This window comes from Actinosynnema sp. NPDC053489 (genome assembly GCF_044544865.1).
Lineage (GTDB): Bacteria > Actinomycetota > Actinomycetes > Mycobacteriales > Pseudonocardiaceae > Actinosynnema.
Window position 1 is genome coordinate 1 of the sequence record NZ_JBITXT010000001.1, and the last position, 115,343, is coordinate 115,343.

Below are 115,343 nucleotides of genomic sequence, written 5' to 3' on the forward strand. Positions count from 1 at the left end.
GCAGAGCGGCGCTTCGACAACGTCCGATCTACCAGGAGTTCCCCCGTCTGCGCACCAAAGGGGCCTTCACCACCTCAAGCTCGGAAACAGGCACTGAGTGATCCTCCGAGCGGTGGCCTTCCGGGCTCCGGGTCTGAGCAAGTCGGGAATGGGCAGCCGAACCTGACAGTCCTTTGTGGAGGGTGAAAGCCTCCAGGAAGTGTGGAGGGCGCGAGAGCGTCAGGGCGGTGCCGTGTCGCGGGCCTGTGCCAAGCCGTCCGGCCGGACCCGTGAGACCGTCGGTCCGTCGCCGTCGATCCGTGTCCGTCGCCGACCGGTCGACGACCGCTCAGCCGCCGCCGATCAGTTGTCGTCGCCCGTCCCGCCGTCGCCGATCGAGCTGCCCTCGGTCGGCTCGGCCGACGGCTCCGGCTGCTGCGAGGGCTGCTGCGTCGGCTCCGGGTTCTCCGACGTCGCGGGCGGGTTGGAGGTCGGTGCGGCGGTGGTGGTGGTGACGACCGGTTCGGTGGTGGGCACGCCCGGGTCGGCGACCGGTTCGTCCGTCTTCTCGGCGGCGGGCGGGCCGGCCTGGACCGCGGACGTCGGCGCGCCGGTCGTGGTCGTCGGAGCGGTGGCGTTGCCGGTCTGCGGGGTGCGGATGAACCTCGGCTCGGCCTGCTCGCGCTGCACCTCCGGAGAGCCCTCCGTCGCCGGCGCGGCCTCTTGCTGCTGCTGCGTGGCGGCGCCACCGGGCGTGGAGGTGGCCGGGTGGTCGCCCGAGGCCAGGGCCAGGGTGATGGTGAACGCCCCGACCAGCGCGCCCGCGGAGGCGACCAGCGCCTTCCACGGCGGGCGCGCCGCCGTGCGCGGCAGCTCCTCGGTGTCCGAGCCCACCGCGACCGCGTCGAGCCCGAACACCGGGGCGGACACCGGCGGGGTGTCACCCAGCAGCACCTGCGCGCAGTCGTGCGCGGTCGGGCGGTCCTCCGGGGCGGACGACGTCATGCGCGCCAGCAGTTGCCGCACGTCGGCGGCCAGGTCGTCGGGGATCGCGGGCGGGCGGTGCAGGCGCGCGACCGCGGCCTCCACGTCACCGCCCTCGTACTCGCGCCGACCGGTCACGCACTCCAGCAGCACCAGGCCCAGCGCGTAGACGTCGGTCGGGTGGCCGACCTCCTGGCCGAGCACCTGCTCGGGCGCGAGGTAGCCGGCCGTGCCGACGAGCTGGTTCGTGCGGGTCAGCCGGGTCGAGCCGGTCAGGTGCGCCAGGCCGAAGTCGGCCAGGTAGGCGTCGCCGTCGTGGTCGAGCAGGATGTTGGCGGGCTTCACGTCCCGGTGCACGAGGCCGTGCGCGTGCACGTGGGCCAGCGCGTCCGCGAGGCGGGCGCCGAGCCGGCGCACCTCGTGCGGCGGCAGCGGCCCGTCGAGCAGGCGGTCGTGCAGCGTCCGGCCCTCGACCAGCCGCAGCACCACGAACGGCGTGGCCGCGGTGGTGTCGGCGTCGTAGACTGAGACCAGCGCCGGGTGGCACAGCCCGGCCAGCACGCGGACCTCGTTGTCGAACCGCTGGGCGGCGGCGGGGTCGAACCCCGGCTGGAACAGCTTGATCGCGACGTGGCGCCGCAGCACGGTGTCCCACGCCCGGTGGACTTCGGCCATACCCCCGATCCCGATCGGCTCGATCAGCTGGTAGCGGTCGGCCAGCACGTTTTCGCTTACCGAGGGTGACACCGTCATACCTCCGGTCGCCGGTCAGGACACCCCTCGAATGCCCTGACCACGTCGACGGCAAACAGGTGAGCCGGCCTCGATTCAGCAGTCGTACAGGTCGTCGGGGTGCGCGTACTCGCAGTAGCGCACGTGCAGGTGGTTGTCGTGGTTCGGGTACTGGCTGGTCAGGCCCTCGGAGATGAGCACGGGGTCGTTGAAGAACACGAGCTTCACGTGACCCGGCGCGGCGGCACGAATGGCCTGGACCAATCGGCGGGTCGCGTCGCGGTCGTAGGTCGTCGACTGCCACGTGATGCGGCCTGCCGTGCACTGGCCGTCATCGGTGCGGATCGGCCAGAGGTCCACGTCGAGGCCGTCCTCGTGGCTCGCGTGGCCGGGGATGTCGCCGCCGTGCTCGAACCCGGCGTCGCCGAGCGGGACGCGACCCCGACCCGCGCCGGCGAACGCCCGCGCCGCCGCCTCCAGCTGGCCGATCGCCGCGCCGGTGCCCCAGTCGGCGGTGCCGTTGCCGTCCGGGTCCTGGTCGCACAGCCCGGCGGCGAAGTCGGGGTAGTCGTAGTGCCAGAGCAGGTTGCGCCACGTCGTCGGCCCGGCGATGCCGTCGGCGGTGATGCCCGCGTGCTGCTGGAACGCGACCACGGCAGCGCGCGTCGCCGCGTCGAACGCGCCGGTGACGGCGGCGGACGTGCGGCGCTTGGCGTTGAGCTGCGCCTGCAGGGAGCGCACGGCCGGGCCGCTGGAGCCCTCCCGGAGGGTCACCACGAGCCGAGCCCACGTGTCGGGGCCCACGACGCCGTCCGCGGTCAGCCCCTCGGACCGCTGGAAGTCGCGCACGGCCGTGTCGGTGGCGGTGCCGAAGACGCCGTCCACGGCGACCTGCCGGCCGTGGTGCTGGAGGAGGTGCTGGGCGGCGAGCACGTCCACGCCCCGGTTGCCCGCGTGCTGGGTGGGGAAGAATGCCTGGCCGAAGGCGTGCGCGGGTGTGGTGGGCAGGGAGGTGAGGACGACGGCGACCAGCACCGCCAGTGCGCGGCTCATCAGGGTGCTCCTCGGGGGTGGTGGGCGCGGGCCGGTGGGCACGTGCCGGGGGTCACAACCGCCAGGTGTGGAAGCCGTGGCCCGACTTGCGGCCCAACCGACCCGACTCGACCAGCTCCACGAGCAGGGGGCTGGGGGTGAACGCCGGGTCGTCCAGCAGGTCGCGCAGGACCAGCAGCGTGTCCCGGATGGTGTCCAGGCCGATCAGGTCGGCGGTGCGCAGCGGGCCCATCGGGTGGGCGAAGCAGGACTGGAAGATCCGGTCGACGGTCGCCGCGGGCGCGGTCCCCTCGGCCACCACCTTCACCGCCTCGTTGATGGTCAGCATGAGGACGCGGTTGGTCACGAAGCCGGGCGCGTCGGCCACGACGATCGTGGTCTTGCCCAGGGCGGACAGCACCTCGGTCGTCCTCGTCAGCGCCGCGTCGGACGTCTTCGGGCCGCGGACGACCTCGACGGTGCCCTTCACCGGGGCGGGGTTCATGAAGTGGGTGGCCAGCACGCGCTCCGGGTGGGCGGTCACGGCGGCCAGCACCGCGACCGGTATCGCCGAGGTGCAGGAGGCCAGCACGGCGTCCGGCGGGCAGAGGTCGCCCAGTGCCGCGAAGATCGCCTCCTTCACCGCGACCCGCTCCGGACCGCACTCGACGACGAACGCGCACCCGGCCACCTCGGCGAGGTCCGCGGTCCACCGGACGCGGTCCGGCACCGCGGCGGGGTCGGCGGGTGCCTCACCCAGCAGCGCCTGCATCCGCAGCCCGTCCCGGAGCCGGTCCGGACCGCCCGCCCGGGCCGCCGCCCCCGGTTCGACCACGACCACCTCGTGGCCGGTCGCGGCGAAGCACTGCGCCACACCGGTGCCCATGACCCCGGCACCCACCACACCGACCTTCACTTCCGCCTCCAGGTGACCGGTCGCCGACGGGGAACGCGGCGCGGGGGTCCGGCGTGGTCGCGGGTCATCGCCGCCTCGCGTCGACCACGCGCACGTGACCGGGCGCCGTGGGCGGTTCGGGGGAGGGGCGGGCCAGGAGCAGCCGGTCGCCGTCCTGCTCCACCACCTCGAACCCGGCGAACCGCAGCGTCACGAGCATCACCTTGTTGACCGGGGTGCGGACGAACCGCGCCACCGGCCGCCTGCCCCGCGCCACGGCGTCGCGCACGACGTCGCCCAGCAGCACCGCCCCGACCCCGCGCGACATCACCCGGCACGACATCAGCAGCAGCTCCAGCACCGCGTCCCGGCCCTCGTGCGCCACCACGGCGAGCCCGATCGTCCCGTAGTCGCCGAACCGGTCCCGCAGCCGCGCCACCAGCACCTCGTGCCCGGGCGACGCGCACAGCGCCCGCAGCTCCGCCACGTCGAACGTCACCCCGGTGGTGTTGAGCTGGTGCGTCCGCACGGTCAGCTCCCGCGCCCGCTCCAGGTCCGCCTCGGTCGCCGTCGCCACGGTCAGCTCCAGGTCCAGCGACGCCAGGAACCGCGCCGCGGACCCGTCGAACCGCTCCTCGGCCTCGACCCGCCGCCGCTCGGTCAGGTACGACTCGCGCCGCCGCCGCGCCTCGGGCGTCACCACGCCCGGCTGGAACTCCGGCAACGACGGCAGCGCCCCGACCTGCTCCGCCGGGTAGCAGCGCACCCGGGGCAGCGCCGCCGCCACCTCGGCCCGCTCCACGGCGTCGTTGTCGGTGAACGCGACGTCGTCCAGCGCGATGTTCAACCCGGCGGCGATCCGCCGCACCGACTCGGACTTCGCGCCCCAGCCCACCTCCAGCGCGCAGAACATCCGGTCCAGGCCGAGCTCGGCCAGGTGCGCCAGCGCGACCCCGCGGTCACCGCGGCTCGCGACGGCGTGCAGGATGCCCCGCCCGTCCAGCGCCTCCAGCGCCGCCACCGCCTCCGGCCGCGGCACCGGGCGGTCGCCTTCGAGCACGACGCCGTCCCACAGCGTGTCGTCCAGGTCCCAGACCAGGCACTTCACCACCGTCACGACCCACCTCGCAGCGCGTGGCCGCCGAGGTGCTGCTCGGCCACCTCGTCGGAGCCCTCGATGATCCGCATGACCGCCGCGTCCCGGTGGAACCGGCCGACGGCGCTGCCCGGCGCGATGCCCGCCGCGCCGTGCAGCCGCACGGCGTGCTCGGCGACGACCGACGCCGCCCGCGCCGCCGCGTACTTGGCCAGCACCGTCTCCGCCAGCGCGCCCGGGTCGCCCTCCTCGCGCAGCGCCGCGGCGTGGGCGCACAGCCGCCGGGCGGACCGCACCTCCACCAGGCACCGCCCGAGCACCGCCCGCACGGCCTGGTGCGACGACAGCGGCACACCGCCCTGCACCCGCGACCTGACGTGCGAGACGCTGTGGTCGAGGCAGGCGCCGGCCATCCCGGCGCACCCCCACGCGACGGTGAACCGGCCGTGGTCCAGCGCCGTGCCGACCACGTGCGACAGGCCGAACCCCGGCGGGGCCAGCACCTCGGCCACCGGCACGTCCGCGAAGCCGACGTGCGCGATCCGGGCCGCGCGCATCCCGAGCTGCCCGGTGACCGGCTCGACCGCCACGCCCGGCTGCCCGGCCTCCACGAGCACGGCCACCGGTCGCCCGCCCCGCGAGGCCAGGACCAGGAACACGTCGGCCACCGCCCCGAACGTCACCCACAGCTTGCGCCCGCTCAGCCGCCGCCCGTCGAAGGTCGCGCCCACCGCGGCCAGGTCGCTGCCCGCGCCCGCCTCCGTGGCGGCGAACCCGGCCACCACCTCGCCGGAGGTCAACGCGGGCAGCCAGCGGGCCCGCTGGTCGTCGTCACCCCACCGCAGCACGGCGGCGGCCACCATCCCCTGCACGGTCACCAGGGCGCGCAACGCGCTGCACACCGCGCCGAAGTCCGCGCACAGCGACCCCAGCTCGGTCGGCGACCAGCCCCGCCCCCCGTACCGGACGGGGACGTCCGCCGCCAGGAAACCCGCCTCCGCGACCGCCCGCACGACGTCGGCGGGCAGCCCGCCGGACCGGTCCCAGGCGTCCGCCTCCGCGCGCACCGACTCCGCGAACGCCGCGTGGTCCACGGCTCACCGCGCCGCGGCGAGCTTGCCGCGGACGAACGCGGCTATTCGCCGCATGGTCCGGAAGTTGTCCAGGTCGAGGTCTTCGACGTCCACCCGGATCGCGAATGCCTTTTCCACGTGGGTCACCAGTTCCAAAGCCAGCAGCGAGTTCACCAGACCGAGTGCGAAATAATCGTCATCCGGTTCCAGGGCGCTTTCCGGCAGTGCCGAGGTGAAGAATGCCCGGATCCGCTCGACGATCGCGCCCTGGTCGTCATCCGCGCCGAAGTCGCTGGCCACGTGACCTCCTCCGGTGAATCCCAGGCAACGTAACACGATCCGACGAGCCCGCGGGAGAGTCGTTCGGTAATTCGCAGTCGACCCGGTGCTTCGGCTCCCCGAATGGTATGCCGCCAATCGGCGGTTGCCCGGGCGGGACGCCGCTGGAAACGTCGACGGCCCGGTTCCGCGTTCGACGGCAATATCCCCGGTCGACTGGTGGAATTACGCATGGATGTCGAGCACTGGTCACCCGCGAACGTCGGCGACCTCGTCGCGGCACGGGTTCGCGCCGACCCCGACCGCACGGCGGTGGTGTGCGGGCCGCACCGGTTGACCTACCGCGACCTCGGGGCGCGGGTCGACCGCCTGGCCGGTGGGCTGCTCGCGCGCGGCCTGCGGCCGGAGGACCCGGTCGCGCTGCTCCTGGAACGCGGGGCCGACGCCGTGGTGGCGCTGCTGGCGGTGCTGCGGGCGGGCGGCGCGGTCGTGCCGCTGGCCGCCGACCTGCCCGACGCCCGCCTGGCCGAGCTGCTCGCCGCCACCGGATCGCCGCTCCTGCTCACCCGCCGGTCGCTGGCGCACCGGCTGCCCCGCGCCCGGGCCGTGTTCGTGGAGGACGACCACGCGCCGGGCGACCCGCCGCGCGTCACGCCCGACCACCTCGCCTACGTGCTGCACACGTCCGGCTCGACGGGCCGCCCGAACGGCGTCCTGGCCACCCACCGCGGCCTGCTCGCGCTGCACGCCCACCACGCGGGCGGCCTGTTCGCCTCGCCGACGCCGCTCAGGGTCGCCCACACCGCCGGGCTGGGCTTCGACGCGATGTGGCTGCCGGTGCTGTGGATGCTGGCCGGGCACGAGCTGCACGTGATCGAGGACGACGTGCTCGCCGACGCCCGGACCCTGGTCGACCACGTCGTCCGCGCGGGGATCGACGTGCTGGACGAGACGCCCTCCCGGCTGCGCGAGCTGCTGCGGGCGGGGCTGCTCACGGGCCCGCGGCGGCCGGGGATCGTGGTCACCGGCGGCGAACCGGTCGACCCCGACCTGTGCGCGAGCCTGGTCGCCGCCGGCGTCACGGCCCACAACGCCTACGGCACCACCGAGGTCGCCGTCGAGAGCCTGCTCTGCCCGGTGACGGAGGTCGACCGCGCCGTCCTGGGCTTCCCGATCGCCGGCGCCCGCGCCCACGTGCTGGACGACGACCTGCGCCCGGCCCGGGAGGGCGAGCTGTACCTGGCGGGCCCCGGCGTCGCGCGCGGCTACCTCGGCCGGCCGGGGCTGACCGCCGCGTCCTTCGTCGCCGACCCGCACGGGCCGCCGGGCAGCCGCATGTACCGCACCGGGGACCTGGTGCGCCGCCGCGCGGACGGCCTGCTCGACCACCTCGGGCGGGCCGGCGGGCACGTGAAGGTGCGCGGCGCGCGGGTCGACCCGGGCGAGGTCGAGGCGACCCTGCTGCGGCACCCCGGCGTGGTGGCGGCGGCCGTGGTCGCGCGGGACGCCCGGCTGGTCGCCTACGCGGTGACCGACCGGCCGGCCGGCGACCTGCGGTCGTTCCTGGCGGAGCTGCTGCCCGCGCAGGCCGTGCCATCGTTGGTCGTGCCGCTGGACGCGCTCCCGTTGACGCCCAACGGCAAGCTCGACCGGCACGCGCTGCCCGACCCGCGACCCACCGGCCCGGTCACGCCCCCGCGCACGCCCGACGAGGAACGGGTGGCGGCCGTGTGGCGCGACGTGCTCGGCGTCGACCGGGTCGGCGCGCACGACGACTTCGTGGCGCTGGGCGGTGACTCCATCCACGCCATGCGGGTGGTGGCGGCGCTGGACCGCGACCTGCCCGCGCGGCGGGTGTTCGCGCTGCGCACGGTGGCGGCGCTGGCCGCGGAGCTGTCCGGCACCCGCGGCGCGCCGGCACCGCCCACCGCGGCCGACGACACCACCGCGCCGCTGTCGCTCGCCCAGGAACGCCTGTGGTTCCTCGACCAGTTCGCCCCCGGTGGCGCCGAGTACACCACCACGGCCGGGTTCCGGCTGCGCGGCGAACCCGACCTCGACGCCCTGAGCGCCGCGCTGACCCGCCTGGTCGCCCGGCACGAGCAGCTGCGCACCACCTTCCACACCGTCGACGGCCGCGGCGCGCAGGTCGTCGGACCGGCCCGGGAGGTGCGGCCGACCACGGGCACGGCGGCCGACCTCGACGACTTCGTCGCCCGCCCGTTCGACCTGGCCACCGGGCCGCTGCTGCGCGCGGCCGTGCTGGCGGACGGGCCCGACCACCTGCTGGTGCTGTGCCTGCACCACATCGTCACCGACGGCTGGTCGATGGGCGTGCTGGCCGACGAGCTGGGCCGGTGCTACACCGCCGCCGTGCGCGGCCGGGAGCCCGACCTCGCGCCGCTGCCGCTGCGCTACACCGACTTCGCCCGCCGCCAACGCGCCCGGCTGACCGGGGCGGTGCTGGACGCGCACCTCGCGCACTGGGAGCGGCGGCTGGCCGGGATGGCGGTGCTGGACCTGCCCACCGACCGGCCCCACCCGCCGGTGCGCGGCACGGCGGGCGCGACCCACCACCGCACCGTGCCGCCCGAGGTCGCCGAAGGGCTCGCCGAGCTCGGCCGCGCCCGCGGCGCGACGCTGTTCACCACGCTGGTCGCCGCCGCGCAGGCGTTCCTGGCCCGGCTGAGCGGGCAGACCGACGTCGCCGTCGGCACGGTCACCGCCGGCCGCGACCACCCCGACCTCGCGGGCCTGGTCGGCTTCTTCGTCAACACCGTCGTGATCCGCTCGCGGGTCGAGCCCCGCGGCTCCTTCGCGCACCACCTGGAGCGGGTCAAGGAGGACGTCCGCGACGCGCTCGACCACGACGAGGTCCCGTTCCACCGCCTGGTGGAGCTGCTGCGGCCCGAGCGCGACGCCGGTCGCTCCCCGCTGGTGAACGTCGTGGTCGCGCTGCAGAACGCGCCGGCCGAGCCGCCGGTCCTCGCCGGCCTCGACGTGGCCGCGTTCGACCCGCCGCGCCGGGCCGCCGCGTTCGACCTCGCGCTGGAGTTCGCCCGCGACGCCACCGGGCTGCGCCTGACCGCCGAGTACCGCACCGACCTGTTCGACGACGGCACCGTCGCCCGGCTCCTGGACCGCTTCCTGGTGCTGCTCGCGGACGTCGCCGCCGACCCCGACCGGCCGCTGTCCGGGCTGCGGCTGCTCGCGCCCGACGAGGCGGGGCTGGTGCTCGGCGACTGGGCGGCGGGCCCGCCGAGCCCGGACCGCACGATCACCGCCCGCTTCGCCGAGCACGTCGCCCGGCGCCCCGACGCGGTCGCGGTCACCTGCGACGGCGCGTCGCTCACCTACCGCGAGCTGGACGCCGAGGCCAACGGCCTGGCCCACGTCCTGCTGGCCCGCGGCGTGCGGTCGGAGGACCGGGTCGGGCTGTGCGCGCCGCGCGGCCTGCCCGCCGTCGTCGCGCTGCTGGGCATCCTCAAGGCGGGCGCGGCGTTCGTGCCGCTCGACCCCGGCTACCCGCCGGGCCGGCTCGCCGACGTGGTCGCCGACTCCGGGGCGGGCCTGGTGCTCGCGCCCGCCCACCTGCGCGACCGGCTGCCCGCCGTCGAGGTCGTCGACCTGGACGAGCCGCGGTCCCGCGCCGAGCACGCGCCGGACGTGGCCGTCGGACCGCGCAGCGCCGCCTACGTCATGTTCACCTCCGGCTCCACCGGCCGCCCCAAGGGCGTGCTGGTGGAGCACCGGTCGGTCGCCCGGCTCGCCGAGGGCGACCCGTTCCCGATCGGGCCGCACGACGTGGTGGCGCAGTGCTCCACGCTGTCGTTCGACGCGTCCACGTTCGAGATCTGGGCGGCGCTGCTGTCCGGCGCGCGGCTGGCGGTCTCGTCGGGCACCCTGCTGTCGCCCGACGACCTGCGCGGGTTCGTCGCCGCGCACGGGATCACCGTGCTGTGGCTGACCGCCGGCCTGTTCCACGAGGTCGCCGCCGCCGACCCCGGCGCGTTCACCGGGCTGCGGCAGCTCGGCAGCGGCGGTGACGTGATCTCGCCCGAGCACTGCGCCGCCGTGCTGCGGCACGTGCCCGGCCTGCGGATCGTGGACGGCTACGGGCCCACCGAGGGCACCACGTTCGCCTCCGCCCACGAAGTGCGGGCGCGGGACCTCGCGGCGGCGTCGCTGCCGATCGGGCGGCCCGTCACGGGCACCCGCTGCTACGTGCTGGACGACGACCTGGCCCCCGTGCCGGTGGGCACGCCCGGCCACCTGCACATCGGCGGCACGGGCCTGGCCCGCGGCTACCTCGGCCACCCCGGGCTCACCGCGTGGCGCTTCGTCGCGAACCCGTTCGGCGACGGCGACCGCCTCTACCGCACCGGCGACGTGGCGCGCTGGACCGCGGACGGGCTGCTGGAGTTCCTCGGCCGCTCCGACGACCAGGTGAAGATCCGCGGGTTCCGGGTGGAGCCCGGCGAGGTCGAGGCGGCGCTGCGCAAGCACCCGGACGTCACCGAAGTCGTCGTCGTGCCGCACGAGCACGTCCCGGGGCACCGCCAGCTCGTCGCCTACGTCGTCGCGGGCGCGGGCACCGACGAGCTGCGCCGGTTCCTGGCCGACCGGGTGCCCGCCCACCTCGTGCCGTCCGTGTTCGTGCCGCTGCCCGCGCTGCCGCTCATGGTCAGCGGCAAGGTGGACCGCAAGGCCCTGCCGCCGCCGCGCGCCCGCTCCACCAAGGCCCACGTGCCGCCGACCGGACCGCGCGAGGAGGCGCTGGCCCGCGCGTGGGCGGAGGTGCTCGGGGTCGAGCGGGTCGGCGCGACCGACAACTTCTTCGCCCTCGGCGGCGACTCCATCCTCAGCATCCAGGTCGTGTCGCGGGCCCGTGAGCTGGGCGTGTCCGTGACCCCGCGGGACCTGTTCCTGCACCAGACGCTCGCCGGGGTGGCCGCGCACGCCACCACCGGGCGCACCGCGCCCGCCCTGCCCGCGACCGGCTCCGCGCCGGCGACGCCGGTCCAGCGCTGGTTCCTGGCCACCTCGCCGGACCCGGAGCACTTCGCCCAGTGGGTGGAGGTCGAGCTGGACCCCGACGTGGACGTGGCGGCCCTGCGCGCGGCCGTGGAGGCGCTGCCCGTGCAGCACGACGTGCTGCGGGCCCGGTTCGCGCACGAGGACGGGCAGTGGGTGCAGCACGTGCCGGACGAGGCCGGCGAGGTGTTCGGCGCAGGCGACGTCACCCGGATGCCGCCGGCCACCGGGCCGCTGTTCCGGGCCGCGCTGACCGGGGGGCGGCTGGTGCTGGCGGCGCACCACCTCGTGGTGGACGGCGTGTCCTGGCGGATCCTGCTGGAGGACCTGGCCACCGGCTACCGGCAGGCCCGCGCCGGCCGGGAGGTCGACCTCGGGCCGAAGACCACCTCCTTCCGCGAGTGGGCGCACCGGTTGCGCGAGCACGCCGAGGCGGGCGGGTTCGCCGACCACCTGCCGTACTGGGGTACCGCGGGGCCGGTGGCGCCCGTCGCGGAGGTCGAGCTGCCCGAGCACGTGGTGACCGTGCGGCTGCCCGCCGCGGAGACGGCCGCGTTGCTGCGCGGTGCCACCGCGGCCTACCGCGCCGGCGGCGAGGACGTCCTGGTCGCCGCCGTCGGCCGGGTGCTCGCGCGGTGGAGCGGGGAGGCGCGCGTGCCGCTGGAGCTGGAGGGGCACGGCCGGGAGGACCTGTTCGCCGGGGTCGACCTGTCCCGCACGGTCGGCTGGTTCACCGCGCTGTTCCCGTTCACCGCCGAGGTGCCCGACGACTGGGGCGCGGCGGTGAAGGAGGTGAAGGAGCGGCTGCGCGAAGCGCACCGGCACGCGCTGAGCCACGGCGCGCTGCGGTGGCTGACGACGACCCGCCCTCCCGCGCACCGACCGGTGGCGCGGGTGAACTACCTGGGCCGCTACGACGCCGTGTTCGCCCGCGTGCCCGGCGGCATCCGCCTAGCCAAGCCGCCGACCACCGGGACGCGCCTGGACGTCACGGCGGTCGTCACCGCGACCGGCGAGCTGGAGGTCGAGTGGGTGCACGCCCCGGACGCGCACCCGACGCCGGTGGTGACGCGGCTCGCCGAGGACGTGCTCACCGCGTTGCGGGAGATCGCCGCGCACTGCGCCGGACCGGACGCGGGCGGTGTGACGCCGTCGGACTTCCCGCTGGCCGGGTTGGACCAGGAGGAGCTGGACCGGATCGCGGGCGACGGCCGGTCGGTGGAGGACGTCTACCCGCTGACGCCCGTGCAGGGCGGCATGTTGTTCCACAGCCTGTCGCAGCCCGGCGCGTACGTGGAGCAGCTGCACCTGACCCTGGCCGACGCCTCCCCGGACGGGCTGGAGCGGGCGTGGCGGCGGGTGGTCGGCGCGATCCCGGCGCTGCGCACCACCGTGGTGTGGGAGGGCGTGCGGTCACCGGTGCAGGTGGTGTGGCGGGAGGTCGACGTCCCGGTCGCGCGGCACGACTGGGACGGCGCCGACGACGAGCGGTGGCGGCGGCTGCTGGCGGAGGACCGCGCGGCCGGGTTCGACCTGGCGGGGCCGTTGCTGCGGGTGGCGCTCGTGCCCGCCGGGCGCGGTGTCCGTCTCTTGTGGACGTTCCACCACCTGCTGCTGGACGGCTGGAGCGCGTTCCAGGTGCTGTCGGAGGTGGTGGGGGAGCCGCGGGCGCGGCGGCCGTTCCGCGACCACGTGGCGCGGGTGCTGGCGCTGGACCCGGGCGAGCGGCGGTGGCGGGAGGCGCTGTCGGGGTTCCGCGGCCCGACGCCGCTGCCCTACGACCGGCCGCCGGACCGCGCGCACCTGTCGAGCTCCTCGGCGGTGCACCGGGTGTCGGTGGGGTCGGCGGCCGTGCGGGCGTTCGCCCGGCGCAACCGGTTGACGTTCGGGACCGTGGTGCAGGGGACGTGGGCGTTGCTGCTGTCCCGGCGCGCCGGGACGCGGGACGTGTGCTTCGGGTTGGTGGTGTCGGGGCGGACCCCGGACCTGCCGGGCGCGGACACCGTCGTCGGGATGCTGGTCAACACCGTGCCGGTGCGGCTGCGGGTGGAGACCGGCGACGTGCCCGCCTGGCTCGCCCGCGTGCAGGCCGAGGGCCGCCCGCCCGAGCACACCGCGCTGACCGACATCCGGAGGTGGACCGGGACGCACCTGTTCGACAGCGTCGTGGTGGTGGAGAACTACCCGCTGGACCACGGCCTGGCGGCGGCGGAGGTGGAGGCGGAGGAGAACACGAACTACCCGCTGCACCTCGTGGTCCACGACAGCGACCCGATCACGGTGCGGCTGGGCTACGACCCGGCCCTGTTCGACCCCGCCACGGCCGCCGGCCTGGCCGAGGAGTTCGCCGCCCTGCTGGCGGAGGTGGCGACGAACCCCGTGCTGCCGGCGGGCGGACCGCCCCCTGAGAGGGACGAGGTGCCGCCGGACGCCGGTCGTTCGCCCGGGACGGTCGCCGGTTCACCGGCCGCGGGGTCGCCGGCTGCCGGTTCACCGACTGTTGGATCGCCGGCTGCGGGGTCGCCGGCTGCCGGTTCGCCGTCCGGAACCGCCGGGGCGGCGGCGCGGTTCGTCCCGCCCGCCACGCCCGGCGAGCTGGCCGTGGCCCGGGCGATCGGCGAGGTGCTCGGGGTGGAGCGCGTCGGGTGCGCCGACGACTTCTTCGCGCTCGGCGGCGATTCCGTGCTCGCCATCCGGGTCGCCGGGCGGCTCAGGGCGGACTTCGGGCGCGTCGTCGCGCCCCGCACCCTGTTCGACCACCCGACGGTCGGCGCGTTGGCCGCGGTGCTCGGCAGCACCGTCGCCGAGGACGCCCGGGCTCGGGACTACCAGCTGTGACGACGGAGGCCGCTGTGCGGGACGAGGACATCGCCATCATCGGGGTCGCCGCGCTGCTGCCCGGCCCCACCGGCCCGACGGACCTGGACGGGCTGCACCGGTTGCTGGCCGACGGCGTCGACCTGGTCGGGCAGCCGTCGCCGACCCGCGTGCGGCACACCGGCGGCACGTCGGGCACCCGCTACCTGCCGATGGCCTACCTGGACCGGATCGACGCGTTCGACCACCGGTTCTTCGGCATCTCCCGCCGCGAGGCCGAGATGATGGACCCCCACCAGCGCCACCTGCTCCAGCTCGCCCACGAGGCCATCGAGAACGCCTGCCTCGCGCCCGCGTCCCTGCGCGGGTCGCGCACCGCCGTCGTGCTCGGCCACTCGCAGTCCGACTACGAGACCCTGTACCAGGGCGAGGACCCGCACCAGACGCTCGGCGCGCTGTCCGCCTCCACCGCCGCGCGCGTCTCCTACCACCTCGACCTGACCGGCCCGGCCTACGTCGTCGACACCGCGTGCAGCAGCAGCCTCACCGCGCTCGCGGGCGCGGTGGACGAGCTGCGCAAGGGCACGGCGGACCTGGCGCTGGCCGGCGGCGTCAGCCTGCGACCGGTGCTGCTCACCGACCGGACCCACACGCCGGTGCGGGGCGTCGAGTCCACGGACGGGCGCTGCCGGCCGTTCGACCACCGCGCCACCGGCGCCACGGCGGGGGAGGGCGGCGCGGTCGTGCTGCTGCGCCGGCTGCGCGACGCCGTGGCCGCGGGCGACCCGGTCCACGCCGTCGTCAAGGGCGTCGCCGTCAACCACAACGGGCGCCGCATGGTCGGGCTCAGCGCGCCCAGCCGCGTCGCCCAGACCGAGGTGCTGCGCCAGGCGTGGCGCGACGCCGACGTGGACCCGGCCACCGTCGCCTACGTCGAGTGCCACGGCTCGGCCACCCCGCTCGGCGACGTGATCGAGGTCGACGCGCTGCGCCAGGCGTTCGCCGACGCCGGCGTGCCCGCGCCCGGCGCGGCGATCGGCTCCGTCAAGGGCAACGTCGGCCACCTCGACGGCGCGGCCGGCATGGCGGGCCTGCTCAAGGCGCTGCTGTCGGTGCGCCGCGGCGAGCTGTACCCCACGGCGCACTTCGAGTCGCCCAACCCGATGCTCGACCTGTCCGGGCCGGTGCACGTCAACCCAGGCCACCGGCCGTGGCCCGAACGGGACGGGGTGCCGCGCCGCGCCGGCGTGAGCGCTCTCGGCATGACCGGCACCAACGTGCACGCGGTGCTGGAGCAGCCGCCCGCCCGGCCGGCGGGGGCACCGGGGTCGGGTGTCGAGCTGGTCACCGTCTCGGCGAAGTCCGCCGTCGCGTTCCAGGCGTACTGCGACCGCCTGGCCGACTTCGCCGAACGCACCGGGCACGACCTGCGCGCCGTGGCGCACGCGATGAACCGGGGCCGCGACGACCACCCGTTCCGCGGCGCGTTCCCGGTCGAGAGCCGCGAGGAGCTGGTGCGGGCGCTGCGCGCGGCCGTGCCGCCCGACCGGGCCGCGCCCGAGGAACGCCCGGTCGTCGTGCTGCTGTCCGGCGACGCGGCACCGGACGAGGCCACGTGGGCGGAACTGGCCGCGGCGTTCCCCGCGCTGGCGGGCGTGGCGCTGCCCGGGCCGCCCGCGGCGCGGCTCGTCGCCGCCCAGACCGCGCTGCTGGGGCTGGCGCGATCGCTGGGCGTGCGCGACGCGCACCTGGTCGGCTCCGGCGCGGGCAACCTCGCCGTGCGGGTGGCCCGCGGCGAGCTGTCGGTCGAGGACGCGACGGCGACCGCCGCCGGGCTCGACCTCAGCGCCGACCTCGACCGGGACCGGCTCGCCAGGGTGGTCGAGCGGTTCGCCGCCGACCAGGCCGTGCTGGTCGACCTGGGCGGCAACGGGGTCCTCACCCGGGAGATCCGCCGCCTACGGCCCGACCTGCCGTGCGTCGAGCTGTTCTCCGTGCCCGGCAGGCGGGGCGTGCTGCGGCAGCTCGGCGCGCTGTACCGGCTCGGCGCGACCGTCGACTGGGACGCCCACTACGCCGACGCCGACGTGCCGCGCATCGAAGCGCCCACCTACCCGTTCGAGCAGGTGCGCTGCTGGTGCCGTCCCCTCGGCCCGGTCGAGGACGTCCGGGCGCGGTCGGTGCCGGAACGCCCCCGCTCCGGGGCGGGCGCGCCCGAAGCGCGGGTGGCCGAGGTCTGGCGGGAGGTGCTGGGCGCGGACGACGTGACCCCCGACTCGGACTACTTCGCCCTCGGCGGCACGTCCATCGCCGGGATCAGCGTGCTGCGCGCCCTGGAGCGCGACTTCGCCGTGCGCCTGACCTTCGCCGACCTCTACGCCCACCCCACCGTGCGCGGCCTGGCGGCACGCGTGGGGGAACTGCGGCGGGAGGGCTCGGCGGGCGCGCCCGAGGAGGTGGCGGTGCTGCCGCGCGGCGGCGCGCTGCCGGTGTCGTTCGGGCAGGAGCAGCTGTGGTACCTCGACCGGCTCGACCCGGGCACCCCGCTCTACAACATCCCGCACGACCTGCGCCTGACCGGGCCGCTGGACCGCACCGCGCTCATCGCGGCCGTGCGCGGGGTCCTGGACCGGCACGAGGTGCTGCGCACCCGCATCGCGGCCGACGACGACGGCGTGCCGAGGGCGTACGTCCGCGACGGGGAGCCCGAGGTCGTCGTGCTGGACCTGAGCGGGATGCCGGAGGCGGAGCGGCACCGCGAGGCGCGCCGGGTGGTCGACGCCGAGGCGGTGCGGCCGTTCGACCTGGCGTCGGGCCCGCTCGTGCGGACCACGGTGCTGCGCCTGGGCGAGCAGGACCACGTGCTGCTGTGGACCTACCACCACATCGTGTTCGACGGCTGGTCGCCCACGGTGTTCTTCCGCGACTTCAGCGAGCTGTACCTGGCGGCGGTGGCCGGCCGGGAGCCGGACCTGCCCGTGCTGACCGCGCAGTACGCCGACTTCGCCGACGCGCAGCGCCGCCGGTTCGCGGACGGCGCGTTGGCCGACGGGCTGCGGTTCTGGCGGTCGGAGCTGTCGGGCCTGCGGTCCCCGGAACTGCCGCTGGACCGGCCGCGGCCCGCCACCCGCTCGTTCACCGGCGGGATGGTCGAGTTCGAGGTGGGCGAGCGGGACGCCGAGGCGGTGCGGGCGCTGAGCAGGCGGCTGGGCGTGACCACGTTCGTGACCATGCTCGCCGTGGTGGACGCGCTGCTGCACCGCTGGGGAGGGCTCACCGACGTGGTGGTGGGCGTGGCCACGTCCGGTCGCGTCGACCCGGCCTCGCACGACCTGATCGGCTACTTCAACAACGTGCTGCCGTTCCGCACGCCCGTGCGCGGCGACCAGCGGTTCGGCGACCTGGTCAAGCGCTGCGCGCGCACCGTCGCCGACGTGCTGGACCACGAGGAGGTGCCGCTGGAGAAGGTCGTCGCCGACGTGCTCGGCCGCCGCGACCCGGCCCGGCACCCGCTGTTCGACGTCGTCTACACCTACCAGAACGTGCCGCAGGCGACCGCCGAGCTGGCCGGCCTGCCGTGCACCCGCTACCTCGACGGTGCGATCGCGGGCATCGCGCCCGGCACCGCGAAGTTCGACCTGACGGTGGGCGTGGTGGACCAGGGGAGCGGGCCGATGAGCGGCTACGTGGAGTACGCCGAGGCCCTGTACGACCGGGGGACGGCCGAGCGGCTGGCGTCCTGGGTGCCCGCCGTCGTGGCCGCGGTCGTCGGCGATCCCGAGGTGCGGCTGGACGACCTGGCCGCCGCCGATGCGTGGCTGGGCGGCTTGGCGGCCGCGGGCGTGCGGCGGGACGGACCGGCCGCCGTGCGGCCCGGTGGAGTGGGTTCCGCCCAGGCGGGGCGAGACGAGGCGGGGGGAGAGGCCATGACCGGAGCGGGGCGGGCGGTCGAGGTGTTGAGCGCGATCTGCGCCGACCTGCTCGGCGCGGGGTCCGTGTCGGCGGGGGACAACTTCTTCGCGCTGGGTGGTGACTCGGTGCTCGGCGTCCGGGTGGCCGCGCGGGCCGCCAAGGCCGGTGTGCACATCACGCCCCAGCAGTTGCTGCAACACCCGACGCTCGGCGAACTCGCGGCGGCGGCCGTGGTGGACGGCGCGCCCGCTCCGGAGCCGGTCCCGGTCCTCGCGGAACCGCGCCCCACCGCGCCGGACGCCGACGACCGGCCCATCCCGCTCACCCCGATCATGCGCAGCTTCCTGGAGCACCTGCCCGACCGGCGCGGCGACTTCGTCGAGGTGCACGTGCTGGAGCTGACCTCCGCCGACCTCACCGCCGACGCCGTCCGCACCGCCGTGTGCGGCCTGGCCGCGCGGCACGAACCGCTCCGCTACCGGTTCCGCCGCAACGCGCTGGGCCTGCGCGCCGAGCGCGCCCCGGACGCCGAGATCCCGTTCGACGTCGTGTTCCTTCCGCCGGGCGACGAACGGGAGCCGGTGGAGGCCGACTGCCGGGCCCTGAAGGACGACCTCGACCTGGAACGGGGTCCGCTGGCCCGGGCGCGGTACTACGAGCGCGGGCACGGGCGCGGCGGGTTGCTGGTGTTCCTGGTGCACCACTTCGTGTTCGACAACATGTCCACCGTCGTGCTGATGGACGACCTGGACGCGCTGCTCGCCGAAGCGGCGGCCGGTCGCGCGGTGGCGTCGCGGCCCGCCCCGGCCGGCTGGCGGGAGTGGGCGTGGCGGTTGCACGACATGTCCGCCTCCGACGAGGTGGCGGGCGAGGTCGCGTACTGGACGGCCGTCCTGCGCGAGGGCGCGTCGTTCGGCGGGTTGACCGGCTCGGGCGGCGAGAGCCTGGTCAGCCGGTCGATGCCGCCGGTCCGGCTCGCGTCGGCGTCCGCGCGCGAGGTGGCGCTGTGCGCGGTGGCGTCGGGCCTGGCCCGGTGGAGCGGCGCGCCGGGTGCGTTCCTGGCGGTGGAGGGCGAGGCGACGCCGAACGCGTACCGGCCCGCGGGCCGCGGCCCGTCGATCGGCTGGTTCACCAGCCTGCACCCGGTGGCCCTGCCGGTGCCGGGCAGCGCGCGGGACGCGTTGCCGCTGGTGGTCGACCGCGCCCGGTCCGTGCCGCACGACGGCGTCGGCTACGGCGTGCTGCGCCACCTGTCGCCGCACGGCCCGGCGGTGGCGCGGTTGCGCGCGCTGGCGGAACCGCGGGTGCTGCTGGTGCACGTGCCGGGAGACGTCGCCGCGTTCGACTCCGGCGTCGGCCTGCTGCGCACCCGGTGGGACCTGTCGGTGAACCTGAAGCGCGCCATGACGTCCTGGTTCCCGCTGATCATCGCCGTGTCGGAGCGGTCGGGCGAGGTGCGGTTGGAGATCACCAGCCTGCTGGACTTCGGGCAGGACGAGACCGAGGCGCTGGCCGACGCCATCACCGCCTGCCACGGCGAGCTGGCGTGATCGCGCTCGCGGGTTCCGGCTGGTGCCTGGGCGACCCGGTGCCGCTGGACCGGCTGCCGGAGTGGGACGGGCTGGCCGACGGGGAACGGGCCGCCTGCTCGGCGCTGGGCATCGAGAGCGTCGCCGTGGCCGAGTCGGCCGGCGCCACCGACCTGGCCGCGGTGGCGGCCCGCCGGGCCCTGGACGCGGCCGGGCGGTCCGCGGCGGACGTCGACGTGGTGATCACCGTCGAGGCGCGGGCGCCGGAGACCCTGGTCAGCTCCGACGCCACCCGGCTCCAGGCGGCGCTGGGCGCGCGGCGGGCGACGGCGTTCTCGGTGGGCGGCCTGGGGTGCGCGTCGCTGACGCCGGCGCTGCTGACGGCCGCGGGGCTGCTGCGCGGGCCCGACGTGCGGACCGTGCTGGTCGCGCACGGCAGCAAGCCCGCCACCTCCCGCCGCTACCGCCACCCCGTGACGGTCAACGGCGACAGCGGCGGCGCGCTGGTGCTGACCGCGAGCGGCGGCACGCGCATCCGGGACGTGCTGCTGGAGACCAACGGCGACTACGCGGACCTGTTCCGGGTCCACTACCGCGACCGGCCCTACGACCAGTGGCGGGAGGAGTGCGCCGACCCGACCGCGTACTCGTTCCGGCTGGCCGTGGAGACCCGCAACCGGTTGCGCGACCTGACCGCGCGCCTCCTCGCCCGGAACGGCCTGACCCCCGCCGACGTGACGACCTACGTGGCGCAGAACCTGTCGCTGCCCTCGCACCGCAACTACGCCGAGGTGCTGCGGACGCCGCTGGCCCCGTCGTGCGCGCGCAACCTCGCGCGCTACGGCCACCTCGGCCCGAACGACACGTTCCACAACCTGCACACCGGCGACGTCCCGCCCGGCGGCCGCGTCGTCCTGCTGGACACCAGTCCCACCGCCGCGTGGAGCGCGGTCCTGGTGGAGACCGGGGTCGGAGCCGACGGGACGCACCTGCTGTAGCCCCGCCGCCGGGTCGGCCGACCGGGATGCCCGGCTCGGCGCACGCGGCGGGCACGTCGTCCCCGCTCCCGTCCCCGCCACCGCCCGGAGGAGCGCCCTCCGACTGCGCACGACGATTCCGGTCATCACTGGTGGAAGGTGGAGGTGATTCAGCCATCCGATACCGGTCGCATCGAGGAGAAAGGCGATCCGCGTTCGTCCGGTGACGTGGAGGTGTGACTCGTCACCGGAAAGCGCGAAAGCGGGGCGGTCGACCGGGAATCCCGACCCGGAATGGGGTGACCGAATCGGCCGCGGTTCGCGGGATGCACTCCGCTGGTCCGGGTCAAACCGTCGGGGGTCACCCCGGGGCGGTGCCGGTCGCGGCTTTCGTGCCGCGTTGCGTCACCCGCGGGCGGGCCGCGCGTCGGTCAGGCGACCGCCCAGCTCGCGCAACCGCTCGGTCAGCTCGGCGGTGGCCTGGATCAGGTCGACCAGCGACACGTCGGCGTCCACCGGTGTCCAACCGCGGGCCAGGAAGCGGATCACCTCGGCGTTGTCGCGCAACTGCGCGGCCACCGCCTCCAGCTGCCCGGGCAGCGCGCCCGCCGACCGCTCGGCGCTCCGCCTGGCCCGGAACGCCCGCTGCCGGCACGCCGACGAGCAGTACCGGCGCGGCCTGCCGGTGGTCGGCGCGGTGAGCGCCCGCCCGCACTGCTGGCAATTCACTTCGCGTGGCTTCCGTTACGGTTCGCCCGCGGAACCGCGTAACGAAATTGCGCGTCCGCAACTTTCCGGAAACCGGGTCAGGTGACTGCGAGGTCGACTCATCGAGTGATGTCCCGTCGCTTGACGCCCCGCTTCCGGCGGCGTGTACTGATTGAGCTGGACCGCTCGGCCGGAATAACCGGGGAAATACCGGATCGGTCGTCGGAACGGCAGTCACGAACAGGGAACAACGCGGTGGCGTCGACCGGCCCGCGACCGATCGCACCGTGTTCCGGTATTCCGATCCCTGATTCCGAAGTAATCCGAATCGTCTCCTCGTGAAGGAGTTGTGCTGCCATGCCCACCCAGTACTCACTGACGGTCCGCAACGAATCTACCCAGTTCCAGGACCTCTGCGTCTACCAGCAGCCCGTGGACCTCGGCGTGCGCAACGCCATGTCGCTCGCCTGGCTGACCGCGCCGGCGTGGCCGAACACCAGCGTGACGTTCGAGTGGAGCGTCGACTACTGCTTCGTCTGGTCGTACACGGGTTCGTTGCGCCCGGGCACCCGGTTCCGCGCCCAGGAGACCCGGCGGGCCAACCCGCAGGACCTCACCGCCAACCAGATCCTGTTCGACTACAGCGACGGCGCGCACCGGTTCGTGCCCGGCCGGGCGTTCGGCGTGCCCGAGCTGGGCAGCCTCTACATCAGGGAGCTGCCGACCGTGCCCGCCGACGGCGCGGCGGTCGGCATCGGCATGTCGAACTCGGGCGTGTTCGCGGTGCAGGCCCAGCCCAACGAGAACCTGGTCTTCACCCCGCACCCGAGCTACTGGCTGACCGCGGGCACCTACGTGCACGGCCAGGTGCTCGACGTCGAGCAGATCAGCAACTCCGTGGAACTGCAGTACAACGCGGGCTTCGAGATGACCGCGGTGCTCCAGGCCGACAACACGTGGTCCATCAGCACCGGCACGCAGCCGGTCGCGGCCTGACCACCGCGGCGGCCGGGCGACGACCCGGTCCCCGCTGAAGGACCCGTGCGCCGGACGCCCCGCCGGCGCACCGCGGCGGACGACGGGGTCGAGGTCCGGTGGCGCCCACGACCCGCCCCGCTCGACAACCGGGTGATCCCCCCACTCCGGCCCGTCGTCCCGGGCGCAGAGCGCGACTTCCCCCCGGCGCGCTCTGCGCCCCCTCTTCGGCGCCACCGCGCCACCCCACCTCCGTTTCCCCCTCCCCAGGAGAACTGTCATGGCTTACAACACCATCGGCCCGGCCGACATCGTCCGCGCCCTCGTGCAGTGGATCAAGGCGGAACAACCGACGATCGAGACGATCTCCGTCTTCGCGGGTGGTTGGGAGGGCTGGGCCCGCAACCAGTTCGCCCTGTGGTTGCAGGCCCAGCTCCAAATGGGCCTGCGCAACAACAACCCGCTCGACGTGCTGACCGAGGCGAACTTCATCCCCACCGCGGAGGGCGCGGTGCCGGTCTTCGAGAGCACGCAGCAGCGCGCCGACCTCGTGTTCAACGCGCTGAGCCCGACCGTCGAGGCCGAGCCCCCGGTGGTGATCATGGAGCTGAAGTGCCAGTCGCCGAAGCAGCAGTGGACGGCGTTCCGCGCCGGCCTCAGCCGTGACGTCGCCAAGCTGTACGGCGTCAACCCCGACGTGGACGACACGTTCGGCGCGGACAACGTGACGGTGCTGTCGGCGGGCATCTGCTTCAACGTGCCCAACCTGCGCCCCGCCGCGGGCTACCGGGTCGAGGGCGCGGGCAACCAGTACGCCGTGCAGTGGTGGGCCGACCCCGACCTGGTCGACTGATCCGCAGGGGCGCGGGGCCGTCCGCGGACGGCCCCGCGCCCCGCTTCCCGAGGAGGGAGAGCCATGCCGTACCTCACGATCGACCCGCGTGCGGTCCTCACCAAGCTCGTCGAGTGGATCGACGCGGAAGAGCCGGTGATCGAGGAGGTGTTCCGCTTCAGCGGCGACTGGGACGCGTGGGCGCACCACCAGTTCGCCCGGTGGTTGCAGCGCGACCTGAGGCCGCCCGACGGCGTCGACCCGCTCGACGTCGTGACCCGGATCGGGCGGCTGTGGACCGGGGACGCCGTGACGCCGGTGTTCCGGCAGGACCCCACCGTGCCCGCCGACCTGGTCTTCAACCTCGGCGCCGCGGCCGACGACGCGCCACCGCTCGTCGTGGTGCAGCTCAGGTGCGACGCGTCCGCCCGCACGTGGCACGACTACGTCGCCGACCTCGGGGCGGACGTCGCCCGGCTGCGGGGGATCTCCCCGGACCTGGTCCCGCCCCCGCGACGCCGGGGTACGGCCGCGGTGGCGGTGGGCGTGCACCGGGTCGACGCCCACCGCGTGGTCGCCCCGGGCTTCGCCGCCACGTTCGCCGGGCGTCGGCACGTCGTCCAGTGGTGGGCCGACTTCCCGTCCTGGGAGCGGCTCAGGACGTCCTAAGAGCGGATCACCAGGCCGCGCCCGCCGTCGCGCTTCGCCTCGTACATGGCCTTGTCGGCGCACACCAGCACGGACGCGGCCGTCGCCTCCGGGTCCTGGCCGGAGCAGATCACCACGCCCACGGACGCGCCGATCTCCTCGCCCAGCGCGTCGAGCACGCGGAACGCCACCCGCTCCGGCTCCTCGACCCCCTCGACCAGGACGCCGAACTCGTCACCGCCCAGCCGGGCCACCACGTCGGTGTCGCGGACGCACTCCCGCAGCCGGTGCGCCACCCGTTCGAGCACCGCGTCGCCGTGCGCGTGCCCGGAGACGTCGTTGACCGCCTTGAAGTCGTCCAGGTCCACGAACAACAACCCGAACGGGGTGCCGTCGCGGTGGTGCGCGGCCATCGCCTCGTCCAGCCGGCGCTCGAACAACGCCCGGTTGGCCAGCCCGGTCAACGGGTCGTGGTGCGCCTGGTGCCGCAGGGTGCGCTCCGACTCGCGCAGCAGCAGCACGAGCTTCGTGTTGTCCACGATGGTCACCAGTTGCCGCAGGATGACGGCCACGAACACGGTGAAGCCGCACCCGATCTCCACCGCGTCCAACGGCCCGACGTCGCCGATGGCCGTGCGCCGCAGCACCAGCACGCTGGTGACCAGCAGGGGCACGTACGGCATGAGCAGGTACGCCCACTGCCACGACCGACGGTGGCGGCTCGGACCGGCGGTGGCCGTCGGCGCGGGGGCCAGCGCGGCCAGCGCGATCAGCGCGGGCCCGAGCACGAACCCCGCGTTGGCCAGCGGCGGCACCTCGGGCGCCTGCACGCTGACGAGGTAGGCGAACGCCAGGTCGGACGCGGCCAGCGCGGCCAGGCCGAGCCCGAGCAGCCGTAGCTGCGGCCGCAGCACGACCTTCCGGTCGGCGCCGAGCACCACCACGATCACCAGCAGCACCAGGTCCGTGACCGGGTAGGCGATGGCCACCAGGAACGCCGCCGAGCTCGGGTTGCCCGCCGCGACCAGGGCGCCCAGCGACGTCGTCCACACCAGCGCGAACAGCGACCCGACCACGATCAGGCCGTCCAGCAGCAGCACGAGCCGGGCGCTGGTCGTGCGGCGGTCGAGCAGGGCGTCGGGGGAGTCCGAGCGGCGGTGGTTGCCGATGACCAGCAGCGCGACGAACGCGAACGGCACGATGCCGAGGTAGCCGGCGTCCGCGGGGGACGGTGACGGCACGGCCCGGCGCTCCACGAGCTGGTACCACGTCCACAGCGCCTGGCCGGTGGACCAGCAGGCCGCGCCGAACCCCGCCGCGAGCCGCCAGCGGCGGTCCGGCCCGGTCGCCCGGCGGGCCGTCCACCAGCAGCAACCGGTGGCCAGCAGCCCCGTGGCGAGCTGGGCGAGGTCGTCCACGGCCACCGCCGCCCAGCCCCCGACCACGTCGAAGCTCGCGGCCACGGACGCGGCGGTGGCGGTCACCAGCACGACCGCGGCCGTGGCGGCGAACCGCCTCGTTGCGATCACGCCGGTCAGTGTGCCGCATTCAGGTCCCGTCGGCCGGGTTGCCCTGGGAGGATCACCGGGTGGCAGAGCAGGAGGTTCCCGTCGCCGGCGAGGTGGCGACGGAGCAGGAGTACGAGCGGTTCGCCCGGCGGCGGATCGCGGGGCTGGGTGGCGACGCGGAGGCGTTCGGCCTGTCGTACAACGTGCTGCACCTGGCGTACATGATGATCACCGACTACGAGGCGCTGGTGCACCGCGAGCAGGGGTGGACCATGCCCGGGTTCCGGCTGATGTTCAAGCTGTGGCTGCTGGGCCCGACCCAGCCGGCGCGGCTGGCCGACCTGTCCGGGACGACCAGGTCGGCGATGTCCAACCTGATCAACACGCTGGAGCGGGCGGGGTTGGTCCAGCGGACCAGGGACGGCCAGGACCGGCGCGTGGTGTTCGTGGCGCTGACCGAGGAGGGGCGGGCCGCGGTGTCGGGCGTCTTCCCCCGGCAGAACGAGCGGGAGGCGCGCTGGTTCGCCGTGCTGGACGCGGAGGAGCGGGCGCAGATGGTCCGGCTGATCCGCCGCGTGGTCGCCGCCCGCCCGACGTAGCGGAGCGCCGTCGCCACCGGCGGCCGGTCGTGCGAGCCCGCCTGCCCGCTCGAACCGGACAGGACGTTCGGATCGGGCGGTGCGCTCGAACAGGGTGCTCGGACGGGCCGCGACGGGGAAGCCGGACCGGCCCGGTGAGGGCACACCGGGCCGGTCCGCTCGAGCGCGTGCGCGGGAGGCTCGACCGGGTTGCGCACGCGCCGACCTGACAACCCGCGTGGCCGGACCGCGCTGTCCGGCCACGCGGGAAGGCCGTCCCCGGCCGCACGTCGTCGGGCGGCCGGGGACGGAGTCACACCAGTGGCCGGTCGGTCGGCTCGATCGGCCTGGGCAGCACGGCCCGGCCCGTCAGGTAGGCGTCCACGCCGGCGGCGGCCGAGCGGCCCTCGGCGATGGCCCACACGATCAGCGACTGGCCGCGGCCCATGTCGCCGGCCACGAACACGCCGTCGACGGAGGTGGCGAACCGCTCGTCGCGCGCCACGTTGCCGCGCGCGTCGAGGTCGACGCCCAGCTCGGTGAGCAGGCCCTCGCGCTGCGGGCCGACGAACCCCATCGCCAGCGTCACGAGCTGCGCCGGGATCTCCCGCTCGGTGCCCGGCACCGGCTCGAACCGGCCCGCCGACGCCTCCACCTCGACCAGCTTCAACGCCCGCACCGCGCCCCGGTCGTCGCCCAGGAACTCCACGGTGGACACCGAGTACAGCCGCTCGCCGCCCTCCTCGTGCGCCGACGTGACCCGGTAGAGCATCGGGTAGGTCGGCCACGGGTGGGCCTCGGCGCGCTTCTCCGGCGGCCGGGGCATGATCTCCAGCTGCGTCACCGACAGCGCGCCCTGCCGGTGGGCCGTGCCCACGCAGTCCGCCCCGGTGTCACCGCCGCCGATGACCACGACGTGCTTGCCCTCGGCGGTGATGGGCGGTGCGTCCAGCTCGCCGCGCGCCACCCGGTTCGCCCACGGCAGGTACTCCATCGCCTGGTGCACGCCGGACAGCTCCCGACCCGGCACGGGCAGGTCGCGCCACGCCGTCGCGCCGCCCGCCAGCACCACCGCGTCGTAGGACTCGCGCAGCTCGGCGACCGTGACGTCCACGCCGACGTCCACGTTCGTCTCGAACCGCGTGCCCTCGGCGCGCATCTGGTCCAGCCTGCGGTCCAGGCGCCACTTCTCCATCTTGAACTCGGGGATGCCGTACCGCAGCAGCCCGCCGATCGCGTCGGCCCGCTCCAGCACCGTCACGTCGTGCCCGGCCCGGGTGAGCTGCTGGGCGGCGGCCAGGCCCGCGGGCCCGGAGCCGACCACGGCCACCGAGCGACCGGTGCGCGTGGCGGGCAGCTGGGGCGTGACCCAGCCCTCGTCCCACGCCCGGTCGATGATGGAGATCTCGACCCGCTTGATGGTGACGGGATCGCCGTTGATCCCCACCACGCACGCGGCCTCGCACGGCGCCGGGCACAACGTCCCGGTGAACTCCGGGAAGTTATTGGTCGCGTGCAGCCGGTCCGCGGCCTTGCGCCAGTCCTCGCCCCACACCAGGTTGTTCCACTCGGGGATCAGGTTCCCCAGCGGACAGCCCTGGTGGCAGAACGGGACGCCGCAGTCCATGCACCGGCCGGCCTGCTTCTCCAGCCTCGGCCGCTCGAACTCCTCGTACACCTCGCGCCAGTCGCGCAGGCGCAGGAAGACCGGGCGGCTGCGCGGTGTCTCACGCTCGGTGGTGAGGAACCCACGAGGGTCAGCCATGAGACGCCTCCATGATCGCTTCGTTGACGTCCCGGCCCTCCAGCTCGGCCCGGGCCTGTGCCGCCAGGACCCGCTTGTAGTCCTTCGGCATGACCTTGGTGAACCGGTCGGCGGCCAGGTCCCAGTCGGCCAGCAGCGCGCGCGCCACCGCCGAGTCGGTCTCCAGGTAGTGCTTCTCCACCGCCCGCCGCAGGAACTCGCGGTCCGCGCCGTCCAGCGGGTCGAGGTCCACCATCTCGGGGTTGACCCGCTGCGGGGCCGCGTCGAGCACGTAGGCGATGCCGCCGGACATGCCCGCCGCGAAGTTGCGCCCGGTCGGTCCGAGCACGACCACCCGGCCGCCGGTCATGTACTCGCAGCCGTGGTCGCCCACGCCCTCCACGACGGCCAGCGCGCCGGAGTTGCGCACGCAGAACCGCTCGCCGACCTTGCCGCGCAGGAAGACCTCGCCGCCGGTCGCGCCGTAGCCGATCACGTTGCCCGCGATGATGTGCTGCTCCGCGGCGAACTGCGCGTCCGGCACCGGCCGCACTACGATCCGCCCGCCCGACAGCCCCTTGGCCACGTAGTCGTTCGCGTCGCCGACGAGCCGCAGCGTGATGCCCCGCGGCAGGAACGCGCCGAACGACTGCCCGGCCGTGCCGGTGAACGTGATGTCGATCGTGTCGTCCGGCAGGCCCTCACCGCCCCACCGCCTGGTCACCTCGGAGCCGAGCATGGTGCCGACGGTGCGGTTGACGTTGCGCACCGGCAGTTCCAGCCGCACCCGGTCACCGGAGGCGATCGCGCCCTCCGCGAGCTGGATCAGCGTGTTGTCCAACGCCTTGTCCAGCCCGTGGTCCTGCGCCACCACCTGGTGCCGGGCCGCGCCGTCGGGCAGCGGGGGCACGTGGAAGATCGGCGACAGGTCGAGCCCGGCGGCCTTCCAGTGGTCCACCGCGGCACGCGTGTCGAGCAGGTCGGCGTGCCCCACGGCCTCGGCGAGCGTCCGGAAACCGAGCTGCGCCAACAGCTCCCGGACCTCCTGCGCGACGAACTCGAAGAAGTTCACCACGTACTCGGCCTTGCCGGCGAACTTCGCCCGCAGCGCCGGGTTCTGCGTGGCCACGCCCACCGGGCAGGTGTCCAGGTGGCAGACCCGCATCATGACGCAGCCCGACACGACCATCGGCGCGGTGGCGAAGCCGAACTCCTCCGCGCCGAGCAGCGCCGCGATCACCACGTCCCGCCCGGTCTTGAGCTGGCCGTCGGCCTGCACCACGATCCGGTCGCGCAGCCGGTTGGCCAGCAGCGTCTGCTGCGTCTCGGCCAGGCCCAGCTCCCACGGGCCGCCCGCGTGCTTGATGGACGACAGGGGCGAGGCGCCGGTGCCGCCGTCGTGGCCGGAGATCAGCACGACGTCCGCGTGCGCCTTGGACACGCCCGCAGCGACCGTGCCGACGCCGACCTCGGAGACGAGCTTCACGTGGACGCGCGCCGCCGGGTTGGCGTTCTTCAGGTCGTGGATGAGCTGCGCCAGGTCCTCGATCGAGTAGATGTCGTGGTGCGGCGGCGGCGAGATCAGCCCGACGCCCGGCGTGGAGTGCCGGGTCTTGGCCACCCACGGGTACACCTTCGCGCCGGGCAGCTGGCCGCCCTCGCCGGGCTTCGCGCCCTGCGCCATCTTGATCTGGATGTCGTCGGCGTTGACCAGGTACTCGCTCGTCACGCCGAACCGGCCCGACGCCACCTGCTTGATCGCCGAGCGGCGCGAGTCGCCGTTGGGGTCGGGGGTGAACCGGTCGGCGTCCTCACCGCCCTCGCCGGTGTTGGACCGCGCGCCCAGCCGGTTCATCGCGATCGCCAGGACCTCGTGCATCTCCTGGGAGATCGAGCCGTAGGACATCGCGCCGGTGGCGAACCGCTTCACGATCGACGAGACCGGCTCGACCTCCTCGATCGGCACGGGCTCGCGCACGCCCTCCTTGAACGCGAACAGGCCGCGCAGCGTCATCAGCCGCCGGGACTGGTCGTCCACCGCCCGGGTGTACTCCTTGAAGATGTCGTAGCGCCCGGTGCGGGTGGAGTGCTGGAGCTTGAACACCGTCTGCGGGTTGAACAGGTGCGCCTCGCCCTCGCGGCGCCACTGGTAGTCGCCGCCCACCTCCAGCTCGCGGTGGTGGGGCCGCACCCCGTCGGCCGGGAACGCCGTGCGGTGCCGCCGGGCCACCTCCTCGGCGATGACGTCGAAGCCGACGCCGCCCAGCCGCGAGGTGGTGCCGGTGAAGCAGGTGTCCACGACCTCCGCGCCGAGCCCGATGGCCTCGAAGATCTGCGCGCCGGTGTAGGAGGCGACGGTCGAGACGCCCATCTTGGACATCGTCTTGCGCACGCCCTTGCCCAGCGCCTTGATCAGGTTGCGGGCGGCCACCTCCGGCTCGACGTCCGGCAGCTCCTCCACCGAGGCCATCGCCAGGTAGGGGTTCACCGCCTTCGCGCCGTAGCCGATGAGCAGCGCGATGTGGTGCACCTCGCGGGCGTCGCCCGCCTCCACGATCAGGTCGACCTGGGTGCGGGTCTTCTCCCGCACCAGGTGGTGGTGCACCGCGCCGGTCAGCAGCAGCGACGGGATCGGCGCGTGCTCGGCGTCCACGCCCCGGTCGGACAGCACGACCAGCCGCGCGCCGTCCTCGATGGCCCGGGACACCTCGGCGCGGATCTCGTCCAGCCGCCGCACCAGCGCCTCGCCGCCGCCCGCGACCTCGTACAGGCCGCGCACGGTGAACGTGCGGAACTCCGGCAGCGTGCCGTCGTCGTCCACGTGCACGAGCTTGGCCAGCTCGTCGTTGTCCAGCACCGGGAACGGCAGCGAGATCCGCCGGCACGACGTGGCGTCGACCGCCAGCAGGTTCGGCTCCGCGCCGAGCGTGGCGTGCAGCGAGGTGACCAGCTCCTCGCGGATGGCGTCCAGCGGCGGGTTGGTCACCTGCGCGAAGAGCTGCGTGAAGTAGTCGAACAGCTGCCGCGGCCGGTCCGACAGCGGCGCGAACGGCGCGTCGTTGCCCATCGACCCGATCGGTTCGGCGCCGGTGCGGGCCATGGGCCGCAGCAGCAGCGCCATCTCCTCCTCGGTGTAGCCGAACGCCTGCTGCCGGCGCACCAGGGAGGAGTGCGTCGGCACCTCGCGCTCGCGCGCCGGGAGGTCGGCCAGGTGCAGGACGCCGTCGGCGACCCACTCCTGGTAGGGGTGCTCGGCCGCGAGCTGCCCCTTGATCTCCTCGTCGTCGATGATCCGGCCCTGGGCGGTGTCGACGAGGAACATCCGGCCCGGCTCCAGCCGGCCCTTGCGCACGATCGTGGCCGGGTCGAGCTCCAGCACGCCCGCCTCGCTGCCGAGCACGACCAGGCCGTCCTCGGTGACCCAGTACCGGGCCGGGCGCAGGCCGTTGCGGTCGAGCACCGCGCCGATCAGCGTGCCGTCGGTGAAGGCCACGAGCGCCGGGCCGTCCCACGGCTCCATGAGGGTGGAGTGGAACTCGTAGAACGCGCGCCGTTGCGCGTCCATCTCGGCGTGGTTCTCCCAGGCCTCCGGGATCATCATCAGCACCGCGTGCGGCAGGCTGCGCCCGCCGAGGTGCAGCAGCTCCAGCACCTCGTCGAACGTGGCGGAGTCGCTCGCGCCGCGCGTGATGACCGGGAACACCCGCGACAGGTCGCCGGGGATGAGGTCGGTGGCGAGCACGGACTCGCGCGCGTCCATCCAGTTCCGGTTGCCGCGCAGCGTGTTGATCTCGCCGTTGTGCGCCACGTACCGGTACGGGTGGGCCAGCGGCCACGACGGGAACGTGTTGGTGGAGAACCGGGAGTGCACCAGGCCGATCGAGCTGGTGACCCGCTCGTCGGTCAGGTCGGGGAAGAACTTCTCGACCTGCGGCTCGGTGAGCATGCCCTTGTAGACGACGGTCCGCCCGGACAGGCTCGGGAAGTACACGTCGGTCGCGTGCTCGACGCGCTTGCGCACCACGAACGCCAGCCGCTCCAGCTCCAGCCCTTCCGCTCCGCTGAGGAAGAGCTGGCTGAACGCGGGCATGGTGGTTCTCGCGGTCGGGCCGACGTGCTCGGCGTCCACCGGCAGGTCGCGCCAGCCGAGGACGGTGGCGCCCTCCTCGGCGGCGATGCGCTCGACCTCGGCGCGGACCCGCTCCTGGCCCTCCCGGGGCAGGAACGCGGTGCCGACCGCGTAGGAGCCCGGCTCGGGCAGCGGGAAGCCGACGACCTCCCGGTAGAACGCGTCGGGGACCTGGATCAGGATCCCCGCGCCGTCACCGGTTTCAGGCTCCGCGCCGCGGGCACCCCGGTGCTCGAGGTTGCGCAGCGCGACCAGGGCCTGGCTCACGATCGCGTGGTTCCTACGCCCGGCCAGGTCGGCGACGAACGCGACGCCACAGGCGTCGTGCTCGTACTGCGGGTCGTAGAGGCCGCCTTGCGGCTGGTGGTGGTGGGTCACAACGGGCCCTCCCGTGGCGTCGACAGTTCGCCCTGCTTTTGGGCGCACGGAGACGGCCGAACGCCCGCGCGCGGCTTTACGCGGACAACTCGGCCTACAGGTACTGGCTGTGGATCCACGCCCGAGAGATCGTCGGCGTGGGGACCGCACTCCGTTGTGCGGGAGAACTGCACTTCCTCGTGCGCGCGCTTGGCGGTCGGATGGGACCGCGTGGGCACGCTTGGCGGTGCACCGGGATTGCCGGGGTCTTGTGACGATAGTGTGAATTCGCGGTTATGGCTCTAGTCCGACAGGGCGTCGTGGTGAATCACACCCCCACTTGACGCCGTTCCTACCAACGGCGTACACCCGGTCGGACTAGAGTTTCGCTGCTTTTCGCGGCTTCAGTGCGTGGTGAAACTAGTTTCCGGCTCGCTTGGACTGCCGGCCGCAGGCCACGGCGACGGCGAGGAACAGGGCGGCGACCGCGCCCTGCCACCACGCGGCCTCGCTGACGGCGAGGATCACGTTGACGCCCGCGACCAGCGCGAACAGCGCGGCCAGCAGCGTCCAGAGCCGGCGTTCGGCCTTCTCGCCGCGCACGACGAGCAGGGATGTGGGCGGGTGGGTCACGGCGAGCACCTCCAGTCCGGGCCCGTCGCGTCCGGCGGCGACAGGTCGGCTGCGAGTACCCGCACTTTGCGTAGTTCACACCTCCGGGTGGGGACTTTCTTCGTCGGGTCGCGCAGGGCGTGCGCGCTGCGTGATCGGGGTCAGCCGATCGTTACTCCGAACAGGAGACCGACGTAGTAGGTGACGATCATCGTGAGCGACCCGACGACCACGTTGCGGCGCACCGCGCGGCTCACGCGGCTCGCGCCGAGCCGGGCGCTGATGACCCCGGTGAGCACCAGGCCGACCAGGACCGAGGCCGCGCAGGCCCACACGCGCCACTGGGTCGGCGGCAGCACGATGGCGACCAGCGGGATCAGCGCGCCGACCGCGAAGGACAGCAGCGACGCCCACGCGGCCTGCCACGGGCTGGTCAGGTTGTCCGGGTCGATCTGCAGCTCGGCCTCGGCGTGGGCGCGCAGCGCGTCCTGCTCGGTCAGCTCGCGGGCCACCCGCGCGGCCAGCTCCTCCGACAGCCCCTTGTCCCGGTAGATGCCTGCGAGTTCGCGCTCCTCCTCCTCGGGCATCTCGCGCAGCTCGCGCTCCTCCAGCTTCAGCGCGGCCCGCTCGGTGTCGCGCTGGGTGCTGACCGACACGTACTCGCCGCCCGCCATCGACAGCGAGCCCGCGACGAGGCCGGCCACGCCGGCGGCCAGGATCGCGGTGCGGTCGGTCGTGGCGCCCGCGACGCCGACCACGAGGCCGGCCGTGGACACGATGCCGTCGTTGGCGCCGAGGACGCCGGCGCGCAGCCAGTTGAGCCGGCCGGAGAGGTCGTCGTGGTGTGGTTCGCCGGGATGCGTCATGACGGTGATCGAACCACCGTTCGGCGATCGGGTGGTGGTGCGGTCGCGAACGGGTGAGGAGGTGGACAGCGGGGGCGGTCCGCGCCGGCGGGTGCGGGTGATCGGCTCGCGGCTGACGAATCGGGTGGCGCCGGTTCCGCCGGCCGCGCGCCGCCCGGGGTGCGCCGAACGGCGGCGCGCGTGGCGGTCGGGTGGTCGGGGGTCGTTGGGCCGGGGGCCGGAGCGGTCGGTCAGCCGCTCTCCACGATCCGCCACTGCGGCCCGCCGCCGACCCAGCTGGCCTCCAGCCGGGAGCGGTGACCCCCGCCGGTGAACTCGACCACCACGGCGTCGGCGGGCTGTTCCACGGTGGCGGCGAAGCCCTGGCGCGGGGTGGCGGAGATGGGCTCCATGTCGCCGGCGGAGAAGCTGACCGCCGCGACGCCGCCGCGCAGGGTGAAGCTGCGCAGGTACACCGGCCGCCCGTCCCGCTCGGTCCACGTGCCGTTCTCCGAGGGCATCTCCGAGGGCGGGGGAGGTGCCGGGGTCGTCGTGGTGGTCGGCGGGACCGTCGTGGTGGTGCGGTCGACCGTCGTGACCGCGGTCGTCGTGGTGGTGGGTGCGGGGGTGGTCGTCGTGGTGGTCCTGACGACCGCGGACGACTGCGTGGGCCCGGCGACGACGAGCGGTCGCTCGGGGACGCCGGCGTCCAGCACGAACCGGATGCCGAGCCAGGACAGCGCCACCGCGACGGCGGTGGCCGCCGACCACGCCGCGAAGTACTGCAGGCCCCTGGTCACCCGGTCATCCTGCCGGACGGGGGTGGGCGGCCGCGCCGGGCCTCAGCCCGCGGCGACCGGCCGGGGGAGGGCGGTCCGCCGGGCGCGGGACTGGCGGCGCAGGTCCACCAGGACGACGAGCAGGGCCGCGCCCAGGAACAGGCACGCCACGGTGACCGCCCGGTCCAGCGCGGCGCGGTGCAGCGGGGCGGGCGCGTCGGTCAGGGTGGCGCCCGCGCCGTAGATCGTGGCGTAGTAGGCCACCGAGGCGGTCGCGACGCCGACGCTGTTGCTGATGCGCTGGCCGAGCTGCCCGATCGCGCCGGCGGCGCTGCCCTGGCCCGCCGGCACGTCCATGAGCGTCATGGAGTGGTTGGGCGAGACCACCAGCCCGCCGCCGAGCCCCTGCACGAGTTGCAGCAGCGGGAAGCCGACCAGCACCGCGGCCGTGGGCAGGTCGCCGCGCAGCAGCGCCAGCGTGCCCAGCGTGGCCACCAGGACCAGCAGCATCCCGGTCCCGGTGAGCACCCGGCCGAGCCGGACCACGTGCCGCCCGCCGAGCCAGGAGCCCAGCACGGACGTGGCCGAGGACGGCAGCACCACCAGGCCCGCGACGAACGGGGTGATGCCCCGCGCCTGCTGGAGGTAGAGGGTGCAGGCGAGGGCGACCCCGGGACCGGCGGCGAACCAGGTGAGCGAGACCAGCACGCCGTTGCGGAACGAGGTGATGCGCAGCAGCCCGGGGTCGATCACGCCGGACCGCCCGGCGGCGACGCGGCGGCGGGCGCGTGCCACGAACAGCCCGGCGAGCACGACCGCGGGGACGAGGGCCAGCCAGCGGGCGTCGACGTCGTCCGGGCGGCCCGTCGTGAGGATGAACGGGGTCAGCAGCGCGACCAGGGCGAGCCCGCCGAGCGCCAGCCCCGCCACGTCGACGTCCGGGCGGCGCGGCCGGCCCTGGTCGCGGCCGACGGCGGGCAGCAGCACGTGGGCGGCCACGAGCAGGGCGGCGGCCACCGGGACGTTCATCAGGAACACGCCCCGCCAGCCCAGCGCGGTGACGAGCAGCCCGCCCAGGCTCGGGCCGAGGGCGGTGGCCAGGCTGACGCACATGCCGTAGACGCCGAACGCCCTGCCGCGCTCCGCCGGCGGGAAGAGCTGCTGGACGATGCCCATCACCTGCGGCATGAGCAGCCCGGCCGCGACGCCCAGCAGGGCGCGGCCGGCGATGACGAAGCCGGCGGTGGGCGCGACGGCGCAGAGGAGGCCGGCGACCAGGTAGAGGTGGGCGCCCGCGTAGGTGAGGGCGAGCCGCCTGCCCGCGTCGCCGACGCGACCGGCGGGCACCAGCGTCACGGCGAAGCAGACGACGTAGGCGGCCTGGATGAGCTGGATGCCGGTCGGCCCGGGGTGCAGCGCGCGTTCGATCGCCGGGATCGCGATGGACACCTTGTGGATGTCGAGCAGGAGGAAGCCCGCGGTGGTGCCGCACAGCAGCAGCACGGCGCGGCGGTTCACGGTGGTCGGCATGGTCGGACCGGGACGCGGCGGCGCGGTCCGGGCCGCGCCGCCGTCCGCCTGGGTCGTCAGGCCTCCTGGAGGATCTTGGTGGAGTCGACGAGCCGGCCGAAGTCGTTGTCGGAGTCGATCAGGCCCCAGCTCGCGACCCAGTCCAGCGTCCGGTTGAAGTGGTCCTCCGGGTACGGGCCGGGGTGGATGTAGCGCAGCCGGCCGAGCTTGAAGTCCTCCGGGACGAGTTCGGCGACCGGCGCGGCCTGCGCGATGAAGTGCTTGAGGTGCGGCCGGACGTCCTCGTGGATCTTGTCGACGCCGCGCGTGACGGCCCGGTTGATCCGGGTGAACGTCTCGGCGTCGAGGGTGTCGTTGGCGATCTCCGCGCCGTAGTAGTGCGCCTCGGCGAGGACTTTGTAGCCCTGCTTCTCGGCCACCGTGATCCACGGCTCCATCACCGCGACCGCGTCGATGTCGCCGTCGCGCAGGGCCTCGAAGCGCTCCTTGCCCTTGATGCCGACCAGGTTGATGTCGGCGCGGGCCAGGAAGCCCTCCAGCGTCTGGAGCACCAGGTAGTGCGAGCCGTGGTGGAAGTTGACGCCCACCCGCACGCCGGCCAGGTCGCCGGGGACGTTGTAGGGCGAGTCGGGGCGGACGATGATCGCCTGGCTGGCGACGGCGGCGCGGCGGGCCACGACCTTGCCGTTGACCTGGCTGTCCTGGGAGCGGCGCAGCTGGCCCCACTCGCAGGCGTTGTAGAGCTGCGACGCGCCCGCCTCGAACAGCTTGAAGCTGCTGAACGAGGACACCTTGCGCGGGTCCTCGATGAACCGCAGGCCGGTCTCGTCGGAGGGCCGGTGGCGGATGAGCTCGACGTCGAGCCCCTCGTCGGTGAAGTAGCCCTCTTCCTCCGCCACGTAGTAGGGCAGGTAGAAGACGGCGCTGGTCGCCTCGATCTTGATCTTTGGCATCTGGGTTCCTCGCGGACGCACGCTAGAAGTTCTACGACGGATGTGGCTAAACCGTAGAGGCGCAAGGGGTCCAGCAGTAGAAGTTTCATATAGCGAGACGCTATCGGCTACGAGGGATTGCGCGCCTAACGTTCTAGCGCACGTGCCGCCGCCGCTCGGCGCACGGGAGCCAGAGACGAGAGTGAGTCACCCACGATGAAGCGCCATCCCCACGACGCCACCCGGCGCGCCCGGCCGCCAAGACGGGCCACCGCCGCGTTGATCCTGCTGACGTCGGCCGGTCTCGTGCTCTCCGGCTGCGCCGCCGGCGCCACCGGTGGCGGCGGGAGCGCGAGCGACACGCCGGTCAAGGGCGGCGTGCTGAAGTACCGGGCGGCGGGCGGCGGCAAGTCCATCGACCCGGCCACGACCACCGGCTACGGCCTGGCCGTCCCGCTGCGCGGGCTGGTCGACTCGCTGGTGTTCAACAACGAGGACGGCACGTTCGCGCCGTGGCTGGCCACCAGGTGGGAGGTCAACGACAACGCCACCCGCTACTCGTTCACGCTGCGCCAGGACGTCACCTTCAGCAACGGCGAGAAGCTCGACGCCGCCGCCGTCAAGGCGAGCTACCAGGCGCTGCGCGACGGCGGCGCGAAGTACGCCGTCGCCAACCAGTGGATCGGCGCGCTGCGGGAGATCACCACCCCGAGCCAGGACACCGTCGTGTTCGACCTGGCCAAGCCGAACTCGTCGTTCCTCCAGGCGGCGTCGAGCACCGTGCTCGGCATCGTCGCGCCGGCCACCGCGGCGCTGCCGTTCGAGAAGCGGCAGGAGGGGCTGGGCATCATCGGCTCCGGCCCGTTCGTGGCCACCGAGAGCCGGGGCGAGGAGGGCTACACGCTCACCCGCCGCGAGGACTACGCCTGGCCACCGGCACCGGCGAAGAACCGGGGAGCGGCCCACCTCGACAAGGTCGAGGTGCACCACATCCAGGACAACAGCATCGCCGCCGCCGAGCTGCGCTCCGGCGGGCTGGACCTGCTGCACAACACCGAGCCCGCGGACAAGACGGAGTTCGCCGCCGGCTCCGGGATCACCATCCGCCGCCAACCGCTGCCGGGCTCGGCGCTGGGGTTCGCGGCCAACACCAAGGTCCCCGGCCTGGACGACGTGCGGGTCCGGCGCGCGCTGTCGCTGGCCGTCGACCGCGCCGCCGTGCTCAAGCGGGCCTCGTCGATCGACATCCCGCCGAAGGGCGCCTACACCGCCAGCAACCCGTACTTCGCCGACCAGTCCGACAAGATCAGGACCGACGTCGGCGAGGCGAAGCGGCTGCTGGACGAGGCGGGCTGGCGCCCCGGCGCGGACGGCGTGCGGGCCAAGGGCGGCGCGCGGCTCGCGTTCACCCTCGTCTACAGCCCGTCCACGATCTCGCACGAGCCGAACATCGCCGTGGTGCAGTCGCAGTGGAAGGACATCGGCGTCGAGCTGAAGTTCGGCAGCCTCACCCAGGCCGAGCTCAACCAGCGCCTGCAGTCGGGCGACTACTCGTTCTCCTGGAGCTCGGGCACCCGGCCCGACGCCGACGTGCTGCGCTCCACCTACGGCGGCCTGGACCAGGACCTGGACCGGATCTTCGGGGAGGTCCTGGCCGAGCCGGACATCGCCGAGCGCAAGGCGCTGGCCGCGCAGGCGTCGGCCATCGTCCTGGACCAGGCGTACTACATCCCCCTCTACGACTTCATCCAGCCGCTGGCCTACCGCAACAGCACCCACCTGCCGCTGCTGGAGGCCACCCACATCCCGTGGCTGGGCGACGCGTGGATCGACCAGCCGTGACCCGGGCCGGGGCCGTCGTGGACGGCCCCGGGCCCGTTGGGAGCCCTCGATGACCAACCCCGCCCACCCCGCCGCCACCACCGGTGCCGGTGCCACCCGCGCCGCCGCCCTCCGCGACCTCGCCCGGGTCGTCGCGGCCAAGCTCGGTCGCGCCGTCGCCGTCATCCTGGCGGCCTACTCGGCCTCGTTCTTCCTGCTGTTCGTGCTCCCCGGCGACGCCGTGCTGGCCCGCATCGGCACCACCGACACCATCGGCTCGGCCGACGTCGCCGGCCTCGACCTCGACCTCCTGCGCGACGAGGTCGGCCTGTCCGACAGCCTGTGGACGCAGTACCTCAACGGCATCACCGGCCTGCTGCGCGGCGACCTCGGCCGGTCGCTGGTCACCGAGCAGCCGGTCACCCGGCTGCTCGCCGAGGTGCTGCCCAACACCGTCACGCTGGCCGCCGTCTCCCTGGCGGTCTCGGTGCCGCTCGGCTTCCTGCTCGCCGTGCTCGCGGTCGTGCCGCGGTCGCGGGCGGTCCGGTCGCTGGCGTCGCTGATCCCCTCGGCGTACGTGAGCCTGCCGGTGTTCTGGGTCGGCATCCTGTTCGTCTACCTCTTCTCCATCACGCTCGGCTGGTTCCCGTCCAACGGCAGCCGGGGACCGGCCTCGCTGGTGCTGCCGGCGGCGGTGCTCGCGCTGCTCGGCGCCGCCCAGTTCGCCCAGGTGCTCATCAGCGGCCTGCGCACCGAGCTGGCGGCCACCTACGCGGCCGTCACCGCGCCCGCCAAGGGCGCGAGCCGGCTGCACACCCTGTACCGGCACTGCCTGCGCAACGCGTCGTTCCCGTTCCTGGCGGTGTTCGGGCTGCGCGTCGGCCAGTTGCTCGGCGGCACGGTCGTGGTCGAGGTCGTGTTCTCCCGCGTCGGGCTGGGCCGGCTCATGGTCGACTCGGTCAAGGCGGTGGACCTGACCGTCGTCCTCGGCCTGGTCGTGGTGCTGGCCGCCGCCTACGTCGTCGTCAACGCCCTGGTCGACATCGGCTACGTGCTGCTCGACCCCCGTCTGCGCCGCCGCGCGGCGAGCGCCACCACCGCGGAGGCACCGGCGTGACCGACACCCTCGCCACCACCGTCGCCGAACCCGCCCCGGCCGCACCGCCGACGCCCCGCACCACCGGTCGGCGACGCCGGCGGCGCGTCCGCGAGCGGCACCTGCTCCTCGCGCTGCTGGCCGTGCTGGTCCTGGTCGCCGTCTTCCCCGACCTGGTGACCCGGCACGACCCCTACGAGCTGGACGGGCTGCCGTTCACCGCGCCCGACGGCGACTTCTGGTTCGGCACCGACGAGATCGGCCGCGACCTGTTCTCCCGGGTGGTGCACGGGCTGCGGATCTCGCTGTTCTCCGCGCTGCTGGCGGTGGTGGTGGCGCTGGTGGCGGGCGCGGTGGTCGGCGTGCTCTCCGGGCTGCGCCCCGGCGGCCCGCTCGACCGCCTGCTCGGCGTGCTCACGGAAGCGATCATGGCCATCCCGGCCGTGCTGCTCGCCCTCGCCGTCATCACGACCTACGGGCGCGGCGCGGTCGTCGCGGCGGTCGCCATCGGCATCGGCGAGGCCACCGGCTTCGCCCGGCTGATCCGGGGCTGCGTGATCCGCTCCGGCACCCTCACCTACGTCGAGGCGGCCCGCACGTGCGGCGCCGGCCCGTGGCGGGTGGTCACCCGCCACGTCCTGCCGAGCATCCGCCACCCGGTCCTGTCCTACACCGCGCTGCACTTCGGCCTGGCCATGCTCGCCATCGGCTCGCTGAGCTACCTCGGCTTCGGCGAGGCCCCGCCGTCGGCGGAGTGGGGCGTGCTGATCGCCGGCGGCCAGAAGTACCTGGCGCACGCCTGGTGGGTCGCCCTCATCCCCGGCTCGGCGCTGACCGCGGTGGTCGTGCTGCTCAGCCGCCTCGCCTACCTGTTGCAGGAGGACCACGCATGACACCGCTCGTCAGGGTCGCCGACCTCACCGTCGCCTACCGGCGCGCGAACGGCGACGCCGAGGACACCGCCCTGGAGTCGGTGTCGCTGGAGATCCCGCGCGGCGAGGTGACCGCGGTGATCGGCGAGTCCGGCTCCGGCAAGAGCACCCTCGCGCACGCCGTCGTGCGCCTGCTGCCGCACAACGGGCGCGTCACCGCGGGCAGCGTCGAGTTCGCGGGGGAGGACGTGCTGCGCCGGCGCGACAAGGAGTTCCGGGCGCTGCGCGGCAGGCACATCGGGTTCGTGCCGCAGGACCCGATCGCCTCGCTCAACCCGACCAGGACGATCGGCGCGCAACTGCGCGAGGCGTTCCGGCTGGCCCACTCGCCGCTGACGCCCGCCCGGGTCGAGGAGCGCATCCGCCAGGACCTGGCCGACGTCGGCTTCCCCGACCCCGGGGCGCTGCTGGCGCGCTACCCGCACGAGCTGTCCGGCGGCATGCGGCAACGGGTCCTGGTCACCATCGCGTTCTCCCAGCGCCCGGAACTGGTCATCGCGGACGAGCCGACCAGCGCGCTGGACGTCCTGGTCGGCCAGGAGGTGCTGCGCGCCATCCACGCCGCCCGCGCCCGGCACGACACCACCGTCGTGCTCATCACCCACGACCTCGCCCTCGCCAGCCGCAACGCCCGCAACGTCGTGGTGCTCGAACGCGGCCGCGTGGTCGAGTCCGGCCCCGTCGCCGAGGTCTTCGCCGAACCGCGGCACGCCTACACCCGGGCGCTGCTGGCCAGCTCCACCCGGGTGGCGCGGGGGCGCGTGATCAGCATCGCCGAGGCGCACCTGCGGCGGACCGGGCAGCCGGTCCGGACGCCCGCTCCCGGCCCGCCCGCCGTCGAGCTGGTCTCGGTGGCCAAGCGGTTCGGCACCGCCAGGCGCGGCACGCAGGCGGTCGACGACGTCTCCCTCACCGTGCCGCGGGGCACCACGTTCGCCCTCGTCGGCGAGTCCGGGTCGGGCAAGACCACCACCGGCAGGCTGATCCTCGGCCTGGAGCGCCCCGACCGCGGCACGGTCCGCGTGCTGGGCCGCGACGTGCCGAACCTGCGCCGCGCCGAGCTGCGCGCGCTGCGCCGGGACGTGCAGGTGGTGTACCAGAGCCCGTTCGACTCGCTGAACCCCGGCATGGCGCTGCGGTCCATCATCGCCGAGCCGCTGGACGCCTTCCGCGTCGGCGACCGCGCGCAGCGGCAGGCCCGCGTGCGCGAGCTGCTGGACCTCGTCCACCTCCCGCAGTCCTATGTGGACCGCAAGCCGGCGGAGCTGTCCGGCGGCCAGCGGCAGCGGGTCGCGATCGCCAGGGCCCTGGCGCTGCGGCCGGAGCTCCTGGTGCTGGACGAGCCGGTGTCCGCCTTGGACGCCACCGTGCAGGCCAGGGTGCTGGACCTGCTCGGGGAACTGCAGCGGGAGCTGGACCTGACCTACTTCCTGGTCACCCACGACCTGGCCGTGGTCGCCGACGTGGCCCGGCACGTCGCCGTCATGCGCGGCGGGCGCATCGTGGAGCACGGCCCGACGTCCGACGTCGTCCTGACGCCGAGAGAGGACTACACCAAGGCGCTGCTGGCCGTGTGAGCCTCACACGGCCGCCGGGACGACGGCGCGGATGTCCACGTCCAACACCGTCGACACGGCGGGCAGCACGCGGCACCCGGCGCGGTACTGCTCCAGCAGCAGCTCCACGTCGGGCTCGGCCAACCCGTCGACCACCACCTCGACCAGCACCCGCCCCACCTTCAACCGGTTCGGCGTGTACCGCGAGGTCCGGGCCCGCACGTGCACGGCTCGCGCGCCGGGGTTGTCGGCGTCGGGGTCGCCGTCGGCCCGCAGCACGTTGAGGAGGTTCACCACCAGCGCGGACACCAGCAGGTCCAGCGGACCGGGCGCCCGGCCCGGCCCGCCCGAGGCCACCGAGCCGTCGGCGAGCAGCTCGAACGCGGGCCCCCGCACGGCGAACCGGCCCCGGACCTCCGTGGTGCAGCCGGTGATGGCGCTGATGTAGTCGTATCCGCTCATCTGCCCTCCAACAAGCGTGGCGCGTCCAGTGTGCGCCAAGGGCAGGGCCGGCACGGCGGTGTACCGCCATCTGGACACTGTGGACGCGTCAGCGCTTGGCCAACTCGGCGGCGAAGATCGCGGACGCCTTCTTCAGCACCTCGATCTCCTCCTCCATCGCCCCGATCCGCTCGTGCGCCGACTCCAGCTCGGCCTCCAGCTCGGCGATGCGGGCCAGCAGCCGCTCCCGCGGCGCCTGCCGCAGCCGGGCGGCCTCGCCCGCGCTGAACATGCCGTCGTCCAGCCGCTTCACCCAGATCCGCAGCGACTGCTCGCCGACCTCGAACTCCTCGGCCACCTCGCGCAGGATCGACCGGTTGCCGGGCTCGGCCTGGCGGCGCTCGACCACGCGGCGGACAGCGGCGGCGCGCACCTCGTCGCTGTACTTCCGCTCGAACGCCATGGCCGCCCCTCCGTCAACGCCGTCTCGCACAGCGTAACGACACCGGGGCCCACCACCCGCCACGCCGGGCCGTGCGGCGGGCGGTGGGCCGGCGGCGCGCTCAGGACGTGGCGGAGTTCAGCAGCGCCAGGTAGCCCTGGCTGTAGCCGGTCGCGTTCGGGTGGAAGGACTCCACCAGGCGCAGCAGGGAGAACGAGTTGATCCACGGCGACCGGCCGCACGCGCCGTGGCCCGCGAAGTGGGCGCGGGCGTCGACGTAGCGGACGCCGGCCGCCGCGGCGCGGGCCGCGATCACCTCGTGCAGGTCGTCGGCGCCGCGGTTGAGGGCGGCGCGCTTGGTCGCGTTCATGCAGGTGCCGTTCGGCTCGACCAGGCGCGGGTAGCCGAGGACCACCACGGTCGCGTTGGGCGCGCGGTCCCGGATGGTGGCGTAGGTGGCGTCGAGGCGGCCGGGCAGCGTGGTGCGGGCCGCCTCGATGCCCGCGTCCACGGCGTTGACGCAGCTCGCGTCGGTCCCGGTGACGCAGGTGATCATGGTGTTGGCGAACCCGACGTCGTTGCCGCCGATGGTGATCGAGACCAGGTCGGTGCCGGCGTCCAGCGCGGCGAACTGGTCGGTCATGCTCTGCGTGGTCGCGCCGCCGCAGGCCGCGTACCTGAACGACGACACCTCGTGCGTGTCCGCCCACAGCGGGGCGTACCCGCGGGAGCTGCGGAAGCACGTGCCGCTCTGGTACGGCGGCGCGCCCGTGCCGGAGGAGTAGGAGTCGCCGAGGGCGACGTAGTCGACGGGGGCGACGTAGTCGACGGGGGCGGCGGCCTGCGCCGCACCGGTCGAGGTCAGCATGACGGCCAGGGCGGCGGGCAGCACCGCGCTCGCCACTCGGAGAAGACGTCCGCGCAACGTCCGGTCCTTCCTCGAGAAGTGCGTGAAGGCAGCGGGTCGCCGACGTTACGAAGCCGTTCCGAGGGATCACAGCCGGTGCTATTCTCATTACCTGCGAGTAACCTCCGTCCGCTCCGCCGGGGTGCCGCCATGACCGTTCCGCGCCGCAGCGACGCCCTGAGGAACCGGGCGGCGATCCTGCGCGCGGCCGAGGAGCTGGTGATCGGCGGCACGACGCCGTCGCCGCCCCGGATCGCCCGGCTGACCGGCCTCGGCCAGGCCACGGTCTACCGGCACTTCCCCGACCGCCGCGCGCTGCTGCTCGCGGTCGCGCGCGAACACCTCGGCCTGCTGGCGAACGCGGCCCGGCGCACCGCCGACGACCCCGCCGCGTTCCGCGCGCTGCTCGGCGCGGTGATGGCCTACCAGGTGGCGATGCGCCCGCTGGTGGAGGAGCTGCGCCGGTTCCCCGAGACCGAGCGGCGCGGGCACGTGCGGCGGCTGCTGGAGGCGCTGCGCGGCCCGTTCGACCGGTCCCGGGCGGCCGGGCACCTGCGCCACGACGTGGTGCTGGACGACGTCGCGGTGGTGCTCACCATGCTCCAGGCGGCCGTCGACCGGACGCCCGACCCGCGCCGCGCGATCCCCGTGCTGCTCGACGGCCTCTTCCGCCCCGCGCCGGAGCAGGTGGTGGCGGAGCAGGCGGTGGCGGAGCAGGTGGTGGCGGAGGAGGCGGTGGCGGGGGAGCGGTGACCCGATCGGGGGACGCCGTACTACGGTGCCCGCCATGGTCTCGGTGCTGCTCGTCGAGGACGACCCGGTGGTGCGGTCGGCGGTGAGCCGGGCGCTGACCGGGCTCGGGCACGCGGTCCTGCCCGTCGGCACGGCCCTGGGGGCGCTGCGGGAGATCACCGGCGGCCGGTTCGACCTCGTCGTGCTGGACCTGGGCCTGCCCGACATGGACGGCGCGGACGCCCTGCGCATGATGCGCGGGGTGTGCGACGTGCCGGTCATCGTGGCCACCGCCCGGGACGACGAGGCCGAGATCGTGCGGCTGCTCAACGCGGGTGCCGACGACTACCTGGTCAAGCCGTTCTCCAGCGAGCACCTCGCCGCCCGGCTGTCGGCGGTGCTGCGGCGGGCGCGCAAGGACGCGCCGCCGGCCGCGTTCCGCGTCGGCCGGCTGACCGTCGACCCGGACCGCCGCGAGGCCCACCTGGACGGCCGGGAGCTGAACCTCACCCGCAAGGAGTTCGACCTGCTGGCCTACCTCGCCGCGCGGGAGGGCAAGGTCGTGCCCCGGGCCGAGCTGCTGGCCAACCTGTGGAACCTGCCCGGCAGGCACGACGACCAGACGCTCGACGTGCACCTGTCGTGGCTGCGGCGCAAGCTGGGCGAACGCGCCGCCCGGCCCCGCTACCTGCACACCGTGCGCGGTGTCGGGTTCAAGCTCACGGCGGCCGAGTGAGGAGGTCGCTCGCCCTCGTCTCGCTGGCCGTCACCTCGATGGTCGCGCTCGCGTTCCTCATCCCGCTCGCCCTGGTGGTGCGCCAGCTCGCCGAGGACCGCGCGCTCGCCGACGCCGAGCGCCTCGCGGGCGCGCTCACCCCCGTGCTGGTGATCACGTCCGACCCCGCGTCGGTCGGCCAGGCGCTCACCAGCACGGCGGGCCGCGTGGCCGTGCACCTGGCCGACGGCCGGGTCGTCGGCGTGCCCGTGGCCACCGAGGAGCAGCTGCGCAACGCCCGGGAGAAGGGCCTGGCGTCGACCGAGCCCGTCGCGGCCGGGTACGTGCACCTCCAGCCCGTGCTGCTGGACCAGGGGCGGGTCGCGGTGGTGGAGGCGTTCGTGCCGCGGGCCGAGCTGTCGCGGGGCGTGGGGCAGGCGTGGCTCGCGCTCAGCGGCGTCGCGGTCCTCCTGGTGCTGGGCTCGGTCCTGGTGGCCGACCGGCTCGGCGCGCGGGTCGTCAGGTCCGCCGCCGCCCTGGCCGACGGCGCGCGCCGGATGGGGCAGGGCGACCTCGCCACCCGGGTCACGCCGAGCGGTCCGCCGGAACTGCTCGACGCGGGGGTCGCGTTCAACCGGATGGCCGACCGGATCGGCCAGCTGGTCGCGAACGAGCGCGAGGTGCTGGCCGACCTCTCGCACCGGTTGCGCACGCCGCTCACCGCGTTGCGGCTGGATTCCGAGACGCTCGGCCAGGACCCGAACGCCAACCGCGTCCGCCAGGCCGTGCACGCGCTGGAGCGCGAGGTCAACGAGCTGATCCGCGCGGCCCGCCGGGAGCTGGACGACCCCGACGGGGGTCGGTGCGACGCGGCCCGGGTCGTGCACGACCGGCTGGTGTTCTGGTCCGCCCTGGCCGACGACCAGCAGCGGCTGTGGAACCTGCGCGGCACCGAGCGGCGCGCCCTCGTGCCGCTCTCCCGCAGCGACCTGGCCGCGGCGATGGACGCCGTGCTGGGCAACGTCTTCCGCCACACCCCCGAGGGCGTCGGGTTCGTCGTCGCGCTGTTCCACCGGACCGATCGCGTGGTCGTCGTGGTCGAGGACGCCGGGCCGGGCATCGACGACCTGGAGGCGGCGTTGCGGCGGGGGAGCAGCGGCGCGGGGTCGACCGGCCTCGGGCTGGACATCGCCCGGCGCGCGGCGGAGGCCACCGGCGGCTCGCTGGTGGTCGACCGCGGTCCGCTCGGCGGCACGCGGGTGCAGCTGCGGCTGGGTCGCGCGGAGGAGCCAGTCTGACGGGTCGCGCCTTTCGCGCACCTGATGCGACCTTTAAATGTTCCTTAAATAAATAGTTGTTGACACTTCTCCCGTTCCGGATAAAGTCATTCACGGAATCGGGTCGGCCGCAGCGCTCTCCCCCCTTGCCCGGACCGCCCGATTCTGCCTTCGGTGCGGCGACCGCGTGCGCTTACCCTGCGAAGAAGCGCACCCGCGGTCGCCGCGCCCGAAATGCCGCCGAATGCAGATCGAGGTTTCCGCGTGTCGCGCAAGAACGCCGTGCTGCCCGTTGCCGCCATTCTCGCCGGGCTGGCCCTGGCCGGGTGCGAGCACCCGGACGGCATGGCCCTGATCGCGGCGAGCGCGACGGCCGCGATGCGCACCACCACCCAGCCCGGGGCCATCGCGCCGACCGCCGCGACCACGCCACCCGGCACCACGCCGTCCGCGACCGGCACGACGACGACGCCCGAGCCGCCGCCCGCCACGACCACCACGAACGAGGCCACGACGAACGGGGCCACGACCACCACCGAACCACCGCGGCAGACGCAAGTTCGGGCCGAACCGCCCGCACCGCCCGCCACCCCCACCCGGACGGACGTCGAGTTGGCCGAGGCGAAGGTGGTCGAGCTGACCAACGGCGAACGCGCCGCCAACGGCTGCCCCGCGCTGGCCGCCGACGACCGGCTGGCCGCCGCCGCCCGCGCGCACAGCGCCGACATGGCCGCGCAGAACTACTTCGACCACGTCTCCAAGGACGGTCGCAGCTTCGTGGACCGGGTGAAGGCCGCCGGCTACCCCGCGCCCGGCGCGGAGAACATCGCCGCCGGCCAGCGCACCCCCGAGGCCGTGGTCAAGGGCTGGATGGACTCGCCCGGCCACCGCGCCAACATCCTCAACTGCAAGCTCAAGGCGCTGGGCGTCGGCATGGCGCGCGGCGGGTCCTACGGCATCTACTGGACTCAGAACTTCGGGTGGTGACCGTCCCGGTCCTCACCGCCGGGGGGCAGCTCGTCGAGCACGAGCACGGTGTGGCTGGACGTCACGTCCGGCATCGTCTGCAACCGCGACAGCACCAGGTCGCGCAGGCTGTGGGCGTCGGGCGCGCGCACCAGCAGCACCAGGTCGTAGTCGCCGGACACCAGCGCGCCGTGCCAGACCTCGGGGATCTCCATGACCCGCTGCCGCACCGCCTTCCACGAGTGCTGGCTGATCTTGAGGTAGACGTAGGCGGAGATGCCGAAGCCGTAGCGCTCCGGGTCGACCACCGCCGCGTACCCCGTGATCACGCCGTCGCGGTGCAGCCGCTCCACCCGCGAGTACGCGCCGGCCCGCGAGATGTGCAGCTTCTCGGCCAGCGACCGCATCGACATCCGCCCGTCCGCGCGCAGCTCCTCCACGATGCGCCGGTCCAGCGCGTCCAGCGGTGCCGAACGTCCAGCCCGTGCCGTCATGTGGTCGACCCTAACCCGCCGGCGCGGCCATTCGTCCGGATTCCGGACCCGGATCTGGAACTTTGGCCGGTGTGAGCCGGACCATGCCCTCCATCTCGCCCCTTGAGACACCCGGAGGAGCCCATGGCCCGCACCCGCGCGCCCGAGCGGACGTTGCTGCCCGGTGACGAACCGCTGTCGCTGCTGCGCAAGGACGGCACGCCGGTGGACGACTCGCCGCTGTCCATGCCCGACGACGACGTGCTGGTCGAGCTGCACCGCCGGATGGTCGTCGGCCGCCGCTTCGACACCCAGGCCACCGCCCTGACCAAGCAGGGCAGGCTCGCGGTGTACCCCTCCTCCCGCGGCCAGGAGGCGTGCGAGGTCGGTTCGGTGCTCGCGCTGCGCCCCACCGACTGGCTGTTCCCGACCTACCGCGACTCGGTCGCCCTGGTCACCCGCGGCGTCGACCCGGCCGAGACGCTGACCCTCCTGCAAGGCGGTTGGCACCTCGGCTACGACCCCTACGAGCACCGCGTCGGCCCGCAGTGCACGCCGCTGGCCACCAACACGCTGCACGCCGTCGGCTTCGCGCACGCGGCGCGGCTCAAGGGCGAGGACACCGCGGCGCTCGTGCTGCTGGGCGACGGCGCGACCTCCGAGGGCGACACCCACGAGGCGCTCAACTTCGCCGGCGTGTGGAAGGCGCCGGTGGTGTTCCTGGTGCAGAACAACGGTTACGCGATCAGCGTGCCGATGTCCAAGCAGAGCGCCGCGCCGTCGTTGGCGCACAAGGGCATCGGCTACGGCGTGCCGTCCGTGCTGGTCGACGGCAACGACGTGGCCGCCGTGTACGCGGTGGTGCGCGAGGCGCTGGAGTCGGGCGGCCCCACGTTGATCGAGGCGCTGACCTACCGCATCGAGGCGCACACCAACGCCGACGACGCCACCCGCTACCGCACGTCCGACGAGGTGGCGTCGTGGCTGGACCGCGACCCCGTCGACCGGCTGGAGGCGTACCTGACCTCCCGGGGGCTGCTCGACCAGGCGCGGCGCGCGGCGGTGGCGGCCGAGGCGGAGGACTTCGCCGCGTCCGTGCGGGCGAAGCTGAACACCGACGTCGTGCCCTCGCCCGACGAGCTGTTCGAGCACGTCTACGCGACCACCCCGCGCCACCTGCGCGAGCAGGCGGCGGTGCTGCGGGAGGAGCTGGCATGACGACGCAGGTGTCCCTGGCCGGCGCGCTGAACCGGGCGTTGGGCGACGCGCTGGCCGAAGACCCGACCGTGCTGGTGTTCGGCGAGGACGTCGGCGCGCTCGGCGGGGTGTTCCGGGTGACCGACGGCCTGGCCGCGCGGTTCGGCGAGCAGCGGGTGTTCGACACGCCGCTGGCCGAGTCCGGCATCGTCGGCACCGCCATCGGCATGGCGATGAACGGCCTGCGCCCCGTGGTGGAGATGCAGTTCGACGCGTTCGCCTACCCGGCGTTCGAGCAGATCACCAGCCACCTGGCCAAGCTGCGCAACCGCACCAGGGGCCGGGTGGGACTGCCGGTGGTGATCCGGGTGCCGTACGGCGGCGGCATCGGCGGCGTCGAGCACCACTGCGACTCGTCGGAGGCGTACTACACGCACACGCCCGGGCTGCGGGTCGTCACGCCCGGCACGCCCGACGACGCCTACCGGCTGCTGCGCGACTCGATCGCCTCGCCGGACCCGGTGATCTTCCTGGAGCCGAAGCGGCGGTACTGGTCGAAGGGCGCGTTGGAGTCCGGGGCGCCGGTCGGGTTCGACCGGGCGCTGGTGCGGCGGCCGGGGCGGGACGTCACGCTCATCGCGTACGGGCCGATGGTCGCGACCGCGCTGGAGACCGCCGAGGCGGCGCGGGAGGAGGGCTGGGACGTCGAGGTGGTGGACCTGCGGTCGCTGTCGCCGTTCGACGACGAGACCGTGTGCGCGTCGGTGGTGAAGACCGGGCGGGCGGTGGTCGTGCACGAGGCGTCCGGGTTCGGCGGGTACGGCGCGGAGGTCGTGGCGCGGGTGACCGAGCGGTGCTTCCACCACCTGCACGCGCCGGTGCTGCGGGTGACCGGGTTCGACATCCCCTACCCGCCGCCGAAGCTGGAGGAGCACCACCTGCCGAGCGTGGACCGCATCCTGGACGCGATCGCCCGGCTGCAGTGGGACGACCGGGTCGTGGGGAGCTACGGTGCCTGACTTCAGGTTGCCCGACCTGGGCGAAGGGCTGACCGAGGGCGAGATCGTCACCTGGCTGGTGTCCGTCGGCGACCACGTGTCGATCGACCAGCCGGTGGTCGAGGTGGAGACGGCGAAGGCCGTGGTCGAGGTCCCGTGCCCGTTCGAGGGCGTGGTGAGCGCGCGGTTCGGCGAGCCGGGGGAGCGGCTGGCCGTCGGTTCGGTGCTGCTGACGGTGGGGGAGCCGGAGCCGGAGCCGCTGCCGGAGTCGTCGGAGTACTCGGGCAACGTCCTGATCGGCTACGGCACCTCCACCACCCCGCGCCGCCGCCGCCGCGCGTCCCACGTCCACGACCCCCGTGTCGTACGTTCGGGACCCCCGAGTTCCACGCTCAGGACCCCGGTGAACGGCTCGCCGGCGGCGAACGGCGCTTCGGCGGCGAACGGCTCGGCCGCCGGACCGGTTCCGGCCGCCGCGCCCGCGGTGATCTCGCCGTTGGTGCGGCAGTTGGCGCGGGAGAACGGCCTGGCGCTGGACCGGATCACCGGCACCGGCCCGGGCGGCGTCATCCGCCGCGCCGACGTGGAGCGCGAACTGGCCGCCCGCACCGCGCCCACCACCGGCCAAGCCGTGCCGGACCAAGCTGTGCCGAACCAAGCAGGACCGGACCGAGCGGGACCGGGCCAGGACGCGCCGGCACCGACCGGTGGCCGCCGCATCCCCCTCCGCGGCCTGCGCGGCACGGTCGCGGCGAAGCTCGTGGCCTCGCGGCGGGAGATCCCCGAAGCCACCGTGTGGGTCGACGTGGACGCCACCGACTTCCTCGCCGCGCGCGCCGCGCTGCCGTCGGTCTCCCTGCTCGCGCTCCTCGCCCGGTTCACCGTGCTGGGCCTGAAGAAGTTCCCCGAGCTGAACTCCCGCGTCGAGGGCGACGAGATCGTGGTCCTCGACCAGGTCCACCTCGGCTTCGCCGCCCAGACCGACCGCGGCCTGGTGGTGCCCGTGGTGCGGGACGCGCAGTCCCTCACCACCGCCGAACTCGCCGCCGCCCTGGCCGCCCGCACCACCGCGGCCCGCGAGGGCAGGCTCACCCCGGCCGACCTGACCGGCGGGACGTTCACGGTCAACAACTACGGCGTGTTCGGCGTCGACGGCTCGGCCGCCATCATCAACCACCCGGAGGCCGCGATCCTCGGCATCGGCCGCATCATGGACCGACCGTGGGCCGTGGACGGGCAGCTGGCCGTGCGCAAGGTCGCCCAGCTGACGCTCGCCTTCGACCACCGGGTGTGCGACGGCGGCACGGCGGGCGGTTTCCTGCGGTTCGTCGCGGACTGCGTCGAATCCCCGATCACCGCCCTGGCCGACCTCTAGCCCCGCCCGGGCCACCGGCACGGCGGCGGGAGCGGCGCGACCCGCTCCCGCCGCGGAAACCCCGACGACGGCGGCCCGTCCGTTTCGTAGATTGACCGGTGTGACCAAGCCCGACTACCCCGTCCGCACCCGACGCCTGACCCTGCGCCCGTTCACCCCCGACGACCACGCGGTGCTGCACTCGTGGATGTCGCGGCCCGACGTGGTGCGCTACCTGTACGGCGAGGCCCGCACCCCCGAGCAGACCGCCGAGAGCCTCCGGCTCAAGACCTCGGTCACCTGGCCGGAGAAGCAGGGCGACCACCTGGCGCTGGCCGTGGAGGCGGACGGCGCGGTCGTCGGCGAGGCCGTGCTCAAGTGGCTCAGCGAGGAGCACCGGCAGGGCGAGGTCGGGTACATCCTGCACCCCGACCACCACGGCAGGGGCTACGCCACCGAGGCCGCCGCCGCCATGCTCGACCTGGGCTTCACCCACCTCGGCCTGCACCGGATCATCGCGTCCTGCGACGCGTTCAACGAACCGTCCTGGCGCGTCATGGAACGGCTCGGCATGCGCCGCGAGGCCCACTTCCGGCACGGCGAGTTCTTCAAGGGCGCGTGGGGCGAGGAGCTGGTCTACGCGATCCTGGAGGACGAGTGGCACCGGATGGCGGACAGCCGGTGGCGGCACGGCGGCGCATGATGGCGCGATGCAGAGGTTCACGGAGGACAGCGGCGCGTACGAGCACTGGTTGGCGCTCCACCAGGACCAGTACGTCATCAACGCCGAGCGCAGCCTGAACCCGGCCAACCTCGTCCTGCACCGCGCCTCCTGCGGCACGATCAACGGCACGCCCGCCCGGGGCGCCACGTGGGTCGGCAGCTACGTCAAGCTCGTCGGCGCGCGCGGGGAGCTGGAGGCCGAGCACCCCACGGCCCGGCCGTGCCGCCTGTGCCTGTGAGCCCGGCGGACGGCGATCTGGTCTGGTACGTCAGCTACGGGTCGAACATGCACGCCGACCGGTTCGCCCGCTACCTCGCGGGCGGCACGCCGGTCGGCGCGACGCGCGGCCACCCGGGCTGCCGCGACCGGGACCCGCCGCGCGAGACCCGGCCGGTGGAGGTGCCGGGCGGGATCTACTTCGCCACCGAGTCGCCCGTCTGGCTGGGCGGCCGGGCGTTCTACGACCCGGACCTGCCCGGTGCCGTCGCCGCCCGCGCCTACCTCGTCACGGCCGGGCAGTTCGCCGACGTCGCCGCCCAGGAGATGTACCGCGACCCGGGCGTGGACCTCGACCTCACCACCGCGGTGGCCGCCGGCAGGCACGCGCTGGGACCGGGCCGCTACGAGACCCTGCTCCACCTCGGCGGGCACGACGGGCACCCGGCGCTGACGTTCACCGCCCCGTGGTCCTCCGCCGACGTCGCGCACACCAAGCCGTCGGCGGCCTACCTCGCCGTGCTCGCCTCCGGCCTGGCGGAGGCGCACGGCCGGCCCGCCGAGTGGATCGCCCGCTACCTCGCCCGCGCCACCCCGTTCTGGACCGGGGTTGAGATCGCCGCCCTGCTCACGTGAGCTCCGGCAGCCACTCGTAGGTGCTCACCACGCAGCACTCCCGGAACCCGAGCCGCCGGTAGACGCCGATGCCCGACGGCGAGGCGGTGAGGACCGCGACCCGGCAGCCGGCGGCCTCCCGCAGCGCCGCCGCCGTCATCGCCGTGCCGATGCCCCGGCCACGCCACTCGGGCAGCGTGACCACGTAGTGCACGGCCGCCACCCCGCCGGCCAGGAACGCGTACGCCGTCGCCGCGGGACGCCCGTCCAGGTAGCCCACGACCATGCGCAACGGGCCCGTCGGCCCGAACGGCAGCGCCGAGTACACCCCGTGCCAGCGCTCGGTCGTCTCCGGCGGGCCGCCGCACCCCCACACGTCCACCCAGTCGCGCACGCCGGCCGCGTCCACCACGGGCCGGATCGACAGACCGGGCACCGCGGGCGCGTCCGGGAGCGGCCGGTCCAGATCCAGCCACATCCCCGGCTCGTCCTCGACGTGGCGCAGGCCGTGCCGGACGAGGTCCTCGGCGCGGCCCGCGCCCAGGCCGACCTCCCAGTGGAGCGGCAGCCGCCGCGCCCGGAAGTGGTCGAGCACCGGACCGACCGACTCCGTGCCGCCCTCGTACCGGCCGTTGAACACGCTGTCGGCGACCCCGGTGTCCACCCAGCGCACACCCGGGCGCTCGTGCAGCGCCGCCCCGGGCAGCGAACCCAGCAGCACGGCGAACGCGGCCTTGCTCGCGGCCAGCGCCGCCACGCCTCCCGGCCGCACCGGTCAGTCCTTCGCGACCACCGCGGTGAGGTTGCCGTCGGCGCCGGCGACGCACGAACCCTCCCGCGCGGTCGTGGTCAGGAACTCCGACATGCACCGGCCGAACTGCTCGTAGCCCCGGTCGTTGGGGTGGAACGACTCCTGCAACGCGTGCCGCGCCCGGGTCTCGTCCCGCAGGCCGTCGAAGTCCACGGTCAACCGGGTGAACCACTCGCGGTCGGCGCGGTCACCGCCCGTGCACGCCTCGCGCTTCTCCCCGGCCTTGGCCAGGTCGAGGAACCGGGCCCCGGCCTCCTTCGCCGCCGTCCGCAGGCCGCCCGAGAGCTGCTCGACCGCCCGGTCGCGGACCCACTCCAGGTCACCGGTGCGCAGCGGGCACCCGGCCAGGTTCTGCAGCTCGAACGGCAGGCCCGGCGCGACCGGCGCGGCGTAGGACTGGAGCACCAGCGTGTACGAGCGGGGTGTGTAGCCCTCCTCCTGCAACACCTGGCGGACGTCGCGCAGCGCGCGCTCCACCTTCGGCGTCATCCGCTCGACCCGGGCCCTCCACTCGTCGGCCATGCCCTTCGCGCAGTCGGTCCGGCGCTCGATCCACGCCCGCAGGCACGCGCCGAGCACGTCGGCGAACCGCGGGTCGTCGTTCGCGCCCACCGCCACCACGACCACCGACACCCGGTACTCGCGCGCGATCGCCGCCAACCGCCTGGCCTGCGAGCCCTCGGTGTTGCGCACCTGGTCGGTGAGGCCGACCTGCTCGGCGTTCGCGCCCGAGCAGGCCAGGTTGAACACCCGGTCCACGCCGTCGACGTGCGTCCGGTGCACCGACGCCTTGGTCGAGCGGTGGCACCAGTTGCCGTTCTCGCCGTCGGTGCCCGGCTCGTAGGACCCCGCGCCCTCGCCCGCCATGGTGCTGTCGCCGAGCGCCACGAGGGCCCGCGGCGCGTCGCGCCCCGGCCCCGGCATGGCCGGGTACGGCGAGTCGCTGACCAGCAGCGACAGGGCGATCAGCGGGAAGATCAGGGCAACGGACAGCAGTCGGCGCGACATCGACCCCTATCCTACGGAGATCCGCCCGCGGTCGAGCACCAACGTGCGGTCCGCCGCCCGGTGCACCTCGTCGTGGTGCGTGGCGACCAGCACCGCCGCCCCCGCGTCCGCCGCCCGGCGCAGCACGTGAACCGCCGTCGGCCCGGTGCGCTGGTCGAGGTGCGCGGTCGGCTCGTCGGCCAGCAGCACGCGCGGCTCGCCGATCACGGCCCGCGCGAGCGCCGCCCGCTGCTGCTGCCCGAACGACACCTCGCCCGGGTACCGGTCGGCCAGCTCGCCGACGCCCAGCTCCTCCAGCAGCTCGGTCACCCGGTCGAGCGAACCCCCGGCGCGGCCGAGCCGGATCGGCAGCGCCACGTTCTCCGCCAGCGTCAACTCCCCGGCCAACCCGAGCGCCTGCGGCAGCAGCGCGCACACCTTCCACGGCGGCGGTGACGTCAGCACCTCGCCCGCCAGCTCGACGGTCCCCGCGTCGGCCCGGTCGAACCCCGCCAGCACGGCCAGCAGCGCGCTCTTGCCCGACCCGGACGGCCCGGACAGCGTCACCAGCTCGCCGGCCGCCACCTCCAGGTCCACCCCGCGCAGCACGGGCACCGGCCCGCTCGCGTGCCGGAACGTCCGCTCGACCCCCGTCGCCCGCAACGCCGTCATGCCACCAGCACCCCGTTCCGCAGGTCGAACCTCGTGTCGGCCAACGCGATGAGCCGCGGGTCGTGCGAGGCCACCACGACCGGCACGCCCCGCCGCGCGAGGTCGGCCAGCGTCTCCAGCACCAGGTCGGCCGACGCCGCGTCCAGTTGCGAGGTCGGCTCGTCGGCCAGCACGACGCCCGCCTGCCGCGCCAGCGCGCAGCCGAACGACAGCCGCTGCTGCTGCCCGCCCGACATCGCCGACACCTTCCAGCCGGCCGTGCCCGGCAGCCCGAGCCGCTCCAGCACCTCGTCCACCCGCACGGACCGGCCCGCCGCCTGGGCCGCCGCGCGCAGGTTGTCGCCCACGTCGAGGTGGCCGATCAGGTTGTCCGCGGGGTTCTGGAACACCAGCGCGACGTCACGCCGCCGCAGCGCCCGCCGCGCCCGCGACGACAGCCGGGCCGTGCCCCGGCCGCGCAGCTCCACGCCACCGCGCGTGGGCCGCTCCACCAGGCTCAGCACCCGCAGCAACGTCGACTTGCCCGACCCGGACGGACCGGCCAGGACCGTCAACCCGGTCGCCGGCACGTCCAGCGACACGTCCGACACGGCGGTGACCGCGCCGGCCGGCGTGCGGTACTCCACCCCCACCCCGCGCAGCCGCAACACGTGCTCAACCACGGATCAGCTCCCCGATCTTCGCCGAGCGCGCGGAGCGCACCGCGACCCACGCCGCCACCAGCACCACCAGCACGCTCCCCGCCGCGGTCGTCGCCAGCAGCGGCACGACGTCGGGCACCTGCGGCGCCGGCGTCAACCGCGGCGCGGGGTCGAGCTTCGGCACGGTGAAACCGCTGCTCACCGCGCCCGCGACCAGGCCGACGACCACCGCGGAGCCGGCCACCGCGCCCAGTTCCAGCAGGTGGCTGCGCAGCATCGCGCCCGGTCCCAGGCCCATCCGGGAGCTGAACGCCCCCGACAGCGCGTTCTGCCGCCGCCGGACCTCCACCGCCAGCAGCAGCGCGATCGACGCCACCACCGCCAGCACCGCGCCCAGCGCCGTGACGAACCCGAACGTCCACCGGATCGTCAGGAACGGCAGGCCCTGCACCGCCTTCTCCTTCTCGTCGACGTTGCGCGACAGCTTCACGCCCGCCGCCGACAGGGCCCCGGTCAGCTCGGCCAGGGGCTTGCGCGACCACACGTACCAGGAGCCGACGTCGTCGCGGTCGGCGATGCGGTCGACCGGCACGACCCAGCCGGACGTGCCGAGCTTCGGGAACGACGGCACCCACGCGTCCGGCTCGATCGCCGGCAGGCCGGGCAACCGCACCTCGCGGCGCGGCGCGTCGCCGACCCGCAGCGGCTCGGCCAGCAGCGCGGGGTCGATCCCGAACGGCACCGCGCCGTCGCGGAACGTCCTCGGGTCCACGACGAGCGCCCTGCGGCCGTACTGCTCGACGTAGCCGACGATGGTGGAGTCGCCGCGCAGGGCCGGAGGCAGCTCGGTCACCTTGGACGAGACCTGGGCGTAGCTGTTCGCGCCGGTGAACATGCCGGACTTGACCTCCAGCGCGGTGCGCTGCGACCCCGCGATGGCGGTGCCGACCGCCATCGTGCCCACGGCCAGCGCGCCGACCAGCAGCACGCCGGTCACCGGGCCCGCGGCCGCCGCGAGCCGCCGGATCGCCAGTTGCGCGACCGGCCGGGACCACAGCCGCGCCCGGTGCGAGGCGGCCAGCGCCCAGCGGCCCGACCGGGCCGCCAGCAGTGCCGCGGTCAGCACGACGAGCAGCGGGAACGCCAGCGCGGCGGCGTCGATGCGCGGCAGCCCGCCGATCTTGGTCGTGGTGGCCAGGCCGCTGTGCTGCACCCGGTTCCACGCCCACACCGAGAGGGCGGCGGTGGCCAGTTCCCACGGCAGCGCGGTCAGCACCTTCCGCAGCCGGTTGCCGCGGCCCGCGACCTGGAACACCCGGTGGGCGCGCAGCGCGGCGGTGGCCCAGGCGACCGCGAGGCTCGCGGCCACGACCACCACCACGGCCAGGGCCGCCGCGGTGGTGGTCCCCGGCGGCAGCACGTCCGACGGCGCGTAGCCGGGCAGCAGCAGCCTCGCCGTGCCGAACCCGGCCGCGCCGCCGAGCACGAGCGGCAGACCCAGCTCCAGCACGCCCCGGCCGCCGAGCGCGACGGGTCCCGCGCCGCGCACCCACAGCAGCCGCAGCTCCGACTGGCGGCGCTGCACCCACTGCACGGTCACCGTGGCGACGCCCGCCAGGCCGACGAGCAGGCTGATCAGGGTCAGGGGCAGCACGGCCGAGCGCACGTTGACGACGGTCTGCGCGGCGTTCTCGACCGGCAGGACCAGCGGCGACACGACCCGGTTGAACCCCTCCCGGATCGGCGCGACGCGGGCGGTGCCCCCGGCGAGCAGCGCGCGGGCCTCGTCCACCGTGCGCGGTTCGTCGGCGGGGAAGCGCACGGTCACGTCCGTGGGCCCGGTGACCTCGGCCGGCAGGTCGTAGAACGACTCGGCGCTGGGCAGCCACACGACGGCGGTGGCCAGCTCGTCGCGGTCGAGCGCGTTGGGCACGACGAAGGCGCGCTCCGAGCACCACCAGTCGGGCAGCGGGTCGGTGACGTCGGCGTACACGGCGGTGACCGGTGGCAGCCGACCGCCCAGGCCGCGCTCGCCCAGCCGCAGGTCGGTGGTGGCGGCGATGCTCTGCGGCACCCACAGGCCGTCTCTGGAACCGCCCTGGAGGACCTTGAGGTGGTCCATGGCCCCGGGGCGGTAGCCGAACTTGGCGTAGGTCTGCCCGCCGCCGAAGTCGGTCCGCTTCTCCCGGGTGTACATGCCGATGAGCATGGGCGTGTCACCCATGGCGTCGGTGATCGCCTTGATGCCCTCGGCGATGTGCTCGTGCGGCGCGCCCGCGGTGGACTCCAGCGACGGGTGCAGCGCCTGCTTGCACAGCCGGTCCTGCTGATAGGCGAGCGCGGCGCTGCCGGAGGCGGCCGAGTGCATCACCGCGGCGGCCACCACGAAGCTCAGCAGCAGCGCGGTGACCACGCTGACCAGCAGCGTCAACGGACTCGACAGGGCCGCGCGCGGCGCGGCCCGCCAGGGGATCTGCACCAGCGCACGGTAACCGGCGACCTCCCCCGACAGGAGTGCTTTCGCGCCCGGCGTCGATCACCCGGACGATTTCCGGACAACGCGTCCCGTTGTCCGGCGTCGGCGGACCGGGCCGGACACGGCCGGTCGGGGCGCGGCACACCCGTGCCGCGCCCGCCCCGTCACCGGCCTCGGCCGGTCTTCTCCTGCAACCGGTCGATCAGCTGCGACGCCTCGACCTTGGTGAGCCCGTCCGGCACCTCCTCGCCCGCTTCCTGCGCCAACGTGTGCAGGTAGGACTCCTGGGGGCCGGTCATCGGCTCGTCGCCGGTCGTCCAGTCGTCCGGGTCCTTCTCCGGATTGCGGTCCACGTGCCTCTCCCTTCCTCGAACGCCCGTTCGAGGTACCCGCTGCGCCGTTCGGTTTAACCACTTCCGACCCGCTCTTGACAGAGTGATGGTGGTCTAGTCCAATTTCTCCACCTGGAGGCCGCCACCGCTGGGAGGAGACGAATGTCGCGCAGGGTCCTGTTCGCCCGGGTGGCGGCGGTGGGGGCGTTGGTGGTGGCCGCCGCGGCGGTCGGCCTCACGCCCGCCTACGCCGCGTCCGTCACGGCGACGTTCGCCAAGACGTCGAGCTGGGACACCGGCTACACGGCGCAGTTCACGATCAAGAACGACACCAGCGCGGCCGTCTCCGGGTGGAAGGTCGAGTTCGACCTGCCCGCCGGGACGACGGTCGGCGCCTACTGGGACGCGTTGCAGACGAACTCGGGCGGGCACTACGCGTTCACCCACCGCGACTACAACGCCACCGTCGCGCCGGGCGCGTCCGTGACCTTCGGCTTCAACGCCACCGGCACCGCGAGCCCGGCCAACTGCAAGATCAACGGGGCGTCGTGCGCCGGTGCGCCGATCACGACGACGACCACCTCCACGACCACCACCACGACCTCCACCACCACGACGACCACGACCACCGGGTCGACCACGACCACGACGACCACCACGACGGCGCCGCCCACCGGCCTGCCGAAGCGGGTCCTGGTCGGCTACCTGCACGCCAGCTTCGCCAACGGCTCCGGCTACATCCGGATGAAGGACGTCTCCGACGACTGGGACATCATCAACCTGTCCTTCGCCGAACCGACCTCCGCCACCTCCGGCGAGCTGCGCTTCGCCCAGTGCCCCGTCGCCGAGTGCCCGAACGTCGAGTCCGAGGCCGAGTTCATCGCGGGCATCCGCGACAAGCAGGCCAAGGGCAAGAAGGTGCTGATCTCGATCGGCGGCGCGAACGGCCAGGTGCAGCTGTCCACCACGGCCGCCCGCGACGCGTTCGTCCGCTCCGCCTCGGCGATCATCGACAAGTACGGCCTCGACGGGCTCGACGTCGACTTCGAGGGCCACTCGCTGTCGCTCAACGCGAACGACACCGACTTCCGCGCGCCCACCACGCCGGTGATCGTCAACCTCATCCAGGCGCTGAAGACGCTCAAGGCCCGCTACGGCGCGAAGTTCGTGCTCACCATGGCCCCGGAGACGTTCTTCGTGCAGGTCGGCTACCAGTTCTACGGCGGCGGCAGCGGCGCGGACCCCCGGGCCGGCGCGTACCTGCCGGTCATCCACGCGCTGCGCGACGACCTGACCCTGCTGCACGTCCAGCACTACAACTCCGGCCCGATCATGGGCCTGGACAACCAGTACCACACGATGGGTGGGATGGACTTCCACGTGTCGATGGCGGACATGGTGCTGGCGGGGTTCCCGGTGCGCGGTGACGCGACGAAGGTGTTCCCCGGCCTGCGGCAGGACCAGGTGGCGATCGGCCTGCCGGCGAGCATCAACGCCGGCAACGGGTTCACGTCGGTGACCGAGGTGCAGCGGGCGCTCGACTGCCTGATGAAGGGCGCGAACTGCGGCCCGTACAAGCCGAAGGCGGTCTACCCGAACCTGCGCGGCCTGATGACGTGGTCGATCAACTGGGACCGCTACAACAACTTCGAGTTCTCCCGCTCGCACCGCGCCTACCTGCCGCGGTAGCCGGACGGCGGACCCGCCGGGGTGCCACCCGGCGGGTCCGCGGCGCTCACAGCCTCGGGAACAGCGGCCGGGGCGCGGGCAGCGGGCCCGACAGCGCCACGCACTGCTCGGAGATCCGCGCGGCCAGCGTCGGCAGGAACGGCGTCAGGTGCGTGGCCAGGCACCGGCACGCCTCCAGCAGCGCGGCGATCGCCGCGTCCAGCTGCCGACCCGCCTCCGCGTCGCCGTCCCGCTCGGCCCGCGCCAGGTCCCACGGCCGCACCCGCTCCACGTGCCGGTTCGCCTCCTCCACGATCCGCCATACCGCCGCCGTCGCCCGCCGGAAGTCGAACTCGGCGAGGGCGGCGCGCACGAGCTCCGGCGCGTCCTGGCACGCCTCCCGCAACGGCCCGGCACCCGGGGTCGTCGCGGGCGGGCGGCCGTCGCGGTAGCGGTGGACCACCACGGCCACCCGGTTGACCAGGTTGCCCAGGCCGTTGGCCAGGTCCTCGTTCGCCCGGGCCACCAGCCGTGCCTCGGTGAAGTCGGTGTCGCCCACGCGCGGCACGTCCCGCAGCAGCCACCACCGCACCGCGTCCACGCCGTACCGGTCGACCAGCGCCACCGGGTCGGCCGTCGCACCCGCCGACTTGCTGATCTTGCGCCCGTCGGTGGTGAGGTAGTCGTGCACCAGGATGTCGGTCGGCAGCGGCTCGCCCGCCGACAGCAGCATCGCGAGCCACTGCACGGCGTGGAACCGCAGCACGCCCTTGCCGATCACGTGCACCCGCCGGTCGCCCCCGACCCACCAGCGGCGGTGGTTCGAGCCCTCACCGCCGTAACCCAGGCTGGAGACGTAGTTGACCAGCGCGTCCCACCAGACGGAGACGACCTGGTCCGGGTCGCCCGGCACGGGGATGCCCCAGCCGTGGGCGCGGGCGCGCGACCGGGAGGCCGAGAAGTCGTGCAGGCCGGTGGCGAGGAAGGCCAGCACCTCGTTGCGCCGGGCGGCGGGCTCGATCCGGACCACGCCGCCCGCGATCAGTTCGCGCAGCCGGTCGGCGTGGCGGGACAGGCGGAAGAACCAGTTCTCCTCGGCGACGACCCCGGGCTCGACGTCGTGCTCCGGGCACCTGCCGTCGACCAGGTCGGCCGGGGCGCAGAACTGCTCGCACCCCAGGCAGTAGAGGCCCTCGTAGTGCCGGCGGTACAGGTCGCCCGCGTCGGCGCAGGCCCGCCAGAGCCGTTCCACGCCGACGCGGTGCCTGGCGTCGCGGCTGGTGCGGATGAAGTCGGTGGACGACAGCGCCAGCGGCTCGCGCAGGGCCGCGAACGCCGCCGCGTTGCGGTCGACCAGCTCGGCGGTCGGCAGGCCCGCCGCGCGTGCCGCCAGGACGTTCTTCAGCGAGTTGTCGTCCGTGCCGGTGAGGAACCGCACCCGGTCGCCCAGCAGGCGGTGGTGCCGGGCCAGCACGTCGGCCTGCACGAGCTCCAGGGCGAACCCCAGGTGCGGGCGCGCGTTGACGTAGGGGATGGCGGTGGTGACGTAGTAGCGCGACATCGGAACCTCCTGGTGCGGGGGCCCGAGCCGGCCGGAGACCCCCTGGGACGGGGGCCTCGGACGTCATCCGTGCAGCGTCGGCCGCCCCGCGTGGCGGGGCGACATGACCGAGGGCGACGTGGGCACGGCGGTCACGCTAACAGCGCCACCGCCCGTCCCGCGCCCGGTTTTCCGGGGCCTGGTTCTCCGGTGGTCAGGGGACCGCGGTCACCCCCCCCGGCACTCCCGGTCGCGCGGCACGACGCCGTCCAGGAGGAACGCGTCGACCGGCCGGGACGCCACCGGCCCGGGTCCGTGCCGAGGCACGCCCGCACCCACTTCCAGTGCCGAGCCGAGGTCCGCACGATCGGCGCGACTTCGACGCCGCGCCGCCACAGCTCCCGCCACAGCTCCCGCCACTGCTCGCCGGTCGTCGTGGTCCGGTCGGAGAAGTCGTTGCAGCGCAACGGGATTCGGGTGTCGGAGGTGGGCTCGCCGACCGCGCGGTCCGCGCCGTCGGCCCACCGCCACCCCGCGAGGGTGTCGGCGGCTCACCGCAACCACCTCGGGTTGTCCTTGTAGCAGCAGAGGCCGGAGAACACCTCGGTGAGCGCGTCGGGCGTCACGGGTCGGCACTCGGCGTCGCGGAGCCGGATCGGGTGATGCGTCCGTTCTCGCCTTCCACGCCGGCGCCGGGCCGACTGCACTTGTCGGCGAAGACCCCGGGCCGTCGGGGTCCATCATCGGGAAGGACGGAAGGTGCCCGTTCTGCGCAAGGTCGTGACGACCGGAGTCGCGATGGCGGCGGGGCTGCCCGTGGTGGCGGGTACCGGTTCCGCGGCACCGGCGGGGGCTGACGAGGACCGGCTCAACGCCGCCCGCACCGTGCGGAACCACCCGACGAAGAAGGCCTTGAAGGACGTGTGGAAGACAACCCCCGCCTACAGCATCAAGGGGGACGGCACGAAGACGAGCAGGGGGACGCTGACGGCGGGACCGAAGAGGTACTTCCACTGCCAGAAGAACCGGGGCCAGGGCTACCGGGAGACGGTGTGGGACTCCGGGGGCGGAGGTACCCGAACACGTGGTGGGCGCTGACGGACGTCCCGGGTGCGTCCAACGTGTGGGTCAACGTCGTCTACCTCACCGGCGGTGAGAACGACAGGCCCGAGCCCCGTCTGCCGCAGGGAACGTGACCGACGCCGGGGCGGGGACGGGCCCGCGGTCGGGCCCGTCCCCGTTCGCCTAGCAGCCGATGCGCTGCGCGCCCAGGGCGATGTCGTCCAGCCACAGGTCGTGGGTCGCGTCGTTGGGCTGGTAGAGCTGCCAGCCCAGCTTGACCGTGTCGAACCGCGGGAACAGGAAGTCGACCGGGTTGCCGCCGTGCACCCGGGTGGACACGGTCAGGTCCGGCTTCGGCACGCCGTCGAACCACAGCGTGATCCGGTTGTCCGAGGCGTCCATGTGCCACTCGACGCACTGCCACGCGCCCGCCTCGGACGGCGCGGACTCGCGCCAGTTGGTCCAGTCGCCGGTCGGGCCGCCGTCCGCGCCGACGCCCCACAGGGCCTTGTCGAGCGTGGGCACGTACTGGCCGCCCAGCGGTCGCACGACCTCCGGGCCGACGCCCGTGGCCTCGACCAGCGTGTAGTGCGCCCAGTCCGGCGCGTCGGGGAACGCCGCGACGCGCAGCCGCACCCGGCCGTAGAAGCTGTTCCCCGGCGCGGCGAAGTCGTCCACCTTGAGGAACGCCCGGCCGTTGCCGACGGTCCGCACGTGCAGCGCCTTCTGCCCGCGCCGGTCGCGCTCGACCTCCAGCGAGCCGTCGCGGGTGTCGACGCCCCACTTCAGGCTCGTGCCCGCACCGGTGGGCACGAGCTGGAAGTCCTCGCAGAACAGCAGGCCGGGACGGGCGCAGGTCTTCAGCCGGTGATCGGCTCGGTCGGGGGCGGCGGCGTCGGCGACCGGGAGGGCGACGACCGACAGCAGGGCGGCGAGGACCGCCGTGGACAACCGTTTCCGCACGGGTGGCTCCTTCTGCGCTGAGGGGGCAGCGGGAACCTACCGGCTCTGGGAACGCTCCCATACCCCTGAGCGGCGCAACGGTGCCGATCCCGTGGGCCGATCCGCTGGGCCGATCCCGTGGGCCGATCCGGCGGTGCCGATCCCGTGGAGCCGACCAGGTGGTGCCGATCCGGTGGGAGCGCCTACTCGAAGCGGGACACGTCGCCCGCGCCGTGCCGCAGGACCTCCGGCTCGCCCTGCGAGAAGTCCACGACGGTGGTGGGCACGGTGCCGCAGTCGCCCGCGTCCAGCACGGCGTCGACCACGTGGTCCAGCCGCTCCTTGATGTCCCAGCCGTTGATCAGCGGCTCCTCCTGGTCGGGCAGCAGCAGCGTGCTCGACAGCAGCGGCTCGCCCAGCTCGGCCAGCAGGGCCTGTGCCACCGGGTGGTCGGGGATGCGCGCGCCCACCGTCTTCTTCTTCGCGTGCATCATCCGGCGCGGCACCTCCGTGGTCGCCGGGAGGATGAACGTGTAGCTGCCCGGCGTGGCGGCCTTGATCGCGCGGAACACCGCGTTGTCCACGTGCACGAACTGCCCGAGCTGGGCGAAGTCGCGGCACATCAGGGTGAAGTGGTGGCGGTCGTCGAGGTGGCGGATCTGCCGGATGCGGTCCAGTCCCGCCTTGTTCCCGAGCCGGCAGCCCAGCGCGTAGCAGGAGTCGGTCGGGTAGGCGATGAGGCCGTCGGCCTCGAGCAGCCGCACCGCCTGGTCGATGGCCCGGCGCTGCGGGTTGACCGGGTGCACGTCGAAGTACCTCGCCATGCGGGGAGCCTAGTGGTCCGACCGCCGCCCCGCGTCCCGGCCCGGTCCGCGCCGATCGCTCATGAGGATGGTTCTCGTTTCCACCGCGCCTTCGCTCAGCGCGCACCGGGGTCACACGATCGCGTGGACGGCGTTCACGGTCGGCTTGAGTTGATCATCCTAAGTGGACGTGGCCGCCCGGCTCGATCACGATGGCCTCGACACCGGGAAGTCGGGCCGCGGAGATCCTGCGGCACTCCCGGCAGTCCACGATCTTCCACGTTCGAAAGCAGAGCATCACTCATGACCGCACACGCACCGACGCAGACCCCCCTCCGAGAGCTCGACCCGCACCCGATGCCCGTCCACCTCGTAGGCTCGCTCCCGCGCCCGCTGTGCGACGACCCGGTCACCGCCATGGCGTGGGTCCTGGGCCACCGGGGCGACGCGGAGCTGACCGCGCTGCCGTCCGACCGCGACCCGCGCTGGATCATCGACTGGCTCACGCACCACCTGTCCACCGTGTCGTCCCTCGAACAGGTGCGGGGTGGTGAGAGCCGCGGTTACGACGACATGCCGTACTACCGCGTCCGCCCCGGCGAGAAGTTGTGCTCGGAGGAGGTGGGCCTCGCCCGCGTCGAGCAGGCGCGGGCGGCCTTCGAGGCGCTGGACCGCCTGGGCCTCACCGCGACGGGGGAACCGCCGCGCGTGCAGGTGGGCATCCCCAACGCGCTGGACCTCGCCGCGTTCGCGTTCGGCTCGCTCGACGCGGCGCGCGAGTGGCTGCCCACCATGCAGGCGGCCGTGCTGCACGAGGTGACCGAACTCGTCGCCCGGTGGGGCGACCGGGTGCAGTTGCAGCTGGAGACGCCCACCGTGCTGGTGGCCTACCACCTCACCCCGCCCGAGGCGTGGGCGGCGCTGACGCGCGACCTCACCACCCAGGTCGCCGAGGTGCTGGCCGTCGCGCCGCGCACCCGGTGGGTGCTGCACCTGTGCTACGGCGACCTGGAGCACGTGCCGGTGTTCACGCCGACCGACCTGCGGCCGGCGGTGCGGTTCCTCAACGCGCTGGCCGACGCGCTGGCGGCGCGGCACGTGCCGATGCCGACCGTGCACCTGCCGGTGGCCTGCGGTGCGGGCGCCCCGCCCACCGACCCCGCCTTCTACGACGACCTGCGGCACCTGCGGCGGGGCGTCGAGGTCATCGCGGGCGTGGTCGCCGAGGAGCACCCGGAGGAGACCCGGGAGGCGTTGCGCCTGACCGCCGAGGCGTTGGGGGCGCCGGTGGCGGGCGTCGCCGCCGCGTGCGGTTACGGGCGGCGCACCGAGGACGGCGCGGCGGCCAACCTCCGGCTGGCCGCGGAGCTGGCCCGGGAGTGGAGCGTGCGCTGACCGACCGGGCGGTGGGGCGTCCCCGCGCCCCACCGCCCGGCACGCCACGTACGGTGAGGTGGTTGCGCCGATGGAATCACCGAGGAGTACCCGACATGGCCGAACGATCACGGGGCAGGAGCGGCCGCGTGCTGCGCACCGAGCGGATCGCGCCGCAGCTGGTCCGCGTGGTGCTCGGCGGTGACGGGCTCGCGGGGTTCGCCGTCGGCCCCTACACCGACAGCTACGTCAAGCTGGCGTTCCCGCTGGAGGACGTGCTCTACCCGGAGCCGTTCGACCTCGGCGCGATCCGCGCCACCATGCCCCGCGACCAGTGGCCCCGCACCCGCACGTACACCGTGCGCAGGTGGGACGCCGAGGCCGGTGAGCTGTGGCTGGACTTCGTCACGCACGGCGACGTCGGCGTGGCGGGTCCGTGGGCGGCCAAGGCCCAGCCGGGTGACGTGCTGCACTTCGCCGGCCCCGGCGGCGGGTACGCGCCGGACCCGGACGTCGACTGGCACCTGATGGCGGGCGACGAGAGCGCGTGGCCCGCCATCGCCGCGGCCCTGGAGGCGTTGCCCGCCGGCGCGCGGGCGGAGGTGTTCGTCGAGGTCGACGGACCGGAGGACGAGCAGTCGGTCCGGTCCGCGGGCCGGGTGGACCTGCGGTGGCTGCACCGCGCCGGCGGCCCGCGCGGGCGGCGGGTGGTCGACGCGGTGCGGGAGCTGGCGTTCCCCGAGGGCGTGGTGCAGGTGTTCGTCCACGGGGAGGCCGGCATGGTCAAGGACCTGCGCGGCCACCTCAAGCTGGAGCGGGGCGTGCCGCGCGAGCAGATGTCGATCTCGGGTTACTGGCGGCTCGGCGCGGACGAGGACGGCTGGCAGTCGTCCAAGGGCGAGTGGAACCGGCGGGTCGAGCAGGAGCAGGGGTAGGCCCCGGTCACGGCCCGGCCGGCGGCACGTCGACCACCGAACCGGTGATCGGCGTGCGCGGTGCGCCCGGTGTCAGCGTCGCCAGGTCGAACCGGACCCGTTCCAGCGGCTCGACCTCCGCGTCCGCCGCCGTCAGCACGAACACCTCCTTGGTCACCTCACCGCGGAAGAAGTAGGCGGTCACCTGCACGCCCGTGGTCGACAGCGGCCGCGGGGGCAGCGGTTCCTCGCGGGAGACGCGCTGGCGGAACCACTGCTCGTCCACGTCGGTGGTGGACAGCTCCGCGCCGTCCGGGGCGGCCACCCGGCCCGCCACCGTGAGGTTCGAGTCCGCGGGCGAGGACAGCGCCACCCGCCAGGTCAGCGTGCCGCCCTCGGCGACCTCGTCCACGACGGGCGTGGCGGTGATCGTCGGCTCCGGGTCGTCGTTCGGCACGGTGAGCCGGTCCGAGTAGTGCCCGACCACCACGCCGCTCACGGCCTTGGCCAGCACCGGGCGCTTCGCGCCGTTGCTCCAGCGGGTGTTGCCGGTGACCTCCACGGGCAGCTCGACCGCGGTCTGCCCCGGCTCGACGGTCACCAGCCGCTCGGTGTAGGCGCGGCCGTCCTCGTCCTGCACGTACAGCCGCAGGGAGCCCGCGCCCCGGCCGGTGACCGAGACCGGGAAGCGGACGGTCCGCGTGCCGGAGTCGCCCTCCTCGACGGTCAGCGAGCCCACGTCGACGCGCGGCAGCGCCACCGGGCGCGGGTCCGGCAGGCCGGGCGACCAGCCGTGCGCGTCGATGAGCCACGCCTGCCCGGCGCCGCCGTGCGGCACGAGCTCCAGCTCGGCGACGCGGCGCAGGTCCAGCCCGTGCGCGGGCAGCGGCACGCGCACCTCCTGCGCCCAGCGGGCGGACAGCCGGTCGGTGGCCGGGAGGCCGTCCAGCGCCACCGACCCCAGCGACGCGCGGCGCCCGGCCGCGTCCGTGACGGCCACGTCGAAGCGGGTGGCGGTGGTGTTCGGCGGCACGGCGACCCGCAGCGCCAAGTGCCGCGCGCCCACCAGGGACACCGGTGCGCCCGGGCGCGCGGTCGCGGCCTGGCCGTCGGCGGTCCACCGCAGGTCCAGGGCGAACCGGCCGGACTCGGGCACCACGCGGTTGAACCGGGTGAAGTGCGGTGACGGGCGGGTGGCGGCCGGGTCGGCGCACGACGTCGCCGGGTCGGCCGAGACCTGGGCGCACACCCGCGCGGACCCGCCCGCCGTCGTCGCCCCGTCGGGCGCGACGAACGGGGTGCGGGCGCCGCCGACGGCGTGGGCGAGCACGCGCGCCGGGTCGGCCGAGGGGGCGCGGACGCCCGTGCCGTCCAACAGCGGCAGCACCCGCCGGTCGCCCGTGACGAACAGCCGCGCCGCCGCGGCGGTGTAGGTCGCGCCGGCGGTCTGCTGCTGCGCCGCCGTGAGGCGGGTGGCGGTCCCGGGCGAGCACACCGCGTCGGTCCACGAGGCGGGGAAGTCGTCGGCCGCCGGCGCCTGCGCCTGGCCGGGCGTCCACTCGGTGTTGAAGTAGTTGTGGTTCGCGCCGACGAAGTACAGCGCGCTGTGCAGGGCGGTTCCCCGGCTCACGCCGCGCGTCGCGTCCACGGTCAACTGGCCTTGCAGGTCGGACACGTCGCCGTCGCAGCCGGGCAGGATCGCCACCGACGGCACGTCCGGCGCGGGGTTGTGGCCGAACACCGTCGGCCCGATGAGCAGCTGGCCCTTGACCGCCCAGCGCACCGGGCCGTCGTAGCCGCTGCCCGGGGGCGGCGGGGAGAGGCTGTCCAGCGCGGCCCGGTTGACGCCCTCGCCGCCGCGGGAGTGCCCGACGAGGACCACGTTGCCCAGGTCCGCCGCGGGCGCGGCGCGCACGACGTCGGGCGCGGTGGCGCGGCCCGGGCCCGCCCAGTCCGCCCACCTGGCCAGGTGGGCGCGCACCAGCGCCGACCGGGCGCCCGCGCCCGACTCGACGTCCAGCGTGTCCTGGGCGTTGACGGCGTTGGCCGCGATGGAGACCGTCACGTAGCCCTGCGAGGCGAGCAGCCGCTGCGCCGGGAGGTAGCCGCGGTGGCTGGGCACCGGTTCGAAGCCCGCCGGGCAGGGCCACTCCAGCAGCGCCTGCGTCCCGTTGTGGCAGGTGATGTGCCTGCCGTGCAGGAACAGCGCCAGCGGGCGGCGGCCCGGGGCGCCGGTGGGCGCCACCACGACGGCCCGCACCTCCAGCGGCACGGCGTAGCCGGGCACGGTGATCGGGGGCAGTTCGTACTCGCCCGTGGCGGTGGCGAACGGGCCCGGCCTGCCGGGGTCGAACTCCGCCGCGGGCAGTGCCGCGGGCGGTGTCGCGTCGACCGCGGTCGCCGGGGGCGCGGGCTCCTCGACGTCCAACCGCCGGCCCGAGGCCCGCACCTGGAGCCCGTCGGCGTCGTCGATGCCCACGCCGTCGAGCGTGTAGGTCCGCAGGTCGGCCGACGGGCGCGGCACCCCCAGCAGCCGGTCGCCGTCCCAGAACTCGATCGCCGCGTCGCCCGCGGGCACGGGGGCGGGCGCGGTCCACGTCAGCCCGGCCGCGCCGACCGACCAGCCGGCCGCCGGCGCGTCGGGCGCCGGTTGGGCCTGAGCGGGCGGCGTGACCGGCACGACCAGTGCCGCCGCCGTCAAGGCGGGCAACCAGAGCTTGATCGGGCGCATGGGCGTTCCCCCCGTCGAACCGACTCGCCGCCCGACCAGTTGTAGCGGTGCGGCGCACCGCGCCACAAGCGTGGCGAAACTGTTGCGCCACCGCGTGGTCGTCGTCCGTCCTAAAAGGACTGACGGGGTGGTCGGTCGAGCGCGTCGCGCAGCCCGAGGCGCACCGGCGGCGGCAGCGGGTCGCGCGCCCGGAACGCCTGGAGGAAGTAGGCGACCAGGCGGCGCGAGGCGGCCACCGCCGCGTCAGTCGAGTCGGCGACCAGGCCGTTGTTGGCCATCAGCACGAGGGCCAGGTCGTCGGTGCTGAAGTCGGGTCGCAGCGCCCCGGCCGCCTTGGCGCGCTCCACCACGCCCGCGAACACCCCCTCGGCCTCCGCGCGCACCTCGTCCACGGACACCGCGTCGGGGAACGCGGTGAGGACCGCGGCGCTGAACCCCCGGTCCCGGGCCTGCATCTCGCACAGCTGCTCCACCACCCGGCGGAAGCCGCGCCACGGGTCCGGGTCCTCCGCCGCCCGGTGCACCGCGCCGGTGCAGGCCGCGAGCTGCTCCGCGAACGCCTCGCGGACCAGCGCCTCCTTGGTGGGGAACCGGCGGTAGAGCGTCGCCACGCCCACCCCGGCGCGGCGGGCGATCGCGGTCATCGGGACGTCCAGCCCCTCGGCGGCGAACGCCTCGCGCGCCGCGGCCACGATGCGGTCGCGGTTCTCCCGCGCGTCGGCGCGCAACTGAGTCGGCTCACCCGGCACGCCTCTCACTTTAGCTCAAGTGGAAGGCACCTTCCGGCTGGCGTGTTAGCGTCCAAGTGGAACGGGTCTTCCACTTAGGTGTGAGGTGAGGGATGCGCGCAGCGCTGTTCGACCGGTACGGGCCGCCCGACGTGCTGTACGAGGGCGAGGTGCCCGAACCCGTGGTCGGACCGGGGGAGGTGTTGGTGCGCGTGCACGCGGTCAGCGTCAACGGGGGTGAGGTGGTGGGCCGGTCCGGGCGGCTCAAGGTGTTGCTGGGCAACGGTTTCCCGAAGCGGGTGGGCATCGACTTCGCCGGCGAGGTCGTGTCCGGGCCGGGGTTCGCGCCCGGCACGCCCGTGTGGGGAGGGTTGCCGCGCGGCCGGTTCGGCAGCGCCGCCGAGTACGTCGCCGTGCGCCCGCGCCAACTCGCGCCCAGCCCGGCCGGCCTGGACCTGGTGGCCGCCGCCGCGCTGCCCGCCGTCGGGACGACCGCGATCACCGCGCTGCGCGACCGGGCCCGGTTGCGGCCCGGCGAGCGGCTGCTGGTGCGCGGCGCGAGCGGGGGAGTGGGCAGCGTCGCCGTCCAGCTGGGCAAGGCCCGGGGCGCGCACGTGACCGCGTTGGCGAACGCGGGTGCGCTGGACTTCGTGCGCGGGCTGGGCGCGGACGAGGCGGTGGACTACCGGACCGACCCGGCCCGGCTCGGCCGCTTCGACGTCGTGCTGGACGCGCACGGCAGCCGGCCCGCCGCGTACCGGCGGCTGCTCGCGCCGGGCGGCCGCATGGTCGGCATCGCGTTCCGCTCCGCGGCGGACATCGGCTACCTCCTCGCCTCGACCGCGTTCGGCCCGCGCCGGGTCCGGTTCTTCAGCGGCAACCCCCGGTCCGAGCTGTTCGCCGACCTGACCGCGCTGGTGGAGCGCGGCGCGGTGCGGCCGGTGGTGGACCGGGTGCACCCGCTGGCGGAGGTCGCCGAGGCGCACCGAGCGCTGGAAGCGGGCGGCGTGCGCGGCAAGCACGTGATCCGGGTGGTCACACCAGCGGGCTGAGGGCGTTCGGCGCGCCCACCAGGGCCGCGCCGTACAGCTCCAGGTTGACCTGGGGCAGCAGCATGCCGTGCCGGGCGGCCACGTTCGCGTCGCGCCAGACGCGTTGCAGCGGGCTGGCGTCGGCGAAGCCCCGGGAGCCGTGCGCGTACATCAGCGACTCCAGGGCGGTGGTCACGTGGCGGGCCGCCACCGAGGCGTCGGCGCGGCAGCGGGCGCGGAACAGCTCGGGCGGGTAGTAGGTCTCGGCGGCGTGCCGGTCGAGCGCGTCGGCGGCGCGGAAGGCGTGCAGCTCGGCGCTGTCGAGGGTGGAGGCGGCCTCCGCAACCAGCAGTTGGAACGCCGTGGAGTCGCTCTGCGCGGTGAACCCGGTGTAGGCGATGCCCTTGGCCGGCGCGGAGTCGACCACGTGCCGCAACGCCGCCCGGCCCAGGCCGAGCAGCGGACCGGCGAGCATCACGGCGAGCGAGGGCACGAACGCGGCGCGGTGGGTGACGGCCCGGTCGGGCGTGACGTTGGCCCCGTCGACCATCCGGTTCAGCCACAGCACGCGGTGGTCGGGCACGAACGCGTCGCGCACCACGAAGCGGTTGCTGCCCGTCGACCGCATCCCGGCCACGTGCCACTCGTCCACGACCTCGAAGTCCTCGCGCGGCACCAGCAGCCACGCCGGGCCCTGGTCGAGGTCGGCCGCCGCCAGGCCCCACGAGGCGTGCCCGATGCCCGAGGCGTAGGACCACGAGCCGCTGAGCCGGTAGCCGCCCGGCTCCGGCCGCGCCGTGCCGGTGGGCGCGAGCGTGCCGCTGACGAGGGCGTCCGGGTCGTCGCCCCACACCTCCTCCTGGGCCTGCTCGGGGTACAGGCCGGTGATCCAGCTCGCGCCGTTCCACAGCGCCGTGGACCAGCCCGCGCCGCCGTCGAGCGAGGCGACCTCCGACGACACCTCCAGGTGCGTGCGGATCGACGCCTCACCGCCGCCGTACCGCGCGGGCCGGGCGACGCGGAAGGTGCCCGCGTCGCGCAACGCGGCCACGGTCTCGTCGGCCAACCGGCGCTCCTCGTCGGCGCGGGCGGCGGCGGCGCCCAGCCGCGGCCCGAGGGCGGCGATGGCGGTCAGGACGTCGGAACTCATCACGAAACCCCCGGGTGGTCGACCACTGCGCCGATCGTGCCACCGGGATCGATCACCTCGGCACGGCCATTCGCGTGGCCCGTCGCCGCCGATCGGGTCCCGAACTGTCCACAGAGGACAGCGCAGGGTCACCCGCGACCGCGCGCCCGCCCCGGTGCTCCGGCCGGCGCGCGCCGGCCGAACGGTGCGGCGACCACCGCCGCCGCCGCGCACAACACCGCCGTCCAGACCAGGGTCGCGTCGGTCGACGTGCGGTCGGCGACGAGGCCCGCCAGCCACGGCCCGGCCGTCTGCCCGGCCGCGAACACCGTGGTGAACGCGGCCAGCGTCGCGGTCCAGTCGACGGCCGGGACGGTGGTGCGGATCAACGCCGTGATCGCGGCCGGCACGCCCATGAACGTGGCCCCGTAGACGAGCGCGGAAGCGAGGACCGCGACGGGCGCGGGGGACACCAGCGCGAGCCCCGCGCCGCCGCCGAGCACGACCAGCAGCACGGCGAGCGCGCGGGCGCCCGGCCAGTGGCCGATCGGGCGGCTCCACAGCGCCGGCGCCGCCACCACGGCCAGGCCCAGCGCCGCCCAGGTCAGCACGACCTGCCCGGTGGGGGCGGCGCGGTCGCGCAGGTAGGCCGACAGGAACGTGATGTAGGTGATGTAGCCGACCGCGAACATCAGGTAGGCGACGGCGGCACGCCACAGCGGCCGGACGCGCGCCCGCCCGGCCGTGCCGGTGGCGACCGCGCCGCCGTCGCGCGCGGCGGTCCAGCTCACCAGGGTCGCCACGCCGGCAGCGACGCCCAGGACCACCCACGCGACCCGCCAGGCGTCGCCGAGCACCGGGATCACCACCCCGCCGAACGCGATGCCGAGCCCCGCTCCGGCGAAGTACACCGTGACCGGCGTGCCGGACCCGAGCCGGGTGGCCAGGCGCGAGGCGATCACCCCGCCGGTGACGAACACGACCGCGCCCGTCGCACCGGCCACCGCGCGCACGGCCAGCAGCACCGCGAAGTCGCCGCTGACCGCCGTGGCGGCCAGCGAGGCGGCGGTGCCCGCCATGCCGGCGCGGAACGCGGCGGTGACGCCCCAGCGGCGCACGACGGCCGCCGTCACCAGCGCGCCCACCAGGTAGCCGAGCCCGTTGGCGGTGCTCATCGCCCCGGCCGCGGCCAACGACCAGCCCAGGTCGTCGCGCATGGCGGGCAGCAGCAGGCCGTAGGCGAACCTGGCCAGGCCGAGCGCGGACGCCGTGCCGAGCGCGAGCCGCGCCGCCTGCCACATGGTGCCCCCGGCGAGATCGAACCGATCGGTACGAACTCGCACGGTAACAGGTGGCCGAACCGATCGGTACCATCTGTGGCATGCCGGTCGCCAAGGGCTCCACCATCGACCCGGCGCGCACCCGTGCCGCCATCGTCGACGCGGCCACCCCCGTGCTGTACGAACGCGGCCTGGACGGCATCGGGGTCGCCGAGCTGTGCGCGCGCCTCGGCGTGTCCAAGGAGACGCTCTACCGGCACTTCGGCACGAAGGACGGACTGGTGGAGGCGGTGCTGGAGGCGCGCAGCGACCGGTTGACGCGATGGCTGGCCGAGGCCGTCGACGCCGCCGGGCCCGAGCCCGCCGACCAGCTCACCGCGGTCTTCGACGCCTTCCAGAGCTGGTACGACGGGCCCCGGTTCCGCGGCTGCGCGATGCTCAACGCCGCCGCCCAGCACCACGTCGAGCCGGTGCGCGCCATCACCTCGCGCCACCTCCGGCGCTACCTGGACCTGTTCACCGGCATCGCCGAACGCGCCGGGGCGGCCGACCCGGCCCTGCTCGGCCGGCAACTGCTCATGCTGGTCGAGGGCGCGACCGTCGTCGCCACGCACCACGGCCCGGCCGACGCCGGCGACCACGGCCGCCGCGCCGCGCTCACCCTGCTCGCCGCCGCGCCGCGGGCCTGAACTCGCCCGATCGGCGGAGTGCCCCGTCGGACGAGGGGAGGACCATGGGCGGGGGGTAGTGCTCATGGAGATCAAGCGCAGGACGTTCATGCAGGCAACCGGGCTCGTCGCGCTGGGGGCGTGGGAGCGGGACTGGGACCGGCTGCGCCGCGGCCTCACCGGCAGGCTGGTCCTGCCCGGCGACGCCGACTACGACACCGCACGCCGGCCGTACAACACGGTGTACGCGCACCGCCGGCCCGCGGCCGTCGCGCTGTGCGCCGACGAGTCCGACGTCGCCCGGTGCCTGGAGTTCGCGGCGCGGGAGCGCGTCCCGGTCGCCGCGCGCAGCGGCGGGCACAGCTACGCCGGCTACTCCGTGCCCGAGGACGGCCTCGTGGTGGACGTGTCGGCGATGAGCGCGATCCGGGTCGGCGACGGCGGCCGGGTCGAGGTCGGCGCGGGCGCGCGGATGATCGACCTGTACGACGGGCTGGCGCGGGCGGGTCGGCTGCTGCCCGCCGGGTCGTGCCCCACGGTCGGCATCGCCGGGCTCGCGCTGGGCGGCGGGATCAGCGTGGTGGGCCGCGCGTACGGGCTGACGTGCGACCACCTGCGCGCCGCGCGTGTCGTGACGCCGGGCAGCCGGGTGCGCCGGACCGACGCGGGCACCGAACCGGACCTGTTCTGGGCGCTGCGCGGCGGTGGCGGCGGCAACTTCGGCGTCGTCACGTCGTTCACCTTCGCCACCGCGCCCGCGCCGGACGTGACCGCGTTCGTGCTCCGGTTCCCGGCGGGCGCGGCGACCGACGTGCTCGGCGCGTGGCAGGAGTGGATCGCCGGCTCCCCGGACGGCCTGTGGTCGGCGTGCAACGTGGGCGCGGGCGGCCCGCCGCCCGCCGTCGTCATCGGCAGCTGGATCGGACCGGGGCGCGAGCTGGACCGCCACCTCGACCGGTTGGCCGCGAAGGTGGCGATGACCGAGCGGACCGTGCTGCCGATGGACTACGGCACCGCGATGCGGTTCTTCGCCGGCTGCCTGCCCGCGTGCCAACCCGACGACGGCTCGCCGTTCGTGGCCTCGTCCCGGATGCTGCACCGGCCGGTCGACCCGGCCCGGGTGGTCGCGCTGCTGGACGGCCGGCGCACGGGGCGCGCGCAGTTCGACACGTTCGGCGGCGCGATCGGGCGGGTGCGGCCGGACGCGACCGCGTTCCCGCACCGGCGGGCGATCGCCAGCGCGCAGGCGTACGTCGACGTGGTCGGGGTGAGCGAGGCCGAGGCGCGCCGCATCCTGGCCGACCTGCGCGACGGCATCGGCCACGGCACCGGGTACGTCAACTACATCGACCCCGACATGCCGGACTGGGCGACGGCCTACTACGGCGACAACCTGCCCCGGCTGCGCCGGGTCGCGCGTCGCTACGACCCGGACCGCGTGCTGGCGTTCCCGCAGGGGCTCGCCTGACCGGAGCACGTGAGGATCGGTCACCTCGCCGAGCCATCACCGGTTCGTCGTATGCGGGCGGAGGAATTCCGGGTTACCCTGGGAGCGCTCCCAGGAGATCCCCGCCGTCGTGGACCCTTCGGAAGGAGTTCCATGCGAAGCACCGTCCGTGCCTTCGTGCTGGCAGGTCTGATGGCCGCCGGCGCGATCGTCGCCGCCGGACCGGCCGCCCAGGCCGACACCACGATCTGCGACCAGTACGGATCGACCACGATCCAGGGCCGCTACGTGGTGCAGAACAACCGTTGGGGCAGTTCGGCCACCCAGTGCATCAACGTCACCTCGACCGGTTTCCGCATCACCCAGCAGGCGGGCTCGGCCCCGACCAACGGCGCGCCGTTGTCGTACCCCTCGGTGTTCTTCGGCTGCCACTACTCGAACTGCTCGCCGGGCACCACCCTGCCGATGCAGGTCAGCCGGATCCGCAGCGCGTCCTCCTCGATCAGCTACACCTACGTGGGCGGCACGTACAACGCCTCCTACGACATCTGGTTGGACCCGACGCCCAAGACCAACGGCGTCAACCAGATGGAGATCATGATCTGGTTCAACCGCCAGGGCTCGATCCAGCCGATCGGCAGCGCGGTGGGCAACGCCACCGTCGGCGGTCGCACGTGGCAGGTCTGGCGCGGCAGCAACGGCTCGAACAACGTGATCTCCTACGTCGCACCGTCGCCGATCAACTCGTGGTCGTTCAGCGTGCTGGACTTCGTCAACGACGTCCGCAACCGCGGCGCGATCACGACGTCCTGGTACCTGACCAGCATCCAGGCCGGTTTCGAGCCGTGGAACGGCGGCGTGGGCCTGGCGGTCGACAACTTCTCCGCCTCCGTCAGCAGCTGACCGGCTGACCGACGACGGGCCGGTCCGGGTCTCCCCGGGCCGGCCTTCGTCGTTCCCGGGCCCGGCGGGTCGCGCACCGTGATCGGTCGAGCGCTCCCCGTGCGCCGGTTTGCGGTCGGCGAGTTGTAACCGATATAACCGGTTACATGGCACTGAGCTGGAAGTTGGTCGTCGACAGCACGAACGCACCCGCGCTCGCGGACTTCTGGGCCGCCGCCCTGGAGTACGTGGTGGAGGACCCCGGGGCGCTCATCGAGCAGTTGCTGGCCGCCGGGCGCATCGGCGAGGACGCGGTGGTCGAGCACAACGGGCGGAAGTACTTCCGCGGGTACGCGGGCATCCGGCACCCCGACGACCCGTTCGACCCGGTCAGCGGGGTCGGGCGGGGGCGGCGGGTGCTGTTCCAGGACGTGCCCGAGGCCAAGGCGGGCAAGAACCGGCTGCACGTCGACGTCCACAGCGAGCCCGGCGGGCTCGACGCGCTGGTGACCCGGCTGGAGGGGCTGGGCGCCACCCGCGTCCGCGAGCACGACGAGGGCCCGGTCGGGCACTGGTGGGTCATGCGGGACCCGGAGGGCAACGAGTTCTGCGCCGCCTGAGCCGTCCCGCCCGAGCTGTCTGGGACCGCTCCCGGAAAATTGTGTGGTCCGTGTGTGATCCGAGCGGTGATCGGGTACCTGAAGGTCACTTGACTCTAAGGAGTGAACGTGACTGTAGCCGGCATCGTCAGCGCGCTCATCGTGGGCCTGATCATCGGTGCTCTGGGTCGACTCGTCGCGCCCGGTAAGCAGAACATCCCGATCTGGCTCACCATCGTCGTCGGCATCGTCGCCGCGATCATCGGCACCTTCATCGCCAACGCGATCGGCGTCGGCGACACCCGCGGCATCGACTGGATCGAAGTGATCATCCAGGTCGTGCTCGCCGCCGTGGGTGTGAGCCTGGCCGCCGGGTTCTACGGCCGCAGGCGCGTCCACTGACGCGAGCACCGGAACCCCGCCACCGCCGAAGCCTGACCCCCGCTCACGGGCCGGGGGTTAGGCTTCGGCGCATGTCTGGGTGGCGCGGCCGGGTGGTGGGCGCCGCCGTGCCGCCGGTCGCCGGGCTGATCGCCCTCCTCGGCCTCCTGGTGCAGTCGCACGGCCTCGACGCGCCCGCCGAGTGGGCCGCGCTGCTCGCCGTGCTGGTCTCCTCCGCCGCGTTGTGCGCCCGTCGCCGCCACCCCGTGGCGGTCGGTGTGGTGGCGCTGGTCGCGGTTGGCGCCTACGGGGTGCTGCTGCACCAACCCGGCCCGATCATGGTCGTCTTCGTCGTGGCGCTCTACACCGCGGTGGACGAGGGCCACCTCGCCGTCGCCATCGGGCTCGGCGTCGCGTCCGTGCTCGCCTTCGCGTTCGCCGACAGCTACGACAGGGCCGACAACGGGGCGACGTTCCTGCACGCCGGTTGGCTCGTCGCGGTGGTGGTCGGCGTGACGCGCAACCGCCGCGCCTACCTGGCCGAGGCCCGCGCCCACGCCCTCGCCGCCGAGCGGCGGATGGAGGAGGAGGCCCGGCGGCGCGCCACCGAGGAACGCCTGCGCATCGCCCGCGAGCTGCACGACGCGCTGGGCCACCACCTGTCGCTGATCACCGTGCAGGCGTCCGCCGCGCTGCACCGCCCGGACCCGGACCGCTCCGAGCAGGCCCTCGCCGCGATCAAGCAGGCCGGCAAGGAGGCGTTGCACGAGCTGCGCGCCGCGCTCGACGCCCTGCGGCAGGAGGGCGCGGCACCGGGGTTGGACCGCCTCGGCGACCTCGTCACCGACGCCGGTCGGTCCGGGTTGGACATCCGCGTCGACCTCGCCGAGACCGGGCCGCTGCCACCCGAGGTCGGCCGGGCCGCGTTCCGGATCGTCCAGGAGGCCCTGACCAACGTGACCCGGCACGCGGGCGCGACCGCCGTCGTGGTCCGGGTCCGGTCCGCGGACGGGGAGGTGCTGGTGGAGGTCGAGGACGACGGCACGGGCGTGCCGGGCGCGCCCGGCAACGGCATCCTCGGCATGCGGGAACGGGCGCGGGCGCTGGGCGGCTCGCTGACCGCGGGCCCGAACCCCGGCGGTGGCTTCCGGGTGCTCGCCCGCCTGCCGCTGCGCGCGGACCGGGTGCCGGCGTGATCCGCCTGCTGCTGGCCGACGACCAGACCCTCGTGCGCGCCGGCTTCCGGTCCATCCTGGACGGTGAGGACGGCATCGAGGTGGTGGGCGAGGCGGCCGACGGCGCCGCGGCCGTGCGGCTCGCCCGCGACCTGAGCCCGGACGTCGCCCTCGTGGACATCCGGATGCCCGGCTCGGACGGCCTGGTCGCCACCCGGGAGATCACCGCGGGCACCGGCGTCCGGGTGATCATCCTGACCACGTTCGACCTGGACGAGTACGTCTACGGCGCGCTGCGGGCCGGCGCGAGCGGCTTCCTGGTCAAGGACACCGAGCCGGCCGAGCTGATCCACGCGGTGCGGGTGGTGGCGCGCGGTGACGCGCTCCTCGCGCCGTCCGTCACCCGACGCCTGATCGCCGAGTTCGCCGGCCGGGTCGCGCATCCCGACCCCGGCCCGCGGCTGGCCGTGCTCACCGAGCGCGAGCGCGAGGTGATGGCACTGGTCGCCGCCGGTCTGTCCAACGACGAGATCGCGGCCCGGCTGGTGCTGAGCCCGGCCACGGCGAAGACCCACGTCAGCCGCGTCATGACCAAGACGGGGGTGCGCGACCGGGCCCAGCTGGTGGTCCTGGCCTACGAGTCGGGCCTCGCCGTGCCGGGCTGGCTCACCCGGTCCTGACGCGGTGTCAGGCCCGCACGCGACGCGAGCGCGCCAGCGCGAGCCCGCCGAGCACCAGCGCGGCCGCGCCCACGACCAGGGCCACGTACGCGCCGCCGCGCCCGTTGCCCGTCCCGATCCCACCGTCCGAAGTGGTCACGACGACCACGCCGAGGACGACCCCGACCACGCCCGCGACCAGCGCCGCGGCGGCGCCGAGTCCGCCGGAGGCGACCCCGACCCGGCTCCCGGGACGGGCCAGGGCCACCCCGCCGACCACCACGCCGAGCAGGCCGACCACCCCGCCCGCCGACGCGGCGATCCGGCCGGGGGTGATCGTGTAGGCACTGGCGGCGGCAAGCACTTCAACGGTGTGCATCCCGGATTCCCTTCGCTCTTCCGACAAGGTGCGGGCAGCGTAGGAACGGGGACGGCCGCGAGTCGTCCCTCCGGGGTTGTCGACCGGCCTACACCCCGGGTTGCACGCCCTCGTCCCGGCGTACCACCGCGGTGGTGGGCGCCCACCGCTCGCTGAACCCGCGGACCGCCTCGACCACCCGGGGGTCGGTGGCCACGTGGAACGGGCGCACCGGCCGGGCGTCCGGCCCGAGGACCACGCCCGTCCGGCCGTCCAGCGACGGGTCGGTGGCCGCGGCGATCGACGACCTCGCCGCCGCGGCGGCCGATCCGGAGGTGGCGCGGTCGAACGTGCGGCGCACCAGCGGCCAGAGCAGGCGCAGGCCGGGGGTGACGATGCGCGGGTCGCGCATGGTCCCGTCGGTCATGTCCGTCGCCGCGCCGCCGGGGTCCGCGGCGAACACCGAGATGCCCGTGCCGTCCAACCGCCGGGCCAGGTCGAGCGCGTAGGCGAGGTGGAGGAGCTTGGCCCGGCCGTACCAGTGGAAGCCGTAGTAGCCGCCGGTCGGCTCGACGGCGCCGAACGAGCGCTTGGCCACCCGGATCGCGCCCGACGTCACGGCGACGACGCGGCTCGGCGCGCCCGCCTCCAGCGAGGGCAGCAGCAGTTCGGTGAGCAGGTACGGCGACAGGTGGTTGACCGCGAAGCTCGCCTCGACCCCGTCGACGTTGTCCCGCCGCTCGGGGAACATCGCCCCGACGTTGTTGACCAGCACCGCGAGCGGCCCGTCCGCCGCGATCCGGTCGGCCAGGGCGCGCACCTCCCCGAGGGAGGACAGGTCGGCCGCCAGGAAGCGGGCGGGGCGCTCCGGCGCCGCCGCGGTGATCCGCTCCACCGCCGCCGCGCCGCGATCGGGGTTGCGCCCGACCACCGTGACGCGGAAGCCGGCCTCGGCCAACCCCACCGCCGTCTCCAGCCCGATACCGCCCGTCCCCGCCGTGACCACCGCTGAACGCACCACCGCACACCGCCCGTCAATGAACCGGATACCTATCCACTTGCTGCCACCGTAGCAGAAGCGGATAGGTATCCGGTTTCTCGTCTCACGCGGTGGGCCGCAGACCCCCGAACAGCACGTCCAGGTACAGCTCGACCCGGCGCGGGTCCTCGCCGCCGGTGCGCAGCGCGTGCTGCACGCCGCACACCAGGTGCCGGATGTCGTCGGCGCGCACGTCGGGCCGGACGACCCCCGCCGCCACGGCCCGGTCGAGCAGCCGCGCGACCGCCCGGTCCAGGTCCGCCTTCAGCGCGGCCGTCGGCTCCCCGCCCCGGTCGGCCGACTCCAGCACCGCCGCCAGGCCGGGGTCCACGGCGATCATCCCGAGCGTGTGCCGCAGCAGGAGGCGCACGCCGTCGGCCGGGTCGTCCCGCGCGGCCGCGGCCCGTGCCTGCTCCACCAGGAGCGCGAAGCGCTCGGCGACGAGGGCTTCGAGCAGCGCGTGCCGGGTCGGGAAGTGGCGGTAGACCGTGCCGACGCCCACCCCGGCGAGCTTGGCGATGGCGTTGAGCTGGAGCGAGTCGTCACCGGCCGCCAACCGGGCGCGGGCCACCTCCAGCACCCGCTCGCGGTTGCGGGCGGCGTCGGCCCGCAACGGCGCCCCCGGTCCCTCCTGCCGCGGTCCCCGCTCCTGAAGCCCTTCCTGCGCCACGGCGCCAGCATAGGCCGGGGGTCCGAACCCGTCCGGCGCGTCCGGGCACCCACCCGGGTTCGCCCGACGCCTGCCGGGTACCTCGTCGCCGTGGACGACTTCCTGGGCATCTACCTGAGGGACCAGCTCGCGATGGGCGTGGCGTGGCGCGAGCTGGCCCGCCGCGCGAGCCGCAACAACCGCGGCACCGACCTCGGGGAGGTGCTGGCCGGGGTCGCGACGGCGATCGCCGAGGACGTCGAGGCGTTCCGCGACGTGATGCGCCGCCTCGGCGTGCGCACCGACCCGGTCAAGACCGGCCTCGCGCTCGTCGGCGAGCGCGTCGGCAGGCTCAAGCCCAACGGCAGGCTGCTGTCGTACTCGCCGCTGAGCCGGTTCGAGGAGCTGGAATTCCTCGCGATGGGCATCGACGGCAAGAAGCAGCTCTGGGCGACGCTGCGCGACCTCGCGGGCCTCGCGGCGCGCCTGCCCGACGTCGACTTCGACCACCTGATCGAGCGAGCCGCGCGGCAACGGGCCGACCTGGAGCCGTTCCGGGCCCGCGCCGGGCTCGTCGCCTTCACCGATCGCGACCCGCGGTGAGCACGCCGGCGCGGCGCGCGGTTCACCACCGCGACGCCGGGTACTCGGGCCGCATGAACCTGCGCCGGACGTTGCACGCCGCCGAGTCCCTCGACGCCCTCGACGGCCCTTCGGGGGCGGTGGCACGGGCGGTGCGGCGGGTCGTCGGCCGGGGCGAGGTCGACCGGCTGCTGCGCGGGGAGTGGCTCGGCCACCCCGTGCACCCGCTCGTGGTGACGCTGCCGATCGGGGCCTGGGTGTGCTCCGCCGTGCTCGACCTGGGCGGGCGGCACGCCGCCGCGCGGCAGCTGGTGAAGGTCGGCCTGGCCGCGACGCCGCCGACCGTGCTGCTCGGCCTGGCCGACTTCGCCCACCTGGACGTCCGCCAGCGGCGGGTGGGGCTGCTGCACGCCGCCGGGAACGTCCTGGCCGCCGGCTGCTTCCTCGCCTCGACCCGGTGCCGCGGCGTGTGGTCCACCCGCGCCTGGCTGCTGGCGGGGCTCACGGCGCTCAGCGCGGGCGGCGCGCTGGGCGGCCACCTGTCCTACGCGCAGGCCGCCGGCGTGCACCGGTGGCAGGAGGAGGACGCGCGCTGAGCGCCGGTCACGCGCCGCCCGGCGGGTGCACCTCGATGATGTTCCGCGCGTCCAGCACGCACATCGTGCAGTCGGGCAGCAGGACCGGGACCCACGCGTGCGACGTCTGCGGGTCGACCACGTGGTCCCCGACGACGACACCGCGCAGGAACGCGGTCGGGTCGAGCACGTCCGGGTTCAGGTAGGTGACGATGGCGCCGCGATCCGGGTTGGGCGTGATGTCCATGGCGGGTCCCAGTGGGTTCGAAGCGCTCGTCGACCGACGTGCTGGCCGACCGCGCGCTGCGTGTCGCCGACTGTTTGACGTACGGGTCGAGTACCCCTGCCGCGGCGGTGGAACCACCTGGTGAAGCCCCGGTTTGCCATCACTCGTGCGTGGTATTCCCGGTGACCCCTCCGGGTGGTTCGCGGACCGCCGGGCGGGACTCGTCGGTCAAGCAGCGTGCCGACACCGTGCGCGGTCGCCTCCGTGCGGGAGCCGTCGGCCCGCCCGTGGCGACGGCGCGCCGCGCGCGGTCACCACCCGAACGATGGGGAAACCATGATCAACGCTGATCTCCCGGTCCCGTCCGACGCCGACGTGCCGACCCTGGGCGTCGAGGAGGAGTTCCTGGTCGTCGACCCGACCGGCGGCGCGCCCGTCCCGGTCGCCCGCGAGGTCGTCGACCTGGCCACGCGGCTGGGCGGCGACCTCCAGCCCGAGCTGACCCGCGTGCAGGTGGAGAGCAACACGCCCGTCTGCCGCACCGTGCGCGAGGCGCGCGGGCACCTGCTGGCCGCGCGGTCGGTGGCCGGGGCGGCGGCCCTCCAGGCGGGGGCGCGGCTGCTCGCCGTGGGCGTCCCGCTGACCGGCCCGACCGGTCAGCCGATCAACGACACCGACCGCTACCGGCGCATCGGCGAGGACTACGGCCTGCTCGCCGCCGAGCACGGGGTGTGCGGCTGCCACGTGCACGTCGCCGTGCCCGACCGGGAGACCGCCGTGCAGGTGTGCAACCACCTGCGGCCGTGGCTGCCCGTCCTGCTCGCCCTCACCGCCAACTCGCCCGTCCACCAGGGCGTCGACACCGGCTACGCCAGCTGGCGCTCGGTGCTGACCGGGCGGTGGCCGTGCTCGGGCGCGCCGCCCTACTTCACGTCCGCGGAGCACTACGACGCCGTGGTCGACATGATGGTCGACACCGGGGCGCTGCTCGACCGGGCGATGGTCTACTGGGACGTGCGGCCCTCGGAGCACCTGCCGACCGTCGAGGTGCGGGTCAGCGACGTGCCGGCCACGGTGGACGAGTCGGTGCTGCTCGCCGCCCTGGTCCGCGGCCTGGTGATGACCGCCCTCGGGGCGATCCGCCGGGGCGGGCGGGCCCTGCCGGTCACCGACGAGGCGCTGCGCGCGGCCTACTGGCGGGCCGCCCACGACGGCATCACCGGCGACGGCGTCGACCTGTTCACCGGCCGCCGCGTCCCCGCCGTCGAGCTGCTGCGCCGGCTCGTGCGCCACGTGCGGCCGGCGCTGCGCCGGACCGGGGAGCTGCGCGCGGTCAACGCGCTGCTCACCAAGGTGCTCCAGCACGGCAACGGCGCGGTCCGCCAGCGGCAGGCGTTCCAGCTGCGGGGGCGGATCGAGGACGTGGTGGCGCTGCTCACCCGCGACACGGGCCAGGACTGGGTCCCGGAAACCGCCGCGTGACCGCCCGGACCGGGTGTGAGGACCCGGCGGAGTGGGCACGATAAGCAGGTGACGGCCGGGCGAGCCGGTGGAGGCGGGCTCCGGAGGAGGCGAGGTGGCGATGGGCGGCGGGCAGCGGGCCTCGTCGGACGAGCACGTCACCGGACGGCTGGTCAGGCGGTTGCACGACGTCACCGGCGCGGTCCGGGGACTGTCCGAGATGGTGGACGCGGAGGAGGACCTGGAAGTCATCCTCGACCGGATCTGCCGGCAGGCGGCCGACGCGATCCCGGGCGCTGACCTGGTGAGCGTGACCCTGCTGTCCGACGACGGCCCCGTGACCGGTGCCGCGACGCGGCGGGAGGCGCTGGAGATCGACCTGGCCCAGTACCGGGCGGGGGAGGGGCCGTGCCTGCACGCCGCCCGGACCGGCGAGGTCGTGCACGTGGTGCCGGCGGAGCTGCTCGACCGGTGGCCCGCGTTCGGCGCGGAGGTGGCGGGGTTCGGCGTGGCGGGCTACCTGTCCTCACCGCTGTGCGTGGAGGAGGACACGCCCGGTTCGCTCAACCTCTACAGCGAGCGCGACGACGGGTTCCGCGAGCTCGACGCGGCCGTGCTGGAGCTGTACACCACGGCCGTGGAGACCGCGCTGCGCCACGCCCGCGGGCACCTGCGGGCGCGGGAGCAGGTGGCGCAGCTGCGCCAGGCGTTGACCTCCCGGGCGGTCATCGACCAGGCCAAGGGCATCGTCATGGCCGTGCACCGGGTGCCCGCGGACCAGGCGTTCGAGATGCTGGTCGAGCGGTCCCAGCGCGACAACGTCAAGCTGCGCGACTACGCCGAGCGGTTCATCGACGACATCGTGGGCGGCGAGGGCTGACGGTGGCCGGTCGCGCCGGTCAGTCGCGCTGGACGAGCACGATGAGGTTGCCGCAGGTGTCGTCGAAGACCGCCTGCGCCCCGAAGTCCGTCTTCGTCGGTTCCTGGGTGAACCGCACCCCGCGCCCCCGCAACCGCTCGTAGTCCGCCCGCAGGTCCGTGCTGCCCAGCATGGTGAACGGCAGGCCGGCGTCGTGCAGCGTCCTCTTGTAGACCCGGGCCGCCGGCTGGCCGTCGATGAGGATGCCCGCGTTGCCGTCCGGTTCGAGCAGCAGCTCGACGCCGTCGGGCGCGTCGGGCGAGACGACGGTCAGCCACTTGGCACCGTCGACCGGGATGTCGGCCTTCTTCACGAAGCCGAGCACGTCGGTGTAGAAGGCCAGGGCCTTGTCCTGGTCGTCGACCGGGATGCCGGTCACCGGGATGAACATCGTGGACCTCCCTGCTGCGTCCCCCCTGCTGCGCCCCCCGGTCCAGCGTCCCCGATCCGCGTCGACCCCGCGTGCCGTCTGTCACCTGACCGGGTGACGTTCTCCCGGCGCGCGCGTCGCGGGCGGGGCTGTCGTCAGGACGCCCGGCGGGCGGCGCCCGAACGGGCGTAGGCACCCGGGGCGGTGCCGAGCATGCGGCGGAAGTGCCTGGTCAGGTGGGACTGGTCGTAGAAGCCGACGGCCGGGGCGACGCGGGCCGGTGGTTCGCCCGACAGCAGCAGGCGGCGGGCCAGGTCGACGCGGCGGCCCGTCAGGTAGCGGTGCGGCGGCAGGCCGAACTCCCTCGTGAACGCCCTGACCAGCCCTTCCGGGGTGGCGGACAGGAGCGTGGCGGCGTCGGCCAGGGTCAGGCCGTCGGTCACGTGGGCGTCCAGCAGCTCGCGCAGCGCCCGCGCCGGGCCGGAGCCCGCGGCCGCCGGTGCCGGCGCCCGGGTGAGGTGGGCGCGCAACCGGTCGCCGATCAGGGCCAGCCGCGACTCGGCCTCCCACTCGTCCCCGCCCCGCAGCACGCCGTGCAGCTGGTGCACGCGCAGCCGCAGGGCCGGGTCGGCGAACGCCGGGCGGTCGACCGCCGCGCCGACCAGCTCCGGCCCCAGCACCGACGTGTCGAGGTACAGCACGCGCTTGCGGAACCCCTCCGGGGTCGCGTTGCGGCCGTCGTGCGGCACGTGCGGCGGCAGCAGGGTGACCGACGCGGGCGGCGCGCCGTGCTCGCGGTGGTCCAGCCCGTAGGTCACCGTGCCGGTGTCGACGAGCAGCAGCGTCCAGGCGTCGTGCGTGTGCGCCGGGTAGGCGTGGTCGGTGAAGCGCGCGTGCAGCACCTCCTCGATGCCCGGCACGGCGGGCCGCCACGCGGAGATGTCGGTGCCCACGTCGAGGGTGCCCACGTCAAGAACGTACAAGACGGCGCCGACACCGGTGGGCGACGGTGTCCGGGTGGAACGATTCGAGACGAAGTTCGCCGTGCTGCTCCGCGACGACCTGGCGCCGTGGCAGGCGCTCAACGTGACGGCCTTCCTGGCGAGCGGCCTCACCGCGGCCGTCCCCGAGGCGGTCGGCGAACCGTACGAGGACGCCGACGGCACCCGCTACCTGGCGATGCTCGGCCAACCGGTGCTCGTGCTGGCCGGGGGCAAGGAAGTCCTGACCACCGCGCACGCCCGGGCGGTGACCCGGGGCGTGGCGCTCGCGGTGTTCACCTCGGACCTGTTCGCGACCGGCGACGACGTGGCCAACCGCGCCGCGGTGCGCGCGGTGCCGGGGGACGCCCTCGACCTGGTGGGCATCGGCGTGCACGGTCCGCGCAACGCGGTCGACAAGGTGCTCAAGGGTGCCCGGATGCACCCCTAGAGGCCGGCGGGCCGCGGCGTCGTCGTTGACGACCGCGGCCCACCGGGGTCCCGCGCGAACTTCAGCCGGTTGACGCCGACGAACTCGGCCGGCCGGCCGCCGGTGAAGGTGACGTGCACGTCGTGCGTGCCGGTCATGTTCGTCGGCACCGCCCGCCACGACTGCCGGCCGCCGGTGTTGCCGATGGCGAAGCCGCCGACCGGCGTGGCGGTCGGGCTGTCCAGCCGCACCTCCACGAGCCAGCCGGCCCGCCCGCACCCGACGCCACCCGCGCGGTGAACCGCGTCGCCGCGGTGGAGCCGAAGCGGACACCGGGGAAGCGCAACCGGTCGCCGTTCTCCAACCCGCCGACGTCCTGGCCGCCACCGCTGTCCGATGTGGACTCGATCGTGCCACCGGACCGGGACGCGGCCTGCTCGGCCTGGATCTCGCCGTAGGCGCTCCACCCGCTGCCGCCGGAACCGGTGGTGGTCGTGGTCGGCGAAGAGAGTCGTGAGAGCGCTCTCGCGAGGCTGAAGACAGCGCTCCCACGACGGTTGGCGCACTACGCCCAACTGCCTAGCCCGTCAGGTCCGGCCCGTCCACCAGCACGGTTCCGCCGTCCACGCGCACCCGCGCACCCCGCCACCGCGAGCGCAGCCGGCGGTCGTGGCTCGCCAGCACGATCGCGCCCGGACCCGGGCCCAGGGCGTCCTCCAGCTCGTCGCACAACGCGGGGGAGAGGTGGTTGGTCGGCTCGTCGAGCAGCAGCAGCTCCGGCGGGTCCGCCACGACCAGCGCCAGGGCGAGCCGCCGCCGCTGCCCGACCGACAGCGCGCCGACCGGCTTGCCCAGGTCCCACCGGTGCAGCAACCCCAGCGACGGCAGCGGAACGGCGTCCGCCCGTGCCGGGCCCAGCGCCGACGCGTAGACCTCCCGCGCGGTGCGCTCGGGACGGTCGAAGCGCGTGTCCTGACCCAGCAGTCCCACCCGCAGCCCGGGTGGGCGCCGCACCCCGTCGGCTCCGAGCCGTCCCGCCAGCACGAGCAGCAGCGTGGACTTCCCGGCCCCGTTCGGCCCGGTGACGAGCAGCCGCGCCGCGGCGGGCACGTCCAGCCGGTCGACCGCGAGCCGACCGGGCACCCGAACGTCCCGAAGGGACACCACGATGTCGTCGGGAGCCTGGTCCGCCAACGCATCCGGCCGGAAGCGCAGCGGCACGGGCGGTGCGGGCAGCTGCCGGCGTTCCAGCTCCTCCAGCCGGCGCGCGGTGCTCCGCACGCGGCGGGCGACCTGGTTCTGCGCCCGGCCGGCCCGGTGCCCGTAGCCCATCTTCTCGTTGTCGCGCTTCTCGCGCAGGGGTGCGCCCCGGTGCGCCACCACGCCCAGAACCTCGCGCAGCGCCGCCAGCTCCTCCTGCTCCTCGGCGTGGCGCTCCCGCCACCGCCGCCGCTGAGCGTGCTTCTCCGCCAGGTACGCGCTGTAGTTGCCGCCGTGGCGCACCGGGCCGTCCGGCGCGGGGTCGAGGTCGACCACGTCCGTGCACACCGCGTCGAGGAACGCCCGGTCGTGGCTCGCCACCACCACGGTCCCCGGGAGGCCGCGCAACTGCTCCTCCAGGAAGGCCGCGGCGTCGTCGTCCAGGTGGTTGGTCGGCTCGTCCAGCAGCAGCGCGGACGGCCGGCGCACCACCAGCGCCGCCAGCGCGAGCCGCGTGCGCTGCCCGCCGGACAGGGACGCCAGGGCGCGGTCGCGGGCCAGGTCGCCCAGGCCCAGCCCGGCCAGGACGATCCCCGCGCGCCGGTCGGCGTCCCAGGCGTCGTGCCGCTGCGCCCGTTCCAGGCGCTCGGCGTACGCGGCGAGGAGGTGGGCGTCCTGCGGCGAGGACGTCAGCAGGCCGGCGAGCCGGTCCAGCTCGGCGAGGTCCTCGCGCGCGCCGGCCAGCGCGTCGTCCAGCACGTCCGCCACCGCGGCCCCCGGCGCGAACGGCATCTCCTGGTGCAGGTAGCCCAGGTCCGGCGGGCGCGTGACGTGCCCGCCGTCGGGCACGTCCACGCCCGCCAGCAACCGCAGCAACGTGGACTTGCCCGTGCCGTTCTCGCCGATCAGGCCGATCCGCCGGCCGGGCGCCGCGGTGAGCGACACCCCGTCGAGCACCCGCCGACCACCCAGGACGCGCACGAGGTCGTGCGCGAGCAGAGCTGCTTCCACCACGGTCGTCGTCCCCGCTCAGCCGGCCGCGGTGGGCTCGGGCGCCTCCACCAACCGGCCGTTGTCGAGCCGCAGCCTGCGGTCGACGCCGATCTCGGCCAGGAACCGCTCGTCGTGGCTGACCACCACGAACGCGCCCTGGTAGGCGTTGAGCGCGCGTTCCAGCTGCTCGGTGCCGACCAGGTCGAGGTTGTTGGTCGGCTCGTCCAGCAGCAGCAGTTGCGGTGCCGGTTCGGCGAACAGGACGCAGGCCAGCGTGGCGCGCAGCCGTTCGCCGCCGGACAGCGCGCCGACCGGCAGGTGCGCCCGGGAGCCGCGGAACAGGAAGCGGGCGAGCAGGTTCATCCGCTCCGCGGGCGGCATCGCCGGCGCGAACGCCGCCAGGTTCTCGGCGACCGTGCGGCCGTCGTCCAGCAGGTCGAGCCGCTGGGACAGGTGGGCGATCCGCCCGTCGGCCCGCTTCACCACGCCGGCCCGGGGCGCCAGGTCGCCGTGCACGATCCGCAGCAGCGTGGACTTGCCGACGCCGTTGGGCCCGGTGAGCGCGATCCGCTCGGGCCCGCGGATCACCAGGTCCGCGCCCTCGCCCGCGAACAGCTCTCGCCCGTCGTAACCGGCGCGGAGGCGTTCGCCGAGGAACAGCGTGCGCCCGGCGGGCACGGCCGTGCGCGGCAGCTCCAGGACGATCTTCTGCTCGTCGCGCAACGCCCGCTCGGCCTCGTCCAGCCTGGCCTTTGCCGCGCCGACGCGTGCCGCGTGCGTCCCGCTCGCCCTGCCCGCGGACTCCTGCGCGTTGCGCTTCATCGTCCCGGCGAAGATCCGGGGCAGGCCGGCGTTGCCGAGGTTGCGCGCCGCGGTGCCCGCGCGGCGCTGCGCCCGTTCCCGCGCCTGCTGCATCTCCCGCTTCTCGCGCTTGAGCTCCTGCTCGACGGTGCGGACGTTCTTCTCGGCGACCTCCTGCGCCGCCGCGACCGCCCGCCGGTACTCGGTGAAGTTGCCGCCGTGGTAGCGCACCTCGCCGGCGTCGACCTCGGCGATGCGGTCCACGCGGTCCAGCAGGGCCCGGTCGTGGCTGACCACCAGCAGGCAGCCGGACCAGTCGTCGAGCACCTCGTGCAGCCGGTGGCGGGCGTCCAGGTCGAGGTTGTTGGTCGGCTCGTCCAGCAGCAGCACGTCCGGCCGCCGCAGCAGCTGGGCGGCGAGGCCGAGCGACACCACCTGGCCGCCGCTGAGCGTGCCCAGGCGGCGGTCGAGCGCGAGGTGGCCCAGGCCGAGCCGGTCGAGCTGGGCGCGGGTGCGCTCCTCGACGTCCCAGTCGTTGCCGATGGTGGTGAAGTGCTCCTCGGCGACGTCACCGGACTCGACGGCCTCCAGCGCGCGCAGCACCGGGGCGATGCCGAGCACCTCGGCGACCGTCGGCTCACCGGTGAGGGGCAGGTCCTGGGGCAGGTAGCCGAGGACGCCGTCGACCGCGACGTTGCCCGCGGTCGGGCGCAGCTCGCCGGCGATCAGCTTGAGGAGCGTGCTCTTGCCCGCGCCGTTGGGCGCGACGAGCCCGGTGCGGCCCGGGGGGACGGTGAAGGACAGGTCGGTGAAGACGGGGGTGTCGTCGGGCCAGGAGAAGGACAGGGCGGACACGACGACGCAGTGGTCGGACATGGCGAAGGGACCTCGGGTGCGGGGTGGGCAGCGCGGTGCCCGGTGGGAAGGGGACGACTCAGCGGGCCGCGGCGGCAACGCCTGCGGCCTCGCACATCCGGGTCTCACCCGGAGATGTCGTCTTCACCTGCCACGTCGAGATCTCCTCGCGAACGGTTCTCTCCGGCCCGACCATACCACCCGTCCCGGGAGGGAGCCGGTGGCGGCGGGGCACTTCGCGTGGTGCGCGAGAGGGGTCGGGCGCGCCGGCGCCGGCCCACGTCGACCGGTCGGCCGCGTGGTGCCGGCCCGGCGGCGCGTGGTCACACCCGATCGGCCCGGTCGCCGTCGGTCAGTTGGCGGCGGCCCGCACGGCGGTCAGGGCGTCGTCCAGGGTGTCGTGCAGCGGCAGGAGCTTGTCCATCGCCGTGACCTGCAGGGAACGCCGGACGGAACGGCTGGCCACCACGTGCACCGGTCTCTGCCGCAGCGAGGCGTTGTGCGTCCGGATGTGGCCCAGCGCCGCGATGCCGGAGGAGGCGAAGAAGGACACCTCCGACAGGTCGAGCACGAGGGCGTCCGCACCGTCGTCGAGCAGGTCGACGCAGTGTTCCCGCAGGTCATCGCTGTTTGCCATGTCAACGTCCCCGACGATGCGGACGATCACCGCGTCCTCGGCGACGGTGGTGGTCGGTGCGGGGCTTGGCGAGTCGGCTTCCATCACGACACCCATTCTGTCCGTTGCCGGCCGGCTTGGCATAGAGGTTCGCGACACGAGATCAACTGTGCACTGCGGGTGAGCAGGTCACCCACACGTGTCCAACCGAAGTGTGACAGGCGTGAGGCCGTCCCGGGCGGGAAGCCGACCGTGCATGACGACGAACACCCAGGCGCGACCGATGCGCGTCCCGGTGGCCCCGGACGGGCGGCTCGGTCCCCCCGAGGCGCACCCCGGGCTCAGCGACGCGGCCTACGTGCGGCGGCGCGACGCCATCGTGGCGCTGGCCGAGGGCCACGAGGTGGGCGACCCGTCGCCGCCGGTGGCCTACACCGAGCAGGAGCACGCCACGTGGCGGCGCGTGCACGCGGCGCTGTGCGCGGTGCAGGACGGCCGGGTCTGCCGGGCGGTGCTGGAGCTGCGCGACGCCGCGCCCGTCCCCGACGACCACGTGCCGCAGCACGCCGAGGTCGGGGACCGGCTGCACGAGCTGACCGGGTTCCGCTTCACCCTCGCGCCGGGCCTGGTGCCGGACAAGCGGTTCCTCGGCGCGCTGGCGCGGGGCTACTTCCACGCCGTGCAGTACGTCCGCCACCCCGCCGTGCCGCTCTACACGCCCGAACCCGACGTGCTGCACGACGTGTTCGGCCACGGCACGCACCTGTCCTCACCGCGGTTCGCCGACCTGTACCGGGCGTTCGGCGCGGCCGCGTGCCGAGTGGACGGTGAGCCCGCGCTCACCCTCCTCAGCCACGTCTACTGGTTCAGCCTGGAGTACGGCGTCGCCCGGGAGGGCCGCGAGGTCAAGGCGTACGGGGCGGCGCTGCTGTCGTCGTACGGCGAACTGCGGCAGCTGCACCGCGCCGAGATCCGCCCGTGGGACGTCGCCGCCATCGCGCGGACCTCCTACCAGGCGGCGGGCTACCAACCGGTCCTGTACGCGACGCGGTCGCTCGACCACCTCGCCGAGGTCCTGCACGACTTCCTGGACGACTTCGACGAGGACACCGCCCACCGCCTCGGCGACGCGGCGTGACGTGACGTGACGCGACGTGACGGGGGATCGGCCGGGGGCAGGGCCCGGCCGTCCGGCGGACCTGACCCTCACGGGGGATTTCGCATGCCGCCCCGATGATGTTGTCCGTGGTGAGCGGGCCGGGCGGTATGGTGCGCATCGCGGTACAGGTTGACGGACCGAGGATGCGGGTACCTTCGCGCTGTCCGACGTCTCCGGCTGGAGGACATGAGGCGCGCGAAATGCTCGACCGGGAAGAGAGCGGTCCGAGACCGCTGGCACTGGACCTCACCGAGGAGGTCCCACCCTTGGTTCAGGTCAGGCGGTGGATGGGCAGCGCCCTGACGGACCTGACCGAGGACGAGCTGGGCGACTGCCTGCTCGTGGTGACCGAGTTGGTCGCCAACGCCTACGACCACGGCGAGGCGCCGCGGCGGCTGCGCGTGTACCGCTCGGCCCACCCGAGCACCGTGCGCGTCGAAGTCGACGACGCGGCACCCGGCGAGGTCGTCGTCGGCCGGTCGCGGCTGAGCACCGACCGCGGGCGCGGCATGCTGCTCGTACAGAACTGCGGCTCGCGGTGGGGCGTCGAGCGCCACGAGGACGGCAAGACCGTCTGGGCCGAGATCGACTGCAAGTCGCCCGGCGACCTGGGCTGACGGCCCCTCAGGGCGCCAGCACGGCGGCCACCGCGTCCTCGACCGTCGGCCGCACCGCCACCTCCCGGTCCAGCTCAGTGATCCGCATCGGCATCAGCACGGCTCGGTGACCGGCCGCGACGGCGAAGGCCGTGCCGCGGGCCTGCGCGCGGTCGATCGCCTCCACCAGCACCCGGAGCCCGGTGGAGCCGATGAAGCGCACCCCGGACAGGTCCACGACCAGCCGGCGCGGGCCTCGGTCGAGTTCGTCGAGCAGGCCGCTGCGCATCGGCCACGCGGTCGTGGAGTCGACCTCGCCCGTCACCGCGACGACCGGCACGCCCCGCCGCTCGGTGGTCCGGACCGTCACCAGGTCGTCCGTGCTGTTCGTCTGGAGCATGGGATGCCTCTCGTCGACCACGAGAACCGGCAACCGAGCTGCTGCTCAACCCGTATCGTCGCTCTGCGGCGGAACCCGGTGGAAGACTCACCGGGCACCACCGTACGTGCCCGGTGGCACCCGGCACAATCAACCGGATGCGCGGGTCGCCCCGCCGGGCGCTCGCGCCGCGCACTGTTCACCTGTTCGTGGCGCGTCGGCCACGTCCCCGGGCCGTCCACTGTGGACAATGAGGTGGATCACCCGGCCAGGCGCACGAAGGCGTGCACGGTGGTGCCGTGCGGGGTGGTGTGCGTGCGGACGAGGTCGGCCAGCGAGTTGACCACCAGCAGCCCGCGCCCGCCCGGCCGGTCCGGCCGCACGGGGCGGCGGCCCGCCAGCGGGTCGGTCAGCCGACCGGTGTCCTCGACGGTGCAGACCAGGTGGTCCGCGTCGCGCCACACGGTCAGCCGGCAGCCGCCGTCGGTGTGCCGGAGGCTGTTGGTCACCAGCTCCGTGGTGATCAGCGCGACGGTGGCGACCTGCTCGGCGGTCAGTCCGTGGCGCTGCGCCTCGGCGGTGGCCGCCCGGCGCGCCGCGCGGATGCCGGTGGTCGCGTCGATCGGCAGCACGAAGGCGCCGGAGGACGGCGTGATGGCGCTGTTGTGCCGGTCGACCACGGCGGCGGGGGCGTAGTGGTCGCTGTCGCAGCGCCCGGTCGCCTCCCACACCACGGGGTGCGTGGCCAGGGCGTCGGCCAGCACGTGGTCGGCCAGGGCGGCGGTGTCGTAGGGGCACGCGATGGTCAGGTCGCGCCCGGCGAAGGCCAGGTTGATCAGCGCCTCGTGCTGGGCGCACGCCGGGTACTCGGTGTCCGTGCGGCCGGCCCAGATCGGTTCACCGATGATGCGCACGTGCGTGCCCGGGTGGGCGTCGGCGAAGCGGCGCAGCACCGCCGGGATGATCCGGCCCGGGTTGCGGCCCTCGACCTCCATGTCCAGCAGCAGCACGTCGTCGGCGTGCGCGCCCAGGCCCTCGCGCAGCAGCCGCAGCCGTTCGCCCGGGACCGCCGCGGCCGCCGGCTGGCCCTGCGCCAGCCCTTCGAGGACGAACGGCACCAGCAGGCGCAGGTACTCCTCGTCGGAGCCGTAGAACACGGCCGGGTGAACGAAGGAACCCAGTGGCGGGACGTCGGTGAGGGTCACGCGGCACTCTCCACGCTGATGTCGGGCAGGCCGAGCAGCTCGACCAGCGTGGCCGCGCCGGACCACGAGGTGCGCAGCACGACGGCCGCGCCCAGTTCTGCGGCGTGCGCGGACAGCCGGATCAGGGCGCGGTGGTCGAGGAACTCCACCGCGCGGGCGTCGACCACCCACCGCCCGTCGCGCGGGCGCGGGTCCGACCGCTCCAGCGCGAGGGCGAACAGGTCCTCGTTGGCGGGGTCCAGCTCCCCGCCGAGGGCGGTGACGTGGTCGGCCGCCGCGTGCAGCCGGAAGCCCGGCGACGCGTCGTTGGCGCCGGGGTGCATGCAGGCGACCTGCGGGAACGCCTCCTCGTCCACCTCGGTGGCGGAGTAGGCGCACAGGGCGGAGAACGGCCGCTCGACCATGTAGCGGTCGATCAGGTGCTCGTACCGGGCGAACGCGTCGAGCTGCTCCGGCGTGCGCACGAGCGGCGTGCAGTCGGCGGCCACGCGCAGGCCGGCGAACCCGGCCGCCAGCGCCGCCCCGGTGGCGTCGGCGTAGGCGCGGACCTGGGCGGCCGGCTCGACGGCGGTGCCGACCGGGTAGGTGTCGTCCAGCGACACGACGCGGGCCGCGCCGGTGCGCAGCCCCGCGTCGAGCGCGTCGCCACCGCGCAGGTCGGCGGCCAGGTCGGCGGTGGCGCCGGTGGCGACGTACCAGACCTGGAGGCCGCGGCGCAGGCCGTCGACCAGGAACTCCCGGGCGCTGTGGTGGAACTCGTGACGTGCGGTGTACCGCCAGCACACGTGGTCGTGGAGGCCCAGGCCCCCCACCCGGTCCACGAAGCCCGATTCGCGCATCTCGGCCACCTTCACTGGCTCGGTCGGCGACCCGCCGCCGAGACCCCGGCGGTGGCGGCGCGTCCCCGCTGCTGGTGGACCGGCTGGGCGCGCGGCGCGAACGTCCGGATCGCCTGCCACCACGCACCCCTCGGCGGTCCTGGCCCCGCGCGGTCGCGGAGGTCGATCGGGGTGCTGCGCTGTTGAACACCCTCGACCTGTGACGGTAGCGCACCGGGCCGTCCGGGCGAGCCGTGACCGCGCGCCGGTGGTCGACCCGGCGCCGCACCGGGGGTGGACCAGGCCACACCGGTGCGGCGCCGGGTCGGTCGGTCGGGGGACCGGGGGCGGTCGGTCGCAGACCGCCCCCGGCCCGTACCGCCGGGGTGTCCGCGGTCGCCGTGACGGCGTTATGCGTTGCGGACCAGCCTCCAGCGGTTGTCGGCGGAGCCGTTGTCGGAGTCCTGGACCGCCTGCGCGCCCTGGGCGGTGGAGCCGTTGAGGATGCCGAGCAGCTTGCCGCTGTTGGCGTTGCGGATCTTGTAGGTCCCGTCGCCGTTGTCGATCAGCCTCCAGCGGTGGTCGGCGGTGCCGTTGTCGCTCCACTGCAGGACGCGCGCGTTGTCGGCGGTCGACATGTTCTCGACGCCGAGCACCTTGCCGCTGTTGAGGTTGCGCAGCCGCACGTCGGCCCCGTCGGTGATCATCTCCCAGTTGTGGTCGGCGGTGCCGGTGTCGCCCCACTGCAGGGCCAGGCCGCCGTCGGCCGTCGACATGTCCCGGATGCCCAGCACCAGGCCGCTGGCCGCGTTGACCAGGCGGTAGCTGCCGCCCCCGGTGCCGCCGCCCGTGGTGTTCCAGTAGACCGTGTAGTTGTAGCCGTGGGCGTCGTGGAACGGCCCCAGGTTGACCGTCGCCCCGTTGGCCTTCGCCGTGAACGCGAGCGCCGAGGTGCTGGTGCGGGTGATGGAGGAGACGTCGAGCGTCGGCAGCGAGGACAGCGCCGTGCTGCCGTAGTTGCCCGCCAGGACGGCCGGGCCGTACGTGATCGCGGCGACGGACGGGTTGTCGTTGGACGGCTGCACGACCACCCGCATGGGCAGGCGCAGCGTCACCACGTCACCCGAGGCCCACGTCCGGGTCAGCGAGGCGTAGGTGCCCGGGGTGGTGGCGATGCCCTGCGCGACGCCGTTCACGCTCACCGTCGCGCCGGTGGCCCAGGCGGGGATGCGCAGGCGCATCGTCCACGACCCGTCCACGCTGCCGGTCACCGTCAGGGTGGTGGTGTCGGACGCCGGGTAGGTGGTGGCCTGGGTGACCGTGATGTTGCGCTCCGACCACGTCAGCACCGACGGGGTGTAGAGGTTCACGGTCAGCGTGGTGCCATTGCGGAAGTAGATCGAGTCGGACAGCTTGGTGTTGGTCTCCAGCGCGGTGCCCTGGCAGCACCAGAACGTGGTGTAGTCGGTGCTCCAGTTGCCGCCGCCCCACGCAGGCCCGGTGTTGCCGCGCCGGTGCCCCGGGTTGAGGCCCGTGAAGTAGCAGATGTGGCCGTGCGGGTCGGCCGGGTTCTGCTGGCCGATCAGGTGGTTGAGCAGGGCGCGCTCGTAGTAGTCGAAGTAGGCCGCGTTGTCGGGGTTGAGCAGCCACAGCTCGCGGGTCAGCTTGAGCATGTTGTAGGTGTTGCACGCCTCGGCCGTGTCGGTGTTGAGGTAGGCGGCGATGGCGTTGGGCGCGCGGAAGTGCTCGGCCTGGCTGTTGCCGCCGATCACGTAGGTGTGCGCGGCCACGGTGAGGTTCCAGGCGTTGGACGCGATGTCGCGGTAGCGGGTCGTGCCGGTGGCCTTGTACTCGCGTGCCGCGCCGACCCACTTCGGCACCTGGGTGTTGGCGTGCAACCCGTTGAGCTGGTCGCGGTTGGCGGCCAGCGGGTCGAACACCGAGGCGTGGTCGAACCGCTGGGCGGCGGTGAGCCAGCGGGCGTCGCCGGTCTGCTGGTAGAGGTCGGTCAGGACGGCGTTCATGCCGCCGAACTCGGTGCCCAGCACCCGCTGCATCTGGCTGTAGGACAACCGGGCCGTGCGCCAGTCCACCCAGCCCGCCAACCGCAGCAGCACGTCCCGCGCCTGCGTGCTGCCGACGTGCCGCCAGACGTCCAGCAGGCCGGCCAGGGTCTTGTGCAGCGAGTAGTACGACACCGCCTTCGGGGTGCCGGCCTCCAGCGCGTCGAAGTCCGACTCGGGGAAACCGGACAGGTAACCGGTGGTGAAGCCCGCCGCCGCGTTGTTGGCCTGGCACTTGGCCAGCTCGGCGACCACGTAGTTGGCCCGGTCGCGGCACGTGGTGTCGCCCGTGACCGCCCACGCCTGCGCCCACGCGCTGAGGAAGTGCCCCTGGCTGTGGGTGCGGAAGGGGAAGTTCGGCGCCTCCCAACCACCGAGCGCCGCGGCGCCGTTGGTGGACAGGCGGTGGTTCATCCGGAAGTTGTAGAGGAGGCGCTCGGGGTCCACGAACTTCAGGTAGGACAGCGTGCGGTTCTGGTTGTCCATCCAGCGGCCGGCGGTGAGGCGGACCTGGCCGAGGTCGAACGGTTGCGCGGACACGCCGATGTCGCCGCGGACGGGCGGCACCGAGGCCGCCTGGGCGACCCCGGAGAACACCGAGGGCACGGTGCTCGCGACAGCGGCGACGCCCGCGGCTTGCAGCAGCCTGCGTCGGCTCAGCGGTGAGGACGACATGGAACTCCTGTCATCGGTGCCGCGCACGCGGTGGTGGCGCGGCCGGCGGTGGGTGGTGCGGTGGTTCGGCGGCGGACAAGGGGGGGTGGTGGCCCGCGGGTCCGGTGCGATGAACCCGCGGTGGGGCTGCCGCCGGCCGTCGTGGCGGCAGCCCCGCTGGTCAGGCGGTGGTGCAGGGGTTGCCGTTCAGGGTGAACGACCGCGGTGCGCCGGTGTTGCCGGTGTGGTTGGCCTGGAAGCCGATGGTCACCGAGGCGTTCGGGGCGATGTCACCGTTGTAGGAGACGTTCCTGGCGGTCACCTGGCCCGACGCCGGCGCGAAGGTCGCGTTCCAGCCCGACGTGATGGTCTGGCCGTCCGGCAGCGCGAACACCAGCGACCAGCCCGCGACCGGCGTCGACCCGGTGTTCGTCACGGTGATGCTGGACGTCAGCCCGGAGTTCCACGCGTTGATCGCGTCGGTGACGCGGCACGTCGAGCCACCGGGCACCGAAGTGGTCGTCGTCGTGGTGGTCGTGGTCGTTGTCGTGCTGGTGGTTGTCGTGGTCGAGGTGGGACCGCTGCCCTCGAACTGGGTGATGAACTTCCACACCTCGGCCGACGTCCACGTCCGGTAGCCGTCGCAGGTGCACCCGTCGATCGGACCGGGCGTGTGACCGCCGTCGAACGCCGCCCACACGACCGGGAACCCGGCCCGGCAGCCGCTGTAGTTCGTGACCACGTGGGTCAGGCTGCCCGCGCGGGGCTCCGGCGGGTTCTGGGCCGTGCAGCCGTTGTTGCGCACGAAGGTGTCGCGCATGCCGCGCCCCTGGGAGATGTTGAGCACCGTGTCGCCGATGCCGTGCACCCCCATGTACGCGATGGGCTGCGTGCCGCCGTTGCACCCGCTGAGCTGCCCGCCCGAGTAGACCACCACCGCGCGGAACACGGTGGCGCGGGCGCAGGCGACCGCGTACGACATCGCGCCGCCGTAGCTGAAGCCGCCCGCGAACTGCTGCGCGGTGTCGATGCACAGCCCCGACTGCAGCAGCCGCACCAGGTCGTCGACGAACGTCAGGTCGCGACCGCCGGAGTTCGCCCAGCCGTTGTCGATGCCCTGCGGCGCGACGAAGATCGTGTTGTTGTTCGCCGCGTCGGCCAGTTTCCGCAGCCCGTAGTAGGACCAGTTGTAGCCGTCCGTGCCGCCCGAGTCGACGTTGCCCGCGGTGCCGCCGAGCCAGTGGAAGCCCACGAACAGCCGGTACTGCCGGTTCTGGTCGTAGTTGGCCGGCAACCGCAGGATGTAGGACCGGTTCAGGCCGGCGCTGGTGATCGTGTGCGTGCCGCTGGTCAGCGTCGGGGCCTTGCCGCACCCGGCGGTCGCGGCGGCGGCGCCCACCTGGCCGGTCGGCGTGCCGCCGAGGGCGACGCCACCCGCGCCCAGCAGGAGCAGGAGCGCCGCGGCGGTGGAGGCGATCAGGGACCTGCGCCGGGGCGCGGCGCGGTCCGCGTGCTGGTGGAACATCGTCGTCCCTTCGGTCGGGTGGCCGCTCACGTGGTGGCGCAGGTGAGCGTGGGCGAGGAGTTCCGGCCGGTCGAGGTGCCGACGAAGCCGAACGTCGTGCTCGACCCGGCCGCGATCGCGCCGTTGTACGACGTGTTGCGGGCCGTCACGGACGGGCCCTGCGCGGTCAGCACCGCGTTCCACGAGGAGCTGACGGCCTGCCCGTCGGCGAACGTCCAGGAGACCGCCCACCCGCTGATGGCCGCCGCGCCGGCGCTCACCGTGATCTCGGCCTGGAACCCGCCCTGCCACTGCCCGGTGACCCGGTACGCGGCGGAGCAGCCCGTCGGGAGCGGACCGTTGGTGGTGGTCGTCGTCGTGGTGGTCGTGGTGGTGGTCGTGGTGGTCGTCGTCGGGCCGCCGGCACCGAAAGCCGTGCTCATGGCGTTGTACGCCGGCTTGGGCTGGAGGTTCCCGTCGAACGGCAGCGCCGCGCCCTCACCGGGGAACACGCCGGGTATCCACGAGTGGTTGTCGCTCAACCCCCACGTCGTGATGCCGACGCACCGCGCCACGGCCAGGCACGCGTCCACCACGGCGGCGTAGTCCCGCGCCTGCTGCGCCAGCTTGCCGCTGTCGGCCGGGGTCTTCATCCGAATGTCCAGCTCGGTGATCGCCACGTCGACGCCCAGGTCGGCGAACCGCTGGAGGTTCTGCCGCAACGACGACGGCACCTGGCCGACGATCATGTGCGCCTGGAACCCGACGCCGTCGATCGGCACGCCCTGCTGCTTGAACGCCTTGACCAGGTTGTAGACGCCGTCGCTCTTCGCGCCGATGCCGTCGGTGTTGTAGTCGTTGTAGTAGAGCTTCACGCCGGGGTCGGCGGCGCGGGCGGCGCGGAACGCCTCGGCGATGAACCCGTCACCGAGCTTCTGCTGCCAGAACGACTGCCGCCGCGTGCCGTCCTCGGCGAACGCCTCGTTGACCACGTCCCAGGCGAACACCTTGCCCTTGTAGTGGCCCATGACGGTGTTGATGTGGTTCACCATCGCCGAGCGCAGCTCCGCCGCAGGCAGGTTCTGCGCCCACGACGGCGTCTGGCTGTGCCAGACCAGCGTGTGGCCGCGGACCTTCTGGTTGGCCGCGACCGCGCCGGCGACGACCTGGTCGCCGCGCGTGAACGTGAAGCTGCCCCGGTTGGGCTCGGTCGCGTCCCACTTCATCTCGTTGCCGGGCGTGACGACGCCCGCCTCGCGTGCGCTCAACGCCCGGTACGCCGAGTCGTTGAAGTCGCCCGCGGTCATCGCGTTGCCGAAGTACCGCCCCTTGGCCGCGGCCAGGTCGCGCAGGGGCGCGGCGGCCGAGGCGGCCGGGGAGAGGACGACGGTCAGCGCGGTGACGGACGCCAGTGCCGCCGCCACCGCCCCGAGCCGCTTGCTCGTGCTGATCACGGAACCTCCAGTCGGGGGAACGGGCTCGTCACGCCGACGCGCACGGCACGCCGTTGAGCGCGAACCCGGTGGCGGGGGCGCTGTTGCCGGTGTGGGTGGCCTGGAAGCCGATCTGCACCGAGCCGTTCGCCGGGATCTGCGCGTTGTAGTCGACGTTGCGCGCCGTCACCTCGCCGGTCGCGGGGGAGTAGGAGGCGCTCCAGCCGCCGGTGATGGCCTGCCCGCCGGGCAGGGTGAACCGGAGCTGCCAGCCGCTCACCGGGGTGCCGGCGTTGTTGGTGATCGTGACCGTCTCGGTCAGGCCGTTGTTCCAGGCGTTGACCACCGCGGTGACCTTGCACCCGCCGGAGGGGACCGGCGTGGTCGTGGTCGTGCTCGTCGTCGTGGTGGTCGTGCTCGTGGTGCTGGTCGTCGTGGTGCTCGTCGTGGTGGACGTGGTGCTGGTCGTCGTGGTCGTCGTCGCGGGCGGGCGGTCCAGGCCGAGGAAGCCGATCGAGTACGCCAGCATCCCGGGTTGCGGCAACGTGTGGCCGGTGCCCTGGATGCTGATGCCCTCCACGGCGTTGCCGTACCGGGTGCGGGTCCAGCTCGACTGCGGATAGTCCGTGGCGGACGGCGTGCGGCTGACCCCGTGGAGGTTGGTCCACTGGTCCAGCTCCTCGCCGAAGTTCGGGTAGGCGAGCGTGGTGTCGGTCGTGCCGTGCCAGAACTGCATCCGCGGGTACGGCCCGGTGTAGCCGGGGTACATGGCGCGTGCCTGGTCGCCCCACTGCTGCGGCGTCTTCAGCACCGTCCCGCCCGAGCACTGGCTGTTCCACAGCGACCCGTTGGTGGTGGCGAAGCAGCCCGCCGGGACGCCGGAGTAGGCCGCGCCCGCGCTGAACACGTCCGGGTACTGGGCCGCCAGCACGTTGGTCATCATCGCGCCGGACGAGAAGCCCGCCACGACGATGCGGGCCGGGTCGACGTTGTAGCGCTGCCGCGCGTACGCCACCATCGACATGATCCCCGTCGAGTCGCCGCCGCCGTCGCGGCGCAGCGCGTTGGGGGTGGACACGTCGAAGCAGTGGCCGTCCCGGGTCGCCTCCGGGTACACGATCACGTACCCGTAGCGGTCGGCCGCGGTCACGTAGTCGTGGCCGTTGCCGTTGTGCACGGCGCTCGCGGAACCGCCGCAGAAGTGCACCATGACCAGCAGCGCCGGGCGGGTGGCCACCCGGTCGGGGGCGTAGACGTACATGTTCAGGCCGGTCGGGTTCGTGCCGAAGCCCGTGACCCGGGTCAGCGAGGCCGCGTTCGCGGGCGGCGCGAGGACGGCCAGGGCCGCGGCGGCGATCAGCGGCACCACCGCCGCGACGACGGCGACGAGCTTGCTCTTGACGTTGCGCATCGGGTCAGCTCCCGGCACAGGTGGGGTTGAGGCCCGCGCCGCTGCCGGTGCCCTGGAAGCCGAACTCGGTGGACTGGCCGGCCGGGACGCTGCCGTTGTAGTCGACGTTGGTCCAGTTCACGGTGCCGGTGTCACCGCTGCGGTTCGCGCTCCACGAGCCGGTGACGGTCGTGCCCGAGGGCAACGTGGTGGTGACCCGCCAGCCGCGCAGGGCGGTGGACCCGGCCGTGACCTTGATCGTGGCCACGAAACCGCCGTTCCACGAGTTGAGCGACACCGAAGCCGTGCAGCCGCTCGGGACGGGATCGCTCGTGGTGGTCGTGGTGGTGGTGGTGGTCGTCGTCGTGGTCGTGGTGGTCGTGGTGGTGGTCCCGCCGGGAACCGTGGTGCCGCCGGCGTTGAGCGCGTTGAGGACGGAGGTGTAGGCGGCTTTCTTGTTGCCGCTGCTGTCGAAGAGGAGGGGGTTTTGGCCGGTGCGCCAGGAGTCGCTGTCGCGGATGCCCCAGACGGTGATGCCGGTGCAGCGGGTGACGGCGAGGCAGGCGCGGGTGACGGTGGCGTAGGCGTTGGCCTGGTTGGAGCCGGAGATGTCGAGTTCGGTGATCTGGACGTCGACGCCGAGGTCGGCGAAGCGCTGGAGGTTGGCCTGGTAGTCCGAGGGCGCGGAGTTGGTGAGGTGGGACTGGAAGCCCACGCAGTCGATCGGCACACCGCGGGACTTGAAGTCGCGCACCATGTTGTAGATGCCGGTCGACTTCGGGTTCACGCCGTCGGTGTTGTAGTCGTTGTAGCAGAGCTTCGCGCCCGGGTCGGCCGCCCGCGCGGCGCGGAACGCGGCCTCGATCCAGTCGTTGCCGGTCCGCTGGAGGTTCGAGTCCCGCCGGCCGCCGCTGCTGCCGTCGGCGAACGCCTCGTTCACCACGTCCCAGGCGTAGACCTTGCCCTTGTAGTGGGTGGCGACCTGGGTGACGTGGTTCATCATGGCGTTGCGCAGGTCCGTGCCGCTCAAGTTCTGGGCCCAGCCCGGTTGCTGCTGGTACCAGAGCAGGGCGTGGCCGCGGACGCGCTTGCCGTTGTTCAGCGCGTGGTTCAGGATGCGGTCGCCGTTGGTGTAGTTGAACTGGCCGCGGTTGGGCTCGGTCGCGTCCCACTTCATCTCGTTCTCGGCCGTGACCATGTCGAACTCGCGGTTCAGGATGTTCACGTAGGTCGAGTCGCCGAGCTTGCCCGCCGCGACGGCGGTGCCGAAGTAGCGGCCGGTCTGCGCGGCGGCGGCGCCGAGGGTGGTCGCCGCGCTCGCCGAGGAGGCCATGATCAACGTCGCGCCGAGCGTGGCCGCCACGGCGGTCGACACGAGCGCGGCTCGTGACGCTGACTTCGCTGTCAGGTTCATGTTCCACACTTTCGGAGGTCACCCGGGGTGCCCCGGGTGGTGGGCAGGACGATCGGGCGACACCCGGCGAGGTCGGTGCGGAGCGTGCGTTCGCGCGTGGCGCACCCCGCGGCGGCGGGACGGGGAGGAGCCCGGTCGGGCGGTGCCGAGCAGGAGTGTGGCATCGAAATGTTCACGTTCACAAGGCTGTGCGGCGAGGTTGGTCCGCATATTGCGCTGTTCGGACTACCGCAATCAGGGAACGTTCCCAATTGCCACTTTGGATGTGGTCGAGGACGGAGTTCGCGACCGCTTCGTAATCGATGTTGCTGAAGTTAACGCTAACATTTTTAGCACTGTGCGAGATGTCCGGATTGCGCGGGAACGCCGAACGGCCGACACCGGCACGCGCTGGACTCCACGCGTGCCGGTGCCGGCCGTTACCCCTCGTGCGATGGTCAGAAGTTCTTGGTGGCGACCGTCCACGGTGCCTTGAACGCGAGCCCGGACGGGCTCAGGACGTACGCGCGCGCCGTCGGGTTGGCGTTGAGCACCATGTCGAGGAACTGCACCACCGTCGTCATGCCGTCGGTCAGCTGGCTGCCCGTGATGAAGCCGGTGTGCCCGGCCTGCGGGTGGCGGGCCAGCACCGCCGGCACGGTCGCCAGGTCGTAGTTGGCCTGGTTGTTCGCGTAGGCGATGTCGGAGGACCCGCCGTCCATGAACAGCGCCGGGGTGTGCAGCTTGGACAGCTCCGAGCGCGGGTAGCCGAACGAGCCGTCGGCGAAGAACCCGCTGTTGAGGGACACGACACCGGACACCCGGCGGTCCTGGGCGGCGACCAGGGCCTCCAGCCCGCCGCACGAGTGGCCGGCGGTGGCCACCTTCAGCAGGTCGAGGCGCTGGCGCAGCGGTGCCCCGGAGCGGTTCTGCTCCCGCTCGGCCCAGCTGATCGCGTCCGTGAGCAGCGAGGGGATGGGCGACCCGCTCGGCACGCCGTTGGCCGAGCCGTCGGCCGAACCGGTGTCCACCACGACGAAGCCCTTGGACGCGATGAACGTCAGGATGCGCGTGACCTCGCTGTTGTCCGTGTGCGCGCACGCGCCGTTGCCGAAGGCCAGCACGGGCAGCGCCCGGTCGACCGCCTGGGGGTTCGACGGGCGGAACACGGTGAAGCGCTTGTCGCCGTAAGCCCCTTCCCGGGTGACCGGGTAGTTGTTCTCGATCATGGGCCGGCCGGGCTGCGGCGTGGTCGTCGTGGTGGTCGTTGTCGTGCTGGTCGTCGTGGTGGTGGTACCTGTGGTGGTGGTCGTTGTCGTGGTCGTCGAGCCGGTGCACACGGTGCCGTTGAGGGCGAACGTCGACGGTGTGGTCGGCTGGACGCCGGACGTGGCGTTGAAGCCGAACGACACCGTCGCGCCCGTGGCGATCGCGCCGTTCCAGGCCGCGTTGACCGCCGTGACCTGGGCCCCGGACTGGGTGTGCGAGCCGTTCCACGACTGCGTGATCCGCTCGTCGCCGGCGAAGGACCACGTGAGCCGCCACCCGGTCACGGCGTCGCCGAGGTTGGTCACGACCACGTTCGCGCCGAACCCGCCCGGCCACTGCGAGGCGATCGCGTAGTCGACCCGGCAACCGGCCGCCGCCGACGCGGGCTGCGACGCGATCAGCGCGGCGCTCGTCGCGACGAGCGCCGCGGCGGCCACCACCGCGGCCGACCGCGCCGCGCGGGAGTCGTTCCTGCGCATGGGGTTGTTCCTTCCACTGGTGGGTGCGCCCACCCGGAGGGGCGCCCGCGCGGGGGGAGGACCCGGCCGGGCTCTCCCCCCGCGTCGGTTCAGCCGACCCGGCAGGAGAGGCTGGGCCAGCTCCAGTTGCCGTTGTGCATGATGGTGAAGCCGAAGACGTTGCCGTTGCCGTTGGGGCGGGCGGTCATCACGTTGCCGCTGCTGTCCCAGGAGGCGGTGGTGTTCCAGGTGGCGATGATCTTCTGCGGCGAGCTGACGGTCACCGTGACGATCCAGTTGTTCGTGCCCGAGACCGTGACCTGGCCGTTGAAGCGGTCACTCCACTTCTGACCCTCGGAGTAGGTGGCGGTGCAGCCGCCCGGGTCCGGGTTCTGCGTGGTCGTGGTGGTCGGACCGGTCGGGTCGGTCGTGGTGGTGGTGGTGGACGTCGGGTTCGAGGTCGAGGCGTTGTTCAGCGCGTTGAGGACCGAGGTGTAGGCGGCCTTCTTGTTGCCCGAGCCGTCGAACAGCAGCGGCGTGCCCGAGGCGCGCCACGAGTCGCTGTCGCGGATGCCCCAGACGGTGATGCCGGTGCAGCGGCTCACGGCCAGGCACGCCTGGACGACGCCCTGGTACTGCTGGGCCTGGCTGGAGCCCGACCCCTCGATGTCCAGCTCGGTGATCTGCACGTCGACGCCGAGCGCGGCGAAGTTGGACAGCGTGGTGTGGTAGTTGGACGGCACGGGGTTGCCGCTGTTGAAGTGCGCCTGGAAGCCGACGCAGTCGATCGGCACGCCCCGGGACTTGAAGTCCTGCACCATCCGGTACACGCCCTGGGTCTTGGCGGCCGACCAGTTGTCGGTGTTGTAGTCGTTGTAGCAGAGCTTCGCGCCCGGGTCGGCCGCCCGCGCGGCGCGGAACGCGGCCTCGATCCAGTCGTTGCCGGTCCGCTGGAGGTTCGAGTCGCGCCTGCCGCCGCTGCTGCCGTCGGCGAACGCCTCGTTCACCACGTCCCAGGCGTAGATCTTGCCCTTGTAGTACGTGGCCACCTGGGTGACGTGGTTCAGCATCGCGTTGCGCAGGGAGGTGCCGGACATGTTCTGCATCCAGCCGGGCTGCTGGGAGTGCCAGGCCAGGGCGTGGCCGCGCACCCGCTTGCCCTGGTTGCGGGCGTGGTTGACGATCCGGTCGCCGTTGCTGAACGAGAACTGGTTCTGGTTCGGCTCGGTGGCGTCCATCTTCATCTCGTTCTCGGCCGTGACCATGTCGAACTCGCGGTTCAGGATGTTCACGTAGGTCGAGTCGCCGAGCTTGTTCGCGGCCACCGCCGTGCCGAAGTAGCGGCCGCTCTGCTGCGCCGCGGCGGCGAGCGTGGAGGCGGCGCCGCTGGCCGGGGACGCCACGAGGAGCGCGGCTCCCGCGGCGGCGGCCACCAGGGTCGACACGAGTGCGACTCGTGAGACTGACTTCGCTGTCAGCGTCATGTTTGGCGCTTTCTGGGGAGCACCCGCGGCAGGGCGGGTGGATCGGGTCGGGGGATGGCGGGTCGGTGTCCCGCCCGAACGGGTGTCCCGCTTCCCGGGACGCCCGCCGTAGGTATCGAAACGTTAAGCAGTATTAGCCGAAACAGTTAGGGCAATCAAGGCTCCCCTTGGCCCGCTCGATCGCCCTGGTTTACATGCATGAACACCGACGGCCGGTATCGGAATCGATCAGGAGTCGGCGTGGAAAGTGCAGGTCAGACCGGTGGTTAACCGGTTCGACCGGGACGTGTCGGAGGGGTGGTCACCGGCCTGGCGCGCTGCGGTTATTGCGAAGAAATTCGAAACAATTTTCGCAAATTTCGAGGGTGCCGCGCGATTCTTCCGGTGCGTTCTGCGGGCGAAAGGGTGAACCCCCTGCGGCTGTTCGCCGCATGGGGTTCACCGTCGTCCACCCCGGGTCAGGGCGTCGTCAGGTCGAACTTGCGGACCGTCACGGCGCCGCCCAGCGCCTGGGTGGCGTAGTTGAAGATGCCGAAGCGGTAGCCCATGAAGAACTGCCAGGTGTTGTTGAGCGTGAGGTTCTGGCCGAACGGGGTGAAGTTGACCCCGTCGGTGCTGTAGGAGAAGCGGGCGACGCGGTTGGAGCCGGGTTGGATGTCGGCGTTGGCCCGCAGCCAGATCCGGCCGCCGCTGACGGCGGCGCTCGCGACCTCCGTGCCGGTGCTGGTGGTGCGCCAGCTCCCGTCCATCGCCAGGCCGTTGGTCATCACCACCCGGGTCTGGCCGTTGTCGCGCCGCACGCCGATCCACGCCGACGACTGGCGCAGCATGGCCAGGCCGGACCGGTCGCCGTCGCGCATGGCGCTGTAGTCCAGCTCGACGGTGGCGGTGGAGGTCGGCCCCTGGATGCGGTGGGTGAGGGTGTTGCGGGCGGCGTAGAGGTCGTTGGTGACCGTGGCCGTCTGCAGCGTCAGCCCGTTGTTGACCGAGTACCGGCTGGTGTCCGGGTCGTGGTTCCACTCCCACTGCGGGCCGAGGGTCGTGCCGGCGAACGTGTCGGCACCCGTGAGCGGCTTGACCGGCCGCGTCGGCAGCGGCGAGGGATAGTTCACGCCCCACCGGCCGTTGACGGTCTGGAGGGTCGGCCAGCCGTCGGAGGTCCAGGTGATCGGCGCGAGCGCCGGCACGCGGCCACCGGGGTAGGCGTCCACGAACGACATGTAGTACCAGCCGCCGTTCTGCGTCTGCACGAGCCCGCCCTGGTGCGGCACGCCTCCGCCGGAGATGGGCCCCGGGAGGTCGAGCAGCACCTGGCGCATCGTGTACGGGCCGAACGGGCTGCTGGCCTTGAGGACGTACTGGCCGTTGGCCGGTCGGGTCAGCCAGATGTAGTAGCTGCCGTTGCGCTTGTAGAACCGCGCCCCCTCGAGCGTGCCGACGTTCGACGGGGTCTGGAACACCTGCTGGGTGCGGACCTGGCTGCGGCCGTCGGCGGACAGCTGGGCGACGCTGATCGTGCTGTTGCCGTACGCCACGTACATCGTGTCGTTGTCGTCGATGAGCATGCCGGCGTCGTAGTAGCAGTTGTCGATCTGGGCGTGCCGGTTCCACGGGCCCTCGACGCTGGTGGCGGTGTAGATGTAGGTGTCGTTGAAGTCGATGCAGCCGGCCCAGTAGTACGTGCGGTTGCTCGGCCGGTACTGCAGCGTGGACGCCCAGATGCCGTTGACGTAGGCCCGCTGCCCGTTGGTCAGGTCGTACTTCGTGCCGAAGTCCAGCGACGGCACCGAGTGGCCCGCGAACTCCCAGTTCACCAGGTCGTAGGACCGCAGGATCGGCGCGCCGGGCGAGTAGTGCATGGTCGAGGCGGTCATGTAGTACACCTCGCCGACCCGGATCACCTCGACGTCGGCGAAGTCCTGCCACACGACCGGGTTGGTGTACTGGCCGGACGGTTGCTGCGACGTGGTGGTGGTCGTCGTGGTGGGGTTCGTGCCGCCGCCCACCCGGACGAGCTGCCACTGCTGGTTGGTCCCGCCCCAGTCGGTGTACTGGACGATGTTGCCGCCGTCGGTGGTGACGGCGTTCTGCACCTCGACGGCCTTGTTGCTGTTGCGGTTGATCAGCCGCACGTAGCCGCCGTCGGAGTCGGCCAGCCGGAACTGCTGGTTGACGCCGTTGCCGTCGGTCCACTGCACGATGTTCGCGCCGTCGGCGGTGGAGAGGTTGTAGACGTCGAGCACCTTGCCGGACAGGCGGGACTTGAGCCGGTAGTAGCCGCCGCCGGAGTCGACGAACTGCCACTGCTGCTGGTTGCCGTCGTTGCGCGTCCACTGGGTGATGCGCGCGCCGTCGTTGGTGGCCAGGTTGTAGACGTCGAGTGCCTTGCCGCTGTTGCGGTTGACCAGCACGTACCACGCGGTGGTGTCGACGGTGGCCGCCGAGCTGGTCGCCGAGCCGAAGACGACCATGACACCTCCGAGCACGACCGCGGCCAGCACCGCGGCCAACCGGCGACGTCTGCGCGCGGAGCGCCGCGGGAGTTCATCGGGGACGGACATGACTGCTCCTAACCCGCCGCGTCGGGCGGCGTCGGGAAGACGGGCGGAGCCCCGCACCGGTGGCGGGGCTCCGGTCACCGGGAGGCGTCCACCTGGGCGCGGTCGTCACCGCGGCGCACGACCGGGCGGTCCTGCGTGGACGCGGTGGCGGTGGTGCGCGACGGTCGGCCGGAGCCGGCCATGGGCGTGCTCCTCCCGGCTGGGGTGGCGGCGAGGTGCGGGCGGCGGGCCGTCGGCCCGCCGCCCGGTGGCGGGGAACCGGTCAGCCGACGCGCAGCAGCTGCCACTGCTGGTTGGCGCCGCCCCAGTCGGTGTACTGGACGATGTTGCCGCCGTCGGCGGTGGACGCACCCTGCACCTCCACCGCCTTGCCGCTGTTGCGGTTGACCAGGCGGACGTACCCGTTCGCGTCGACCGCGCGGAACTGCTGGTTGCTGCCGTTGCCGTCGGTCCACTGCACGATCGAGCCGCCGTCGGCGGTGGAGAAGTTGTAGACGTCGAGCACCTTGCCCGACAACCGCGACTTGACCCGGTAGTAGCCGCCGCCGGAGTCCACGAACTGCCACTGCTGCTGACTGCCGTCGTTGCGCGTCCACTGCGTGATCCGCGCGCCGTCGTTGGTGGCCAGGTTGTAGACGTCCAACGCCTTGCCGCTGTTGCGGTTCACCAGCACGTACCAGGCGGTCGTGTCGATGATCCCGGACGGCGGGTTCGAGCCCTCGTTGAGCGCGTTGAGGACGGAGGTGTAGGCGGCTTTCTTGTTGCCGCTGCTGTCGAAGAGGAGGGGGTTTTGGCCGGTGCGCCAGGAGTCGCTGTCGCGGATGCCCCAGACGGTGATGCCGGTGCAGCGGGCGACGGCGAGGCAGGCGCGGGTGACGGTGGCGTAGGCGTTGGCCTGGTTGGAGCCGGAGATGTCGAGTTCGGTGATCTGGACGTCGACGCCGAGGTCGGCGAAGCGCTGGAGGTTGGCCTGGTAGTCCGAGGGCGCGGAGTTGGTCAGGTGGGACTGGAAGCCCACGCAGTCGATCGGCACGCCCCGCGCCTTGAAGTCCCGCACCATGTTGTAGACACCGGTGCTCTTGGCGTTGACGCCGTCGGTGTTGTAGTCGTTGTAGCACAGCTTCGCGCCCGGGTCGGCGGCACGGGCCGTGCGGAACGCGACCTCGATCCAGTCGTTGCCGGTCCGCTGGAGGTTCGAGTCGCGCCGGCCACCGCTGCTGCCGTCGGCGAACGCCTCGTTCACCACGTCCCAGGCGTAGACCTTGCCCTTGTAGTAGGACGCGACCCGGGTGATGTGGTTGACCAGGGCGGAGCGCAGCGCCGAGCCCTCCATGCGCTGCATCCAGCCGGGCTGCTGGGAGTGCCAGGCCAGCGTGTGGCCGCGCACCCGCATCCCGCGGCTGGTGGCGTGGTTGACGATCCGGTCGCCGTTGGTGAACGAGAACTGGTTCTGGTTCGGCTCGGTGGCGTCCATCTTCATCTCGTTCTCGGCCGTGACCATGGTGAACTCCCGGTTCAGGATGTTCACGTAGGTCGAGTCGCCGAGCTTGCCCGCCGCGACGGCGGTGCCGAAGTAGCGGCCCTTCTCGGCGGCCGACGCGCCCAGCGTCGTGCCCGCCAGGGCCTGGCCGCTGAACGCGACCGTCATCATGGTGGTGACGAGTCCCGCGACGAGCAGGAACGCCGTTGTTCTCGGCCGACGCGGAGGCGTCGGCCGAATGGCCGCCCGGGGCGAATGGTTCATCTCGTGTCCTCACGGATCGAACACCGCGTGCCTTGGTTTCCGCGGTGGCGGGTCGCTGACCGGAACCCGCCGCCGACCGGGGTTCTGCGCAATTGTTAACGCTAACAATTGCGAACCCGAAAAGGCCCGGCGAAATGCGCTTCACCGGCGGGTCGCGGTGGCCGTCGCTGCGGGTGTCCGTCGTGCCTCAGACTGTGAACGATGGCACACGCTGGGTCAAGACGTAACGCAAATGTTTCGTACGGCTGGGTGGGCGCGGTTCGGCCGAAGGGCGATGCGGGTCGGCGCGCTAAAGTTAACGCAAACAATTTTAGCGCGATCGGGCCGTCGGACGGACGATCGCCGCGAAGCCGGCCACCCGGCGGTGCAGCAGCGCGACCACCACCAGCAGGGGTGCGACGAGCAGCAGCGACCCGGCGCACAGCAGCGGGACGTCGGTGCCCCAGCGGCCCTGGAACGCGCCGAGCGCCCCCGCCGCCGTGCGCCGCTCCGGGTCGTCCACCAGCACGACCGACAGCAGGAAGTGGTTCCACGTCCACACGAGCAGCAGGACCGCCAAGGCCGACGTCGCCGGGCGGGCCAGGGGCAGGTGGACCAACCGGAACACCTGCCAGGGCCCGGCGCCGTCCAACCGCGCGCTGTCCGACAGCTCCGGCGGCGCCCCGGCGAAGTGCGCGCGCAGCCAGAGCACCGCGACCGGCAGGTGCACCGCGACCAGCACCGCCACCAGCCCCGACCGCGTGCCGAGCAGGCCGAGGTCCCGCACCTGGCGGTACAGCGGTGTCACGACGGCTTCCAGCGGCAGCACCAAGCCCGCGGCGAACAGCCCGGACACCGCGCGGTCACCGGGGAACCGCAGGTGGCCGAGCGCGTAGCCCGCGGGCGCGGCCAGGGCGAGGGTCAGGGGGACCGCGGCGAGCGCGACCAACGCGCTCGACCCGAGCAGCCGCGCCACGCGCGCCGACCGGAACGCCGTGGCGAAGTTCGACCACTGCGGTTCGTCGGGCCAGGTGAGCCCCGGCGGATAGGTGCCGGACGGGTGCAGCGCGGTGACGAACAACTCGGCCAGCGGCACGAGCGTCACGACGACCAGCGCCGCCAGGACCGCCCGCCCCGCGACCCGCTCCCGCCGCCCGGTCCTCACCGCGACCACCGCAGCACGGGCGCCACCACGACCAGGACCAGCGCCACGAGCACGACCGCCAACGCCGAGGCCAGGCCCACCTCGCGCCGCGCGAACGCCAGCGTGAACACCTCCAGGCCGGGCACGGTCGTGGCGTTGCCCGGCCCGCCCCGCGTGGTCGCGTAGACGACGTCGAAGCTCGCCAGCGCCGCGGTGGACGTCACGACCGCGCACACGCCCAGCTCGCGCCGCACGCCCGGCACCGTGACCGCGCGCAACTCCCGCCACGCGCCCGCGCCGTCCAACCGCGCCGCCTCGTACAGCGCCGGGTCGACGCGCTCCGCACCCGCCAGCAGCAGCGTCGTGCACAGGCCCAGCAAGACCCAGGCCCCGACGACGCCCACCGCACCCAGCGCGGTGGCCGAGTCGCCGAACCACGCCCGGGCCGACCCGCCCAGCCCCACCGCGTCGAGCAGCCGGTTCACCACCCCCGTGGACGACAGCAGCAGGCTCCACGCGAACCCGGCCGCCACCAGCGGCACGGCCTGCGGCACGAGCAGCAGCGCCCGCACCGGTCCGCCGGCCGCCGCGCGCCGGAGCACCGCGGCGGCCAGCAGGCCCAACGGGATCGGCACGCCGGTGAAGAAGGCGACCAGCACCAGGGCGTGGCCGAGCGCGCCGAGCAGGTCCGGGTCGGTCAGCACGGCGACGTAGTTGCCCAGGCCCACCCAGGTGGCGGGCCCGGTGCCGTCCCAGCGGTACAGCGAGAACTGGACGGTCGACGCCAACGGCCGCAGCACGAACACCGCGTACACCAGCAGGGCGGGCAGCGCGAACAGCCAGCCGACCCACCGCGCCACCGCGGCTCACCCGCCGATCTGGCGGGTGTAGTCGGCCTGGACCCGGCCCAGCAGGTCGTCCGGTCCCCGTTCACCCGCCGCCAGCTCCTGCAGGCGCGGCGTCCAGCTCTCCGCCAGGATCGCGCCGGTGGCGTTGGCCACGAAGTCCATGCCCGTGCCGTTCGCGACGACCTGCTCGGCGGCGGCGAGGGTGGCGGCCGTGACCGACCCCGGCTCGACCGGCGGCACGGGAGCGCCGACGGGTCCGAGGGGGAGCGCGCCGCCCACCCGCACGGTGGTCTCGCGCGCCACCGGGTCGGTGACCGCCCAGTCGAGGAAGGCGGCGGCGCAGTCGGGGTGCGCCGCGCGGGCCGGGACGCCGAACGTCGGCGGGCCCGACATCGCCGCGCGCGGGTCGCCCGCCCGCACCGGCGGCACCAGGAAGAAGCCCACCCGGCCGGGCATCCGCCGGTCCAGCGTCGCGGACTCCCAGTCGCCGTCGACCAGGAACAGCGCCCGGCCGGAGGTGAACCGGTCGAGCATCCGCGCGTAGTCGGTGGCGTTGAGGTCGGCGTCGAAGTACCCGGCCCGCAGCCACCGCCACAGGTGCCGCACGGCCTCCGCGTTCGCCGGCGTGTCGATCCGCGCCCCCGGCCGCTGGAAGGTCCACGCGTCGATCTCCGACGGGGAGCCGTAGGCGGCCATGAGGCTCTGGAGGGGGAACGCGAGACCGCCCACCGCGCCCGAGTTGAACCCCGCCAGCGGCGTGATGCCCGCGGCCTTCGCCCGCGCCAGGGCGTCGTCCCACTCGGCCAGCGTGGCGGGCTCGCGGAACCCGATCCGCGCCGCCAGGTCCTTGTTGTAGAACACCCCGGTCACGCTTGTCGAGAAGCCCGTCGCGTACAGCGGGCCGGACCCGCGCGGCCGTCCGCCCGGGTCGACGCGCATCGGCCGCAGCTGCCCGGGCGGCCAGCGGTCCCAGCCGAACCACGCCGCGTAGCCGTCGAGGTCGCGCAGCAGGCCGTCGCGCACCAGGTCGGACACCTGCGGCAGCCGGACGAGGTCCGGCGGGTCGTCGGCCAGCAGGCGGGGCGCGTTCTGCGTCAGCACGGCGAACTGCTCCTCGCGCACGTCCCACGTCACGGCCGGGTGCTGCCGGGTGAACTCGTCCGCGAGGGCCTTCGCCAGGGGGAAGCCGGTCTCGAAGCGGGCGCGCAGCACCACCGGTCCCGGGCCGCACCCCGGTTCGGACGTCACGGCCGTCGACGTGCCGGCCGCGGTCGCCCGGTCCGGGCCCGGCGCCGCGC

Annotated in this window: 98 protein-coding genes (1 of these 98 running past the window's edge); 40 read left to right on the forward strand and 58 right to left on the reverse strand. The window is 74.0% G+C overall.

From position 1 onward, the window contains the following. Window positions 1-342 precede the first annotated feature (342 nt). From ACIGNX_RS00005 to ACIGNX_RS00030, 6 genes are all read right to left on the reverse strand, one after another. Complete coding sequence (locus ACIGNX_RS00005) at window positions 343-1,710, reverse strand: serine/threonine-protein kinase (RefSeq protein ID WP_396534533.1); 1,368 nt, start codon at window positions 1,708-1,710, stop codon at window positions 343-345. A gap of 81 nt (window positions 1,711-1,791) precedes the next feature. Continuing rightward, a complete protein-coding gene (locus tag ACIGNX_RS00010; protein ID WP_396534535.1) occupies window positions 1,792-2,748 on the reverse strand; it encodes a penicillin-insensitive murein endopeptidase in 957 nt (318 codons plus the stop codon). A 52-nt stretch (window positions 2,749-2,800) separates the two neighbouring features. Further along, window positions 2,801-3,643 (reverse strand): 3-hydroxyacyl-CoA dehydrogenase family protein, encoded by an 843-nt coding sequence (locus ACIGNX_RS00015; protein WP_396534537.1) that lies wholly within the window; start codon window positions 3,641-3,643, stop codon window positions 2,801-2,803. A 64-nt stretch (window positions 3,644-3,707) separates the two neighbouring features. Further along, entirely contained in the window at window positions 3,708-4,739 is a 1,032-nt protein-coding gene (locus tag ACIGNX_RS00020; protein ID WP_396534539.1) for an HAD-IIIC family phosphatase, read from the reverse strand. Beyond that, window positions 4,736-5,812, reverse strand: coding sequence for an acyl-CoA dehydrogenase family protein (locus ACIGNX_RS00025; RefSeq protein WP_396534541.1), 1,077 nt, complete (start codon window positions 5,810-5,812; stop codon window positions 4,736-4,738). Before ACIGNX_RS00025 ends, ACIGNX_RS00020 begins: the two co-directional genes overlap by 4 nt. 3 nt (window positions 5,813-5,815) lie before the next feature. Then, window positions 5,816-6,091 (reverse strand): acyl carrier protein, encoded by a 276-nt coding sequence (locus ACIGNX_RS00030; protein WP_396534543.1) that lies wholly within the window; start codon window positions 6,089-6,091, stop codon window positions 5,816-5,818. A 210-nt stretch (window positions 6,092-6,301) separates the two neighbouring features. On the opposite strand from ACIGNX_RS00030, the gene ACIGNX_RS00035 reads away from it, so the two are divergent. The 3 genes from ACIGNX_RS00035 to ACIGNX_RS00045 are packed head-to-tail and all read left to right on the forward strand — an operon-like array spanning window position 6,302 to window position 20,360. Further along, window positions 6,302-13,942 (forward strand): amino acid adenylation domain-containing protein, encoded by a 7,641-nt coding sequence (locus tag ACIGNX_RS00035; protein WP_396534545.1) that lies wholly within the window; start codon window positions 6,302-6,304, stop codon window positions 13,940-13,942. Between the two features lie 14 nt (window positions 13,943-13,956). Then, window positions 13,957-19,383, forward strand: coding sequence for a condensation domain-containing protein (locus ACIGNX_RS00040; RefSeq protein ID WP_396534547.1), 5,427 nt, complete (start codon window positions 13,957-13,959; stop codon window positions 19,381-19,383). Continuing rightward, complete coding sequence (locus ACIGNX_RS00045; RefSeq protein ID WP_396534549.1) at window positions 19,380-20,360, forward strand: 3-oxoacyl-ACP synthase; 981 nt, start codon at window positions 19,380-19,382, stop codon at window positions 20,358-20,360. Before ACIGNX_RS00040 ends, ACIGNX_RS00045 begins: the two co-directional genes overlap by 4 nt. 384 nt (window positions 20,361-20,744) lie before the next feature. Here the strand turns inward: ACIGNX_RS00045 and ACIGNX_RS00050 are convergent, their stop codons facing one another. Continuing rightward, entirely contained in the window at window positions 20,745-21,068 is a 324-nt protein-coding gene (locus ACIGNX_RS00050) for a hypothetical protein (protein ID WP_396534551.1), read from the reverse strand. 336 nt (window positions 21,069-21,404) lie between these two features. Between ACIGNX_RS00050 and ACIGNX_RS00055 the strand changes: the two genes are divergently transcribed. From ACIGNX_RS00055 to ACIGNX_RS00065, 3 genes are all read left to right on the forward strand, one after another. Beyond that, complete coding sequence (locus ACIGNX_RS00055) at window positions 21,405-22,043, forward strand: hypothetical protein (protein WP_396534552.1); 639 nt, start codon at window positions 21,405-21,407, stop codon at window positions 22,041-22,043. A 259-nt stretch (window positions 22,044-22,302) separates the two neighbouring features. Then, window positions 22,303-22,875, forward strand: coding sequence for a hypothetical protein (locus tag ACIGNX_RS00060; protein WP_396534554.1), 573 nt, complete (start codon window positions 22,303-22,305; stop codon window positions 22,873-22,875). A gap of 63 nt (window positions 22,876-22,938) precedes the next feature. Beyond that, window positions 22,939-23,523, forward strand: coding sequence for a hypothetical protein (locus ACIGNX_RS00065; protein ID WP_396534556.1), 585 nt, complete (start codon window positions 22,939-22,941; stop codon window positions 23,521-23,523). Here the strand turns inward: ACIGNX_RS00065 and ACIGNX_RS00070 are convergent. Continuing rightward, on the reverse strand, window positions 23,520-25,031 hold the full coding sequence (locus tag ACIGNX_RS00070) for a diguanylate cyclase domain-containing protein (RefSeq protein ID WP_396534558.1): 1,512 nt from the start codon (window positions 25,029-25,031) through the stop codon (window positions 23,520-23,522). The two genes, ACIGNX_RS00065 and ACIGNX_RS00070, sit on opposite strands and share 4 nt — an antisense overlap. A gap of 59 nt (window positions 25,032-25,090) precedes the next feature. Between ACIGNX_RS00070 and ACIGNX_RS00075 the strand changes: the two genes are divergently transcribed. Beyond that, the gene (locus ACIGNX_RS00075; protein ID WP_396534560.1) at window positions 25,091-25,609 is read left to right on the forward strand and encodes a MarR family winged helix-turn-helix transcriptional regulator; all 519 of its coding nucleotides are present in this window, start codon (window positions 25,091-25,093) and stop codon (window positions 25,607-25,609) included. A 292-nt stretch (window positions 25,610-25,901) separates the two neighbouring features. Here ACIGNX_RS00075 and ACIGNX_RS00080 read toward each other — a convergent pair whose 3' ends face one another. The 7 genes from ACIGNX_RS00080 to ACIGNX_RS00110 all read right to left on the reverse strand — a co-directional run bounded on the left by ACIGNX_RS00080 (window position 25,902) and on the right by ACIGNX_RS00110 (window position 36,537). Then, window positions 25,902-27,353: a glutamate synthase subunit beta gene (locus ACIGNX_RS00080; RefSeq protein ID WP_396534562.1), complete on the reverse strand. Its 1,452-nt coding sequence runs from the start codon at window positions 27,351-27,353 to the stop codon at window positions 25,902-25,904. Beyond that, window positions 27,346-31,839 (reverse strand): glutamate synthase large subunit, encoded by a 4,494-nt coding sequence (gene gltB / locus ACIGNX_RS00085; protein WP_396534564.1) that lies wholly within the window; start codon window positions 31,837-31,839, stop codon window positions 27,346-27,348. Before gltB ends, ACIGNX_RS00080 begins: the two co-directional genes overlap by 8 nt. Window positions 31,840-32,238: 399 nt before the next feature. Next, window positions 32,239-32,451 (reverse strand): hypothetical protein, encoded by a 213-nt coding sequence (locus tag ACIGNX_RS00090; RefSeq protein ID WP_396534566.1) that lies wholly within the window; start codon window positions 32,449-32,451, stop codon window positions 32,239-32,241. A gap of 140 nt (window positions 32,452-32,591) precedes the next feature. Beyond that, on the reverse strand, window positions 32,592-33,296 hold the full coding sequence (locus tag ACIGNX_RS00095) for a VIT family protein (RefSeq protein WP_396534568.1): 705 nt from the start codon (window positions 33,294-33,296) through the stop codon (window positions 32,592-32,594). A gap of 230 nt (window positions 33,297-33,526) precedes the next feature. Next, a complete protein-coding gene (locus ACIGNX_RS00100; protein ID WP_396534570.1) occupies window positions 33,527-34,075 on the reverse strand; it encodes a hypothetical protein in 549 nt (182 codons plus the stop codon). Window positions 34,076-34,117: 42 nt separating this feature from the next. Next, entirely contained in the window at window positions 34,118-35,584 is a 1,467-nt protein-coding gene (locus tag ACIGNX_RS00105; RefSeq protein ID WP_396534572.1) for an MFS transporter, read from the reverse strand. A 56-nt stretch (window positions 35,585-35,640) separates the two neighbouring features. Beyond that, window positions 35,641-36,537, reverse strand: a complete 897-nt coding sequence (locus tag ACIGNX_RS00110) for an ABC transporter substrate-binding protein (protein ID WP_396534574.1) — start codon at window positions 36,535-36,537, stop codon at window positions 35,641-35,643. A gap of 195 nt (window positions 36,538-36,732) precedes the next feature. On the opposite strand from ACIGNX_RS00110, the gene ACIGNX_RS00115 reads away from it, so the two are divergent. From ACIGNX_RS00115 to ACIGNX_RS00130, 4 genes are read left to right on the forward strand one after another with little or no spacing between them, the layout of a single operon-like run. After that, the gene (locus tag ACIGNX_RS00115; protein WP_396534576.1) at window positions 36,733-38,358 is read left to right on the forward strand and encodes an ABC transporter substrate-binding protein; all 1,626 of its coding nucleotides are present in this window, start codon (window positions 36,733-36,735) and stop codon (window positions 38,356-38,358) included. 49 nt (window positions 38,359-38,407) lie between these two features. Then, window positions 38,408-39,454: an ABC transporter permease gene (locus tag ACIGNX_RS00120; RefSeq protein WP_396534578.1), complete on the forward strand. Its 1,047-nt coding sequence runs from the start codon at window positions 38,408-38,410 to the stop codon at window positions 39,452-39,454. Further along, window positions 39,451-40,326 carry an ABC transporter permease gene (locus tag ACIGNX_RS00125; protein ID WP_396534580.1) on the forward strand — a complete coding sequence of 292 codons (876 nt, stop codon included), beginning with the start codon at window positions 39,451-39,453 and terminating at the stop codon, window positions 40,324-40,326. The genes ACIGNX_RS00120 and ACIGNX_RS00125 overlap by 4 nt, the downstream gene beginning before the upstream one ends. After that, complete coding sequence (locus tag ACIGNX_RS00130) at window positions 40,323-41,942, forward strand: dipeptide ABC transporter ATP-binding protein (RefSeq protein ID WP_396534582.1); 1,620 nt, start codon at window positions 40,323-40,325, stop codon at window positions 41,940-41,942. Before ACIGNX_RS00125 ends, ACIGNX_RS00130 begins: the two co-directional genes overlap by 4 nt. A 3-nt stretch (window positions 41,943-41,945) precedes the next feature. Here ACIGNX_RS00130 and ACIGNX_RS00135 read toward each other — a convergent pair whose 3' ends face one another. The 3 genes from ACIGNX_RS00135 to ACIGNX_RS00145 all read right to left on the reverse strand — a co-directional run bounded on the left by ACIGNX_RS00135 (window position 41,946) and on the right by ACIGNX_RS00145 (window position 43,708). Next, the gene (locus tag ACIGNX_RS00135) at window positions 41,946-42,383 is read right to left on the reverse strand and encodes a hypothetical protein (RefSeq protein ID WP_396534584.1); all 438 of its coding nucleotides are present in this window, start codon (window positions 42,381-42,383) and stop codon (window positions 41,946-41,948) included. A gap of 88 nt (window positions 42,384-42,471) precedes the next feature. Further along, complete coding sequence (locus tag ACIGNX_RS00140; protein WP_396534586.1) at window positions 42,472-42,825, reverse strand: transposase; 354 nt, start codon at window positions 42,823-42,825, stop codon at window positions 42,472-42,474. A 100-nt stretch (window positions 42,826-42,925) separates the two neighbouring features. Further along, window positions 42,926-43,708: an SGNH/GDSL hydrolase family protein gene (locus tag ACIGNX_RS00145; protein WP_396534588.1), complete on the reverse strand. Its 783-nt coding sequence runs from the start codon at window positions 43,706-43,708 to the stop codon at window positions 42,926-42,928. A 153-nt stretch (window positions 43,709-43,861) separates the two neighbouring features. Between ACIGNX_RS00145 and ACIGNX_RS00150 the strand changes: the two genes are divergently transcribed. From ACIGNX_RS00150 to ACIGNX_RS00165, 4 genes are all read left to right on the forward strand, one after another. Beyond that, entirely contained in the window at window positions 43,862-44,464 is a 603-nt protein-coding gene (locus ACIGNX_RS00150; protein ID WP_396534590.1) for a TetR/AcrR family transcriptional regulator, read from the forward strand. Window positions 44,465-44,498: 34 nt separating this feature from the next. Continuing rightward, window positions 44,499-45,179, forward strand: a complete 681-nt coding sequence (locus ACIGNX_RS00155; protein WP_396534592.1) for a response regulator transcription factor — start codon at window positions 44,499-44,501, stop codon at window positions 45,177-45,179. Then, window positions 45,176-46,456, forward strand: coding sequence for an ATP-binding protein (locus tag ACIGNX_RS00160; protein WP_396534594.1), 1,281 nt, complete (start codon window positions 45,176-45,178; stop codon window positions 46,454-46,456). The genes ACIGNX_RS00155 and ACIGNX_RS00160 overlap by 4 nt, the downstream gene beginning before the upstream one ends. Window positions 46,457-46,699: 243 nt before the next feature. Continuing rightward, window positions 46,700-47,422 (forward strand): CAP domain-containing protein, encoded by a 723-nt coding sequence (locus tag ACIGNX_RS00165; RefSeq protein WP_396534596.1) that lies wholly within the window; start codon window positions 46,700-46,702, stop codon window positions 47,420-47,422. Here the strand turns inward: ACIGNX_RS00165 and ACIGNX_RS00170 are convergent. Further along, window positions 47,404-47,895, reverse strand: coding sequence for an Lrp/AsnC family transcriptional regulator (locus ACIGNX_RS00170; protein ID WP_396534598.1), 492 nt, complete (start codon window positions 47,893-47,895; stop codon window positions 47,404-47,406). The genes ACIGNX_RS00165 and ACIGNX_RS00170 overlap by 19 nt on opposite strands. Before the next feature lie 123 nt (window positions 47,896-48,018). Between ACIGNX_RS00170 and pdhA the strand changes: the two genes are divergently transcribed. The 6 genes from pdhA (at window position 48,019) to ACIGNX_RS00200 (ending at window position 52,999) form a co-directional block, all read left to right on the forward strand. Beyond that, entirely contained in the window at window positions 48,019-49,092 is a 1,074-nt protein-coding gene (gene pdhA, locus ACIGNX_RS00175; protein ID WP_396534600.1) for a pyruvate dehydrogenase (acetyl-transferring) E1 component subunit alpha, read from the forward strand. Further along, window positions 49,089-50,090, forward strand: a complete 1,002-nt coding sequence (locus tag ACIGNX_RS00180; protein WP_396534602.1) for an alpha-ketoacid dehydrogenase subunit beta — start codon at window positions 49,089-49,091, stop codon at window positions 50,088-50,090. Before pdhA ends, ACIGNX_RS00180 begins: the two co-directional genes overlap by 4 nt. Continuing rightward, on the forward strand, window positions 50,083-51,444 hold the full coding sequence (locus ACIGNX_RS00185) for a dihydrolipoamide acetyltransferase family protein (protein WP_396534604.1): 1,362 nt from the start codon (window positions 50,083-50,085) through the stop codon (window positions 51,442-51,444). Before ACIGNX_RS00180 ends, ACIGNX_RS00185 begins: the two co-directional genes overlap by 8 nt. A 100-nt stretch (window positions 51,445-51,544) precedes the next feature. Next, a complete protein-coding gene (locus ACIGNX_RS00190) occupies window positions 51,545-52,126 on the forward strand; it encodes a GNAT family N-acetyltransferase (protein WP_396534606.1) in 582 nt (193 codons plus the stop codon). Window positions 52,127-52,133: 7 nt separating this feature from the next. Then, window positions 52,134-52,385 carry a hypothetical protein gene (locus ACIGNX_RS00195; protein WP_396534608.1) on the forward strand — a complete coding sequence of 84 codons (252 nt, stop codon included), beginning with the start codon at window positions 52,134-52,136 and terminating at the stop codon, window positions 52,383-52,385. Continuing rightward, window positions 52,367-52,999 carry a histone deacetylase gene (locus ACIGNX_RS00200; protein ID WP_396534610.1) on the forward strand — a complete coding sequence of 211 codons (633 nt, stop codon included), beginning with the start codon at window positions 52,367-52,369 and terminating at the stop codon, window positions 52,997-52,999. Before ACIGNX_RS00195 ends, ACIGNX_RS00200 begins: the two co-directional genes overlap by 19 nt. Here ACIGNX_RS00200 and ACIGNX_RS00205 read toward each other — a convergent pair. The 6 genes from ACIGNX_RS00205 to ACIGNX_RS00230 all read right to left on the reverse strand — a co-directional run bounded on the left by ACIGNX_RS00205 (window position 52,992) and on the right by ACIGNX_RS00230 (window position 58,918). After that, the gene (locus ACIGNX_RS00205) at window positions 52,992-53,750 is read right to left on the reverse strand and encodes a GNAT family N-acetyltransferase (protein WP_396534612.1); all 759 of its coding nucleotides are present in this window, start codon (window positions 53,748-53,750) and stop codon (window positions 52,992-52,994) included. The two genes, ACIGNX_RS00200 and ACIGNX_RS00205, sit on opposite strands and share 8 nt — an antisense overlap. Window positions 53,751-53,753: 3 nt before the next feature. Next, complete coding sequence (locus tag ACIGNX_RS00210; protein ID WP_396534614.1) at window positions 53,754-54,797, reverse strand: GDSL-type esterase/lipase family protein; 1,044 nt, start codon at window positions 54,795-54,797, stop codon at window positions 53,754-53,756. A 6-nt stretch (window positions 54,798-54,803) separates the two neighbouring features. Then, window positions 54,804-55,448: an ABC transporter ATP-binding protein gene (locus ACIGNX_RS00215; RefSeq protein WP_396534616.1), complete on the reverse strand. Its 645-nt coding sequence runs from the start codon at window positions 55,446-55,448 to the stop codon at window positions 54,804-54,806. Next, complete coding sequence (locus ACIGNX_RS00220) at window positions 55,445-56,110, reverse strand: ABC transporter ATP-binding protein (protein WP_396534618.1); 666 nt, start codon at window positions 56,108-56,110, stop codon at window positions 55,445-55,447. Before ACIGNX_RS00220 ends, ACIGNX_RS00215 begins: the two co-directional genes overlap by 4 nt. Then, window positions 56,103-58,568 (reverse strand): ABC transporter permease, encoded by a 2,466-nt coding sequence (locus tag ACIGNX_RS00225; RefSeq protein WP_396534620.1) that lies wholly within the window; start codon window positions 58,566-58,568, stop codon window positions 56,103-56,105. Before ACIGNX_RS00225 ends, ACIGNX_RS00220 begins: the two co-directional genes overlap by 8 nt. A gap of 161 nt (window positions 58,569-58,729) precedes the next feature. Then, window positions 58,730-58,918 (reverse strand): DUF3072 domain-containing protein, encoded by a 189-nt coding sequence (locus ACIGNX_RS00230; protein ID WP_396534622.1) that lies wholly within the window; start codon window positions 58,916-58,918, stop codon window positions 58,730-58,732. Window positions 58,919-59,059: 141 nt separating this feature from the next. Between ACIGNX_RS00230 and ACIGNX_RS00235 the strand changes: the two genes are divergently transcribed. Beyond that, entirely contained in the window at window positions 59,060-60,586 is a 1,527-nt protein-coding gene (locus tag ACIGNX_RS00235) for a chitinase (protein WP_396534624.1), read from the forward strand. A gap of 46 nt (window positions 60,587-60,632) precedes the next feature. Here the strand turns inward: ACIGNX_RS00235 and ACIGNX_RS00240 are convergent, their stop codons facing one another. Beyond that, window positions 60,633-62,126, reverse strand: coding sequence for a methionine--tRNA ligase (locus ACIGNX_RS00240; RefSeq protein WP_396534626.1), 1,494 nt, complete (start codon window positions 62,124-62,126; stop codon window positions 60,633-60,635). A 738-nt stretch (window positions 62,127-62,864) separates the two neighbouring features. Between ACIGNX_RS00240 and ACIGNX_RS00245 the strand changes: the two genes are divergently transcribed. Continuing rightward, on the forward strand, window positions 62,865-63,203 hold the full coding sequence (locus ACIGNX_RS00245) for a hypothetical protein (RefSeq protein WP_396534628.1): 339 nt from the start codon (window positions 62,865-62,867) through the stop codon (window positions 63,201-63,203). 147 nt (window positions 63,204-63,350) lie between these two features. Here ACIGNX_RS00245 and ACIGNX_RS00250 read toward each other — a convergent pair whose 3' ends face one another. Beyond that, window positions 63,351-64,130: a hypothetical protein gene (locus ACIGNX_RS00250; protein ID WP_396534630.1), complete on the reverse strand. Its 780-nt coding sequence runs from the start codon at window positions 64,128-64,130 to the stop codon at window positions 63,351-63,353. A gap of 182 nt (window positions 64,131-64,312) precedes the next feature. Next, a complete protein-coding gene (locus ACIGNX_RS00255) occupies window positions 64,313-64,933 on the reverse strand; it encodes an L-threonylcarbamoyladenylate synthase (protein ID WP_396534632.1) in 621 nt (206 codons plus the stop codon). Window positions 64,934-65,215: 282 nt separating this feature from the next. On the opposite strand from ACIGNX_RS00255, the gene ACIGNX_RS00260 reads away from it, so the two are divergent. Further along, window positions 65,216-66,307: a hypothetical protein gene (locus ACIGNX_RS00260; RefSeq protein ID WP_396534634.1), complete on the forward strand. Its 1,092-nt coding sequence runs from the start codon at window positions 65,216-65,218 to the stop codon at window positions 66,305-66,307. A 95-nt stretch (window positions 66,308-66,402) separates the two neighbouring features. Beyond that, window positions 66,403-67,221, forward strand: a complete 819-nt coding sequence (locus ACIGNX_RS00265) for a siderophore-interacting protein (RefSeq protein WP_396534636.1) — start codon at window positions 66,403-66,405, stop codon at window positions 67,219-67,221. Between the two features lie 7 nt (window positions 67,222-67,228). Here ACIGNX_RS00265 and ACIGNX_RS00270 read toward each other — a convergent pair whose 3' ends face one another. Next, window positions 67,229-69,931 carry a hypothetical protein gene (locus tag ACIGNX_RS00270; RefSeq protein ID WP_396534638.1) on the reverse strand — a complete coding sequence of 901 codons (2,703 nt, stop codon included), beginning with the start codon at window positions 69,929-69,931 and terminating at the stop codon, window positions 67,229-67,231. 110 nt (window positions 69,932-70,041) lie between these two features. Continuing rightward, window positions 70,042-70,680, reverse strand: coding sequence for a TetR/AcrR family transcriptional regulator (locus ACIGNX_RS00275; RefSeq protein ID WP_396534640.1), 639 nt, complete (start codon window positions 70,678-70,680; stop codon window positions 70,042-70,044). A 92-nt stretch (window positions 70,681-70,772) separates the two neighbouring features. Between ACIGNX_RS00275 and ACIGNX_RS00280 the strand changes: the two genes are divergently transcribed. Next, window positions 70,773-71,711 carry an NAD(P)-dependent alcohol dehydrogenase gene (locus ACIGNX_RS00280; protein ID WP_396534642.1) on the forward strand — a complete coding sequence of 313 codons (939 nt, stop codon included), beginning with the start codon at window positions 70,773-70,775 and terminating at the stop codon, window positions 71,709-71,711. On the opposite strand, the gene ACIGNX_RS00285 is transcribed toward ACIGNX_RS00280, so the two are convergent. Both ACIGNX_RS00285 and ACIGNX_RS00290 read right to left on the reverse strand, forming a co-directional pair. Then, window positions 71,695-72,840: an acyl-CoA dehydrogenase family protein gene (locus tag ACIGNX_RS00285; RefSeq protein ID WP_396534644.1), complete on the reverse strand. Its 1,146-nt coding sequence runs from the start codon at window positions 72,838-72,840 to the stop codon at window positions 71,695-71,697. The two genes, ACIGNX_RS00280 and ACIGNX_RS00285, sit on opposite strands and share 17 nt — an antisense overlap. 128 nt (window positions 72,841-72,968) lie before the next feature. Beyond that, window positions 72,969-74,120: a YbfB/YjiJ family MFS transporter gene (locus tag ACIGNX_RS00290; protein ID WP_396534646.1), complete on the reverse strand. Its 1,152-nt coding sequence runs from the start codon at window positions 74,118-74,120 to the stop codon at window positions 72,969-72,971. Window positions 74,121-74,200: 80 nt separating this feature from the next. Between ACIGNX_RS00290 and ACIGNX_RS00295 the strand changes: the two genes are divergently transcribed. From ACIGNX_RS00295 to ACIGNX_RS00325, 7 genes are all read left to right on the forward strand, one after another. Beyond that, window positions 74,201-74,788: a TetR/AcrR family transcriptional regulator gene (locus ACIGNX_RS00295; RefSeq protein WP_396534648.1), complete on the forward strand. Its 588-nt coding sequence runs from the start codon at window positions 74,201-74,203 to the stop codon at window positions 74,786-74,788. A 64-nt stretch (window positions 74,789-74,852) separates the two neighbouring features. Further along, window positions 74,853-76,235: an FAD-binding oxidoreductase gene (locus ACIGNX_RS00300; RefSeq protein ID WP_396534650.1), complete on the forward strand. Its 1,383-nt coding sequence runs from the start codon at window positions 74,853-74,855 to the stop codon at window positions 76,233-76,235. Window positions 76,236-76,367: 132 nt separating this feature from the next. Further along, window positions 76,368-77,117 (forward strand): glycoside hydrolase, encoded by a 750-nt coding sequence (locus ACIGNX_RS00305; protein ID WP_396534652.1) that lies wholly within the window; start codon window positions 76,368-76,370, stop codon window positions 77,115-77,117. 146 nt (window positions 77,118-77,263) lie between these two features. Further along, entirely contained in the window at window positions 77,264-77,716 is a 453-nt protein-coding gene (locus ACIGNX_RS00310) for a VOC family protein (RefSeq protein ID WP_396534654.1), read from the forward strand. Between the two features lie 108 nt (window positions 77,717-77,824). After that, on the forward strand, window positions 77,825-78,097 hold the full coding sequence (locus ACIGNX_RS00315) for a GlsB/YeaQ/YmgE family stress response membrane protein (protein ID WP_396534656.1): 273 nt from the start codon (window positions 77,825-77,827) through the stop codon (window positions 78,095-78,097). A 71-nt stretch (window positions 78,098-78,168) separates the two neighbouring features. Beyond that, window positions 78,169-79,272 carry a sensor histidine kinase gene (locus ACIGNX_RS00320; RefSeq protein ID WP_396534658.1) on the forward strand — a complete coding sequence of 368 codons (1,104 nt, stop codon included), beginning with the start codon at window positions 78,169-78,171 and terminating at the stop codon, window positions 79,270-79,272. Beyond that, window positions 79,269-79,931 (forward strand): response regulator, encoded by a 663-nt coding sequence (locus tag ACIGNX_RS00325; RefSeq protein WP_396534660.1) that lies wholly within the window; start codon window positions 79,269-79,271, stop codon window positions 79,929-79,931. The genes ACIGNX_RS00320 and ACIGNX_RS00325 overlap by 4 nt, the downstream gene beginning before the upstream one ends. Window positions 79,932-79,938: 7 nt before the next feature. Here the strand turns inward: ACIGNX_RS00325 and ACIGNX_RS00330 are convergent, their stop codons facing one another. From ACIGNX_RS00330 to ACIGNX_RS00340, 3 genes are all read right to left on the reverse strand, one after another. Continuing rightward, complete coding sequence (locus ACIGNX_RS00330; protein WP_396534662.1) at window positions 79,939-80,289, reverse strand: DUF6223 family protein; 351 nt, start codon at window positions 80,287-80,289, stop codon at window positions 79,939-79,941. 88 nt (window positions 80,290-80,377) lie between these two features. Further along, entirely contained in the window at window positions 80,378-81,286 is a 909-nt protein-coding gene (locus tag ACIGNX_RS00335) for an SDR family NAD(P)-dependent oxidoreductase (protein ID WP_396534664.1), read from the reverse strand. Window positions 81,287-81,371: 85 nt separating this feature from the next. Beyond that, complete coding sequence (locus ACIGNX_RS00340; RefSeq protein ID WP_396534666.1) at window positions 81,372-81,977, reverse strand: TetR/AcrR family transcriptional regulator; 606 nt, start codon at window positions 81,975-81,977, stop codon at window positions 81,372-81,374. A 90-nt stretch (window positions 81,978-82,067) separates the two neighbouring features. On the opposite strand from ACIGNX_RS00340, the gene ACIGNX_RS00345 reads away from it, so the two are divergent. Continuing rightward, entirely contained in the window at window positions 82,068-82,559 is a 492-nt protein-coding gene (locus tag ACIGNX_RS00345) for a hypothetical protein (protein WP_396534668.1), read from the forward strand. 53 nt (window positions 82,560-82,612) lie between these two features. Further along, window positions 82,613-83,134 (forward strand): DUF2231 domain-containing protein, encoded by a 522-nt coding sequence (locus tag ACIGNX_RS00350; protein ID WP_396534670.1) that lies wholly within the window; start codon window positions 82,613-82,615, stop codon window positions 83,132-83,134. Between the two features lie 7 nt (window positions 83,135-83,141). Here the strand turns inward: ACIGNX_RS00350 and ACIGNX_RS00355 are convergent, their stop codons facing one another. Further along, the gene (locus ACIGNX_RS00355; protein WP_396534671.1) at window positions 83,142-83,360 is read right to left on the reverse strand and encodes a hypothetical protein; all 219 of its coding nucleotides are present in this window, start codon (window positions 83,358-83,360) and stop codon (window positions 83,142-83,144) included. 315 nt (window positions 83,361-83,675) lie between these two features. On the opposite strand from ACIGNX_RS00355, the gene ACIGNX_RS00360 reads away from it, so the two are divergent. Both ACIGNX_RS00360 and ACIGNX_RS00365 read left to right on the forward strand, forming a co-directional pair. Continuing rightward, complete coding sequence (locus ACIGNX_RS00360; RefSeq protein ID WP_396534673.1) at window positions 83,676-84,821, forward strand: glutamate--cysteine ligase; 1,146 nt, start codon at window positions 83,676-83,678, stop codon at window positions 84,819-84,821. Between the two features lie 100 nt (window positions 84,822-84,921). Next, window positions 84,922-85,680: an ANTAR domain-containing protein gene (locus tag ACIGNX_RS00365; RefSeq protein WP_396535630.1), complete on the forward strand. Its 759-nt coding sequence runs from the start codon at window positions 84,922-84,924 to the stop codon at window positions 85,678-85,680. A 19-nt stretch (window positions 85,681-85,699) separates the two neighbouring features. Here ACIGNX_RS00365 and ACIGNX_RS00370 read toward each other — a convergent pair whose 3' ends face one another. Both ACIGNX_RS00370 and ACIGNX_RS00375 read right to left on the reverse strand, forming a co-directional pair. Beyond that, window positions 85,700-86,110, reverse strand: coding sequence for a VOC family protein (locus tag ACIGNX_RS00370; protein ID WP_396534675.1), 411 nt, complete (start codon window positions 86,108-86,110; stop codon window positions 85,700-85,702). A gap of 134 nt (window positions 86,111-86,244) precedes the next feature. Next, complete coding sequence (locus ACIGNX_RS00375) at window positions 86,245-87,057, reverse strand: AraC family transcriptional regulator (RefSeq protein WP_396534677.1); 813 nt, start codon at window positions 87,055-87,057, stop codon at window positions 86,245-86,247. Between the two features lie 49 nt (window positions 87,058-87,106). Here ACIGNX_RS00375 and ACIGNX_RS00380 point away from each other — a divergent pair, with 49 nt between their 5' ends. Continuing rightward, a complete protein-coding gene (locus tag ACIGNX_RS00380; protein ID WP_396534678.1) occupies window positions 87,107-87,520 on the forward strand; it encodes a DUF2000 family protein in 414 nt (137 codons plus the stop codon). On the opposite strand, the gene ACIGNX_RS00385 is transcribed toward ACIGNX_RS00380, so the two are convergent. The 5 genes from ACIGNX_RS00385 to ACIGNX_RS00405 form a co-directional block, all read right to left on the reverse strand. Then, complete coding sequence (locus ACIGNX_RS00385) at window positions 87,517-87,750, reverse strand: carbohydrate-binding protein (protein ID WP_396534680.1); 234 nt, start codon at window positions 87,748-87,750, stop codon at window positions 87,517-87,519. The genes ACIGNX_RS00380 and ACIGNX_RS00385 overlap by 4 nt on opposite strands. After that, a complete protein-coding gene (locus ACIGNX_RS00390; protein WP_396535632.1) occupies window positions 87,654-87,947 on the reverse strand; it encodes a carbohydrate-binding protein in 294 nt (97 codons plus the stop codon). The genes ACIGNX_RS00385 and ACIGNX_RS00390 overlap by 97 nt, the downstream gene beginning before the upstream one ends. A 131-nt stretch (window positions 87,948-88,078) precedes the next feature. Next, window positions 88,079-89,710 carry an ABC-F family ATP-binding cassette domain-containing protein gene (locus tag ACIGNX_RS00395; RefSeq protein WP_396535634.1) on the reverse strand — a complete coding sequence of 544 codons (1,632 nt, stop codon included), beginning with the start codon at window positions 89,708-89,710 and terminating at the stop codon, window positions 88,079-88,081. Between the two features lie 18 nt (window positions 89,711-89,728). Continuing rightward, window positions 89,729-91,369 (reverse strand): ABC-F family ATP-binding cassette domain-containing protein, encoded by a 1,641-nt coding sequence (locus ACIGNX_RS00400; protein ID WP_396534682.1) that lies wholly within the window; start codon window positions 91,367-91,369, stop codon window positions 89,729-89,731. A 331-nt stretch (window positions 91,370-91,700) separates the two neighbouring features. Beyond that, window positions 91,701-92,108: an STAS domain-containing protein gene (locus tag ACIGNX_RS00405; RefSeq protein ID WP_396535636.1), complete on the reverse strand. Its 408-nt coding sequence runs from the start codon at window positions 92,106-92,108 to the stop codon at window positions 91,701-91,703. A 112-nt stretch (window positions 92,109-92,220) separates the two neighbouring features. On the opposite strand from ACIGNX_RS00405, the gene ACIGNX_RS00410 reads away from it, so the two are divergent. Further along, entirely contained in the window at window positions 92,221-93,102 is an 882-nt protein-coding gene (locus ACIGNX_RS00410; protein ID WP_396534684.1) for a phenylalanine 4-monooxygenase, read from the forward strand. A 221-nt stretch (window positions 93,103-93,323) separates the two neighbouring features. Next, entirely contained in the window at window positions 93,324-93,740 is a 417-nt protein-coding gene (locus tag ACIGNX_RS00415) for an ATP-binding protein (RefSeq protein WP_396534686.1), read from the forward strand. 7 nt (window positions 93,741-93,747) lie between these two features. On the opposite strand, the gene ACIGNX_RS00420 is transcribed toward ACIGNX_RS00415, so the two are convergent. The 15 genes from ACIGNX_RS00420 to ACIGNX_RS00490 form a co-directional block, all read right to left on the reverse strand. Beyond that, window positions 93,748-94,119, reverse strand: coding sequence for an STAS domain-containing protein (locus ACIGNX_RS00420; RefSeq protein WP_396534688.1), 372 nt, complete (start codon window positions 94,117-94,119; stop codon window positions 93,748-93,750). Between the two features lie 239 nt (window positions 94,120-94,358). Continuing rightward, window positions 94,359-95,303: an anti-sigma factor RsbA family regulatory protein gene (locus tag ACIGNX_RS00425; RefSeq protein ID WP_396534690.1), complete on the reverse strand. Its 945-nt coding sequence runs from the start codon at window positions 95,301-95,303 to the stop codon at window positions 94,359-94,361. Further along, window positions 95,300-96,142 (reverse strand): MEDS domain-containing protein, encoded by an 843-nt coding sequence (locus tag ACIGNX_RS00430; RefSeq protein WP_396534692.1) that lies wholly within the window; start codon window positions 96,140-96,142, stop codon window positions 95,300-95,302. The genes ACIGNX_RS00425 and ACIGNX_RS00430 overlap by 4 nt, the downstream gene beginning before the upstream one ends. Window positions 96,143-96,531: 389 nt before the next feature. Continuing rightward, window positions 96,532-98,859 (reverse strand): beta-L-arabinofuranosidase domain-containing protein, encoded by a 2,328-nt coding sequence (locus tag ACIGNX_RS00435; RefSeq protein WP_396534694.1) that lies wholly within the window; start codon window positions 98,857-98,859, stop codon window positions 96,532-96,534. Window positions 98,860-99,019: 160 nt separating this feature from the next. Further along, complete coding sequence (locus ACIGNX_RS00440) at window positions 99,020-100,363, reverse strand: cellulose binding domain-containing protein (RefSeq protein ID WP_396534696.1); 1,344 nt, start codon at window positions 100,361-100,363, stop codon at window positions 99,020-99,022. Between the two features lie 26 nt (window positions 100,364-100,389). Then, window positions 100,390-101,796, reverse strand: a complete 1,407-nt coding sequence (locus ACIGNX_RS00445) for an endo-1,4-beta-xylanase (protein WP_396534698.1) — start codon at window positions 101,794-101,796, stop codon at window positions 100,390-100,392. Between the two features lie 28 nt (window positions 101,797-101,824). Further along, window positions 101,825-103,186 (reverse strand): PHB depolymerase family esterase, encoded by a 1,362-nt coding sequence (locus ACIGNX_RS00450; RefSeq protein WP_396534700.1) that lies wholly within the window; start codon window positions 103,184-103,186, stop codon window positions 101,825-101,827. Window positions 103,187-103,190: 4 nt separating this feature from the next. Beyond that, complete coding sequence (locus ACIGNX_RS00455) at window positions 103,191-104,579, reverse strand: endo-1,4-beta-xylanase (protein WP_396534702.1); 1,389 nt, start codon at window positions 104,577-104,579, stop codon at window positions 103,191-103,193. 437 nt (window positions 104,580-105,016) lie between these two features. Continuing rightward, the gene (locus ACIGNX_RS00460; RefSeq protein ID WP_396534704.1) at window positions 105,017-106,306 is read right to left on the reverse strand and encodes a cellulose binding domain-containing protein; all 1,290 of its coding nucleotides are present in this window, start codon (window positions 106,304-106,306) and stop codon (window positions 105,017-105,019) included. Between the two features lie 89 nt (window positions 106,307-106,395). Continuing rightward, the gene (locus ACIGNX_RS00465; RefSeq protein ID WP_396534706.1) at window positions 106,396-107,769 is read right to left on the reverse strand and encodes an endo-1,4-beta-xylanase; all 1,374 of its coding nucleotides are present in this window, start codon (window positions 107,767-107,769) and stop codon (window positions 106,396-106,398) included. 458 nt (window positions 107,770-108,227) lie between these two features. Further along, window positions 108,228-110,330: a family 43 glycosylhydrolase gene (locus tag ACIGNX_RS00470; RefSeq protein WP_396534708.1), complete on the reverse strand. Its 2,103-nt coding sequence runs from the start codon at window positions 110,328-110,330 to the stop codon at window positions 108,228-108,230. 262 nt (window positions 110,331-110,592) lie between these two features. Beyond that, window positions 110,593-111,981, reverse strand: coding sequence for an endo-1,4-beta-xylanase (locus ACIGNX_RS00475; protein WP_396534710.1), 1,389 nt, complete (start codon window positions 111,979-111,981; stop codon window positions 110,593-110,595). Window positions 111,982-112,384: 403 nt separating this feature from the next. Then, the gene (locus ACIGNX_RS00480) at window positions 112,385-113,218 is read right to left on the reverse strand and encodes a carbohydrate ABC transporter permease (protein ID WP_396534712.1); all 834 of its coding nucleotides are present in this window, start codon (window positions 113,216-113,218) and stop codon (window positions 112,385-112,387) included. After that, window positions 113,215-114,057 (reverse strand): carbohydrate ABC transporter permease, encoded by an 843-nt coding sequence (locus ACIGNX_RS00485; protein ID WP_396534714.1) that lies wholly within the window; start codon window positions 114,055-114,057, stop codon window positions 113,215-113,217. Before ACIGNX_RS00485 ends, ACIGNX_RS00480 begins: the two co-directional genes overlap by 4 nt. Before the next feature lie 6 nt (window positions 114,058-114,063). Further along, a protein-coding gene (locus ACIGNX_RS00490) for an ABC transporter substrate-binding protein (protein WP_396534716.1) crosses the window boundary here: on the reverse strand, window positions 114,064-115,343 show its 3' portion. The gene runs 73 nt beyond the window's last position; the window shows 1,280 of its 1,353 coding nt (coding positions 74-1,353); its start codon lies off the right edge, out of view; its stop codon occupies window positions 114,064-114,066.

Bases quoted from the DNA above. Each gene is read 5' to 3' on its own strand.
- ACIGNX_RS00365 (WP_396535630.1), top strand. From the start codon at position 84,922: ATGGGCGGCGGGCAGCGGGCCTCGTCGGACGAGCACGTCACCGGACGG.
- pdhA (WP_396534600.1), top strand. From the start codon at position 48,019: ATGGCCCGCACCCGCGCGCCCGAGCGGACGTTGCTGCCCGGTGACGAA.
- ACIGNX_RS00270 (WP_396534638.1), bottom strand. From the start codon at position 69,931: ATGCGCCCGATCAAGCTCTGGTTGCCCGCCTTGACGGCGGCGGCACTG.
- ACIGNX_RS00455 (WP_396534702.1), bottom strand. From the start codon at position 104,579: ATGAACCTGACAGCGAAGTCAGCGTCACGAGCCGCGCTCGTGTCGACC.
- ACIGNX_RS00435 (WP_396534694.1), bottom strand. From the start codon at position 98,859: ATGTCGTCCTCACCGCTGAGCCGACGCAGGCTGCTGCAAGCCGCGGGC.
- ACIGNX_RS00330 (WP_396534662.1), bottom strand. From the start codon at position 80,289: ATGCACACCGTTGAAGTGCTTGCCGCCGCCAGTGCCTACACGATCACC.
- ACIGNX_RS00120 (WP_396534578.1), top strand. From the start codon at position 38,408: ATGACCAACCCCGCCCACCCCGCCGCCACCACCGGTGCCGGTGCCACC.
- ACIGNX_RS00370 (WP_396534675.1), bottom strand. From the start codon at position 86,110: ATGTTCATCCCGGTGACCGGCATCCCGGTCGACGACCAGGACAAGGCC.
- ACIGNX_RS00180 (WP_396534602.1), top strand. From the start codon at position 49,089: ATGACGACGCAGGTGTCCCTGGCCGGCGCGCTGAACCGGGCGTTGGGC.
- ACIGNX_RS00140 (WP_396534586.1), bottom strand. From the start codon at position 42,825: ATGGCGTTCGAGCGGAAGTACAGCGACGAGGTGCGCGCCGCCGCTGTC.
- ACIGNX_RS00010 (WP_396534535.1), bottom strand. From the start codon at position 2,748: ATGAGCCGCGCACTGGCGGTGCTGGTCGCCGTCGTCCTCACCTCCCTG.
- ACIGNX_RS00080 (WP_396534562.1), bottom strand. From the start codon at position 27,353: ATGGCTGACCCTCGTGGGTTCCTCACCACCGAGCGTGAGACACCGCGC.
- ACIGNX_RS00155 (WP_396534592.1), top strand. From the start codon at position 44,499: ATGGTCTCGGTGCTGCTCGTCGAGGACGACCCGGTGGTGCGGTCGGCG.
- ACIGNX_RS00195 (WP_396534608.1), top strand. From the start codon at position 52,134: ATGCAGAGGTTCACGGAGGACAGCGGCGCGTACGAGCACTGGTTGGCG.
- ACIGNX_RS00210 (WP_396534614.1), bottom strand. From the start codon at position 54,797: ATGTCGCGCCGACTGCTGTCCGTTGCCCTGATCTTCCCGCTGATCGCC.
- ACIGNX_RS00135 (WP_396534584.1), bottom strand. From the start codon at position 42,383: ATGAGCGGATACGACTACATCAGCGCCATCACCGGCTGCACCACGGAG.
- ACIGNX_RS00460 (WP_396534704.1), bottom strand. From the start codon at position 106,306: ATGCGCAGGAACGACTCCCGCGCGGCGCGGTCGGCCGCGGTGGTGGCC.
- ACIGNX_RS00055 (WP_396534552.1), top strand. From the start codon at position 21,405: ATGCCCACCCAGTACTCACTGACGGTCCGCAACGAATCTACCCAGTTC.
- ACIGNX_RS00415 (WP_396534686.1), top strand. From the start codon at position 93,324: ATGCTCGACCGGGAAGAGAGCGGTCCGAGACCGCTGGCACTGGACCTC.
- ACIGNX_RS00305 (WP_396534652.1), top strand. From the start codon at position 76,368: ATGCGAAGCACCGTCCGTGCCTTCGTGCTGGCAGGTCTGATGGCCGCC.
- ACIGNX_RS00405 (WP_396535636.1), bottom strand. From the start codon at position 92,108: ATGCCAAGCCGGCCGGCAACGGACAGAATGGGTGTCGTGATGGAAGCC.
- ACIGNX_RS00320 (WP_396534658.1), top strand. From the start codon at position 78,169: ATGTCTGGGTGGCGCGGCCGGGTGGTGGGCGCCGCCGTGCCGCCGGTC.
- ACIGNX_RS00300 (WP_396534650.1), top strand. From the start codon at position 74,853: ATGGAGATCAAGCGCAGGACGTTCATGCAGGCAACCGGGCTCGTCGCG.
- ACIGNX_RS00465 (WP_396534706.1), bottom strand. From the start codon at position 107,769: ATGACGCTGACAGCGAAGTCAGTCTCACGAGTCGCACTCGTGTCGACC.
- ACIGNX_RS00475 (WP_396534710.1), bottom strand. From the start codon at position 111,981: ATGATGACGGTCGCGTTCAGCGGCCAGGCCCTGGCGGGCACGACGCTG.
- ACIGNX_RS00035 (WP_396534545.1), top strand. From the start codon at position 6,302: ATGGATGTCGAGCACTGGTCACCCGCGAACGTCGGCGACCTCGTCGCG.
- ACIGNX_RS00285 (WP_396534644.1), bottom strand. From the start codon at position 72,840: ATGAGTTCCGACGTCCTGACCGCCATCGCCGCCCTCGGGCCGCGGCTG.
- ACIGNX_RS00430 (WP_396534692.1), bottom strand. From the start codon at position 96,142: ATGCGCGAATCGGGCTTCGTGGACCGGGTGGGGGGCCTGGGCCTCCAC.
- ACIGNX_RS00410 (WP_396534684.1), top strand. From the start codon at position 92,221: ATGACGACGAACACCCAGGCGCGACCGATGCGCGTCCCGGTGGCCCCG.
- ACIGNX_RS00360 (WP_396534673.1), top strand. From the start codon at position 83,676: ATGATCAACGCTGATCTCCCGGTCCCGTCCGACGCCGACGTGCCGACC.
- ACIGNX_RS00115 (WP_396534576.1), top strand. From the start codon at position 36,733: ATGAAGCGCCATCCCCACGACGCCACCCGGCGCGCCCGGCCGCCAAGA.
- ACIGNX_RS00110 (WP_396534574.1), bottom strand. From the start codon at position 36,537: ATGCCAAAGATCAAGATCGAGGCGACCAGCGCCGTCTTCTACCTGCCC.
- ACIGNX_RS00095 (WP_396534568.1), bottom strand. From the start codon at position 33,296: ATGACGCATCCCGGCGAACCACACCACGACGACCTCTCCGGCCGGCTC.
- ACIGNX_RS00290 (WP_396534646.1), bottom strand. From the start codon at position 74,120: ATGTGGCAGGCGGCGCGGCTCGCGCTCGGCACGGCGTCCGCGCTCGGC.
- ACIGNX_RS00400 (WP_396534682.1), bottom strand. From the start codon at position 91,369: ATGTCCGACCACTGCGTCGTCGTGTCCGCCCTGTCCTTCTCCTGGCCC.
- ACIGNX_RS00255 (WP_396534632.1), bottom strand. From the start codon at position 64,933: ATGGCGAGGTACTTCGACGTGCACCCGGTCAACCCGCAGCGCCGGGCC.
- ACIGNX_RS00355 (WP_396534671.1), bottom strand. From the start codon at position 83,360: ATGGACATCACGCCCAACCCGGATCGCGGCGCCATCGTCACCTACCTG.
- ACIGNX_RS00450 (WP_396534700.1), bottom strand. From the start codon at position 103,186: ATGCGCAACGTCAAGAGCAAGCTCGTCGCCGTCGTCGCGGCGGTGGTG.
- ACIGNX_RS00280 (WP_396534642.1), top strand. From the start codon at position 70,773: ATGCGCGCAGCGCTGTTCGACCGGTACGGGCCGCCCGACGTGCTGTAC.
- ACIGNX_RS00105 (WP_396534572.1), bottom strand. From the start codon at position 35,584: ATGCCGACCACCGTGAACCGCCGCGCCGTGCTGCTGCTGTGCGGCACC.
- ACIGNX_RS00060 (WP_396534554.1), top strand. From the start codon at position 22,303: ATGGCTTACAACACCATCGGCCCGGCCGACATCGTCCGCGCCCTCGTG.
- ACIGNX_RS00215 (WP_396534616.1), bottom strand. From the start codon at position 55,448: ATGACGGCGTTGCGGGCGACGGGGGTCGAGCGGACGTTCCGGCACGCG.
- ACIGNX_RS00065 (WP_396534556.1), top strand. From the start codon at position 22,939: ATGCCGTACCTCACGATCGACCCGCGTGCGGTCCTCACCAAGCTCGTC.
- ACIGNX_RS00130 (WP_396534582.1), top strand. From the start codon at position 40,323: ATGACACCGCTCGTCAGGGTCGCCGACCTCACCGTCGCCTACCGGCGC.
- ACIGNX_RS00150 (WP_396534590.1), top strand. From the start codon at position 43,862: ATGACCGTTCCGCGCCGCAGCGACGCCCTGAGGAACCGGGCGGCGATC.
- ACIGNX_RS00295 (WP_396534648.1), top strand. From the start codon at position 74,201: ATGCCGGTCGCCAAGGGCTCCACCATCGACCCGGCGCGCACCCGTGCC.
- ACIGNX_RS00420 (WP_396534688.1), bottom strand. From the start codon at position 94,119: ATGCTCCAGACGAACAGCACGGACGACCTGGTGACGGTCCGGACCACC.
- ACIGNX_RS00240 (WP_396534626.1), bottom strand. From the start codon at position 62,126: ATGTCGCGCTACTACGTCACCACCGCCATCCCCTACGTCAACGCGCGC.
- ACIGNX_RS00470 (WP_396534708.1), bottom strand. From the start codon at position 110,330: ATGTCCGTCCCCGATGAACTCCCGCGGCGCTCCGCGCGCAGACGTCGC.
- ACIGNX_RS00170 (WP_396534598.1), bottom strand. From the start codon at position 47,895: ATGACGGCACGGGCTGGACGTTCGGCACCGCTGGACGCGCTGGACCGG.
- ACIGNX_RS00440 (WP_396534696.1), bottom strand. From the start codon at position 100,363: ATGTTCCACCAGCACGCGGACCGCGCCGCGCCCCGGCGCAGGTCCCTG.
- ACIGNX_RS00310 (WP_396534654.1), top strand. From the start codon at position 77,264: ATGGCACTGAGCTGGAAGTTGGTCGTCGACAGCACGAACGCACCCGCG.
- ACIGNX_RS00235 (WP_396534624.1), top strand. From the start codon at position 59,060: ATGTCGCGCAGGGTCCTGTTCGCCCGGGTGGCGGCGGTGGGGGCGTTG.
- ACIGNX_RS00260 (WP_396534634.1), top strand. From the start codon at position 65,216: ATGACCGCACACGCACCGACGCAGACCCCCCTCCGAGAGCTCGACCCG.
- ACIGNX_RS00350 (WP_396534670.1), top strand. From the start codon at position 82,613: ATGAACCTGCGCCGGACGTTGCACGCCGCCGAGTCCCTCGACGCCCTC.
- ACIGNX_RS00265 (WP_396534636.1), top strand. From the start codon at position 66,403: ATGGCCGAACGATCACGGGGCAGGAGCGGCCGCGTGCTGCGCACCGAG.